Genomic DNA, 115,343 nt, shown 5'->3' on the forward strand with positions numbered 1-115,343 from the left:
TCCAACCCAGTATGTTGATGTATGTCAACCTTTATTCTAAGGAAAAGAGTATTGACGAAAAATTCTTATTCAACTACGCCACGGTTAAAATGATCCCTGAAATACAGCGGACCAAAGGGGTCGCCAGGGCGCAGATATTGGGTAGCCGGCGGTATGCCATGCGCGTTTGGCTAAACCCCGACCGGATGCGGGCCTATAGCATCTCCGTTGAGGAAGTCATGAAGGCCCTGGGGGAGCAAAGTATCATTGGCCGACCCGGCCGGCTCGGTCAAAGTTCCGGTATCGCGGCCCAGTCGCTTGAATATGTGCTTACCTACAAGGGACGGTATAACAAGCCAGAGGAATATGAAGGGATTATTATCCGGGCCAATTCGGAAGGCGAAAGCATCCACCTGAGAGACATAGCCCACGTTGAACTGGGCAGTGAGTTCTTTGATATCTACTCCAACCTCGACGGCCAGCCTTCGGCCGCCATTGTGTTGCGGCAAAACTACGGCAGCAATGCCAGTGAGGTTATTGCCGAGGTAAAAGCGAAGCTTGACGCCATGAAAGCCTCCTTTCCGCCGGGGATGGACTATAAAATCAGCTACGATGTCTCTCAATTTCTGGATGCGTCGATTGAACAGGTAACGCATACGCTGCGGGACGCGTTTCTGCTTGTTGCGCTGGTTGTTTTCATCTTCCTGGGCGACTGGCGTTCTACCCTGATACCGATTCTGGCGGTTCCGGTATCCCTAATCGGCGCGTTTTTCGTGATGCAGCTTTTTGGCCTTTCCATCAATCTGATCACGCTCTTTGCCTTAGTATTGGCCATCGGTATTGTGGTCGATAACGCGATTGTGGTGGTCGAGGCTGTCCATGCCAAGTTTGAAGAAGATCCGCATATAACGCCTTATAATGCGGTTAAAAAGGTACTGGGTGAGATTAGCGGAGCCATTATCGCCATTACGCTGGTGATGGTAGCGGTGTTCGTGCCCATTTCGTTTATGTCGGGGCCGGTCGGTACCTTTTACCGGCAGTTCTCTATCACGATGGCCAGCTCCATTGTGATTTCGGGCCTGATCGCCCTGACGCTTACCCCCGTTTTGTGTGCCATGTTGTTGAAAAACCATCATGGCCATGCCCGAAAGAAAAACCTGCTGACTCGCGCGCTCGATAGTTTCAACCGGGGTTTCGATAAACTGACCGGACGGTATGTGGGCCTGTTACGGTTAATCGTCAGCCGACGGGTCGTAACGTTCGGCATATTGATAGCCTTCTGTCTGGGAACAGTCTACGTGAATAAGGTGCTGCCGGCCGGGTTTATTCCGAACGAAGACCAGAGTACGATTTATGCCATTATCCAGACGCCACCGGGGTCTACCTTAGAAAAAACGAACCAGGTTTCTCAGCGGCTTCAGAAAATTTGTAAAGAAGTTGAGGGCGTGGAAACGGTATCCTCATTAGCCGGTTACGAGATTATGACCGAAGGCCGGGGGTCCAACGCCGGTACGTGTCTGATTAACCTGAAAAACTGGTCGGACCGCGACAAGAACGTGAAGGAAATCATGGAAGAGTTAGAGGAGAAATCGAAGGGGCTTGGGGCTACCATCGAATTCTTTGAACCACCAGCCATTCCAGGATTTGGTACGTCAGGCGGTTTTTCGATGCGCCTGCTGGATAAAACAACCGATACGGACTACCGGGAGTTTGACAAAATCAACAAGGAATTCATGGACAATCTGGGCAAGCGTAAAGAGCTTACGGGCTTGTTTACCTTCTTTGCCGCGAATTATCCGCAATACGAACTGGAGATCAACAATAACTTAGCCATGCAAAAAGGCGTATCCATCGGGAAAGCGATGGATAACCTGAATATCATGATTGGCAGTACCTACGAACAGGGGTTTATTAAGTTTAATCAGTTTTTCAAAGTGTACGTGCAGTCCGATCCCAGTTTCCGGAGGCTGCCATCCGATATTTTAAAGCTGTTTGTCAAAAACGATGCGGGTGAAATGGTGCCCTATTCGGCCTTCATGACGCTGAAGAAAGGCCAGGGTCCCAACGAAATCACCCGGTTCAATTTATACAATTCAGCCGCCATTCAGGGCCAGCCCGCGAAGGGCTATACCACGGCAGAGGCCATCGCTGCCATCCGGGAGGTGGCTGGCAAAACGCTGCCAAGAGGGTACGATATTGCGTTTGAAGGGCTGTCCTACGATGAATCGATCCGGGGGAATGAGGCTCTGTATGTGTTCCTGATTGTCCTGGCCTTTGTCTATTTTGTGCTGGCCGCTCAGTACGAAAGTTTTATCATCCCCTTCGCCGTAGTCTTATCGCTGCCTGTGGGGGTCTTTGGCACATTTCTACTGCTCAAGCTGATGGGGTTGGAGAACAACATCTACGCCCAGATCGGCCTCATCATGCTGGTCGGCTTGTTGGGTAAAAATGCTGTACTGATCGTCGAATTTGCCGTTCAGAAGCGGCAGCAGGGCGAAACCATTCTGAACGCAGCCATTGAAGGGGCCAGGGTTCGTTTCCGGCCTATCCTGATGACCTCCTTCGCCTTTGTAGCTGGCTTAATCCCGTTGATTGGTGCCACGGGTGCCGGGGCTATCGGTAACCGGACCATTGGTGCTTCGGCCCTGGGTGGTATGTTATTCGGCACCATTTTCGGGGTTATTATCATTCCCGGATTGTACTACATATTTGGCAGCCTGGCCGATGGCCGCAGCATGATTAAGGGTGAAGAAGATGATTCGTTAACCGACAATCTGGTTCATTCAATAGACCTTTTCCCCCAACCTGAAGAAAGTGAAGTCAATGACTAATAAACGAACTATGAATTGGGTAGGGATAGTGCTCATAACCCTATTTCCTATCGGTTGCACTGTACCGCGCTTAGTGCAAAAAACCGAGAACAGGAATGTCCCTGCGAGTTATAACAGCTCGCAGGATTCTACCAATTCGGCAAAAACTACCTGGAAGCAGTACTTCACGGATCCCTACCTGGCGGCCCTGATTGATACGGCTTTGTATCACAATCAGGAACTCAATATTACGTTACAGGAGATTCAGATTTCTAATAACGAAATACTGGCCAGGCAAGGTGACTATTTACCGTTCGTTACATTGGGCGGGGGCGCTGGCGTCGAAAAAGTATCCCGCTACACCAGCAAGGGGGCGAGTGATGAGGTGTCGGAGATTAAACCCGGCAAACCAACGCCATCTGTTTTACCCAACACGTATATAGGAGCCTTTGCCAGTTGGGAAGTAGATATTTGGCGCAAACTACGCAATGCCAGGAAAGCGGCAGTTGCTGGTTACCTGGCGTCTGTTGAAGGCAAAAACTTCCAGATTACTAACCTGGTAGCCGAAATTGCCACTTCGTATTATGAGCTGATGGCGCTTGATAATCAACTGGATATTATCCGGCAGAATATCGATATTCTGACCAATGCGCTCAGAATAATAAAGCAGGAGAAAGAAGCCGCCAAAGTGACCGAACTGGCGGTACGCCGTTTTGAGGCCGAAGTATTTAAAACACAAAGTCTTCAGTACGAAATTCAGCAGAAGATCGTCGAAATGGAAAACCGGATTAACTTCTTACTGGGTCGATTTCCGCAACCTGTGCAGCGAAATTCTCAGAATTTTAGTGCCTTGACCCCTACTACCATGCTGGCCGGTGTTCCATCACAGTTAGTAGAGAATCGCCCGGATGTCCGACAAGCGGAATTGAGGCTGGAAGCTGCCAAACTGGATGTGACCGTAGCGAGAGCCAATTTTTACCCTTCGTTACGTCTTACAGGCGCGTTGGGCGTGATGTCGTACAACCCTATTTATTTGGCAACGATTCCAGAATCGATATTTGCGTCGTTGTTAGGCGATTTAGTTGGACCATTAGTTAATAAAAACGCGATCACGGCCACCTATAAAAGTGCCAATGCCAGGCAGATACAGGCCGTTTATGATTATGAGCGAACGGTGCTGAAAGCGTATATCGAGGTTGCCAATCAGTTGGCAAACATCACGAACCTGGGCCAAAAATATACGATGAAGGCCAATCAGGTGCAGGCGCTTACCCAGTCGACTACTATATCGCTCAAGTTATTCACCTCTGCCAGAGCTGATTATATGGAAGTGCTGCTAACTCAGCGTGACGTATTGGAAGCGAGAATAGAGCTTATTGAAACCCGAATGCAACAACTGAATGCCCAAATCAATACGTACCGGGCATTGGGTGGCGGTTGGAAGTAGCTATCACAAATGTGCTGATTGACACCAGAATAGACACCGCATCATACCGAAATACGAACCGCCGAACATCCTCGCCAACAGGGGCCAGCCGAACCTGCGCGGTTAGTTCGCGGTACGCACCATTAATTGGGTGCTGGCTTTCCTGGATGGCCAGCGTACCGACCGATACAGTCCAGCTTCGCCCGTCAGGACTTTGGGGACGAATGTGTTCCGTCAGGTAGGCCCGCAATTGGGGACCAAGCCGGGCGAGCAGGGGGCCGCGTTGGACTCCGCTGGACGAATCGTTGATGGCATGACTGAAAGCCGCCTGTAATTCGCTGAGGGGAATCTGCACCTCGGCGTCAATTCGGTCACCGGTGCTGCTCACGCCAGACTGAGTATACCTAAGAAAGTTATATAATAGTTGCCATATCCGTAGGTCGAGCCACCGTTGGCAGCTAAATAATCATCGGCGGCCAGACTCCCTTCCATTTCATGGTAGCCCTCGTTGGCTACGCCCTGGACCAGCACAGCAGCTAATATGGCTTTGGCGGCTGCCAGTTGTGTGGTGTTGAGGGCTCCCAAATTGATACCGACGCGCTTAGTCTGGGTCCGTGCCTGCGGCAGATTCGATTAGCTGACGGCATCCGTTTTGGCGTATGCCAACTGCACCGTTGCCACCTGCGTGGCAGTTAACCTGGCTGAAAAAGTGGCCGAGCCACAGGAAAGGACGGAAACGGCTGCCGAAGCAGTCGTGTCGTTTTTCTGACAGGAAACAATCGTCAAAATGCTGGTCAGCAAGGCGACGAGACTAAACATGAACGATCTACGCATTCGCATACAGACTATTGGTTTTTACTTAATCAGTACGCAGGAAACTTGCTTGTTGTTGCGTTCAGACTGGATACGTATAGAACCTCTTTAAGTAACTGGCGGATGGCTGCAATTTCCACTGCTACCCAACTACAAAATCGTTATTTTCGTGCATGTCACGAACCGACCTCTGGACCCGCAAAGAACTAATCGTAGTCTTCAATCTATATTTGAAACTTCCGTTTGGGAAATTAGATAAACGCACAAAAGAAGTCCAGGATTTGGCTCATATAATCGGACGAACAGATAATGCGGTTTCTATGCGTCTCAACAACTTTGCTCATGTTGACCCATACCACCAGGGAAGAGGTATCGTAGGCTTGAAAAATGGGATTAGACAAGTACAGCCCATTTGGGACGAGTTCATCACTAATCAAGAGGATTTAGTTTTTGAAAGCGAACGCATTCTGGCTGACTACCAGCACAAAACAATTGAAGAGGTTTACTCCGAAATTGAATTTGACCTGAAAGATTTGAAAGGAGAAGTCAGAATAAGAGCGGTGAAAACACGGGTGAATCAAAGTATTTTCCGGCAGATGGTTTTAAAAACCTATCAAAATCACTGTGCTATCTCTGGTATTGATTTGCCAGAGTTATTAGTTGCCGGGCATATTGTGCCGTGGGCCGCAAACGAGCATGAACGACTGAATCCAGAGAATGGAATTTGTTTATCAAACTTATACGACCGGACTTACGAAAAAGGGTTGATTTGCATCGATACGGATTACAAAATCCTTATATCAAAGCGCCTGAAAACACAGGCATCTAAAGAGTTCTATCAGAATTTTTTTGGACGTTTTGAATATAAATCCATTCGAGTGCCAAAGACGTACCAGCCAAGGAAGGAATTTTTAGAGTACAGACTAAATCAATTTGAACCATGATTTACGGAACCCTAACCAATCTCGTTTATGCAGAGGATAAATCGCCCGAACCAAAAGTTGGTGATGGCGCTACGCTGATTTGTTGGTCTGATCGTCGCGCTTATACAATCGTTGACGTAAAGAAAACGTACATTATTACCACCCGTGATAAAGTCGAGCGGACAGATCGAAATTATCAAAAAGGACCACAAGAATACTCGTATCAAACTGATTCTGAAGCAGTACCTGAGCGGGCTAATCTCCGTAAAGATGGTCACTATTACATTGGAGGTCAGGCGTTAAAAATCGGCTATCGTAACGAGTATGAAGATCCAAATTTCTGACAACACAGTTCTAAAGCTACCAAGAAGGCCATAGGAAAAACTTTACAGATTTCGTATCAACGTATTTATTGAACATAGATTCAACCCGATTTAGATGATTGTCTATCAGAAACTCTGTTTGAGTTTATCCCACACCTCAACTATACTATTCCAAGAACTTCACAAACTAATCATAGCCTAATAGCCTGATTTCATATACTTTATATACTCTCGTCATTTGTCTATTACCGGGTATCCAGTGCGGTCATCTTGCAGAAGCGGGCAGAACGGTTAATTTTGTTAATCTGATTTTACGTAGTCGTTATCTGCCCGGCCAGTCGCTTCGACTCGGCTTCTTCACATAATAAAGTGCACCCCTGACAGTATGATACAGCATGATGTAATTGAACCGATTTTAGAAGAAGACAAAGGCCGCTTTGTTCTGTTTCCGATTAAGCACTGGGACATTTGGGAATACTATAAAACGCACGAAGCCAGTTTCTGGACCGCCGAGGAAATCGACCTCGGTCAGGATATGAAAGACTGGAACAGCCTCAATGATGGCGAACGGCACTTCATTTCGCATGTGCTGGCGTTCTTTGCCGCATCGGATGGGATCGTGAACGAGAACCTGGCCGTTAATTTCCTGTCGGAAGTGCAGTATGCTGAAGCCAAATGTTTCTATGGCTTTCAGGTCATGATGGAGAATATCCACTCCGAAACCTACTCGCTGCTGATTGACACCTACATTAAAGACCCTACCGAAAAAGACCGGCTGCTCAACGCCATCGACACCATTCCGTGCGTGCAGAAAAAAGCGGAGTGGGCCTTGCGCTGGATCGACAACGGTTCGTTTGCCGAACGGCTGATTGCGTTTGCCGTTGTGGAGGGCATCTTCTTTTCGGGTTCATTTTGTTCTATTTACTGGCTCAAAAAACGGGGCATGATGCCGGGCCTGACGTTCTCCAATGAACTGATCTCGCGCGATGAAGGGCTGCACCGCGATTTTGCCTGTATGCTCTATACCGACCATATCCAAAACAAACTTCCTGAGTCGCAGATTTACGACATTATCCGCAATGCCGTCGAAATTGAGCAGGAGTTTGTGGCCGATGCCCTGCCCGTGTCGCTTATTGGCATGAACGCCGAGTTGATGAAGCAATACATCGCGTTTGTGGCCGACCACCTGCTCATCACACTCGGCTTACAAAAGATTTACAACGTGACGAACCCGTTCGATTTCATGGATATGATTTCGTTGCAGGGCAAAACCAACTTCTTCGAGAAGCGTGTGGGCGAATACCAGCGGGGCGAAGTAATGGCCAAGTTCAAGGCCATGAAAGCAGCCGCCCTGCAACCACAGGATGCCGGAAATTCAACAACACTGGTTGCCGTGGTCGAAGAGCCTAAAGGCATCACGTTCGACGCTGATTTTTAATTATACTAGTTGGGTTTCTCCAGCCATTAGATGGCTGGAGATTTTTTTTATCGATAAATATTAAATTACCATTTATTGTACTATTTGATACTAAAAAGCTAACAATGAATTATATTTTATCGAATCATGTAAAACAACGGGCTGAAGAGCGTGGAATCTCTACTGAAATTATTAATCAAATCATGAATTCTCCTCGCAGATAGTTGACGAAGAAGAACCTGGGCAAAAGGTTTATCAATCCTTCATAGCTTTCGCCGAAAAAAAGACGTACTTAGTTCGAGTATTTGTTAATACAGCCGAAGAACCAAATGTTGTTAAATCAGTTTATAGAACATCGAAGGTAGATAAGTACTATGAAGGTGAAATATGATCGTGATGTAGATATCCTGTATATACGAATAAACGATTCGCAGATTGAGGAGAGCGACGAGGATCGGCCGGGTATGGTAATTGATTATGACGCTGATGGCCTGATCGTTGGCATTGAAATTATGAATGCATCGAAACGCATGGCACAGCCTGATAGGGTTGAATTAGAAATTGCCTGATAAGGACGAAAAAGAGTATATTATATAGAAAAGTCCCGCGCAGTGCCGGGACTTTTCTATTTTTGGGCTGTGTCAACCTTATTTTACCACCACTCGATCTCCTGAATGAACCGATTAGACGTTATCCAGGCACTGATGCGCCAAAAGAACCTTAAAAATTACCTCGAAATTGGGGTTGAGAATGGCCATATCTTCTTCCGTATCAAAAGCGCGTTTAAAATCGCGGTCGACCCGAAGTTTATCTTCGACGCCACCCGCCGGTTCGGGAAGGCTATCCTTAACCCGTATAACCTGAACAATCAGTATTTTGAGAAAACCAGCGATGATTTTTTCGCGCAGGATGCCCAACGGGTGTTTTCAGCCAAAAAACTTCAGTTGGCGCTAATCGATGGAATGCATCACTATCAGTTTGCCCTGCGCGATGTGGAGAATACGCTCAACTACATGAGCGACGAAGGTGTAATTATTATGCACGACTGCAATCCGCAAACCGTTGGCGCTGCCGGGCGGTTCGAGGACTGGGAAGTTGGCGAGTGGAACGGCGATGTCTGGCGAACCATCATTCACCTCCGCAGTCAACGCCCGGACCTGAATGTGTTTGTGCTCGACTGCGACCAGGGCCTGGGCATTGTTACCCGGAAAAAAACCGGGTCAGCGACAACCGACTCAGGGCTGAATTTCACACCTGATCAAATCGAAGCACTAACCTACGATGGCTTAGTCCAAAACCGGGAAAAATGGCTTGATTTGAAACCAGCGAGTTATTTCTACGACTATTTTGGCGTGAAAGCCAGCCTGTAATGCACCTTTAGGGCTACGAAATTGTCTTTTTTGCCTTTCTCAACGATAGTCTCTAACGCTCAATAACTTTAACCGCTGCACCCCGCGCAATTCGGTCGTCGGCCTTTTGGCCGTTTAGTACGCCGAGTTCCTCTACACGGCTGGCGGGCATGCCCAAAGCGGTCATTACGTCACGGAATGAACCATCACGGGGAGCGCTTTTCACCTGAATACGTTCCGGTTTGCGGTTGAGTTTGTCGGGATCGGTGAGTGAGCGGAAATTGCCTGCTACCTGCTTGAATGTACTGAAGGAACTGTTAAAATCGGCGGCACTGGACAGCCCGTGCAGAGCATAAACGGCGTTGTTGTATTGAATGAGCCAGGTACCAATCTGGAGCGTCGTTTTAGGGTCCTGTTGCTGCTGTTGCTGTTGGGGCTGACCCTGCCCCTGCTGTTGTTGCTGCTGTTGCTGCTGCGAAATGAGCACATAGGCCGGATTGCCATTGATGGTCGTTTTGCTATTCTCCAGCACGTTCAAACTTAATTCTTTCACTAAGTTCTGGGCGGCTTCATCCAGGGAACTTCCCCTGGCAAGCATCAGAATCATAGCCATCTTCCCATTTTTATCAGCCATCTGAAACTGGCTCGGTGAGTTCTGGGATTGCCAGCCGCTGGGTACCGGAAACTGAAAACGCAGTTCGGGATGGTAAAACTGCCCGTTTTCAACAAAGCCCTGCTTAGGGTCTTCGCCATACATAAGCCCATCAATCAGCCGCAGGTATGGGTCGCGAACCACCTGATACGTAGCGGGATGTTGTGCCTGGTACTCTTTGGCCAGTTCATGCACCCGGCTATAGCGGTTGCCAGGGTCGGGGTGAGTCGACATAAACTGCGGCACAGCCTGCCCCGAATTCTCCGAAATACGTTTGAGTGTATTAAAAAAGTCAGCCATCTGGTTAGCATCGTAGCCAATTTTACTGGAATACTCGACGCCAAGTTTATCGGATTCTGACTCGTGGTCGCGGCTGTATTTAAGAGACAAGAGGCCCAATCCCTGCTGGAGGGCCTCAATGTTTTGCCCAACGACCTGAGGGGCAAGAACTGCTCCGCCAATGAGGGCAATTGTACTGAGCAACTGGCTTTTCTGGGAGCGGGCTGCATGTTTAGCGGTAATGTGGCCAATCTCATGACCCAGCACTCCGGCAAACTCGGCTTCGTTGTTGAAGTGAGCCAGAATACCCCGTGTGAAATAAACATAGCCGCCCGGCACAGCAAACGCATTGACAATGGGCGAGTCGACGATGTAAAACTGATAAGGCAGATCGGGCCGGTGCGAAATTTTGGCCATGGCTTTCCCTTTTTCGTTCATGAACGCCAGAAGGTTTTTGTCTTCATATAGCCCCATAGTAGCTACCACAGAGGGGTGTGATTCCTTTCCTATGGCAATTTCCTGCTCAGTCGACATCAGGCTTATTTCGCGCTTGCCGGTGACGGGATTACGGGCGCAGGCCAACAAACCAACCAATGTACTAAATACAACAAGGCGGGTAAGTGAAGAATATATATTCATAGTGATGAGAATGGCTAATGGTTCTCTGTAGAAACTGGCAGGCTTACAAATAGTTTAATCGCTGATTGTTTGCCGATACCGCAAACTTTCGCGCATTGGACTACCGCGCCCAATAAACCACGCCAGGCGGCCATAAACCGGATCCCGACGGAACTTGCGCCCATTTTTGATAAAATAATAAGCCCCAAACAACACCCGCTCCAGCCACGAATGGTATTTGCGGAAGTAATGAAAGAGCGAGATATAGTACTCTTTCTCGATGTCATAGCTGCGAATGGTGCTCTGACCCGTAAAATGTACGTACTCGGCCTGTGGCACTAAATAGGTGTGATAGCCTGCCAACAGCAGCCGTTTGGCCAAATCTTCTTCTTCGACATAAAGAAAATGAGCGACATCGAAGCCACCAACCCGATTAAACCCCGATGCCCGCACAAATAAGGTGCTGCCCATCACGAACGGCACCCGAAGCGGCTCAGTATACGCCTGTCGGACGGGTGGATAAAGGGCCGGATTGAGCATCCGAACAAAGCCGTGACCGAGGAGTTTGCTGCCGAGTGTGGGCAAATAACCAAACGTTATCTGGCGCGACCCATCGCCCGCAAACATCTGTGCGCCACACAAACCCGCATCGGGGGTAGCCTCCATAAACGCGGCCAACTGGCTGCATACATCCGTTCGCAGGACGCTATCGTTATTCAGAAAGTAGTAATACTCAGCGGCCGGGTCAGCGAATTGCACGCCAAGCATGTTGCCGCCCGAAAATCCGAGGTTTATCCGACTACGAATCAGCCGGACATTCGGCATGTTGGCAATCGGTTTTAAGGCCTCATACTCCGCAGCAACCGAGTTATTATCGACAATTAGTATCTCGTAATCAACAGCGTTTGTTTTTTCAACAATCGACGCAACACAGTCGAAGGTGAACTGATGCGAGTTATAGTTGATAAGAATTACGGAAACTTTTCGTGGATTCATGCCCACAAAGAACCGGGAATTGGCGGGCGAAAGCAAGAGTAGGGCGGCCGGTTCGCCGTTGCTCACCACCCTATTCCTCACCCAGAACCGAAAAAATCAATTCTGACTCGTATCCCTTGCTGAGGGCGTAGCGGACAAGTTTTTGTTTGACAACCAATGGATTATCGTCGCGGAGGGTGCGTCGTTTTTTGGCCAGTAAATCGGAAAGTGTGTCTCGGTAGTCAGTTGGGGCGATTTCCTTCATGGCCTGATCGAGGTTATAGCCTGAAATGCCGCGCTGCTGTAAATGCTGCTTTATTTTGCGCTTTCCCCAGCCCTTCACCCGAAATTTTCCACCGGCAAAGCTCTTCGCAAAGCGTTCTTCGTTGAGGTAATTCTGCTGAATAAGCTCGGCAATAACCTCCTCGGCATCGTCGCCCAAAACACCCCATTCTTTCAGCCGGTCACGAACTCCCTGCTGCGTTCGTTCCTGATAGGCACAAAACATAGCGGCTTTCCGAAGGGCCTCTTTTACTACATCTGTCATAGTAGTATAACAAAAGCATAGCCCGAAACAATCAATTCGGGGCTATGCTTTTCAGTTTATTTTCCCACGTTTTACCTTTTAGGCTGATGTTGCATTAGGCTGTTAATCAACGCTTCTACCTGCGAAACGGGCATTTTTACCACTAAATACTGGTGTCCTTTTCCAGCATTATCCCAGCCATTGGCGCCATCCGCGCTTAGGGTGAGCCGCCCGGATTTAACCGTGTAGTATGGTGCGTATCCCCGAACGCCTGCCAGCACGGCGGTTTGGTCCCAGCTCATGCGCCCCTTAGCATCTTCCTTCGCTTTAGGAATCGAAATCGCAAATACGTCTTTCACAGGGCTGTTGCGGATGGCTTTATTTTGGGTCAGGGGCAAGCCGGAATGAATTTTCTCGCCTATTTCAAATCCACTCATCAAAATGGGCGTTGGCCAACCAGCAAAAACAAGTGTTGAGGCAGGCGTATCTCTGTGCACATTGTACTCACGGCCACCCGGAAATTTACCGGCCATGCTCACCAGATTTTTCACTTTCTGAGTAACCAACGCTTTGCCTGACAATTTGGAGTATTGATCGGGGGTGGAATTCAGCAGATTAGCAAGGTTTGTCAGAAAACCAACGGTAATGATGGTTACGCTATGGTCCGGCTGTTTAGCCAGAATCTGGCGGTAGAGCGCAACGGCGTCGGGCACATCGTTGTTTGACCGGATGCGGTGCGGATAGCGGGCCGTAATCGTGTCCGACCAGTGCTGCGTGTCTTTATCGCTCACCGCTTTTCCTTTCGGAACCCCAATGGGAATGCCCGGACGCCTGAAATACGTATTCAATACACTCAATACCTGCGCTACTTTGGGGTAGTTGGTGCTGGCTATTGTAGCCAGAATGTTGGCCTGACCTTCGTCGGCAAAAGCGTGGAGCAGCGTGATGGCCCCCACATCATCGTAGTCGGGTCCCATATCGGTATCGAAAATAATGGGAACGGCAACTTTTTTTCTGGCCGATTGTCCAGAAACCGAACCGATTGTCAGTGCCAGCAGCACACCAGCTAAAAGTAAGTACCTTTGAGTCATACGCTATACGAGATTTACAGGACGCTCCCGGTCCGGCGTGTAAATTGCGAAAATATGATTTCTCTTCAAAAACTTGCGACCCCGCCCGACACCCAGCTCCGTAACCTCGGCTGGGACTGGATGCTCGGTCAGGATACACTACCCTACCTGACGAACGAAGTGGTTGTGGTGCAGCCCGCCGAAGCCGATGCGTATTATGAAGCCGCCAATGAATTATTTGAGATGGTTGTGGCGGCTGGCCAACACGTTATCGATGAAAATCGGTTTGCCGAACTGGGGATCCCGGCCAATCTTGTTGACCTGATCAAATTCTCCTGGGACGACGACCGGAATATACACCTGTATGGCCGTTTCGATCTGGCAGGCGGCCTGGGCGGGCAAGGCATTAAACTCATTGAATTTAATGCCGACACAGCAACCTGCCTCCCCGAAACGGCGGTTGTCCAGCATGCTCATCTAAAGGCTAATGGGTTTGACGAAAGTCATCAGTTTAACACGGTGTTTGAGACGCTGACAGGTCAATTTGAGGAATTACTCGCGCTCAATCCCGATCTTCAGCCTACCTTATTGCTCTCGGCCATACGCGACTTCCCGGAAGATGATGCCAACGTAGCGCTGATTGGTGAAGCGGCCCGTGAAGCCGGTTTCGACGTTGAGTTCGATTTTGTCGATAATGTTGAGTTTTCGGCAGACGAAGGCATTTTCTGGCAAAATCCTAAAAATGGTGAGTTCGAGCGATTAGACTTCTGGTTTAAGCTGATTCCCTGGGAGTCCATTGCGGGGGAAGAAACTGAGTTGGTCCAAATTCTGACCGAAATTTCCCGGAAACGGCTGGCTGTTATCCTGAATCCAGCCTATACGTTGCTTTTTCAGTCGAAATACATACTGAAAATTTTGTGGGAACTCTACCCGAATCATCCGCTGCTGCTCGAAACGGATACGAAGCCCTTAACGGGCAAATCGTGCGTAGAAAAAGTGCTGTTTGGTCGGGAAGGAGCCAATACGCGTGTTCTGAACGACGATGGCAGCGAACGTCAGGCAACCGACGGAGACTATGAGACTTACCCCAAAATTTACCAGGAATACGTCGGGTTTCCAGAAGATTCAATCGGCCATCGGTATCAGGCAGGCGTTTTCTACGCGGGCGAAGCCTGCGGAGTGGGTTTCCGGCGGGGTGGACTCATTTTAGACAATACAGCCACCTTTGTTGGGCACGTTATTAAGTAAAGTAATTTACCGAAACACCATGTCTACTCTAAGCCTATACCTTCAGTCATTACTCTACATAGCAGCTGGCCTGAATCATTTCATCAACCCTAAAGTTTACGTAGCCATCATGCCGCCGTATGTTCCGGCGCACACGCTGGTGGTGGCACTGAGCGGAGTAGCTGAAGTGATGTTAGGCTTTGGCTTATTGTTTCCCGCTACCCGCTCACTTTCGGCCTGGGGGCTTGTTTTCCTGCTGATCGTTATATTCCCGGCCAACGTGTACATGGCTATGTCGAACAGGTTCCGAAAATTTCCGGCCTGGTTACGCTGGGCACGATTGCCGTTGCAGGGTGTTTTAATCTGGTGGGCTTTCCACTACACCTGAATGCATACAGTCACTTTTTGCCCCATATTCCGAATTTTCAGCCCCTGCCTCATAGCGACGAGAACCCGTAGAGTTTCGCTCGACAGTCGTCTTTACACGCAAACTATAAGTATATTCATAAAATAACCTTCAATAATTATATACTCTTTTCGCCAGTCGAATACACTTAAATGAATAGATAAAGTTCGTTTACTGATAAAGCCGGGGATTTGATTTATAATAAATTAAATAGTATTACATTTATTTTACTAAATTAGTCGCTTACAATCTTACTGTTAAAAAAAATGATTGTAAAGCATATCGATCGCTCAGGCTACAAGTAAATTATGGGTGGGTTATAAAGGGTTAAAAGTGGGTTTTTAGCCTATAGCGCTGGGTTTGGTCGGTCTTTTACTCAACTACGTATTCTTTCTGCTGCCATCATTTTGTTTGTTTTACTACATGAGGTTACTAACACGCTGATAGATAAACGTTTTCTAAAGTGACTTTCATAGTCAAGTATAGTCAAACGAGGTGACATCTATTTAAAAAATGATGAATGGAGTTATTATGGAGAAAGATGAAAAAATAAGGCGGAACCGCGCTAAGACCACCCAGCGCATTGTGGAAGCGCTGGAAGAGGTGATTGCAGAGCGTGGGCTGGAAGGCGTTGGCGTAAACCGTATTGCCGAAAAAGCAAACGTCAGTAAAGTTTTAATTTATCGGTATTTCGGTGGCATGGAAGGCTTGCTGGAGTACTACGTGAAAATGGGAAAATTATTTCCGATATTCACTCCCGCCGTTTTAGATCAAATTCGGCCCCTGCACGAATCGGATGTAGCCCGGATTTGGTATCGTCAGGTTATTCAAACGTATCGGTATTTCCGCACGTTTAAAGCAGCCCGCGAAGTGTTGAAGGCCAGTGTTATTGAGAATGATCCGATAGCCGCAACGGCCGCCCGGGCGCAGGATGAAGAAATGACCCGATTAGTTGGTCAGCTTTCATTCGTGAAAGGAGGAGATACAGAAGCCATTTCGGCTGTTATCCTGGGCGCAATGACTTATCTAACCATTATGGCGCAGAATGACCGCACCATGATTAGTATCGACTTGCGAAGTGAAGAAGGCTGGCAACGCATCGAAAATGCGGTTAAAGCGATCTATATAGCTTTAAACAAACTGGCAATCAGCTCAAAAGATGTTGAACTGGAACTTCAATCTGCTCATTTGCCAGTGGCTCAATGGTAAAATGCGATAAGCAGTTTACAATAGGTTGCAGTTAACAAACGGGTTGCTGCATCCTACTGTAAACTGCTGTTTTCAGTTCATTTGTATTGTCTTCATCTGCGGACCAACGCCTTTAATCGTTAGCGACTTCCATTTCTTAGGGAGTTTTGTTTTTACCTGCGTAATGCCATTATCGGTCAGTTCCAAACCACCGAAACCGCTTAAAACGGCCTGTAACATCCCGCCCGCGCCCGTTGCAAAATAAGGGTTGGTCCCTCCGGCCGTTTCAGACAGTACGCCAAATGGCGGCACCTCATTCGGTTTATAACTCTTCACAAACCAATCATAGGCTTTATCAGTTTCTCCCAGTCGCGCATGAAGCGTCGCTAACACCGACCAGCCCATAGCCGGGCCTTCGGGCGAGTAGCGGGGTTCATAATACGCCAAATCCTTTTTAATAGTTGCTTCGTCGGATACGATGGTGAGCGGATAGGCCAACAGGTTGACATCAGCCTGTTTAATAACCACTCCGTCGTAGGTGCGATTCTCTTTTGTTGTTCCGTCCGGGAACTTCAGAATTGGAATGTTATCGGCTACGAGTTTCCAGTCGGCGTTAGCCGCAACGCCTAATTCCTGAGCCGCTTGTACGGCATATAGCAGCGAGGTTTTGGCCATACCGTTCGTGAAGGCATTATCGTCAATATTTTCCTGCCATTCGTTAGCCCCAATTACGTTATTAATGTGGTATTTACCGGGGCCTTCGCGCTCAACGCGGCTCACCCAGAAATCGGCCACTTCCTTTAGCATTGGATAGCCACGGGTCCGGAGCCACTCTTTGTCTTTTGTTACCTGATAGTACTTCCAGAATGCCCAGCCTACACAACCGGTAATGTGCTGCTGAAACGGTCCCGTTAAGGCCCAGACGGGGGTTGCCTCCTGCCCGTCGGCATCCGACTCCCACGGAAACATAACCCCTTTGTAGCCATGACTGAACGCATTTTGCTTAGCCATTGCCATCCGATCAAACCGGTATTCGAGCATTGATTTCGCAATTTCAGGTTTCAGGGTCAGAATCGGCGGGTACATCCAGAGTTCGGTATCCCAGAAAACGTGACCATTGTAGCCTAACCCCGACAACCCCATCGGCGACAGGCTATAGCCAGTTCCTTCGCGGACAAACGAATACAAATGATATAAGGCTGAGCGCACCGCCTTTTGGGCATCCGGGTCGCCGTCGATCACGATGTCGCTCTGCCAGAGTTTGGCCCATTCGGCATTGTGGCGCATCAGCAGCCGGTCGGTGCGTTCGAGGGCGGCAAAGAGCGTTAATCGTTCCGCTTCATTATGCGGATCGGCCGTGTGGGCAGTTGAGGATACCGACCCAACCACGCTGAACCGGTATGTCTCACCTGCTTTCAGCCGTTTTTTGAATTTGGCGAGGTGCATGTTATAATCCCAGTCCTCATGAATCACATCGGGTTCCTGGCCGTGTGGCTCTTCAAAGATGAAACTGCTGGAAGCGGCCACGGTATGCTTCCCAGACGGACTTTTTGCCACCGATGTCAGCAACCGTATGGTTACGTGCGCCCGGTCGATTTCCGAATAAAAATTCTTGACTTCCTTTAGGTTATCCGGCGTTTCAATGACGCTCATAGGGCTGATTTCGCAATCTTTCTTTGCCGTAATTTCGACTATCGACAATTGCGAAAAGGGTAAATGCCGAAGGGCCATCATCGTTTGCCGAACACTAACTTTGTCTTTGAAGTCGAAGGTTGTTGTCAGAGCCGCCTTCTGCATGTCGAGTGTTTGGCGGTAGTTGCTGATCTCTTTTGAACCAAGCCGGACCCCATCGACATCGAGGTTCATGTTGGCGAAGTTGAACACCTTCAGAATGTTGGAGACGCGGCCCCTTCCGTAGGTATCAAACGCGCCGTTCAGCACTACATCTTTCACTTTCATTGGCTCCGGTGAGGAAACAAGGCCAATCATCCCGTTGGCAACGGTGATGCCATAATAGTTGGCAGGGTTAATATTCTGACCAACAATCTGCCAGGCGGCATTATCGGTTTGTGCCGAAACCGTGAACAGTTTACAACAGCAAATCAGAAAAAAGTAAAACAGGGGGTGTTTCCGGTTCATAGGTATAATACAGGTGAAATAAAGGCTAAAAATAATACCATTCTTGAGGATATACCAATCTGTTTGCCAGTACGGTGCTGCCCGGCAAGAATGAATTTATAGAAAAGAGGACGATACCTGAAGGCAATTGTCGATCGTGTTCAGGTCGTAGAGCGGCACCCGTTGACTTTATTCCGGGTTAAACGTTAACTGAACCACCACCGCCTGCGCTCCGGTTCGGTTGGTGCGCTGCCAGCCAATAGCTAATGGGAAGTGTTTGCCGAGGTAAACCTCAACGCCGAGTACCAACTGGCCAAAATCATGCGTACCTGATATCCAGTCGCCCAATAGATGTAGTTTCTGGTAGAAAATTCCGGCATCAAATCCAGTTTGAAAGCCTATTTTCGGCCCTTCGCCCAAATAACGTGCGTTGGCCATGTAGGCTCCCAGCGAAACATTGTAATGCTCCTCATTAAACGACCCAGCGAGGTTCCCATATACATAGCCAACCAGTTGTGGCCGACGATCTGTTAATACGTTCAGCCCTCCCTGCGCCCCAATGGCTACTTCCAGGTTTTTAGTAAGGTCGAATGCTTTCTGGGCATTCAGCATCAGAAGTGGGCTAAACGCTTTTTCGGTTGTCGAGTCATTCGCTACGATACGACGTTCGTCGGGCTGATAATCAAGATTATACAGATTCAGGCCGATTTCCCACTCGCGACCTAAGCCATAATTTAGCGTAGTGGATGAACGGATTGATTCAGAAAAGTTAATCTGTTGCTGAACGGCAACCTGATGCTTATTCACAACATCAGACGAAGGGACATTAAAAAACGTTTGCTGTGCATTGGCCCGGTAAGCCACAACACTGAACAACACTAAACTTCTTATAATACACCTGCATTTCATCCTGCTGACAGTGAGTATATTTAACTACCACTATAACCTTAAAGTGACAGTTAAGTTATGCCGGAAGCCTGTTCGTATGGAGTCAATCCCTCACAAATAAGTACTACCGGGTGCAGTTGATTAACTGTCCTGCTGAGTGGTAATTACTCAATCTACAATATCTTTGCGTCAGCATCATGCTCAACTCGTATGAAGCCCCATCGCCAACCTTCTTTTCTGCATCGGCTGTTCTGCCTGTTGATGGCCTTACAGGTTATTAACTTCAGCGTTGACCCGCCCGATGCTTATATCCCCACAGCTCATTACAGCAACGGGGATAAGGACCTGTCCGTCAACGAGATGGAGAGTATTGCCGAATGGATTCTGGAAATAGGCCTCGACCAAACCGATAGCCTTCCCGAACAGGACGAGCCTGGCGAGATGGACAAAATAACCAAATCTATTTTTTGCTGGGTCTCCCCCGACCTGTTTGTACTCTTGCTGCCGGAGCCGTTCATAAACCTTACCTACCGGCCCCGGATTCATTTTCAGCCTGCTTATTATCTGCCGTACTTCGGCGAGATTGATTCTCCCCCGCCCCAGCGGGTTTAAGAAAACCCAACGTTTCAGATTGGGTGACTCTTCGTTAAAACGGTCGGTCTGAGCCGTTATCTCCTTGTTTTTACGGGTTTCCTGGCTAAACGGGTAGTCTGAAAGCACAGCTTTCTGGCTGTTTTGTCATTGTCAGGGCTTTGTCTCCAATCACTTTCTATTTCCTCGTATGCATACATACCTGACTCTGGCAGGGCTGCTTTTGAGCAGTCTGGCCGGGGCGCAAGACTCCCTGCGGCTAACCATCCGACAGGCCGATAGTCTTTTCGTGAAAAGCAACCTGCTGCTGCTGGCCGAACGGTACCGCATCAATGCCAGTCAGGCGCAGGTGATTCAGGCTGGTTTATTCGATAATCCAACCGTTACACTTGAGGTAAGCGCCTACAATACCCAGGCACGGCGCGTGCTGGACGTGGGCAGGCAGGGGCAAAAATTCGTGGCAGTGCAACAATTGCTGTCTACGGCTGGCAAACGGGCAAAACGCGTTGCGCTGGCCCAGGAAGCGGCCCGGCTGACCGAATTTGAATTCCGGGATCTGCTCCGGGCTTTGCGGTTCGATCTGCACACCCGGCTCTACACTGTTTATTTCCAGTCAAATACGCTCCAACAGTATGATCAGCAGATTGCCACGCTGCAAACAACAGTTGACGCCTTCGAGGTGCAATACACCCGGAACAATGTATCGTTGCGGGAACTGCTCCGGTTACGGGCTCTTTTATTTGGGTTAACCAATGACCGCACCGAAATCCGGCTCGGCCTGGCCGATCAACAGCAGGCTCTGCGTATTCTGCTGCAAACCGATCAACCCGTCAGGTCAGTTATTGGTGAGGCCGATCTGGTACGCTATCGGTTACCGGCCCGCCCGCTCGATACGCTCCAGGCCATTGCCTTCCGTAGCCGGGCCGACCTGAAAGCCAGCGAGTCCCTAACCCGCCAGGCCGAGTTGAATTATACCCTGCAAAAAGCCCTTGCCAAACCCGATGTTCGGGTGGGTGGCTCCTATGACCAGGCTGCCAGCTACGTCCCTAACTACATTGGTCTCTCGGTTTCGATGGATGTGCCGCTTCTGAACCGGAATCAGGGAGGCATTCGGGCGGCTGGCAGCCAGATTGATTATCAACGGCTGTTACAACGCCAGAAAGGTGTTCAGGTAGCAACTGAAATTGCCATTGCCTGGCAGAAAATCCGGGAAATTGAGCAGTTGTACCAGACCGTAAGCAGCCAGTTTATCGAACAGTTTGAACTGCTGAATCGGGGAGTGGTCGATAATTTCCAGAAACGCAACATCTCCCTGCTCGAATTTATCGACATCGTTGAAACCTATAACAACAGTATCCGCGAGTTAAACCGGCTCCGTGCCGACCGTGTCAGTGCTTACGAAGAATTGAATTACACCGTCGGGGAGGACATCCTCAATTAATTTTCAACCATGACTATCAACGGGATATATAGTGTGCTGCTGGCCGGAATAGCCAGCGCAGTAAGTTGCCAGACAAAATCGTCGGCACCCGAAACAAAGGCGTTTGCCTTGACCGATACCATGATCCACCGTATTCGGCTGGATTCGGTTTCGGTGCAGCCGGTGCGTAGCGAACTAACGCTGGTTGGCAAGGTTATAGCCGACGAGAACCGGGTGGTCAAGGTGTTCCCCCTGGTGGGCGGTAACGTCGATAATGTGCTGGTTGAACTGGGAGACTATGTGCATAAAGGGCAAACACTGGCCGTCATTCATTCAGGCGAGATTGCCGATTTTGCCCGGCAGAACATCCAGGCGCAGGCCGACCTGTTGCTGGCGCAAAAGAACCTCCGCGTGGCCCAGGACCTCAACGAAAGCAAACTCAATTCGCAACGCGAGGTGATTCAGGCGCAAAAAGAAGTAGAGCAGGCTCAGGCCGAACAAAACCGGGTGCGGGAAATTTACCGCATCTATGACATCGGTAAAGCATCGACCTATCCGGTCAAAGCACCGCTGAGTGGGTTTGTGATCGAAAAACGGGTGAACCGCAACATGCAGCTCCGCTCCGACAACACCGACAACCTGTTCACTATCGGGCAAATCAGCGATGTGTGGGTGATGGGGAATGTCAACGAAAGCGACATTGGCCGGGTTCGGCTGGGCATGGACGCCACCATTCAGACGCTCAGCTACGAAGAGGTCTTTCACGGTAAGGTCGACAAAATGTATAACGTTCTCGACCCTGGCACCAAATCCATGACCGTGCGAATCAAACTCCCCAACACCGGGCTGAAACTCAAACCCGAAATGCACGCCACCGTAACCCTGCGTTTTGATGAAGGGCAGCGTATGACTACCATACCGGCGGAGGCCCTCATTTTCGACCATTCCAAAAACTACGTAATGGTGTTTCACAGCCGCACTAACATTCAGACCCGCGAGGTAGACGTGCTGAAATCGCTCGGTGATGTGGCCTACATTCGCTCCGGTTTGAAACCCGGCGAACGGATTATTTCCAGAAATCAACTATTGATCTACGACGCCCTGAACGACTAACCCGACATGAATCAATTCATTCGAAGCATTGTCGGTTTTTCGCTCAAAAACCGCTTTTTCATCTTTTTCCTGACCACCGGATTAATCATTGCTGGCATTGTCAGCTACCTCAACACACCCTTAGAGGCATTTCCCGACGTTACCAACACCCAGATTATCGTTGTTACGGAATGGAACGGGCGCAGTGCCGAAGAGATCGAACGATTCGTGACCGTGCCCATTGAGGTGGCCATGAACTCGGTTCAGCGCAAGACCAATGTGCGCTCGATTACCATGTTTGGCCTGTCGATCATCAAAATCATTTTTGAGGATGACGTCGAGGATTTTTTCGCCCGGCAGCAAGTCAACAATCAACTTCGGAATGTCTCGCTGCCCGATGGCGTCGAACCCGACGTGCAGCCACCCTACGGCCCTACCGGTGAAATCTTTCGCTTCACGCTCCAGTCCCCCACCCGCGACAGCCGGGAACTACTAACGCTGCACAACTGGGTGATTGACCGGCAGTTGAGAAGCGTACCGGGGGTGGCCGATGTGGTGGCCTTTGGCGGACGTGAGAAGATTTACGAAGTGCGGGTCAACCCAACGCAGTTAGTAAAATACGACATAACGCCGTTGGAAGTGTATCAGGCCGTCACGCGCAGCAACATAAACGTGGGCGGGGATGTTATTGAGCGCAATGGACAGGCTTACGTTGTGCGGGGAATTGGGCTGTTGACCTCAGCCGAAGACATTGAAAATCTGATTATTGAGGATTTAGGCGGCAATCCGGTTCTGGTCAAAAACGTAGCCGATGTGGTCGAGTCGAACCTGCCGCGCGTGGGGCAGGCGGGCCTCAACACCAACGATGACGTAGTGGAAGGCATCGTTGTGATGCGGAAAGCGGAGAATCCCAGCGAGGTACTGGAGCGGGTGAAAGCCAAAATCGACGACCTCAACACGCGGGTACTGCCCAACGATGTCAAAATGGTAACCTTCTATGACCGCGATAACCTGATCGCGTTCTGCACCCGCACGGTGTTGCACAACTTAGCCGAAGGGATTCTGCTGGTGACGGTCATTGTGTTTCTGTTCATGGCCGACTGGCGCACTACCCTGATTGTGTCCATCATTATTCCGCTGGCGCTGCTGTTTGCCTTCATGTGCCTGAAACTACGCGGTATGTCGGCCAATCTGCTGTCGATGGGTGCTGTCGATTTCGGTATCATTATCGACGGGGCGGTTGTGATGGTTGAAGGTATTTTCGTGGTGCTCGACCACCAGGCGCATCAGGTCGGCATGGCGCGCTTCAACCGGCTCTCGAAGTTGGGGCTAATCAAGAAAACGGGCGGAGAGTTGGGCAAGGCCGTTTTCTTTTCCAAACTCATTATCATCACCGGGTTGATTCCCATCTTCTCGTTTCAGAAAGTGGAGGGCAAAATGTTTTCTCCGCTGGCCTGGACCCTGGGCTTTGCCCTGCTGGGGGCTTTGCTGTTTACCCTGACGCTGGTGCCGGTGCTGTGTTCCATTCTGCTCAGTCGGAATGTGCGGGAAAAGAAGAATCCAATCGTCAATTTCTTCGACCGTGTGGTGATGGCGGGTTTTTCGTGGTGTTATGCCCGCAAGCGGCTAAGTCTGCTGTCGGCGACACTATTTTTGGGCCTGACCCTATTTTCGGCAACCCTCCTCGGCACGGAGTTTCTACCTCAGCTCAACGAAGGCGCGTTGTGGGTTGAGGCTAAGCTACCCATGAGCACTTCGTTGAACGAAACCGTTCGGATGGTGCGGGTGCTGCGCCAGCAGTTGATGACATTCCCTGAAGTGAATGGCGTGCTTTCGCAAACGGGACGCTCCAACGATGGCACGGACCCGTCGGGCTTTTATTACGTGCAGATGCAGGTTAACCTGAAGCCTAAAGACGACTGGCCCGAACGTCGGCCCGGCGGAAAACTCTCGACCGATGGCCTGATTGAAGAGATGGATGCCCGGCTAAAGCAGTTTCAGGGCATCAACTACAATTATTCACAGCCCATTATCGACAACGTAGCGGAGGCCGTGGCGGGTATGAACGCCAGCAATGCGGTTAAGATTTTTGGGGATGATCTGAACACACTCAATGACTTAGCCAATAAAGTTATCGAGGCCATTCGGAATGTGCCGGGCGTGAAAGACGTGGGCATTCTTCGGAATGTGGGTCAGCCCGAAATCAGTGTCTTATTTAATGATCGGAAAATGGCGCTCTATGGCGTATCGACGGCTGATGCCCAGGCCGTTATCGAGATGGCGATTGGCGGAAAAACCGCGTCTATTCTGTATGAAGGCGAGCGTAAATTTGACATCCGCATCCGCTACCAGGAAGCCTACCGGCGGGCCGAAGAAGACATTATGCGGCTCATGGTACCTACGCTGAAAGGCGGCAAGATTCCTCTGCGTGAAATTGCCGACATTCGTAAAATAACGGGTCCGGCTTTTGTGTACCGCGACAACAACAAGCGGTTCATCGGGGTCAAATTCTCGGTGCGTGAGCGTGATTTGGGCAGCACCATCGGCGAGGCCCAGGCGAAAGTAAAGCAGCAGTTGGCCAAACTCCCAAAAGGTTATTCTGTCAACTGGACAGGCGAATTTGAAAATCAAGTCCGGGCCACAAGTCGGCTGAGTCAGGTAGTACCCATCAGTATTGCGGCAATTTTTGTTATTCTGTTCGTCCTGTTTGGAAACGTCAAAGACGCGGGCATGGTCTTGCTCAACGTACCTTTCGCCCTGATTGGCGGCATTCTGGCCCTTCACCTGACGGGGATGAACTTCGGCATTTCGGCGGGCGTGGGGTTCATTGCCCTTTTCGGTATTTGCGTACAGAACGGCGTAATCCTGATTTCAGTCTTTAACAAGAATCTGGCGAATCATCAACCGCTCGACGACGCCATCCGCGACGGCGTTCGGTCGCGGGTGCGGCCCGTGGTGATGACTGCCCTGATGGCCGCCATTGGTTTGTTTCCAGCCGCCGTTTCAACGGGCATTGGGTCCGAAACGCAGAAACCTCTGGCCATTGTGGTCATCGGTGGCCTGTTTACCGCTACCGTGCTGACGCTGCTGATTTTTCCAATTATTTATCAGTCATTCAACCAGAGAACGACGAAGCCTAAAGTTCCCAAGAGACGCTCTGCCAGCTAATCTCATTCATATAAAAAGGCCCTGCCAAACAACTGGCAGGGCCTTTTTATATGAATTCAGCCAGTCAAACTTATCGTTGTGCCACCGTTGTTTTTCGGGCGTGAATCTTCTCAATGACCCATTTGCCGACTTTTTCGCCCTGAAGTTGGCCATTGGTCAAAGCCGACCGGTAATGAATGCCGCCGTATAATCGACTGATTGAGGCTTCATTGGCTGCATTTCGGAAGGAGGTAAACGACCGCACACCATGCCCATATTTGAATTCGGTAGAGTCGGTGAACGCGATGTTATCACCCATTAAATTCGTCAAAACGGTAGCCGCTGCGGTCGAGATAACGCTATGCCCACTGGGGTATTCGGGAAACGGGGGCGTTTGCAGAAAAGGCGTCCATTTAGGATCGATGGATTTGTTAATAACCGTTTCTGGCCGAACCGTTTTGCTGCGGTACTTTTCGTCCCAGCAGGAAATAAATCCGTCACTCAGGGCAAATGACGTGAGCGCATAGGCTTCGACGGTTCGCATCATGCTGAGTTTTTTTTGCCGGGCAACGCTTTGGGCAATTGCGAGCCAGTGGCCGCCGGGGGTCATTTTTTTGCTGGCATACATGACATGGCCGGCTACGTTCATGACAAAGGCATTATCGTCCCAGAAATAGGCAATATCCTGTTTCTGTTTATCCATGTTTTTACCCGTCTGATAAACTTCATCAAGTTCTTTTTCGTAGGGGCTTCCTTTAGCAAGGCTGTAGGGTAGCGGGCGGGGGGGCATGAACTGACTACAGGTGTCCATTGCCCAGCAGCGCAACTTATTCCACTGTGGTTCAGCGGCATCCATGTAGGCCGGGGGTGTTGGCACCCAGGAGCCATCTTCATTGGTAACGGTATGTTTGAAACCCCGCGTTTGCTTGTAGCTGTCCTTGGCGGCATAATCCAGAATATGCTTGGCAACGGCTTCGCCATACGCCATTGACCGTTCATACACCTCATCAGGCACGCCGTCTTTCTTATACTGCTCATAAAACGGCTTCTCAAACTCATCGTAGAAATCAACCGAGAACGTCAATGCACGAGCCACCGTCAGAAAAGCCCGCGTGCTGGCCAGCGGAAAGCAATAGTCTTTGCCTGCTTCGGGTTTTGGGCTGGCCTGAAATCGCTTCAGCTTACCACCCAGCGATTCGTACTGAGCATCGAAGGGAGCAAGGGCTTCGTAGCCCGCCAGGTTGGCGTAGGAATAAATCCGGCTGGCAACGGGGGGCGAAAAAATATCATGAATGATAACCTGCGTCAGTTTGTTCAGGGCCGAGTTATAGTATTCAGGATTAGCCGCTTTGGCGTTGTATTCGGCGGGTGTGGCCGACTTGCGGCAACCGGCAAATCCAACCAATAGTATGGCCAGAAGAAAGCCAAATCGAAGCAAAGATTTCATAGGATCAATCACAAGTTAAACCGGGAACAGCCCTCAAAAAGACTGGTTACTAATCTACAAAATTAACAGAAAAAATGGGACGAAAGGAAGGGGGTATCTATTTATCAAAAGCAGAACAACAGTCTTGCATCTACGAATAAGCCGTTACGTTTTTTAAAATTGATGCTTTTACATCATTCCAGCTAACAGCCCGTTCCAGTAAAACTGGCGTTTCAGACTGGTCAGCGTCGTCAAAACACGTTACACTCTTCAGCATCATAAATAGACTCGTGTTTGGAAATTTCTGTTGATACCAATCGCAGAGTTGTGCGAAACCATAGCGATTAATCAACTCATAAATATCGTAGAAATCTTTTTCACCCCCCGGTTCGTGATGGCCCACAGTTTCATGGATGCTATATCCTCCATTGTACACATCCTCGTATCCTCTACCGTAACGTGGGGGTATAACAGAGGATAGCGGTAGGTAACCAGGTCTGTTTTGATACCCTGAATGGTGAGCCGCAGCCCAATTTTATTTCGATTATTAATTTCAACCCCACCGATGTAATCCCGCAGGTCGGCCAGCACCACTTCCTGATCAAACGAGTCAAGTGCAAACAGGTCTAAATCAACCGACAGCCGGTGCCCAAATTGTAAGGCCAGAGCCGTACCACCAACTAATGCGAACGATGCCAGTGACTCCAGCGCCATTATGTCTTTCAGAATACCCAGGGTACGGGGTTCAAGGACTTCTGTATGTAGCATCTGAATTGCTCTTGTGGAACAGAAAAATAGGCACTGCAAAATGATAAGGCTGTAGTGTCGAGATGACGGGCATTCAGGGCAGCCTGCTTAATGGTTTCTACCCCATAATACCGCTTAATTTCCTGCCATTCAGGAAACGAACCCCGCTCCAGCACGCGCTCAATGACGAACTGCGCCCGATTGGGCCAGTCTATTTTATCGAAATCAACATCCCAAAACAGCGATCGGCTGAGGTTGGGGCGGTCGGCGGTCTCGCGGTTTGGCTCGTTCATCAATTCATTGGTTTAAATACCTGCAAACCGGCTCCGTTTCGAGTTACAACAATCCGTAGCCCCTGCACGGTTCGCACCGAACGAATGTCGCGAATCTCGCCATTGAGCAGAAAGCCGCAATCCCGTGGCAACAGGGCTGTGAAGGTCCCTTTATCGTTTTGCAGAACCAGCCCGCAACTGGCATCGTAACGTCCCTGATAGGTACTGGCACCGTATAAATTACCACCACCCAACACGTCGAGGTCGCCGTCGTGGTCGATGTCGATGGCGTGCAGGGCGAATACTTTGGAAACCTGTGCCTGCATGGGCAACTCATGCACAACAAATTTGGAACCTCCCTCCCGGCTACTCTGATTTTCCAGATAGATCGACGCGAACTGGTTTACGGTAAACTCGTCGGCCCCCTTCAGGTCATCTTCTTTCAGGATAGCGTCCAGCGATTTGCCGGCATACGTTCCATAGTTGGTAAACCGCTTGTTGATGATGCCCGGCATTTGCTTCCCCAATTCATCTTTAATGGCCACCGGATACCACTTTTCGCCAGCGGCATCAGTACGGTTGTACGCAATAATCTGCTCGGTTTTCTGGTTGTTATCGATGTCTTTCACCCACATCCGCAATTGCGAATTGGGTGCTTTTCGAAGTTTGGTGTTGGTGCCCAGATTCCCAGCCATCAGGTCGATGTCGCCATCGCGGTCAAAATCTTCGGCAATGATGCGCTGGTAAAAACCAGTTAAGGGTGTTTCGTTGGCGGTAATGGATTCAACTTCGGCAAATTTGCCGTTTTCATTGGCAAAAATTCGGATGGGCATCCAGTCGCCTGCCAAAATCAGGTCGGGGTCTTTATCGCCGTCATAATCAGCCCAAACGGCATCGGTAATCATCCCGGCAAGGCGCAGCCCATCAGCCCGTTTATCAGTCTGGTCGGAAAAATGCGGTTGGCCGCCCCGCCCTTTCCCGTCATTAATCAATAAATACGAATTTGGCGATTTCCCATAGGCCATACCCACCACGCGCCCACCCACAAACAGGTCGAGGTCGCCATCGTGGTCAACATCGCAGGGGCGAACGCAGCTTTTATTGTCGAACATAAGCGGTAGGGCATTGACCGGCCGACTGAAGTTTCCTTTCCCATCGTTGAGGTAAAGCCGGTCAAACTGTTCGGTCATTTTTCCGTAGAATTCATTCCCACCCGACACGACATACAGGTCTACATCTTTGTCACCATCGGCATCGAAGAAAACGGCATCTACGTCTTCGCAGACAGAATCGCGGGCAAAAGCCGGTTGAACGCTGTTCTTAAAGCGGCCGTTGGGCTGTTGCAGCAATAAACTCCCGGTTTGCCACTTGGCGCCCCCGGCATAGATATCGTCGAGACCGTCGCCATTCACATCGCCAACGGCCAGGTGTGGGCCTTCTGTCGACACTTTAAACGGCATCAGCGGCTCCCGCAGCAGGTCAAAATAGTCACTATTTTCGCGATGTAAAAATGGGATCGAATCCCGTTTAGTAACGTCAGCAAAAAGAGGCTTTCCGGCTGGCTTCGTATAGTGGTAATAGGTAGCATCCAATCGGGCGTCGGCCTGAGGAAGCGTTACCATCTGGTTTGTTTTCACGTTCGTGCGAACCTCCATGCGCTGATTGGGCCAGATGACAATCAGCGAGTCGATGACGGTACGCTTTCCCAGACCAAACAGGAGTTCAGGCGCGACTGAGGACTCGAAGCCCCGCGTTGGCATCAATTGCTGCATTTGGAGCGAATCACCACCATATTTCAGAATAACTTTCGCGCCTACCCCAAACGTGTTTTTGGTATTGCCTTTTAGTCTGATAGTCAGATGAGTATTCCCCGGAAACAGCGTTGTGGCCTCATTTCGGTATACCCCTGCGGACTCGTTCACATTGTTGGTAATCAGGTCTAAATCACCGTCGTTATCAAGGTCGGCATAGACGGCTCCGCACGATAGCGTTGGGGCGTCAAATCCCCAAACGTCTGACTTATCTTCGAACTGAAGGCTGGGCGTTCCCCGAAACAGGTAATTATGCACCCTTCCTTCGGGCATGAGTTGGATAGCTTTTGCGTCGAGTTTCGACGAAGCCCCTAATTCGCTCTGCAACGACCCATCGGAAATGTATTTGACGTAATCCAGATTATTCGGGCGACGGGCAATGCCATTGGCCACAAACAGGTCTTTCAGGCCATCGTTGTCATAATCGGCCAGCAATGGTGCCCAGCTCCAGTCGGTAGCAGCTACACCTGCCAACACGCCCACATCCATAAATTTCTGCCCTGACTGACTGATTTGCAGGCAGTTTCGACTATACTGATTCATGTAGCCGTAGGTAAGTTTGTACCGATAAATGTCTAACGGGTCTTCGCCCTGCGAGGCTTTTTCAACGGTTTCATCGGCGGGATACATGTCGAGCGTCATCACATCGGGAAAGCCGTCGTTGTTGACATCAGCCACATCGTTGCCCATCGAAAAGCGGCTGGTATGCTCAAACGCCTGCCGAACGCTCTCCGCGAAACCACCTTTGTGATTATTGACGTAATAGTAATCGTCCTCGTGAAAATCATTTGATACGTACAGGTCTTCCCAGCCATCGTTATTCAAGTCGGCCACGGCAATCCCCAACCCATAGCCCATTGCAGCGCCAAAAATGCCCGCTCGCTGGCTTACATCAGTGTATTTACCGTTGTCGTTTCGGAATAGATAATCGCCGGATTCAACGTTTCGGGTAGTGCGGGTCGAAACGCGGTCGAAACTGCGGGACGTATGCACGGCATGATTCAGCAGAAAGCAGTCTAAATCGCCATCGTGGTCATAATCGAAAAAGGCGGCCTGGGTCGAGAAACCGGCAAACGCCAGCCCGTATTCAGCCGCCCGTTCAGTAAACATTGGGACACCATCGGAGCCGGGACCATTGTTGATGTAGAGTTCGTTAACGCCCCGCAGTCCCTTAAACTTACTAACAGCGCAAACGTAAATATCCAGCAGCCCATCGCCGTTCACGTCGGCCATTGTCACGCCCGTTTGCCAATCGGCTTTTCCTGCTACACCTGCCCTGTTGGTAACCTCCGAAAAGGTGAACTTGCCTTTGTTGAGATAGAGTTTATTCGGCCCCTGATTTGAAACAAAATATAGGTCGGTCAGTCCATCGTTGTTCAAGTCACCAGCCGCCACGCCCCCGCCATTGTAGAAGTACAGGTAATCCAGAATCGACAAACTATCGGTTTCGCGCAGCCGATTAACAAAGCCAACGCCCGTTTTCGTAGCATCAACCAACTGAAACAGTGGTTTTTCGGAGGCAGGCTGCTGCTTAGTGCAACCGGCCAGCAAGAGCGAAAGAGCGACAGAGTGAACGAGTGAAAGCCGCAGAAGGGCAGTTTTGGGGCGTTGAGCCGTCAGATTCTGCCAGACTTTACTAAAGCATTTCTCTTTCATAGCTTACGGGCTTTAGAGACCGCAAAAATCTGCGCCCGGTCGTTGTTTTTGGCCAGCACAACAAATTGGTTGCCATTTGCTCCCCGAACGGGCAGCATCCTTCGCACCTGTCCCCGCACGAAAAAGCCGGTCTGCGCGGGTTTGGTAGCCGTAAACTGGGCTTTGCCTTTGCCGAGCAGCAATAGGCCATAATTGGCATCATAGCGCCCCATTTCGGTCAGCACGTCGAAGAAATTCCCCGCCAGCAAAATATCTGTTTTGCCATCCTTGTTGTAATCATCCGTCAGAATGGCGTGAATCGGCGCTGTCTGCGCCTGAATGGGCAATGCCTGAATTGAGAAACTGCCCTTGCCATCATTGAGCAGTATGGATGTCTGTGCCGTTTGGGCGGTTTTAACCATCATGCCCTCCCGTTGCTGGGCCGAAAAAATATCCTCAAAACTGGCTTTGGCGTAATCGGTATGCTTGATGTATTTGGTTTTGATGGAGGGAATTCGCTTTTGCAAGTCGGGTTTCTGCACCATCACGCACTCGCGATGTTCGCCATCGGAGCCGGGTCGGAAACAGGTGATAATCTGGTCGTAGCCGCCGTTGCGGTCAAAGTCGTTGCTGTACAGATGCGCCGGTTCCTTCACCGATGCAACCATCCGGCTGTTCAGGCCGAGGTTGCCGACGATGAAGTCAATATCGCCATCGTTGTCCAGATCGGCGGGGCGGACGGCATTCCACCAGCCACCAGAGTTCGCTAAAGTTTCATTATCTAACCGCTCGAATCCTTTTCCCTGTTTATTTTTCAGTATGGTAATGGGCATCCAGTCGCCAACCAGCACCAAATCTGGATAGCGGTCGTTATCGACATCGGCCCAGACAGCGTCTTTCACCATGCCAATCTCTTTTGAAAAAGGCATGAGTTCTTTTGTCGCTTTCCGGAAATTTCCCTTGCCATCGTTCACTAACAGCAATTGATCGGGATTTTGGCCATACTGGCCGGAAACCATCCGCCCGCCAACAAATAAGTCCTGGTCGCCATCCCGGTCAAAATCAGCCGCGACTACGCACGAATTGTTTTCAGCCGAGCGGGGCAGGGTTTTATCCCACGTAAAGTTCCCTTTACCATCGTTTCGATAGAGCCGGTCGGCCAGAAACGAGGCATCCTCAAACTCATTGCCACCCGTGGCAATGTATAAATCTAAATCTGTATCGCCGTCGGCATCGAAAAACGTTGCGGCCACGTCCTCAGTGTATAACGCATCCAGCAAAAACAGTTGTTTCTGAAGGCCGAACACGCCATTCGCCTGCTGAACATATAGCGAACGCGGCATGTTGGCGGCCCCGCCCAAAAACACATCGTCCAGCCCGTCGCCGTTTACGTCGCCAACGGTTAAGGCCGGACCTTCGCGGGAGAGCATTTCTTTCAGTAACCCATCGCGGTTATAATCGACGAAGTCGTTCTCTTTATGCACGTAATCCAGTTTGGCGAGACCTGTCACGTCGTCAAACAGGCGGGGTTGATTAACGAGCCGCACAGGAAACGTTGCGGTCTGGGTAGCGTTCCGGTAGTTGAGCGTTAAGGTTGTATTGGCTTTGGGTTGCCGGATAAGTTGTTTTTTATCGTCGGGCCAGATTACGGTTATCGAGTCGATAGTAGGGTTCTTATCTAAGCCAAAAACCATTGTCAGGTCTACCGATGACTGAAATCCCCGGTTTGGCATTTGTTGCAAATACTGAATTTGCGGCTGTCCATTAGCTACCTTCTGGTAAACATATACTTTTGCTCCGATGGCGTTTAGGTTGCGGGCATAGCCATTCAACCGCACACGCAGGAAGTTTTTATGCAGTTTGTCGACCGCCGTATTTTTAAAAATCGACACGGGCGAGTTATTGTTACTGACCACTAAATCCAGGTCGCCATCGTTGTCTAAATCGCCATAAGCCGAGCCATTCGAGAAACCGGGTTCACCAAGTCCCCATTCAACCGCTTTGTTTTCGTACTGCATTCCATTTCCCGTGTTACGAAACGCATAGTTCGGTAGCGGGCTGGACCCCATCTTGTTGACATATTCTTTATAATCAAATTTTTTGGTGCCTTCGATCATGGATTGCAGGTCGGGATTGTCGGCCAGAAACGCGACATAGTCCTGATCGGTAAGGTCTTTGAGAATGCCGTTGGCCACGAAAATATCCTTTTGGCCATCCATGTCCATATCGAAGAGTAAGGCTCCCCAACTCCAGTCGGTTGCGGCTGTTCCGGCCATCCGCCCAATTTCGGAAAATGTGCCATCGCCATTGTTCAGGTGCAGCATGTTGCGGGAGTCCTGATGATGAAAATCCCGCGACGCTTTCAATTCATTGAGTTCATAACTATCGTAGGAGGTGGTCGTTTTCAGCCGATAGTCGTCGTCGGGCAGCATATCGGTCACGAAAATATCGAGGTTCCCGTCGTTGTTGACATCGGCAATATCCGCGCCCATGGAGGCTAAACTAATGTGCGGCATCTGATTCTTGATGTCCTCCTTAAACGTGCCGTTTTTCTGATTGATATACAGATAATCACGTTCGTAAAAGTCATTCGAGATATAGACATCCGGCCAGTTGTCGTTATTGACATCACCAATAGTAATGCCCAGACCAAACCCAATTAAACTGCCATAAATACCGGCTTTTTCGCTCACGTCGGTAAACGGTTTAGGCTTACCATCCGGCCCAACACCCTCGTTCCTAAATAGTTTGTGTCCCCCTAACTTGTCGCGAACATCGCGAATGTTAGCAAACTGGAGCCGGTCCATGGGTGTAAAACTATTGTTGAGCAGGTACATGTCCAAGTCGCCATCGCGGTCATAATCGAAGAAAGCCGCGTGGGTCGAAAATCCCCCATCGGCCAAGCCATACTCAGCCGCTTTTTCGACGAATGCTGGCATGGCTGGCGCGTTGAGCCTTTTCTTAACACCCTGATTGATATAAAGTTGATTTCCTCGTTTGTCGCGGCTACCCGAATTGCAGACGTAAATATCGAGCAGCCCATCGCCGTTTACGTCGGCCATCGTTACGCCTGTCGACCAGAACTTTTTACCGACGATACCCGCTTTCTGACTTACATCTTCAAATGTCATTCCGCCTTTATTGAGGTAAAGTTTGTTAACCTCAAAGTTGGATGACAGCAGCAGGTCGGGCAAGCCATCGTTGTTGACATCGCCAATGGCAACGCCCCCGCCGTTGTAGAAATTACGGTAACTGAAAATGTTAAAGTTCTTCTTGTCGAGACTCCGGTTTACGAAATCGACACCCGTTTCCGACGCGGGTAAATTTTCAAACAGCGTATCGGAAGCCGTATGGCATGATAGCAATCCGCCTAAACTAAAGGCCAGTAGAGCCAGTTTCTTCGTCATTGATTCGTCTTGAATGTTACTAATTTTTGGCCCATGACGCCAACCATCACCGATTGACCCACTTTTTTCACATCACGTACATCCCCTCTGACAAACAGTTCCGTTTTAGTAACAGGCACCTCCTCAAAACGCCATTGGCCCCGGTTACTCAGCACAAGTCCATGATTAGCATCGACTTTACCAATCCGCAGCCGTAGCCGGGAATTGTTCCCCATCAGGAGCAGATCTGTGGTTCCGTTTTTGTCGAAATCATTGGCCAGAATTCCGTAAACCGGTGCGTATTGAGCCGATAAGGGCAGATTATGCGGAATGAGTTCACCGGCTTTGTTTTCCAGAACAAGCGTGTTTAACTCGTTGATTTTTTTAGTTTTAGCCTGACTAAGTTGCTGCTCGTCAAAACAGTTCTCCAGCGTCGCATTGGCGTAAGCCTTATAGGTAGTGAACCGTTTTCGCAGCGATGGCACCTGTTCACAGATTTCATCCCGCGAGTAGGCTGGATAGGATTTACCCTGAACCGTGTAGTTCATAAAAAAGTCGAGGGTTCCATTCTGGTCGAAATCGTCATAGGTTAGTGTAGCAGGTTGCTCCTGGCTGGCCCGAACCGGTGTATTCAACCCTAAATTTCCGACGATAAAGTCCTCGTCGCCGTCACCATCTAAATCTGCTTTTTCGATTCGATTCCACCAGCCTGCTAACTTCTCGTATGTCTTTTGATGGTCGGCAGAAAAGCGTCCTTTCTGATTGAGCAATACCGTAATCGGCATCCACTCGCCCACAACGACGATATCCAGCCAGCCGTCGTTGTCTGTATCCAGCACGGCGGCATCCGTCACCATGCCCAGCGACCCCACCGATTGCCGGGTAAAATTTGCCTTTCCATCATTAATCAACAAAAAACTTTCGTCGGCAGCCGGAAACCGAAGCGGTCGTATTGAACCGCCGACAAATAGATCCAAATCGCCATCGCGGTCAATGTCTATCGTTTTTACGCAACTTCCGTTTTCGGTTTCAGGCGGCAAGGTTTTAGCCGTAAATGCCGAACCGTCGGACCGCCCTTTGTTATTTAGCCAGAGTTGGTCCTGCCGCTTCTCCGCTTCTCTGACACCATACCCCCCATTCACGACGTATAGATCAGCTTGTTTGTCACCATCAAGATCAGCCAGTACGGCATCCATGTTTGCCCGGTCAGCCACACCCGCCAACGCCTGTGCCACAAATGACCCATCGGCATTTTGCAACATGAACTGTCCGTTCTGCTGACTGTTTCCACAAACAAACGCGTCTGCCCGGCCGTCGCTATTCACATCACCAACGGCAATGCGCGGCCCGATGGCCGAATACTGCATTGGGAGTAAAATTTGCGCGTCGAAATTGTTCGTTGAATCAACTTTATGAACAAAATCATTCCCATCAACCAGCGAAAACAGGGCTTTTTTAGCAGCCGGTTCAGCTATGTTGTGCAGCCGTGCCCGGCGGTAGTCGAGCGTAATTAACTGATTAGGCGTTACCGCGTTGATTGTTTGCAATCGTGCATCCGGCCAGCGAATCGTAAGCCGAATATTCTTTGGTTTCTCTCCCAGCCCGAATACTAAATCGCCGTGGCTGCATGATTCAAAACCGCGCGTTGGATAGCGTTCCTGCACCTGTTGTTGCCCATCAGCTTCAACAGTTACGGTTGCCCCGATACCAAACGGATTTACCTTATCACCGTTTAAGCGAATAAGGAGGTAGCTGTTATCAGTCGTTTCGCGGCTCTTGTTGCGGTAAATCCGGGCCGTTTCGTTCAGGTTATTCGTCACTAAATCCAAATCACCGTCGTTGTCCAAATCGGCATAGGCGCAACCATTTGAGGTGGTTGGCTCATCAAATCCCCAAGCTGTTTGCCGGTTGGTAAACGTCAGGTCTTTGTTGTTTTGAAAAATGTAATTCTTCGTTGGCGTGGAAGGCATCTGCCGGATTTGGTCCATCACCGGTTGGCTCGCTGCTTCATCCGAAAATTTTATGAAATCAGCATCCGTAAAATCACGCAGAATACCATTGCTGACGAATACATCCTTGAACCCATCCAGGTTAAAATCGGCCAGCAAAACACCCCAGCTCCAGTCGGTTCCGGCCAGACCCGCTAATTGCCCAATTTCGGCAAACTGGCCGTTGGGTTGCTGAATCTGGAGCATATTCCGCATGTTCTGGTGCCAGAAGCCATTTTTCAACTGTGCCTGATATACGTTCCAATTGTCGGGCCAGGGCAGGGTTTTCTGACGGGCGTTACTCTCCGGCAGCATATCGAGCGTCATAATGTCGGGGCGGGTATCGTTATTGAGGTCGGCGATGTCGGCCCCCATTGCCGAGTAGGCTGTATGTTCGACCCGGTCGCGTAACTCATCCCGGAATTGCCGAACCGTAGGTGATGCGGCCGGTTCGCCGGAGCGATCCCGACCGCCATTCCCCTGATTGATATAACAGTAATCATCTTCGACGTAATCATTCGTTACGTAAAGGTCTGGCCAGCCATCGCCGTTAATATCCGACACAGAGCAACCCAGCCCAAAACCCAGCGGATTTCCTTTAATGCCCGCCTGTTCAGAAACATCCTCAAAGAGTGGAAGAGTGGAAGAGCGCAAGAGCGGACTCCCCTGTGATGAAACACCTGCGTCATCCCGACCGCTCTTTCGCTCTTTCGCTCTTTCGCCCATTAAATTCCGAAACAACTTATCCCCCGCGTTTGGGTCGCGTTCGGCACGCATAACGGCCGATTCTTTTCGCTGGTAATTTTTGAGATTGTGATTAATCAGAAAACAGTCCAGGTCGCCATCGCGATCATAATCAAAAAACGTAGCCTGAACCGAGTAGCCCGAATCGGCCAGGCCGTACTCGGTTGCCCGGTCGGTGAAGGTCAAGTCGTGGTTATTAATAAAAAGCTGGTTTCGGCGAAGGGAGTCAGCACGCAGGCCGGAGTAGCAAAGGTAAATATCGAGCCAGCCATCGGCATTTACATCAGCCAGTGTAACACCCGTTTTCCAGCCTCCTTTTCGGCCGCCAATACCTGCCTTCGCTGAGACATCGGCAAATTTCAGGTCGCCCTGGTTGAGGTATAGTTTATTATCGACCTGATTACCAGTAAAAAACAGATCAGCCAGACCATCGTTGTTCAGATCGCCCGTTGCTACACCTCCACCATTGTAGAAATATTCAAATGACAGTACGTTTTCCTGCTCTGTTTCATTTAACTGGTTAATAAACCGAACACCGGTTGTAGCAGGATCGGTTTTTTCAAAGAGTGGCGTTTCTTTGGTACAGGCGACAAAGAGAATCAGGATAAGTAGAAAAAGCCCTATTTTCATTACATTATATCAACGAACAACACTATTGATAAGTGCTGATTAGCAGAGGTATTGAGTATGTTTTATGATTAATTAAAAGCAAACAGCAGCCCAATAAGGCTGCTGTTTGCAAACGGTAAGCATAATTAAACTTGCTTAATAACCCGGATTCTGCTTCAGGTTCGGGTTGGAATCGACAGCCCGTTGGGGAATTGGGAATACGGCCCTTGTTTCGGGCGATGCCTGTGCCCGCTGATCAACCGGAGCGTTGAACGTACCGAAACGAATCTGGTCGGTCCGGCGAACACCTTCCCAATACAGTTCGTAGCCACGCTCCGCCAATATCGCTTTATCGTCGATTGGCGTTTTGTTGGCTACGCCCCGAACAGTCCGAAGCCCATTCACAATCGAAGCGGCTGTTTCGCCTTTCGGATCAGTTCCACCGCGTACCAGTGCTTCTGCCTTCATCAGCAATGCATCGGCATAACGGAAGAAGATATAGTCCGTACCGATATTATCGAAATTACCCGGTTGTGGCAGGTACTTAATTACACGGATACCCTTTGCTTCGGTTGCGTAGTTGATATTGATGTCCTTCGTGAAAATAAGTGGCGTACCGCCCCGTTCTTTCAACGGTTGGCCTTTTGCATCTACCTGTTGTCCAACTAAGAAACCGGCATTCAAACCAGTTTTGTCCGTTAAACCAGGATATGGACCACCCAAACGCTCATCTTTCGGATCGAAGCTATTGTAAAAGTCCGCAAGTGTTGTAAAACCATTCCAGCCACCGGGCTGCGTATTGTAGTGTAAGGTCATGTAGTATCGGTTACGAACACTACCAACATCATTACCCTGTGGCTTGTTAATCGTGAAGATTAACTCTTTCGAGCGCGTCCGGTTTTCCCAGTGGAAATTGTCAAAATACGTGCCTTTTGCCTGTAGACTATAACGGCCCGCAGTCTGAATAGCATTAATGTATTGAATGACTTTATCCATGTCGGCTTTAGCAAACGTGAACGGTCCGGCTGGCTTGGTTGGGTCGTTTGTATAAACGGCCTTGTTCAGATACATCTTTGCCAGCAGGAACTGAGCAGCACCTTTTGAAGCCGCTGTAGCAGCGCCGTAAGGTAGAACAGCTTCTGCTGCCTCCAAGTCCTTAATGATAAAATCAGTCGCCTGCACCCGCGTGAACACTTTCGGATTAGCTTCCAGCCCATCCGTTACTTCACGAAACGGCACCTGACCATATAAATCAACCACGTAATGCATAAAGAACGCCCGCAGGAACTGTGCTTCGGCCTTGATCTGCGGGGTTGCGTTGGCCGCCGATACAACTTGTGTTGCCCGGAAAACGGCTGAATTCATCGCATCCCAGGCATTGGACACCTGATCATGGGAGGGATCCCAGGTATGCTGGTGCAGTTTGCGCCATGTACCAAAATCATCCCAGTCTGTGCCGCGTGTCGGCCCCATCATTTCATCTGATGGATGTTCTTCCATGGCGTATACACCTGCCTGATCCGTTAGGCCATTCAGGGATGTGTAAACACCACGCAGAGCAGCGGCTGGATCGGCTATGGGAACAGGCTTGCCATCGCTGGACTCCGCCGATATTCCGTCAAGTACTTTGTCGTCAAGATCTGTACAGCTTGCGGTTGCCAATAGCAACGCAACAAGGGGCAAACCCAGCGACCTAAACTTTATAGTAGTCATTTTTTAAACGTGTTAGAAGAGTTGTTAAACTGTTACTTCCTTAGTAAGCTCCCTCAAACTGAATAATATACGATTTGTGCTGTCATTCAGTTTGAGGAAAGACTCACTATTTTTTAGAACCCAACATTTAGACCCAGCGTAAATGTGCGGGGCGTTGGGAACGCCGTGTAGTCGATACCACGCGAAGGAACACCATCAATGCTTTTGTTGGTGTTCACTTCAGGATCCAAACCGGTGTAACCCGTAAAAAGCAGCAGGTTCTGACCCGTCAACGATATCCGCAGGTTCTTGGCAAAACCGCCCTGTGGTAAATTGAAGGTGTATCCGATGTTGGCATTCGACAGACGAACGAAATCGACTTTTTCTAAGAAGCGCGTCGATGGCGAACCAGCGTTCAGCGGATTCTCAGCACTGGCACCTACTTCTTTCGTCACATTACGCCCATTTTTCAGGATACCCTTCAGGAAAAGTGCGTTGGCTGTGTTGTTATAGATATAGCCACCAAACTGACCGTTGAAGAAAATGCTGGCCGAAAACTTACCGAACGTGAAGTTGTTGGTCAGACCGAGGTTGTACTTCGGAATCGGGTTGCCGATAATCGAGTTAGCACCTCCGTTCTCGTACAAGCCTACATTCTGAAGACCATCCGCCGTGTTGCCGAAACCGGTAAACGTTGGCAGGTTGAACGAGAAAATTGAATAGCCGTCGCGGAATGTCTGGGCAAATGCACCCGACAAACCCTGACCACTGATAGCCCCGGTGTTGATGTTGGTGCTGCCGAAGTTCTGAATCGTATTCTTCAGATAGGTAGCATTGGCCAAAATTTCCCAGCCAAAGTTTTCCTTCTGAAGTGCCTGGAAGGCCAGCGATAGTTCGACACCATTGTTGATTACCTGACCCGGCAGGTTGATAAACCGGTAGGTAACGGCGGCAGGCTGTGCATAACGAATCTGGAACAATAGATCGGAGGTCGATTTGTAGAAGTAATCGATGTTACCCGACAAACGACCTTTCAGGATCGTGAAGTCAATCCCAGCGCCATACTGTGTGGTTTGCTCCCAGCGTAGGTCGGGATTGGGGTTGTTGTTCTGCGTCAGCGAACCATCTGAGTTTGCCGAGAAGATAATCTTCGACGCGCCACCCGAGAAATCCTGGTTACCTGTGATACCATAGTTCAACCGCAGTTTCAGATCATCGAACACGCTCTTAGGGATGAAACTCTCGTTCGATAAACGCCAGGCAGCCCCCAGCGAAGGGAAATAGCCATATTTATTATTTACCCCAAAACGGGATGAACCGTCTACCCGCAGAGTACCGGTTAGCAGGTACTTATCACTGATATTGTAGTTCACCCGACCAAAAAACGATTGTAGTTCATTCTGACTACGGTCTGAACCGCCTAAAAACGCCTTGTTATCGTTGTTGTTGACACCGTCGATGTTATCAACAAGAGGGATAGCATAAGTCGTAAAGAACTCAGACCGAACGAAGTCACCCCGGTTTTCAAATTTCTGATACGAGAAACCAGCCACCGCGTCTAAAGCACCTGTACCAATCGTTTTGTTGTAATTCAGCGTGTATTCGATCAGTCGTGAGTTGCGGTAGCGGTTCTGAATATAGGCCCGGCCCCGACCGAATGTGTCATTGAAGCCTCCCAAACGACCGTCGATACCCGTCCGGCGAATACCCGTCGATGCGTCGAGACCAAAGTTGATCTTAGCCGACAGGCCATCCAGAATACGCCATGTGCCCGATACGCTGGCCAATGTCCGGTTTGTGTTACCTGAGTCATCGATATAATCCAGTACAGCCGCTGGGTTCCGATAGTCACCACTGCTTTGAGGGTATGTAATGGTGCCATTTGCGTTCGTAATCGGCGGAGCATAGTAGAATGATCCGTCCGGGTTACGAACTGGGTAGGTTGGATTAGCCTGGATGGCCGCGCCAATCAGGTTGCCCTGAAAACCAGCGTTATCTCCGTTCAATACGTAGGTATCTTTTACACCCGAAGTAGTCAGCGACAGGTCAAGAACAACCTTATCGTTGAACAACTCATGGCTGGCGTTAATCCGGCCCGTCAGGCGTTGCAACGCAGCTTTCTTGATGATACCCTGCTGATCCGAATAGCCCACCGAAAACAGGTAACGCGTATCCTGATTACCACCACCGAAACTCAGGTTGTAGTTTTGCGAAATACTGGTGCGGAAAATTTCCTTCTGCCAGTCGGTATTGGCACCCCGGTCGACAGAAGCGCGGTCGCCACCGGCGGCTACTACTCCGGCAACGAAGCCGGGGCCGTCGAGCAGGTCATATGTACGCAGGGGCGAAGAGATGCTTGTCGATGCCGACACGTTCACCTGCTGTGAGCCTGACTTGCCCCGCTTGGTCGTAATCAGAACAACACCATTGGCACCCCGTGCGCCATAGATGGCCGCCGAGGAAGCATCTTTTAATACCGAGATGTTCTCAATGTCGTTTGGATTCAGGAAGTTTAATGGGTTACGCGACGAGGTCGTGCCACCACCAAAGTCCTGACCACCTGCGCTAACTTCGCCACCATCAAGAGGCACACCGTCAATAACGTACAGCGGGTTGTTGCCGCTTCGGATGGAGGTTGAGCCACGAATCTGGATATTGATACCAGCGCCTGGCTCACCACTGGCGGGTGTAATCTGCACCCCGGCAGCACGGCCCTGGAGGAGTTGTTCAGGCGACGCAATAACCCCCTTGTTGAAATCTTTTGGCCCTAAGGCTACGATACCACCCGTTACGTCCTTTTGCTTTTGCGTGCCGTAGCCAACAACCACAACTTCCTGAAGCGCTTTGGTGTCGTCAACCAGCTGAACGTCTACAGTAGCGCGGTTACCCACGGCCACTTCCTGGGTTGCGTAGCCAATAAAGCTCAGCACCAGTGTTGCGTTGTCCTCAACGTTTGCCAGCGTATAAACACCGTCACCGTTCGTGTTTGAACCCCGCGTAGTCCCTTTAATCTGTACGCTTACTCCCGGTAAGCCAAAACCCGTTGGGTCTGTTACCTTCCCCGTCACGGTGCGTCCTTGCGCCCATGCTGCCTGATTACCCAGCAACAGCATCATTGCCAGTATGGTCAGAAAGCCCGAAAGCGCTCTCCGTCCAAACGGCTGGAGTTGGAGATTTCCAACCCGACCTACGTCGCCACCGAAGCGGTTCATTGAGTAGGATTTGTTTATCATAGGTTTACAGTAAAAAATGGAAATTAGTGATGTTCTGGTTAAAGATTATATACTACATTTTCTTGACGAAATACTAAACTTTGGGTAACACACAAAAGTTGTATAGCCTTCAATTTTAGTAACTTGACGAGAAATTATAGAATGTAAAACTGAACCAGTTAGCAAATTACATCATGTTATAAGGAAAATACAAGTGCTGACATGTTAAAATCAGGGTATTTATTGTCAAAATCGTATCATAATATTTCTTAAATGATAATAATATATTTAAACTATTTAAATAAAATTGTAAATTATTTCTATTGTTTATCTACTGATTATCAGTATATTATACTATAAATATCAGGAAGAATTATATAATTTTTCCATTATATAGGTTTCGACATTTTTGGTGGGTTTACAGAAAAATTTATAGTAATTACACGTAATTTTGTCTGCTTATTCTCATAGCTGTCACTCCAGCAGCAGCGAATTAACTCTCATGCGTGCCGAATCCCTTAAAAATTTAGCGAGTCAGCTCACCGGCGACCTTTTCGACGACTCTACTCAACGAATATTATATGCGACTGACGCATCAGCCTATCGGGAAATGCCCGTTGCCGTTGCCGTGCCGAAAACACTTGATGACCTTAAAACGCTGATTGCCTTCGCAAGGCAGCAGAAACGCTCCGGCATTCCGGCATCATTGATCCCACGCACGGCGGGAACGTCACTGGCGGGTCAGGTTGTGGGTAGTGGAATCGTGGTCGATGTGTCAAAACACTTTACTCAAATTCTGGAAATCAACCCAAAAGAACGCTGGGTACGAGTCCAGCCGGGTGTTATTCGTGATGAGTTAAACCAGTTTTTGAAGCCCTACGGTCTGTATTTTGGCCCGGAAACCTCAACGGCTAACCGGGCCATGATTGGCGGAATGGTTGGCAACAACTCCTGCGGGTCCAACTCGGTGGTGTACCGGGCCACGCGTGAGCATACAATCTCCGTAAAAGCGTTGCTGGCCGATGGCTCTGAAGTTGAATTTGGACCTGTAAATGGTGGGGATTTTACGAAACAAGTGGGCGAAGCAAGCCAAAAAAACGGCTCATCCACCCTGGCTGACAAAATTCTGCTTAAAACAAATGACATTTTGTCGGATTCGACAAACCAGGAAGAAATCCGGCGAAATTTCCCAAAAAAAACCATCGAACGGCGCAATACAGGCTATGCATTAGACGCGCTGCTCGACATGGAACCCTACACACCGGGCGGAGAATCGTTCAATCTGGCTAAGTTCATTGCCGGTTCGGAAGGTACGCTCTGCTTTCTGACCGAAATCAAACTAAATCTGGTGCCGTTGCCGCCTAAAGAAAGCGGATTAGTATGTGTTCATTGCCACTCCATCGACGAGGCTCTGCGGGCTACGCTGGTGGCCCTGAACTATAAGCCTTATGCCGTCGAATTAATTGACGACATTATTCTGGAGCGGGCCGATACGAATGCTGAACAGCGAAAAAATAGCTTCTTTGTTCAGAAAACGCCCGGCGATCACTTCCCCATTATTTTAGTCGTTGATCTGTCGCGCGATACGCGAAGCGAAATTGAGCAACTGGCCTCCGCAATGATTGCCGACATGCAGGCGGCAGGCATGGGGTATCATTACCCGCTTCTGTTTGGCGATGACTCCAAAAAAATCTGGACGCTCCGCAAAGCGGGCCTGGGCCTGTTGGGCAACCTCCCCGGCGACGAAAAAGCGGTTGCCGTTATTGAAGATACCGCCGTTGATGTACACGACCTGCCTGATTATATCCGGGATTTCAATGAGATTTTGAAAAAGCACCACATGCACTCGGTCCACTACGCCCACGCGGGTTCAGGCGAGCTGCATCTGCGGCCAATTATCAATCTCAAAACCGAAGAAGGCCACCGGCAATACCGAATGATTGCGGAAGAAATTGCCACGTTAGTCAAGAAATATGGCGGATCGCTATCGGGCGAACACGGCGACGGGCGGCTGCGGGGCGAGTTTATTCCGCAAATGGTTGGCCCACACAACTACGATCTGATGCGGCAGATAAAGCACACCTGGGACCCGGAGGGCATTTTCAACCCCGGCAAAATTGTTGAAACGCCCCCAATGGATACCTTTCTTCGGTACGAAGCGGGGCAGCAAACGCCAGCCTTTCAAACCTATTTTCGCTACAAAGACCAGGACGTGCTCCAACATGCCGAGCAGTGTAATGGCTCAGGCGACTGCCGCAAAACACAGGCTTCGGGCGGAACCATGTGCCCAAGCTACATGGCTACCCGCAACGAGAAAGACACGACACGGGCGCGGGCCAACATCTTACGCGAAATGCTGACGCGCTCGCCGAAAGAAAACCGGTTCGACCACGAAGAAATCAAAGACGTTTATGACCTGTGCCTGTCGTGTAAAGGCTGCAAAAACGAGTGTCCATCCAACGTAGATGTCGCCAAATTAAAAGCTGAGTTTTTACAGCATTACTACGATTCAAACGGTGTGCCGATTCGGTCAAGGCTAATTGCGAATTTTGCCCGGCTATCTGGTTTGGCCTCGTTGATTCCCTGGGCCTGGAATGGCGTAATGGGAACGCCTTCGCTCCGGCGCATTGCCAATCGAATTGTTGGCTTCCATCCTGACCGCACTATGCCCATGATGGGCAGGACGACGCTCCGGCGCTGGGCGCGGAGCAGGGAGCAGGGAGCAGGGAAGGCTTCAAGTTCCGGGCACCTTGCCGTGACGACGGACCGACCACGCACTGTACTCCTTTTCTGCGATGAGTTCACGAATTATAATGATGTAGAGGTTGGACAGAAAGCGATTCAGTTGTTCGAGCGATTGGGGTATGAGGTTGTTATTCCCGAACATGGCGAGAGTGGCCGGGCAGCTTTATCGAAAGGAATGCTTAAATACGCTAAAACGCTGGCCGAGAAGAACATACGACTTCTAAAGGTTGTTGTTTCCGAAGAAACACCTTTAGTTGGTCTGGAGCCGTCGGCCATCCTGACCTTCCGTGACGAGTATCCTGATTTGGTCGATGAATCATTGATAGCCGACGCAAAACGTATCGCTGAACACACGCTGACGTTTGAGGAATTTATGGCGCGGGAAATAGACGCCGGGCGAATTCGGGCTGAGCAATTTACAGACGAAAAGCGATTGATAAAATTACACGGTCACTGCCAGCAGAAAGCTGTTTCGTCGCTGGTGCCGGGCAAAAAAGCCCTGTCGCTTCCCAAAAATTATACCGTTCAGCTTATTCCATCAGGCTGCTGTGGCATGGCCGGTTCATTTGGCTACGAAGCCGAACATTATGATGTGTCGATGAAGATTGGTGAACTGGTGCTGTTTCCTGCCGTTCGTCTGCAACCCGACGATGTACTTATTTCAGCTCCAGGCACCTCCTGTCGTCACCAGATTAAAGATGGAACTGGTCGAAAATCACAACACCCCGCCGAGATATTGTTTGACGCACTGAAGAAGTAGGGTGGACGGTCGGCCACAGCCGTGGAAACCCACGCTACAGTTTTTCAAATGGCCATTGTTTTCTGACACCCGCCGACAGCAAAAATGCCCCAATACCTAAGCCAATAACCGTTAAACCAGAAAGCATAAAGTTCAGGCCCGTTGAAAAGAAAACAAACAGCCACACGCTGATAGCCAGCAACACCGGGAGCGGATAGAGGGGCATTCGGAAGGGAAACTCAGCGGCTGCCCGTCGGCGGTGAAGCAGGAGTAAACCAATAGCCTGCCCAACAAACTGCACCACAATTCGCATGGCTAAAATGGCTGTTATGACATCGCCAAGCCTGAACAGCAGGCTAAAGACAAAACCCAGCGCACCCAGAAATAGCAGCGATACATAGGGAAACTGTCGGGTTGGATGAAGCTTCGCAAAAATTTTGAAAAACTGCCCGTCGGCAGCCGCCGCATAGGGAACGCGCGAATAACCCAGCAATACGGCAAATAACGACGAGAAAGCCACTAAAAGCACTAAAACGGTTGCCAGTCGAGCGGCTTCGGGTCCATATAATGTTTCGACAAACGTGCTGACAATGAACTCACTATGTTGAGCAGTTTGCCAGGGAACTACACTCACAATACTCAAATTCATGAGCAAATACAGACCCGCAATACCAACAATAGAAATGAACATGCTGACCGGAATATTACGGGCAGGTCGCTGAATCTCGCTGCCTAAATGGCACACATTGTAATAGCCGAGGTAGCAGTAAATTGTTTTAACGGATGCCTGCCCGAGTCCGGCGGCAAGCAAACCGCCACTCACCGACCCAACCGACTGGAAGGTGTCTGCCAGGGGAATTCGGGCGTTGCTCAATCCACCGATGATGATCCACCCCAGCGTAAGCAAAACCGCCCCCCACATAACCAGTCCAATATTGCCAATCGAGTCTATTTTGCGATACAACAACACAATGATAATCAGCACAATAACACCGGAAACGGCCTTGCGCTGCCATTCATCCAGTGGCATCAGGTAAGACGCATACTGCGAGAATCCAATAGCGCCGGAGGCAATAACCAGGGGAGCCTGAATGAGCGTTTGCCAGACGTACAGAAAGGAGAGCAGCCGTCCCCACCGTTTCTCTCCGTAAGAAATCTTCAGGAAATTGTAGCTTCCACCCGCCAGCGGAAAAGCCGCTCCCAACTCCGCCCACACAAACGCGTCGATTAAGGATATAACCGCCCCCAGAACCCAGGCCCACAAAAACAGTGGCCCACCGAGCGTTTTAATAACCAATGGCAACACCACAAAAGGACCAATGCCAACCATGTCGATCATGTTCAGGGCGGTGCCTTGCAGGAGTGTCAGGCGACGGGGCAAATCAGGCGAAGCTGAATCAGGAAGCTGATCGGAAGAGGTAGTGTTGCTCAATAGTGTAGAGAAAAAGCCATACCTGACAAAGGTCATAAATCGGCTAAAAGTTCGGCTAAAAATAGGCTCTAACAAACAAAAATGCCCCACCCTCAACGTTGAGAGCAGGGCATTTCCTACTACAATTTTCTGCTTTTCTGGTTAGTTCATCAACTCATCAAACGTCAAACTAATGTAATACGTCGATCCAACGTAGGCGCTGCCATACGCCTGGAAATAAGGCTTGCCAAACAGGTTAGTTGCGCCTACTTTCACAATCGACTTAAACCGCTGAACTTTATAGTTCACCTGCGCGTCGAAGTTACTGATGGCCGGAACAATTGTGTTAGTGTACAGAGGAACTCCCGCTTCCGTAGGCTGTCCGAAACCCTCCCAGGTAAACGAATCCTGGTGTTTAAAGGCTAAGGCGTAGCCAAAATTAGAACCGCTCACCGGTCGCTTGCTCAGGGTCAGATTGAAGCGATATTCGGGCGTGTTGAATTGCGCCGTTTGCAGTTCGGGTGAGGGTGTAAAGTTGTTCAGTTTGTTATTGGCAATGTTACCTGACAGACCATATCCTTTGGGCAGTTGATAATTCAGGCCCAACGCCCAGCCCGAAGCAGTAATTTCCTCACTGCTGTTGGCGGGCATTGAGAATACCCGGCGCGTATCGCCACTCAACACTCCCGATGTTTCGGGCAGTACGCCCGGTGCAATGGAGCGGGTTGGTTGAATCAGCACGACAGCACCAATAAAGTTTGTGTATACGCTATAATAGTAATAGGCATCAACAAACAGGCGTTTCCCAAAAATACCCCGATAACCAACTTCATAGTTTGCCACACGCTCGGGCTTAAACTCCTTCCGCTGGTAAGGTTTCAAATTGCCGATGTTAGCGCTGACAGCCGCAGCCTGAATAGCATTTGGGGCGTTGGCCGTAACCTGCCTGGTAACCTCCTGCTGAATAATACCCGGAGCGGCCGCAGCCGGAATCTTACCCGCTGCCACACTAGCCGATATTGCCGCTGTCACTAAGGCACCAATTTGCGCGGTAAGGGCATCAACAACCTGTTTCTGGAAAGCCGGGCTGGCGGCCTGCGTTTGAATGGCCGCTCCTACTGCTGCAACATCGGGCCGGGCGTATGAATTGGCCAGGTTATACCGGGTATAAAACTCGGGCAAGGCCCCAATTAACCGGGCCTGGGGCGTCTGAAGGTCGATGTATTGGTTCTGCGTAGTTGGGATGCGGAAGCCCGTTTGGTAGGACACCCGAAAATTATGGTCGCCAAACGTCGTTACCGCCGACACGCGGGGCGTAAACTGACCATCGAAATTCTGGTTCTTATCGTATCGAACCGAGCCGGTCAGCTTCAGGTGTTCACTAAATAAGGATTTGCTGACCTGGGCAAACCCACCATATTCGGATATGCCAATCCGACCATTGCGGCCCTCGGCCTGATCCGCAAAGAGCGTACCTTCGGAGCCTAACTGATACTGGCGGTAGTTAGCGCCTATCAGCAGGTCAGCGAATTTAATCTGGTTTTTGAAGTTGTAAACCGCGTCGATATGGTACAGGTTCGACTTGTCGGTGAACGCCCCTCCCCCCTGGCTGATAGGTGTAGTCCGCACTTTTTCATACAGCGTATTGTAGGCATCTGAACCCGGCGCTGGCCGGCCCTGATCGGCCACGCCCCGGGCCGTGAGGTGAGCGGCATCGTCGGCCTGTCCGGCTCCGCGAGCCTGAGCGTAAGCGCCCACGTATTGCCCAAACCAGGTCGAGCTGGGTTTCCAGGATTCGTTCAGGAAGATGCTGGCTAATCCTGCAGTGTATGATTTCCCTGAGCGCTCCTGGGTCGTGTAGGCACGCAGGGTGAAGTTGTCGCCCCGCAGTTCGAGTTTGGCCTGCGTCAGGCTGAAGTCACGCAGCGAATAGCGCCCATTGGCCGTATACACCGTAGTGCCAAAGCCATAGTTTACCTGGGCGATGGCTTCCACTTTTTCGGTGAGCCGATAATGCAGGGCACCGTTCACCTTTAGACTTTTCGTGTTGTAATCAACTAAGTCCCGCTCCAGATAACCTGTGCGGCTCACGTTTACGTTGGGAAGCAGCGCCAGGGCTGCAGGCTGCAAAGCCCCTGCCGTGATTAAGGCCTGCCCCACTGAACGCATATTTGCCTGTGCTTCGTCGCCATACACGTTCATGCCATCGTAGTTGACCGCCGTACCGGCTCCCCGGTTCGGATCAGCGTTGCCGCCAACGTTCAGGTTTTCATAGTTTGTTGCCTGCCAGTCCTGAGCTTTAAGATAGGACAGATTGATTTTGAAGGCAACGCGGTTATTAAACGCTTTCGCATACCGAATCGACGCATCGTAGAAGCCGGTGTTGGCAGTCGTCCGGTTGTCAGCACTCATAATACCCGTTTTAACGTTGGCACTCAACCCCTGATATAAAAACGGGCTTTTGCTGTTGAGCAAAATCAATCCCTGAATGGCATTGGGGCCATAAAGTGCTGAAGCAGCACCCGGCAGAATCTCGACACTTTCAACATCCTGCTCTGGAATGCCCGCAATGTTGTCAATTGGGAAATTCAGGCCGGGGGCCGAGTTGTCCATCCCATCGATTAGCTGTACAGTACGCGGGTTTCCCGTCGAACCAAACCCACGCATATTGACGGATTTAAACAGCAGCCCCTGTGTAGCAATGTCAATTCCCTTCACGTTCGCCAGGCCATCATAAAAATTAACCGACGGGGTCGACTGAATGGCCCGTATGTCCATTTTTTCGACCGAAACGGGGGATCTGAGAACGCTTTCTTCTACCCGCGAGGCCGACACAACCACCTCCTGGCCAATGGTTACCTGTTCTTTCAGGCTAACGTTGAGGTCGGTTCGGTTGCCATTGATAACAAACTCCTGCGTTTGGAAACCAACTGCCGAAATGGCGACGGTAAAGGGGGTGGGTGTATTGGTCGTGAGTGAGAAATTACCCTTCTGATCAGTAATCGTTCCGATAACTTTTCCTTTCACGGCGATACTGATTCCCGCTAATTCTTCTTTTCTGACCTCTTCGGTCACTTTACCGGCAATTCGCGTTTGGGCAAAGGCGTTCGCGCTCAGCAAACACAGTATTCCCAGGAAAAACTTCGCATAAGTAGTTAAAATCCGCATAAACGTATACTTAAAAGTGAGTGGCATATTAATTCAATGCTTTAACGCTAAACTTACGGATAAGTCTGATTTTTGTACAAATTTTTCTTGTCATTGATAAACTTTTTTATTTTTATAGGCACTCTGAGTCCTATGTATCAAATAGATAGTAAATCTGCCAATAAATTGTCTTTTGCGCCAGATTATGTTTTCAACCGAAAATAGCTCTTTACATGACTAACGAATCGAATCAGGATCGCCGGGCATTCCTGAAAACCTCCAGCCTGCTTACGGGTGGCGCTATCCTGAGCAGTCTGCCCTTTGGCGCCCAGGCGGGCTACCATTTCTCCGTAAATGATACGATAAAAGTAGCCCTTATTGGCTGTGGTGGCCGTGGCAAAGGTGCTGCCCTACAAGCGCTGAGCACAAAACAGAATGTTAAAATTGTAGCTCTGGCCGATGCTTTCCGCGACCGTTTAGACGATGCTTATAAAGTCCTGACCGAACGCGGTGCCAAAGCCGCCGATGATTCGTCGAAGGTCAATGTACCAGAGGACCATAAGTTTGTGGGTTTCGATGCTTACAAGCAGGCTATAGCCTTAGCCGACGTAGTTATTCTGGCGACGCCACCGGGTTTCCGACCCAGCCATTTTGAAGAAGCGGTTCGGCAGGGGAAGCACGTTTTCATGGAAAAACCTGTGGCCACCGATGCACCGGGTATTCGGCGCGTGCTGGCGGCAGCGGAAGAAGCCAAAAAGAAAAAACTGAACGTAGTGGTTGGGTTGCAACGACGCTATCAGCCCAGCTACCGCGAGATGATCAAACGCATTCACGATGGGGCCTTAGGCGACATTGTAGGCGGGCAGGTCTATTGGATTAGCGGGGGCGTCTGGCAGAAACCGCGCCAACCAAATCAGACTGAAATGGACTACCAGATGCGGAACTGGTATTACTTCAACTGGCTCTGTGGTGATCACATCAATGAGCAGCACGTTCACAACATCGACGTAGCGAACTGGGTAAAAGACAGTTATCCCGTTTCCTGTCAGGGCACGGGCGGGCGGCAGGTACGGAATGGCAAAGACTATGGCGAAATTTTTGATCACCACATCGTCGATTATGTCTATGCCGACGGCACGACCATCAATAGCCAGTGCCGTCACTACGAAGGCACCTACAGCCGGGTGGACGAAATGTTCTTAGGCACAAAAGGTAAAGTTGAAGGTATGGAAAAGAAAAGCAGCGCATTGTTAGACTACAAAGGTCAGCCTATTTATACCTACAACGCCAAAGCGGACGGCAATCCGTACCAGATTGAACATGACGAACTGTTCGAGGCTCTTGCCAAAGGGGAGTATAAATTTGCCGACGCCGAACGAGTGGCGAAGAGCACAATGACAGCCATTATGGGGCGTATGGCAACCTATTCGGGCAAAGTCGTGAAGTGGGACGAAGCCCTAAACTCACAAATTGACCTTTTCCCAACTACGCTGTCCTGGGACGCCATGCCCAAAAGCCAGCCCGACAAAGACGGTTTTTATCCCATTGCCGTACCGGGAAAAACGGTAGCGGTATAGAGACGCAATCCCACGCGTCTTATGACCGGATGGTTTTTGCTGACGCATAGGAGACGCAATATTTTGCGTCTCTACATACTCAAAACGGGGTCGACTGCCACGTATGCAGTCGACCTTTTTTGTTTTCCAGAATAAGAAGTTTGACCCCAGGAAACCGCTTAACTAACCGACGGCTTTTCGGCAACCCGGCCACGCTGAAAACTTTTGTAAGCGCGTCGGCCCGGTAACCATCGGGCGCCAGCACGGTTACCCGAACAAAGTGGCGTAGACCTAAGCCAGAGCCGGGATTCATGATGTGCGAATATCGGTGGCCCTTGTGTTCCAGAAAACGGTATGTGTCGCCGGAGGTGGTTATGGCTGCGTTTCTGAGTAAAATGGTTGCAGTGTCAGCATCGGCAAGTGCGCCCGAACCAATGCCTACGCGCCAGCCGTTGCTGCCCGGAGGAGCATCGCCTGCGAGTATATCGCCCCCTAAATCGAGTAAAGCTGATTTGATGCCGAATTGGTGAAGCACCCGCAGGGCTTCGTCAACCGCAAAGCCCTGTCCGATACCGCCAACATCCAATCGCATTTCAGGGCGAAGTAATCGAATGGAATGAATTTTAGAATCCAGTTCCATCAACCGATACCCCACGGCGCGTCTGGCCCGGCGACGTTCGTTTACGGTTGGGAATTCCTGCCGCCGAACAGCTCTCCGCCACAATAGCGACAGTGGTCCGACCGTCGGGTCGAAGCGGCCCTTAGAAAGCCTGGCAATGAGTTGGGATTTTTGCAGAACATCGAACAACTCCGGCGATACTGGTATCCATTGGCCGCTTCCTGCCGTTGCCGACAGCCGGTTGATTTCGGACCCGTCCAGATAATCGCTCATAATCTGGTTCAGTGAATCCATCCGGGCCGACACGGCGGCATTGGCACGTTGAGCGGTCAGGCTATCGGGCGCGTAGAAAATAACATTGAACTGCGTTCCCATCAGCCCACGGTGGAAGCTAAAGCGGCTTTGTGCCTGGCTAACAGTTGCCAGCAGCAAGCTCATAAAGCCGTAAAAAAGCCGTTTGTGAATCCACAAACGGCGGTATACGCCAGGTTGTCGTATCAAGCTATACCCCAGATAAATCACCGATACTTGCTTAAAGAATTCCGGCCTCCTTTTTTTCCACCTGCGCTACTTTGTTTCGCAAATACATATCGGCCAGAACTAATGCGGCCATCGCTTCCACAATGGGCACCGCACGGGGAACCACGCAGGGGTCGTGCCGTCCCTTGCCCGACACCGTAACGGGCTGGCCGTGAACATCTACACTATCCTGATCCTGCATGATGGTGGCAACGGGCTTAAAGGCCGTGCGGAAATAGATGTCTTCGCCATTGCTGATACCCCCCTGAATACCACCCGACTGGTTCGTTTTTGTTCGGACATTCCCATCGGCATCCGTATAAAATTCGTCGTTATGCTGCGAGCCATATAGTTCTGCTCCGGCAAAGCCGCTGCCATATTCAAATCCTTTTACGGCGTTGATACTCAGCATTGCTTTGCCTAACTCGGCATGAAGTTTATCGAAAACGGGTTCGCCCCAGCCAGGCGGAACACCCGTCACTACGCAGTCGACTATGCCCCCGATGGAATCGCCCCGCTTACGGGTTTCGTCGATGTACTGAAACATCTGTTCGGCGGTTTCAGGGTCGGGGCAGCGAACGGCGTTCTCTTCGGCAAGCGCCAGATTTAGTTCCTGATAAGGTTGCTGGAGTTTGAGCTTGCCCACCTGCGAAACATAGGCCTGAATTTGAACGCCTTGCTGCGCCAGCAATAATTTAGCAATGGCCCCGGCAGCAACACGAGCCGCCGTTTCGCGGGCCGATGACCTGCCACCTCCCCGATAATCGCGGGAGCCGTATTTGGTTTGGTAGGTGTAGTCGGCATGGGAGGGGCGGAATTGCCCGGCAATGTGGCCATAATCTTTGCTGCGCTGGTCGGTATTGCGGATAAGCAACGCAATGGGCGTCCCCTGTGTTTGTCCCTCAAACACACCCGAGAGCACCTCAAATTCGTCGGCCTCGCGCCGTTGGGTTGTAATGCGCGACTGACCGGGTTTTCGCCGGTCTAATTCGTGCTGAATAAACACAGCGTCGAACGGTAAACCGGCTGGACAACCGTCGATCACCACGCCGATACCCGGCCCGTGCGATTCACCAAAAGTAGAAAGTTTAAACAGGGTTCCGTATGTACTGCTCATCTTGGGTAATACTCGCTAAACCATCAGTTGTCTGGCACCAACGAGTCTGCTTTACTTCTTAAAAAAAATAACAACCATACCGATCAACATGACAACAATCAGCACATTGGCAATAGCCCGAATCAGGGTTGATGTGCTGATAGACTGGCGCGTACTATCCATTTTCTCAATACCGGCATAAATAGAATTTCTGCCCACCGTTACGGGCATCCCGTCAACGTTCGTGCTGGATTCTGTGCCCGAAAAAACGCCTTCGTTCACGCCTGTCGAGGAACCGGATCCAACCTGCAACATCACCTGGGGCCGGAGGGTATCATATCGTGCTGTTTGCGGGTCGAAATAAATCCATTGAAACCGATTTGACAAGGTAACCGGGCCATTTTGATGGGGTACAATGAAATACGTAAATGTTTTCCTTCCTGTCACGTCATTACCCGTGTGACTTAGGCTATGGCGTTCTTCGGGCGGAAACACGTCCATGTCCGTAGTCTCGCCGGGCAGTATGGGTGCTGGCAAGGTCGCAATGTTGCCAGTTCCAGTTACGGTGAAGGCATAGCGAACACTTTTCCCAGCTACGATATGCTGTCGTTCTAACCCCTCCTCCAGTCGAAACGTTCCGACCGGCACACGTCCCCGCATTGGGTGATTGGGCAGCGGCTTAACGACGATAGTAAGTGGTCTGCTACTGAAAACAACCGTTTCGGCCTGGGGTAATGGCGGGCCAATGACGGGCCGTGGCCGGGATAACTGAAGCGACACAGCGGGCAACCGCAGTGACTGATTCGACAGAGGGAAAAAGATGGATTGATAAAGTCGAAATTCACGAAATTTTTTCCCCCTGATAACCAGTTGAATGGGCTTTAATTCAGTGATAATGAGGTTTTCCTCCCATGAATTAGCCGGTCGAATTTTTTTGATGATGGCCTGTAACTGCTTGTCGAGTGCGGTAAAGTCCAGTGCGTAAGGATAATTATCAGCGATGAAAAAGGAGAGTGAAATACCCACACTCTCGCCAGTATAAATGGTTGGTTTTGAGGCACGAAGTGATAAAAACGCAGCGCCAGTAGGCACGATACCGACTGTGGCTGGGGTTATACCGGCTGTTGGAGTTGCTGAAGGCTGAACAAGCAGGACAGCGCCTTCTGAGCGCACCGTTTCTCCATTCGCATTGATCGTAAAGGGCGGTAGCCGAAAACGGCCCGGCATACGAGCCTGATAATTTTGTGTAATAACCTGATTAATAACTGTTTGTCCACCTATCTCGCTCTGGGTTACGCTGGCGGCTGCGCCTTTTTTAGTAAAGCCGGGTATATCGGGAAAGGCAATGGTGGGGCGGGTCTCACTGTTTGGAATGACAACCGAAATAGTGAAGGGCCGTTCAATAGGAAAAATAAGTTGCCCTAATTCAATAGATACAAGATTATCAGCTACTTGGCCAAAGCCGATGGATAAGTAGCAAAAAAATAATACAAAAGATTTGCGGAATATTCCAAACAACATTGTTATTTTGGGGCAACAAACTAGTAGGTTAACCGTTACGCTTAAAGTACCCGAACCAAGAACGAATCAGTCCACCTCTTTTGATATCCATAGGTTTCTTCAACCAAAAAATCACTCCCTATGCTCTCAATGCTTGAGTACATCAAAACCATCCTTCAGAAGGTAAGTTTTGATAGAGGTCTTTTTGAAAAAGAATTGGCCAAAGCTATTAAAATGCTCATTCCCAAAGAAGTAAAGCAACTTAAACGCTGGTGTTACGCTCAATTTGGTAAAATGTATCGTGTTGTGCTAAACCGTTGCTTTGCCCGGGTGCGGTTCACCTGACGAGGTTTTCTTACTTTTCTATACTCAGCAGGCCCCGACATCAAAAATCGGGGCTTTTATTTTGTCATTCCAACGCAACCGGGCGACCGGCTGCGTTGGAATGACAAAATTCTATCAAATTTACTAGCATTTCAGCCTCACGACGTCATCTTCGCCCGCATCTCTGGTATCTCGATATGCTGAAAGCCTGCAGCCTGCAAATGCTCTTTCCAAACAAGTTGTTTATCATATTCACCGTGAACGAGAAATACCGTTTTCACCTGGGCCGGGTCCTGGCAACTTAAAAAATTCAACATTTCGCGGTAATCGCCGTGGGCCGAAAATGAATCCATCGTAGCAACACGGGCAATAACGGGGTATTGTTCACCAAAAATCGTGACCTCTTTATCACCCCGCTTCAGCGCACCGCCCAAACTGCTTGGCGAAGCATAGCCTACCAGCAAAATAGTCGTATTGGGCTTCTGTATGTTGTTTTTTATATGGTGCTTAATGCGCCCGGCCTCGGCCATTCCCGACGCTGAAATGATGATGCAGGGTTCCTTACTGTCATTGATGGCCTTCGACTCATTTACATCGGTAATGTAATGCAGATTGGGAAAGTCGAACGCGTCGCCATCTTTTTTGATATAGGCCAGAATTTCGGGGTTAAAATCCTCCTCGTGGTCACGCATCACCTTCGTGGCCAGCACGGCCATCGGGCTGTCGATATAAACGGGCAGCCTCGGCAGGCGACCCTCACTCTCCAATTGGTCGAGGGCATAAATCAACTCCTGGGTGCGGTCGACGGCGAAGGCCGGGATGATAAGTTTACCCCGCCCCACAACGCAGGTTTGCTCAACAATGTCGAGCAGATGGGATTTCATGTCGGGCTCGCTTTCATGAAGCCGGTCGCCGTAGGTCGATTCGCAGATAATATAGTCGGCCTGCGGAAACGTATCGGGCGAGCGCAGAATTTTGTCGTTGGGCCGGCCAATGTCGCCACTGAAAAACAGCCGCTTTTCGGCGCCGTTTTCATGAATGGTCAAACTAACCGACGCGCTGCCCAGCAAATGGCCGGCATCGGTCAGTAAAGCCGTCACCTCATCGCAAATGACAAAGGGCTTACCATAGTCAACGAGCCGCATCTGGTCGAGCGCCTGTGCTACATCCTGTTCGTCGTAAAGGGCTTCGAGTTCAGCCTCTCCGCGTCGCTGCCGCCGTTCGTTCACGCGTTCAAGGTCGCGCTCCTGAATTCGGGCACTGTCCATGAGCATCACTTCGCAGAGGTCGATGGTGGATGCTGTCGTGTAAATTGGCCCGGTAAACCCTTGTTTCACCAACCGGGGAATCAGCCCGGCATGGTCAATATGGGCGTGTGAAAGAACCATGTAATCGACCTGGGCCGGGTCGAAGCCAAATTGCTGATTCAGCTCGTCGGTATTGATACCCTGAAAAAGGCCGCAATCAAGCAGAATCTGTTTGCCACCGGCGGTGGTGAGCAGGTGTTTGCTGCCCGTGACGGTGCGGGCCGCACCAAAAAATTGAATGGTCATGAGTTAAGAAGCTGTTCTCGATGAATCTGTGCGTTTCTTTGTTACGTATTAATCGCTCAACGGAATAAAACTGAGACGTGCAAATAAACAGAGGGTTTCGCAGAGTAATCGGGTTTAGGTGAAAATTTGGAAAACGATAGCGCAACGGCTGTTAAAATCGCGTTTACTGAAAACGATTATCGGAGCCATATTGATTTTTTTGGCGCTCGATTTGTTCTTTCCAATCCGCCCGAATGTTGCTTACTCAACCGTTATTACCGCCCGCGACGGCTCCATTCTGCACGCTTTTCTGAGCCGCGACGACAAGTGGCGGATGTATAGCGAATTGACCGAAATTACGCCTACACTCCGTGACGCTATTTTATTCAAGGAAGATAAATACTTTCGCTATCACCCCGGTTTCAACCCGGTGGCAATGCTGCGGGCGGCTGGCCGAAACCTGCTAAGCGGTCGGCGAACGTCGGGGGCCTCAACCATAACAATGCAAACGGTTCGCCTGCTCGAACCCCGCCAACGCACCTACAGGAATAAACTGCTCGAATTGTTCCGGGCCGTTCAATTGGAACTGCATTTTTCAAAAGATGAGATTCTGCAATTGTACCTAAACCTGATTCCTTATGGCGGCAACATTGAAGGGCTGAAATCTGCGTCGTTACTTTATTTCGGGAAACCGCCCACGTTGTTAAGCCTGGCCGAAATAACCACGCTGGCGATTATTCCAAACCGCCCATCGAGTCTGCGGCTCGGAACACATAACGCCTTAGTCGTGCAGGAGCGTAACCGCTGGCTGGCTCGCTTCCGGGTAGCTCACCGTTTCAACGAAGCGACGCTTACCGATGCCCTGAGTGAACCCCTGAACGCCTATCGACGGGCCGCTCCCCAACTGGCTCCGCATCTGGCACGCCGACTACTTGCCGAAAATCCGAATACACCAATTATTCGGTCGACCCTAAACCCGACCATACAAGCTACCGTTGAACGCTTAGTGCAACAATACGCCAATCGCATCCGGGCATACACTATTCACAATTCGGCGGTGCTGGTTGTGGATAATTATAAGCGGGAAGTGATGGCCTACGTTGGTTCGGCGGATTTTGGCAATGCCGTCGACGGCGGGCAGGTGGATGGCGTTCGGGCTGTGCGGTCGCCGGGCAGTGCGCTGAAGCCGTTGCTGTATGGGCTGGCCTTCGATGCGGGCATTATCACCCCAAAAACCAAACTGGCCGACGTGCCAACGAACTTCAGTGGCTACCAACCCGACAATTACGACCGTCGCTTCAATGGCCCCGTTACGGCGGAGTTCGCACTGGCTAATTCGCTCAATATTCCGGCGGTCGCCCTGTTAAAAGAAATCGGTACGCCCACCTTGATTTCGACACTGCAAAAAGCCGGATTTTCATCAATTAAGAAACAGGCAAAAGACTTAGGACTTTCGATGATTCTGGGCGGCTGTGGCGTTACCCTCGAAGAAATGACCCGGCTGTATGCCGGCCTGGCGAATGGTGGAAAATTGGAGCCATTGCGGTTTGTCAGTTCGCCTGGCGGAACGGTCAACCTGAAAGACAAACGGCTTCTCTCCCCCGAAGCCGCTTACCTCGTTACCAACACGCTCACCCAAATTACCCGCCCCGACTTGCCCAATAACTTCGATAACAGCTACCACCTGCCGCGTATTGCCTGGAAAACCGGCACCTCATACGGTCGGCGCGATGCCTGGAGCATTGGCTACAACCAACGTTACACGATTGGCGTATGGGTTGGAAATTTTTCGGGCGCGGGCGTGGCCGAACTCAGCGGAGCCAATACTGCCACCCCGTTGCTCTTTCAGCTTTTCAACACGCTGGATTATAATTCGCCAACAGGCTGGTTCCGAATACCAAAAACGGCTACTCAGCTATCATCCCGGCTTATTTGCCCCGAAACGGGCGACATTCCCGGCGAGTTTTGCACGAACCCGGTAACCGATTATTGCATCATGGGCGTATCCCGTTATCGTCGTTGCCAGCACCGAAAGGCCGTTTTTACGAACTCAGCCGGAACGCTGTCGTACTGTGCTCACTGCCGCCCCGACACGGGAACCATACGCCGGTCTTATCCGAATCTATCGCCCGAAGTGACGGCGTTTTATCAAAGTCGGCATCTGCCGGTCGAAACCATTCCTCCGCACAATCCGGCCTGCGAGCGCGTGTTCGGTACTTCAGCAGGCTCGGCTGGCCCCCAGATAACCAGCCCGAACAACGGCAGCGAGTATTTTATAAATCCGAAACAACCGGCTGAGCTGGAGTTAGCCTGTCAGGCTGCCAACGACGCTCAGACTGTTTTCTGGTATCTGAACGATAAACTCTATCGCCGGGTCAGGCCAACCGAAGGTATCTTTTTCAAACCCCGCCCCGGCGTGCTGAAAATCTCCTGCGCCGACGACAAGGGCCGCAGCAGCGATATTCGTATTGTTGTCAGGAATGAGTGATAGACTTTAGCTTACTACATACAAGTAAATTGTTTCATGAATGTAGTTGCATGTTAGCGAATCACTTTTATACATTTGTACCAGATTAGACGACATGTTAATCTGGCCTCTCCTCTCGATATTGCAACCTGCCTTTGGGCGCTGGTGAAGCAGGAAGGCGTAGGAACGGGCTTGCCGCAAATTTACTCTATTGATTTGCAGGGACGATATGCGGGGTCAGCCATCGTTTATCTAAAAAGTGAGGGCAAACGTGTTAGTAAAATCGTTAGCATTCAAACATAACCAGGGCTCGGGATAACTCCGATAGCCAAACAACCGATAAGTAAGTCATCGGTTAAAATATCAGCCCACTCAATAGTATTGAGTGGGCTTTTTCGTCTATATTCGATTCTTCTCCTATAACTCCATGAAAACGAGCTACTCTCGACTCCTTCTCCTTTTCTCGCTTCTGTCTTTTCTCCAGTTCCAATGCGCCCGGTTGCCATTCAACGATGTGTCGGTTGTGGGCCGCAATTTTGATGATGAAGTACAACAAACTCAGAACCTGACCTTTACGCTTAACAAAAACGTTGGCCCAGCAACCCAGTTTGATGAGTGGGATTCAACGCAGTATGTACGGTTCATCCCGGCGGTTCGGGGGCGCTTCAAATGGACGGCCCCCAATGAATTGGTCTTCTCGCCAACACGCGCCTTTGACCCGGCCACGGATTACCGCGCCGAACTGACCGACGATTTGCTCAAGCATTCGACCCAGAGAGACCTGAAAGTATCTGACAATGAAATCACGTTTCATACGCCTTACCTCCAGCTAATTAGCGCCGAAAACTGGTGGGCACGCTCACCGGAAACCGGGCAGCCCGTCGCCAAAACGCGCCTAAATTTTAACTATCCGGTTTCGTCGGCAGAGGTGGCCGCGAAGTTGTCCGTTGCCAGCGAAGATAAACCGTTAACGGTGCAAACCTCATCGTCTGATGCCCAAAACTCGGTGGCGCTCACCCTGACGAATGCCCCGGCAGTGAAAAATGAGCAACCGCTCACCGTAAAGGTAGACAAGGGCCTGAAAGTGCCAAAAACAGCTTTTGTTAGTAAAGAGGTCATCGAAGAAACCAGCACATTGCCCTCGCGCTACAAAATCGAAGTAGCCGACGTGCAAACGAGTTTCGAGAATAACCGGGGCATTGTACGCGTCATTACTACCCAGGAACTACAGCCAGGCAACCTTAGCCAGTTCTACACCATTCAGCCGCAGGCCGAAACAACGGCAGAACTAACCGAAAACGGCTTTGTGATTCGGGGCGATTTTAACGAGACCGACACGTATGTGCTTTCGCTTACCGATCAGATTCGGGGCGTGTTGAGTACGAAGCTGGACGAGCCGGTCTCGCGCGATTTGTTCTTCGGGAAAATGCCTGCCAGCATTCAGTTTGCAACCAAAAAAGCGCTCTATCTATCGGCAAAAGGAGCGCGAAATATTGGCCTGAACATTGTTAATGTGCCCAAAGTGCAGGTTAAAATCGCGAAGGTCTACGAAAACAATATCCTGAATTACCTCCGCTCAAACCGCTACGAAGAATACCGGGAAGACGCCAGTGGTGAATGGGGGCCATCGGGTGCGTTCAATTACAGCGACGATCAGGAAGGCAATCTGAGCGACATACTCGTTAACAAAACCGTTGAAACCAACGACCTGCCCAAAGTGCGGGGTGTTTCGGCACTGAATCTGGCCCTCCCCGACCAGAATAATACGTTCAGGGGCGTTTACCTCGTTTCGGTCGACTCAAAAGATGAAGCGTATTTGCAGGCCAGCCAGTTAGTATCAGTATCGGATATTGGCCTGGTCGCCCGACACACGAAAGATGAGGTGCTGGTTTGGGCTAACTCCATCCGCACCGCCGAACCCGTGCAGGGTGTTGAGATGACACTCGTCAGCAGCAACAACCAATCGGTCTACACCCTCAAAACCGACGCCACCGGCTTCGTAAAATTTGACAAAGTTGGCGAAAAGGCACCTGGCTTTACGATTGCCTTGCTTACCGCCCGAACGGAGAACGATTTTAATTTCCTTTCTCTGCCGGATACTGAAGTTGAAACGTCGCGCTTTGAGGTCGAAGGCAAACACGACAACGAATCTGGGTTCGATGCGTTTGTCTATGGCGACCGCGACATTTACCGACCTGGCGAAACGATTCATTTCAACACCGTTATCCGGTCGCAAACCTGGCAAAGCGTCGGGGAAATACCCGTGCTGATTCGGGTGTTAGCACCCAATGGGCGCGAGTTGCGAACGTTCCGAAAAACCACCAACGCCCAGGGAGCCGTAGCCACTGATGTGCCGCTCAATCCAGCCGCCGTAACAGGCAGCTATTCTATCGAAGTCCTCAATGCGAACAACGTACTGTTGACATCGCAGGCGGTAAGCGTGGAGGAGTTCGTTCCCGACCGGATAAAGGCAGATGTGGTGACCGACAGATCGAGTTATAAATCGGGCCAGACGATTACACTTTCGGCAACGGCCATGAATCTGTTCGGGCCACCCGCATCTGACCGGGCCTATGAAATGGAACTTCAACTTAAGCGGAAAGTCTTTGCGCCCAAAGGATTTGGTGACTATGACTTTACCATTCCAAACGGGCCGGCAGTTACTCCCGGCGACGATGCGGCACAAAAGGATGTTTTCCCGAAAGAACTCCGGCAGGGCCGCACAAACGCCAACGGCCAGGCTACCGAAAAATTCCCCATTTCGCCCCTTTACCAGGACATTGGCCTGCTCGAAGCTAAACTATTCGTGACCGTTTTTGATGAAAATGGCCGCCCCGTCAACCGACTCAGGCGCCTGGATGTGCTGACCCAGGAAACCTTTTTCGGGGTTCGACTACCCGACCGCTATGTAGCGACCAACGCGCCCATTGCCGCCGACCTGGTCGCTCTCGACCCAGCCGGAAATCCACGAACATCGGCGTCGGCTACAGTCGAAGTGGTGCGCTATGAGTATCAGACCGTTATCGAAAAGAACGAAGACCGGGTTAAGTACACGACGAAGCGACGCGAGAAGCAGGTGTATGCAAACAACCTCATTTTCAAGGGCGGAAAAGCCAATCCAGGCCGGGCTGCCTTCCGGTATGTGCCCACCGTTTCAGGAGAATACGAAATCCGGGTTCGGCGGCCCGGTGCAGGTAGCACGAGTTATACAGCAACCAGCTTTTACGCCTACGGCTATGGCAGCACATCGGCCTCGTCGTTTGAGGTAAGTCAGGAAGGCCAGGTGCTGATGACGCTCGATAAGCCAGCCTATCAAACGGGCGATAAAGCCAACATACTCTTTAAGGCCCCATTCGATGGGAAACTGCTCGTGACTGTCGAGCGGAATCGCGTACTGGAACAGCATTGGCTAACTACCAAAGACAAGTCGGCAGAATGGAGTTTTTCGGTCGGCAGTGAACACCTGCCCAACGTGTACGTTACGGCTACGCTCATTCGAGCCATCGACAAGACGAACCTGCCGCTAACGGTGGCGCATGGGTTTGCGCCCGTAGCGGTGCAGGACGATGACACGAACCTGCCTGTAACGATTACGGCGACGACCCAATCGCGCTCAAAAACCAAACAAACGATTCGAGTCAAAACGGCCAGCAATGCTCAGGTTACGGTGGCGGTTGTAGATGAGGGCATTCTGCAACTCAAGAACTTTAAAACGCCTGATCCCTACGGCTTTTTTTACCAGAAACGCGCGCTTGAGGTGGGCAGTCACGATTTGTATGCCTTACTCTATCCCGAACTTTCTCTCCAGTCGCGGTCGAGCGTTGGGGGCGATGGGTATGATTTGGAACGACGGGTAAATCCGCTCAGCAATGGCCGGGTCCGCTTAGTAGCCTTGTGGAGCGGCATTTTAGAAACAGGTTCTGATGGTGAAGCAGAGTTTTCAGTGGATGTCCCACAGTTTTCGGGCGATTTGCGGGTAATGGCCGTTGCCTACAAAGACAATGCGTTTGGGTCGGCCAATAGCAACATGAAAGTAGCTGACCCAATTGTAATCAGCACCGGCGTTCCCCGATTTCTGACCCCCGGCGATCAGGTCGAACTGCCTGTCAACCTGAGCAATACGACCAAAAAACCCGCTACTGTTACGGCCCGGTTAAGCTTAACCGGGCCGCTGGCAGTAGACAGTCTGAGCACGCAGAAACTCACCATTCAGCCTGGTCGCGAAAGCCGCACTATTTTCCGGATACTGGCCAGACAGGCCATTGGAGCCGGAGTTATCACGGTGACCGTCAACGGGCTTAATGAGACATTTACCGAAAAAACAGACGTAACGGTTCGTCCGGCGGCCTCGTTGCAGAAAACAACCCTGGCGGGAGCGGTGGCTGGTGGAAAAACGCAGATACTGCAATTGGCTTCTAACTTTCTACCCGGAACGGCGCGGGCAAGTGTAACACTGAGCCGATCGCCGGTGGCGCAGTATGGGCGTGAACTATCATATTTGCTGGGATACCCGCACGGCTGCATTGAGCAAACAATCTCAAAAGCGTTTCCGCAATTGTATTTTGCTGATTTAACGAAGCAATTATCAGCCAATACGTACTTCGTTCGGGCAGGCGACAGCGATCTGAACCCGGCTACCAACATTCGGCAGGCAGTGCAAACGATTGAAAGTCAGCAGACAGCAAATGGTGGCTTCACGATGTGGCCGGGTATGGCTGCCGTGTCCGGCAAATCAACTGTCGATGAGTGGGCGTCGGCCTATGCTGTTCATTTCCTGGCCGAAGCCCAGGAAGCAGGATATGAGGTTCGCGCGTCGGTACTGAGTTCGGCGATTGATTTTCTAACCACGTTCACAAATACGCCCGCTACCGAAAATGCGGTTGCATTCGATGAAGCAGGCGGCCGAACGGTCCGGAAAGTAGTTAGCCGAACGAGTATCTACGCGCTGTATACGTTGGCTGTTGCGGGCAAGCCGAATCGGTCGGCGATGAATTATTACAAGCAAAACGCCGGTCTGCTTACCTCCGACAGCCGTTATCTGCTGGCTTCGACGTTCTTCCGGGTTGGCGACACGCGCAGTTACGCGGCCCTGCTGCCTAAACGTTTCACGGATAATACCACCGGTCGGCAAACGGGCGGCAGTTATGCCTCGCCCCTGCGTAACCTGGCGCTGGTACTCGACGCATTAGTTGACACCGACCGCGACAATATTCAGATTCCGGCACTGGCCCGGCAGTTAGCAGCCGCGCTGAAGCAGTCGAACTATGTCAACACGCAGGAAGCCGCGTTCGCCTTTCTGGCGCTCGGCAAATTGGCTCGCCAAACGGCCAACAGTACCGCCACGGCTACGCTCACCGCAGGCGGCAAATCAATTGGTACGATGAGTGACGCACCTCTGAATTTGAAACGGGTACCAACGAACGCACCACTCAGCCTGAGCGCGAAAGGTTCGGGAAATGTTTATTATTTCGCCCAGAGTGAAGGGATTCCTGCGAGTGGAAAAATCGCCGAAGAGGATAATGGCCTGCGGGTGCGCCGGGAATACCTGAATCGGGAAGGGCAGCCAATGGGCGACATCCGGCAGAATGACCTGGTCGTTGTACGTGTTACGCTCCTTAGTACCAACGGCCTGAACGTAGAGAACGTGGTGGTAACGGACCTGCTTCCGGCTGGCCTGGAAGTTGAGAACCCACGCCTGACTGAACCGCGCGACATGCCCTGGATTAAAAACCCAGCGAGTCCCGACCATTTCGACCTGCGCGACGACCGGATTAATTTCTACACCACAGCGACGGAGGCCGAACGGACGTTCTATTACTTAGCGCGGGCCGTCTCGAAAGGTCGCTTTGTGGTTGGCCCAGTTTCGGCAGACGCCATGTATAATGGCGAGTACCGGAGTTACAACGGAGCGGGAACGGTTACGATTCGATAAAGCAAACCGGCTTTATGTGACCATTATCTTGTTCTGTAGCAATTGTTTAGACAAATGCCAACATTTGCTTTACATCATTAGTTATTCAGAGTAAACCTGATCAGCTACGGTTTATAGCCTGTTTCTGTCGATATTCTTAGTATAAATACAACGTTATGAAAAGGAAAATATGGGTGGTAAGTGCCTTTCTGGCCGCCACGGTTAGTTTATCGTCCTGCGCTTCGGTTGAGGGTTGGCTTTATGGCGGCTCAAAAAACAGCCGTGAGGACATCGTACAGCGCGACCGCACCAGTAACTCCCGCGACAGCCGGAACTCACGAAATCGCACCACCGGCAGCGACGACGAAGGTGGTTTATTCAGCCGCCGAAATCGCGATGACGACCAAATGGGCCGTAATGATTCGCGGGGCGGGTCAACTGGTTCGTATCGGAATCCCTACAGTAATTCGTATCGCTCATTGGATGACCGGGATGACCAACCAAACCGCTTATCGGGCAGCGACTCGTATAACAATCGGTACAATAGCCGGCGGAATGATGACCGGGATTCTTACAGCAGCCGCTCCGGTGATTCCCGATATGATGACTCAAATGACCGGTCTTCTAGAAGTCGGAATTCGAATAATGACCGGTATAACGACAGATCGTATGACAGCCGCAATTCATCTAATGACCGCAACGATAGCCGCGATTCCTACAATAGCCGGTCTGACAATGATCGGTATAGTGATCGGAACGATAATCGGACTAATGATCGCCGGTATGATGACCGTAGTTCATCCAATGACCGATACGACAGCCGCCGGAACGATGATCAGATGAGTTCGAACCGGGATAGCCGCCAGAGTGATGATCGGAATGACCGCTACGACGACCGGCGTACTTCGGACCGGCAGTATGATGATCGCGATAATCGTAACATGAATGGCAATCGCCGTTCGGATGACCGGATGAGTTCGGACCGGGATGTGCGTCAAAGTGATCGCCAAAGCATGAATCGGGACGACCGGGATGCGAACGCCACTTATCGGAGCAACCGGAATGATGATCGTCGGAATGGCGATTCCATGACGAATCAGGATAGCCGCCAGAATGATGACCGTAATCAGGACAATCGCGACAGCCGAAGCAATCAGGATAACCGGGATGCTATGAGCAATCGGGATAATCGCCAAAGCGACCGGACGGATAGCCAATCGGACAACCGCTCATCAGACCGCGACCGGCGCGACCTGACCGACCGTATATCGGAGCAGATGGATAAGGTTGACAAACAGCTTGATGAAGCCAAAGCGGAGGTCAAAGACGAAAGCCGCAAAGATCGCAAAAAACGGGAAGATCGGGTTAAAGACCTCGAAGACAAACGCCGTCAATTAGCGGACTCGTATTATAAAGTTCAGCGGTCGAAGTCGGATGAGTTCGATAAAGTCAAAAAAGAAACCAACAAACTCGTTGACGACATCGGCGATTCTATCGACAATGCGATGAATAAAGTAAAGGATGACAAAAAGTAGACAGGTATTCAGCAAAAAATGGGAGCGGATTCATGAATCCGCTCCCATTTTTTATTAGCGGGCATCCAGAAGTTGTCTTATTCCAAATTGAGTTCATAGTAACTTTGCGCGATGGCATTGATAAAATCAGTTCGGGGAATTATGCCCCAATTTGGCGAGAACTGCTGGTTTGCGGAGAACGCAACCCTTGTTGGTGAGGTCAGTATGGGCCGCGATTGTACGGTTTGGTTCAACGCCGTTGTGCGGGGCGATGTTAACGCCATTACCATCGGCGACCGCACCAATATTCAGGACGGAGCCATAATCCACTGCACCTATCAGCGGTTTAAAACGACCATTGGCAGTTATGTTTCCATTGCCCATAATGCCGTTGTTCACGGTTGCACACTGGAGGATGATGTGTTGATTGGCATGGGTGCTATTGTTATGGATGGAGCCGTTGTTGGGGCGGGCAGCATCATTGCCGCCGGAGCCATTGTTACCCAGCACACCCTTGTACCGCCTGGCTCCATTTATGCAGGCAATCCGGCGCGGCTACTGAAAGCTGTTTCGCCTGAACAGACCGAGATTTTCAGGCGAACGGCCAATAACTACGTGATGTATGCCGAGTGGTTTAAGGAATAAGCCATGGATGACGTTCTCATTTACCTTCGCTTAGGCTTCGACCACATCACCGACCCCGGCGGTTATGACCACATTCTGTTTATCATAGCCCTCTGTGCCGTGTACACGGTTCAGCAATGGCGGCAAGTGCTTATGCTGATTACGGCTTTCACCATCGGGCACTCCATTACACTGGCTCTGGCAACACTACAGCTTATCCACGTTGATACCAAGCTGATCGAATTACTGATTCCCATTACCATTCTGGTTACGGCTGGTACCAACTTCTTCTATGAGGAACCTAACCCGCGCAACGGGCACGCCATTCAGCGACCGAATCGCTCCTGGCGCTATGGGCTTGCCCTTTTGTTCGGGCTGATCCACGGTATGGGATTTTCTACTTATCTGCGGAGTCTGTTAGGGCGAAAGGCCAGCATTGCAGGACCGCTACTGGCCTTTAATAGTGGTCTGGAGCTTGGACAGTTGGTTATTGTTGGGCTTGTATTGGCCGTATCTTTCGTGTCGCTCGGCCTGCTGCGAAGTAGTCGACTACGCTGGACGCTGATTATATCGGGTATTGTAGCGGGCATGGCTCTGTCGCTTATTATCAGCAATGAGTACTTTACAAAGTGAGGCAATTGTTTCGCGGCTAAGACGGGGTTAGCGTTTTGGGGCAGATAAAACATACCCTTAAATTAGCGCTAAGGCTTTATATTCACCTAAAAACGTGTTCTATTCGTTTGCCTGAATTTATACCAGGATCTGTATCCGTCAGACAGTTAGGGATCATCATGGGATAGTAGCCTAACTCCTGTCCCCTATGCGATAACTATTCCATAACCAGAACGTTTACACTTAAAAGGCTTTTTCTACCAGTCCAGAACAGAAATCGGTTCAGGGTCTTTGCGTATTTTTACACTTCTTTATCAACAACTATTCTTATCCAATGCGAAAGATAATTTTGCAAATATTGAGTTTTGCCATATCGGCAGGCTCTATTGAGGCACAGACGCCGACCCCGCCCACCCAAAATGCCAACACGCGCTTTGAGCAGCTTGGGCCAATGTTACCTACGCCCAACACATTCCGCACGGCGGCTGGCGCACCCGGAAAAGATTATTTCCAGAACCGAGCCGATTACGACATCAAGGTTGAGTTGGACGACGCCAATCAGAAGATAACCGGAACGGAAACCGTCACCTATTATAACAACTCAACCGACGCACTACCCTATATCTGGCTGCAACTTGATCAGAATCATTTAAAGGAAAATTCAATAGGCTCATTAACAGAAAACAGTCAGATAAATACGCAGGGGGCAAGTTTCAATCAACTTCAAACCTTTAATTCACCTGACAAGGTAAAATTAGACCCTAAGAAACAATACGGGTATAAGATTACCGCCGTTAAGGATGCCAAATCAGGTACAGCCCTGAAGTACACTGTCAACCAGACCATGATGCGGATTGACCTGCCAGCGGCCCTAAAGCCCGGCGGCAATTATTCGTTCAACGTAGACTGGAATTACTTTATTACTGAATATTATGGCCGCAGTGGGATGGAGTTCTTCGCAAAAGACGGCAACTATAATTACTTCATTGCCCACTGGTTCCCGCGTTTATGTGCTTATAACGACGTTAACGGCTGGCAGAACAAGCAATTTCTGGGACAGGGCGAATTCACGCTTATTTTCGGCAACTACAAAGTAGCCATCACCGTTCCCAACGATCATATTGTGGGGGCTACCGGCGAATGTCAGAACTACAGGCAAGTCTTGACGCCTACGCAGCAGAAGCGCATGGCGCAGGCTTCTACCTCGAAAACACCGGTCGTTATTGTTACGCAGGCCGAAGCTGTGGCCGCCGAGAAAGCGAAACCCGCTGATGCGAAGGGGAAGAAAACCTGGGTGTACACGGCTCAGAATGTGCGGGATTTCGCCTTTGCCAGCAGCCGCAAGTTTATCTGGGATGCCATGCAGACCGATGTGTATGGCGATGGCCACAAAATCTGGAGCATGTCGTTTTATTCCAAAGAGGGCAACCCACTTTGGGGTCAGTATTCCACCCGCGCCGTTGAGCACACGCTGAAATCGTATGGTAACCGCACCATCAAATACCCCTATCCAGTGGCTATTTCGTGCCATTCAATCCCTGGCGGGGGCATGGAATACCCAATGATTTCGTTTAACGGTGGTCGACCCGAAGCCGATGGCACCTATTCAGAACAAACGAAAGCCGGTATGATTGGCGTCATTATCCACGAAGTTGGTCACAATTTCTTTCCCATGATTGTTAACTCCGACGAGCGGCAGTGGACCTGGATGGATGAGGGCCTGAATACCTTTTGTCAATATCTGGCAGAGAAGGAATGGGACTATAATTTCCCAACCCGGCGTGGCGAGCCAAATCAGATTGTGGACTACATGAAGTCCGATAAATCAGTACTGTCACCCATCATGACATCTTCCGACAACGTGATCAGCCTCGGACCGAATGCCTACGCCAAACCTGCTACGGCGCTCAACATTCTGCGCGAGACGGTGATGGGTCGGGAACTATTCGACTATGCCTTCAAAGAATATGCCCGTCGGTGGGCGTTCAAAAGCCCTGAACCGGCCGACTTTTTCCGCACGCTGGAAGATGCATCCGGCGTTGACCTCGACTGGTTCTGGAAAGGCTGGTTTTTTGGAGTAGAACCCGTCGACCAGGATTTAGCCGAAGTAAACTGGTATCAGGTCAATTCGGGCGACCCCGAAATAACCAAAGCGAGCGCCCGTGCAGAAGCCAAACGCCGGGCTGGTACGATTAGCAAACAACGCGATGGAGCTACCCAGGCTGAAACCGTTGTTGCCAAAGATTCGACCATGAAGGATTTCTACAATAGCTACGACCCGTATACGGTGACTGATGCCGATCGCAAAAAGTACCAGGACACGCTGGCAACACTGACCGAAGACGAACGCAACATCATTAAAACCTACAGCGGCACTAATTTTTATACCTTATCGCTCAAGAACAAAGGGGGTCTGCCGATGCCGGTCATCATTCGGATGCAATTTGAGGACGGTACAGATTCGGTCGCCCGGTTTCCCGCCGAAATCTGGCGATTTAACGATGTGTCAATCAGGAAAGTGATTGTTACCACTAAGAAAGTAACGCAGTGGACGCTTGACCCCTATCAGGAAATTGCTGACATTGATACCGGGAATAATTCGTTCCCACGGGTGGCCCAGCCGACCCGTTTTCAGTTGTTCAAGCAGCGGAGAGCTACCACCGCAAATCCTATGCAACAGCAGAGCAAACAACCTCCGGCTATGCAGGGAAGCGGCAAGAATTGATGCCTTGCACCGGCCCAGGTGTAAACCCAGTTGCTGATACATTAGATCCGACTTCAGGCGAATCCGGCTAAACCCAAAAACCGTCTTTAACCTACTATATAGGTTGAAGACGGTTTTTTTGTGATATTACTGGCTGGAACTAACTACTCGTCTTCGATCAATGAAAACCACTGCCACATTTCTTTTGCTTTTACTTCTGCTCGGACTTACTGGCAGGCTGGGTGTATTGGCCCAGGCCCCAACGCCACGGCCTACTCAGCCCACATCGCCCACCATGACACTTCCGGCGTCGGCCACGGCTACTCCACCCGCTGTGACTACGGTAGTGGCCGCACCTAAAGTGCCCATAAAGCCTTACCGAGACGTGATTACGTCCGCTGCCCAAACCAGCCGGGGCTTGTTTACAGCCCATCGGGTCGACGACAAATATTATCTCGAAATTCCTGATACCTTGCTGGGACGCGAGTTCATGGCCATTACGCGCATTGCCAAAGCGGCTACCGGGGCGGGATATGGTGGCGAACTGGCCAACCGGCAGGTGTTGCGTTGGGAGCGCGGGCCTGACAAGCGGCTTTTGTTACGCGTCGTGAGTTATATTAACGTTGGCAACGATACGCTGCCCATTTCGCAGGCCGTTCGCAATTCCAACGTCGAGCCAATTGCTGCGGCATTTGACCTGCGGGCGGTTCGTAAAGACAGCGTATCGGCATCGGTCATTGAGGTAACCGACTTCTTTAAGGGCGATAACCAGGTCGTGTCCATCAATCCGATCACCAAATACCGGTATCGGCTGACAGCGTTGGCCCCGGAGCGGTCGTTTGTGCAGCGCATTCGCTCCTATCCCATCAATACAGAAGTGATGGTGACGAAAACATTCACAGTGAACACAACGCCGGTTGTTCCTTCGCCGGTGCCATCGCCCTTGCCCACCGTAGCGCTGCCCGTAGGCACTGAGGCTGGAGCGGTAACCATGGAAATCAATACGTCGATGATCCTGCTGCCCCGCACCCCCATGCGAAAACGATTTTTCGACAGTCGGGTGGGTTATTTCGCGAACAGCTACACGGTCTATGATGACGCTTCGCAACGAACCGAGGATCAGACCTTTGCCGTGCGCTGGCGGCTGGAACCGAAAAATGCCGCCGATGCCCAGCGACAAAAAGCAGGCGAAGCCATTGAACCCCGCAAGCCAATTGCCTTCTACATCGACCCGGCAACGCCCCTCAAGTGGCGGAAATTCCTGAAGTTGGGCGTTGCCGACTGGCAGGCAGCCTTTGAAAAAGCAGGCTGGAAAAACGCAATTATGGCCAAAGACTGGGACAGTAAAGACACAACCCTGAGTCTCGAAGATGCCCGGTACTCGGTTATTCGCTATTTCGCATCCGATATTGAGAATGCCTACGGACCAAACGTACACGATCCGCGCTCAGGCGAAATTATTGAGAGCCACATTGGCTGGTATCATAACGTCATGAATCTTTTGCGGAAATGGTACATGGTGCAGGGGGGAGCCGTCGATGCCCGCTCGCGTAAGCCCAGGTTCGATGATGAACTGATGGGGCAGTTGGTGCGGTTTGTCTCGTCGCACGAAGTGGGTCATACCCTGGGCCTGCGGCATAACTTTGGGTCGAGCCACGCAACACCCGTTGAAAAGTTACGCAATAAAGAGTATATCAGCCAGTATGGTCATACGGCTTCCATCATGGATTATGCCCGTTTTAACTACGTAGCTCAGCCTGAAGACAGCATCCGGGATCTCTTTCCACGCATTGGGACCTATGATATGTGGGCGATAGAATGGGGCTATAAGCCGATTTATGACACCCCAACGCCCGAAGCGGATAAAAAGATCCTGAATAACTGGGTGAAAAAACACGCTGATGACTCCCGCTACTGGTTCGGCACTGAAACGAACCCGCTCGATCCACGTTCGCAAAGCGAAGACCTCGGCGACAATGCCATGATTGCCAGTACCTACGGCATTAAAAACCTAAAACGTATTTTACCCAACCTGCCCCAGTGGACGCGGGAAGAAGCGGAAGATTATGATAAGCTACGGGAAATGTATGGCGAAGTGACAGCACAATTCCGGCGATATATGGGCCACGTGACCAAATACGTCGGCGGTGTTTACGAAACGCCCCGCACCTACGACCAAACGGGGGTTGTGTATGAACCCGCGCCCCACGCCCTGCAAAAAAGTGCCATGACCTTTCTGAATCAGCAGTTGTTTCAAACGCCGAAATGGCTCCTGGATGCCAAAATCATGCAACTCGTGCGCCCGGATCAGGGCGTTGATAACCTGCGTACCTTGCAGGAAACGACCCTGAATAGCCTCATGGACGTAGGAAGGCTTACACGGTTGATCGAAAACAGCAGCCGTTCCACGAAGGCCTACAGCCTGGACGAGTTTATGACGGACCTGCAGTCTGGCATCTGGCGCGAACTGAAAGCCGGGCATTCCATTGATATCTATCGCCGGAATCTGCAAAAGGTACACGCGGAGAAATTAATGTCAATGCTTACCCCATCACCAACACCGCCCCCGGCTGCCGGTTTCAGTGGTAACGGTTTTCGGTATAATGCCGGTCCCATCACCGATATTCGTAAATCCGATATTATGTCGGAGGTACGGGCGCAGTTAGTTAACCTTCAACGAAGCATCAGGACCGCCCTGCCCCGGCAAACCGATAAGATGAGCCGCTACCACCTGAGCGACGTATTAGCCCGGATTACAACTGCATTAGACCCTAAACGGGGGTAAAAAATCATTTTTCCGTTCGACCCTTTGACAATTAGGCACACTTTGCTACTTTTACATTCTGAATCATTCGGGATGTAGCGCAGTCCGGTAGCGTGCTTGCATGGGGTGCAAGAGGTCGTGGGTTCGAATCCCGCCTTCCCGACTAAAGCCGACTCAATCGAGTCGGCTTTATTTGTTTCGAACAAACCAATGTAGTGCCCCTTGCCCCATAAAGTCTGGAGACGTAGCATTCGGCGACTTTACTGATCGTCTCCCAATAGTCTCAAAATCTTTTGCTTTTCAGCCAGTAAAGCGACTGCCTTGACCTCCTGCTTCCTTCATGGGCATGCTATTCACTTCTCTTTCTTAGCCAATTTCTGAGGACCTTATGGAAAAAAGCCTTCTGATGCATCTAAAGGAAAAGCCGCTACAGGAGTTTCGGTAGGTATGGATTAATAATCTTAACAATTATTTTATGAACTACGAGCCACCTTAGTTACACATAGCGATTGAGTTGCCTGGATAGGGTTTTCTCTACGGTCCCTGAGAGACAAGGATTTAGACTGACTTTATGCTTTTGAATTGATCAGCAGATGAAGCCAGATATATCCAACTATTTATTGCTGGATTACAATAAAAGTGAAACATTTGACATGTAACATTGTATGGTTTTAATCAGAAAATCATATTTTTGTGGAGGTTTGAACGCATTTTTATTAAATTTTTAAACGGACAAACCGAAAGAGTCTAAATTTTTCACTTTTTTTACCGGGTAAACCAAATTTTAATTTTAACCCTACAGTCCAGTTCCAATGAAAACACAAACTCCCTCTCCAGCACCTGCCAAAGCATCGGCACCGAAGAAGAAGTCAGGCGGTCTTAATCCGGTATTCATTATTCCGATTCTGTTCATCATTGCCGAGTTGACATTCCATTTAGTGTTTGGCGATGGTAGTCACTTCCAGGACGGTGACCACGACAAATTGCCTTTGCCCGGTGATTATTTCGGCACTGTTTACGCAGGCGGCTTTATTGTGCCTATTCTCTTTACCTGCTTCTTGTGCGTACTGGTATTTTCTATTGAGCGATTCATTACCATTGGCCGGGCCAATGGCTCAGGCTCAATTGATGACTTTGTTCGGAAGATCAAAGGCCAGCTTGACCGCAATGAAGTAGCGGCTGCGATTCAGGAATGCGACCGTCAGAAAGGTTCGATTGGCAACGTTGTAAAAACGGCTCTGGTAAAATACCAGCAATTGGCTTCTGACACACAGTTGGATAAAGAACAGAAACTGGTAGCCCTGCAGAAAGAAGTGGAAGAAGCAACGACACTCGAACTGCCGATGCTGGAAAAGAACCTGACCATCATTGCAACGCTGGCTTCGGTTTCTACCCTGATTGCCCTGCTTGGTACAGTACTTGGTATGATCCGGGCTTTCGCAGCTATGGGTGCCACGGGTCAGCCAGATACAGGCGCTCTTTCAACTGGTATTTCTGAGGCCCTTGTCAACACGGCTATCGGTATTGGTACAGCCGCTATTGCGACCATCATGTATAGCTACTTCACCAGTCGGATTGACACGCTGACGTATAATATCGACGAAATCGGCCTGAGCATTCAGCAGAACTTTGCGGCTCACTATTAGTCGAGATGGTTTAGTTGATGTAATTAACCCACCTGTTCGGGGGTATTCTCCCGGACAGGTTGAAACAAAATAACTCATGCCAGCAGTTAAAGTAAAACGCTCCAGTTCTACGGTGGATATGACCGCTATGTGCGACGTTGCGTTTCTGTTGTTGACGTTCTTTATCCTGACGGCTCAGTTCCGGTCGCAGGATGCCGCCAGCATCGAAACGCCCTCGTCCATTTCCGGAATCAAAGTCCCAGATAGCGACATTATGACCATTGGGCTTGGCCGGGATGGCAAAGTGTATTTCGGTATCGACAATGCACAAAACCGCATTGCCATGCTAGATAACGTTGCTGCCGCAAAGGGGCTTACATTCTCGAACACCGAAAAGAAAGAATTTTCGCTGATGTCGAATTTTGGGTTACCTATAAATCAGTTGAAAGCTTATCTGAATTTACCCAAAGAGCAGCAGGCCAAGGTAAAACAGCCAGGTATTCCAACCGATTCTACCGGTGCTGCCCCTACAAATGAACTGAAAGAATGGGTTTACAACGCCCGAAAGGCTAACAACGGTTTACGAATTGCGTTGAAAGGCGATAACCTCGCTAAATTTCCCGAATTCAAGAACGTGTTAGCTACGCTACAGGCCCAGAATATCAACAAATTCAACCTGATTACGGGTACAGAAGCCCCTCCAGCCGGTTGGAAAGCGGATTAAGGGTCCGAGTGAGTGCAACTGAATTTGATTTTTCACCATGCAAATCTGTTAGGAAACTATGTCAGAAATTAATACCGGTGGTGGTGGTGGTAAGCACGATGGTGGTAAGGTACGGTCCAAGAAAGCGTCAACTCGGGTGGATATGACTCCCATGGTTGACTTGGGATTTCTGCTGATTACCTTCTTCATCCTGGCCACTACCCTGAGCAAACCCTCTGCGATGACGCTCAACGTGCCGGATAAAACAATAAAGGAAGAGACGGAGCCGATCAAGGCGTCCAACGTAATGACGGTTTTTCTGGGGAAAGACAACAAGGCGCATTACATATTTGGTAAAGCTGCCAACGAAGACCCCGAAGTAAAAACTATTGGCTACGGCTACGAGTTTCGGCAGGCACTTCAGGAGAATGCCAAAAAAGTAGGTGGCGAGAAGTTTGTGGTAGTTATCAAGCCTACTAAACAATCGACCTATAAAAATATGGTTGATGTACTGGATGAGATGGCGATTACAAAGCTCAAACGCTACGCTCTTGTAGACCAGTTAACCCCGGACGAGAAAAAGCTTCTTAAGGACAAAGCAAAATTAGATACATAACACCATGGCAGAATTAGACTCCAAGGCGACGCTCGATGATATCGTGTTTGCCAACCGGAACCAGTCGTATGGTGCGTATGATTTGCGGAAGACGTACCCGAGGACAGCAACGCGAGCCCTGATTATTGGGGGCATCCTATTTACACTGGCTGTACTTACGCCCAACATTATAACCGCTCTAACGCCGGAAGAGAAAGAGGTTTCTATGACGGAGGTGGACTTAATGAAACTCCCACCACCGCCAATTGACCCGAACGAACCGCCACCACCGCCACCACCACCAGTCGAAATGCCGAAGGTGAACACGGTGAAATTCCTACCTCCCGAAGTAAAACCGGATGAGGAAGTACCCGAGGAAACCCCACCGCCAGCTGTTGAAGAACTGAAGGAAGCCGTTGCTGCTGAAAAAACGCAGGAAGGTGACCCGAATGCTGAAGAGGTGATTGCTGCCCCCGAAGCGACAGCCGCTCCAACTAAGGCAGAGGTTGCCGTTGAAGCTGCCCCAAAAGAAGATGAAATCTTTACGGTGGTAGAACAGCAACCCGAGTTTACGGGTGGTATGGCTGCGCTGGGTCAGTACTTACAGAAAAACCTTCGGTATCCGGCTGCAGCTCAGCGAGCTAACATATCGGGCCGGGTGTTTGTTAGCTTCGTAGTCAACACCGATGGCAGTATTCAGGACGTTCAGGTACTGAAAGGGCTTGGCTTTGGAACAGACGAAGAAGCACAACGCGTGGTAAAAAGCATGCCGAAGTGGCGGCCCGGTAAACAGTCGGGGCGTCCGGTTCGGGTAAAATTCAACCTGCCGATCAATTTCACGCTGGAATAACTCGTTTATGCGCGAACGAAATCGAGGTTCAGCGCGGCTAACGCTGTATATTTCAGCAATGGCTGCGCTGGCATACCTGGGAGGAGGCATCGCACTGATTGCCTCCTCTCAGTCTTTTGGGATGTTGCCGGAACCAGGGCTGCTTCGCTATAGTATGGGCACACTTCTGGTTATCTATGGCGCGTTTAGAGCTTATCGTGCTTATCAACGTTTTCAGGAAAATGACTAATCAACTCTTAGCAATACTAGCTTTGGCAACTGGCCTGATGGGATGCGGTTCAAATAAACCGCCGTTAGACAATCCATCGCAGGGCGAGATTGTTATTGCTGCCGACGAGTCATTTCAGCCTTTAGTGACCCAATTAACATCGGCCTATTCGGGTATTTACCCTAATACTCACTTTAAGGTCGTTTTTAAACCTGAGCAGGAAGCTATCAACATGATGCTCCATGATAGCGCCCGCCTGGTGTTTAGCACCCGCCTGTTGAAGCCAAACGAACGGGCTGTATTAGACAAGCGGAAAATAAAAGGAGCTACCGAAAGAATTGCAACAGATGGCGTAGCTCTCATTATCAACAAGGCCAATACGGATAGTCTGATTACTAAAAATGAGTTAAGCCGCATTTTCGGCGGACAACTGAAAGACTGGTCGGAGTTGCAGGGGGGAAATCAAAAAGGCCCTATAACGTTGGTATTTGATAATAACAATTCGAGCAATCTGGAGTTTGTCTTAAACACGTTCAATGTGAAAGATGTCCGAAAGCTACGCATCTTCACAACACGTTCAAACCGGGAGGTAATCGACTTTGTTCGCAAAAACCCGTCGACTATGGGGTTCATTGGCGTTAACTGGATAAGCGATAGCGATGAACCTCTTTCGGTTGAGCTGGCTCGCGATTTACGGGTGATGGGCGTTTCGGATAAGCTGAAGCCAATAAAACGGGATGATTACTTCCAGCCGTTTCAGGAAGATTTAGGTATGCAACGCTATCCCTTACGGCGACCGGTGTATATAGTAAGCCGGGAGACCCATCCAGGGCTGGGCGGAGGCCTGATTAATTATATAGTCCGGGATGCCGGTTCCCTAATTATACGAAAATTGGGCCTTTGGCCCCGTATACCATATGATCGGGTAATCAATATCACGAAATAAGGAAGTTTTTTTGGTTTGACCGCAATTTTTTAGTTTTGTCAAATGTTTAATTAGCACTAACCTTTTATTCATTTCCAACTTGAAATACATGATGAACAACCAAAAACAGTCGCTATTGACCATTCTGTTCGTTGGGGCGACTATGTCTGCTCCGTTGATAGCACAGGATGTAGCAATGGCCATGAAGGACATAGAGGCTGAGCGATACAATAAAGCTGGACAGACTCTTACACAGTTGTCTACCAGCGCGCCAACGGCCGACAATCAGTTTTACCTCGGTTACTATTATCTCCGAAGCGGTCAGGTAGACAAGGCGAAAGCGGCCTTTGAAAAAGGGGCAGCCGCTGACCCTAAAAATCAACTGAACAACATAGGACTTGCTGGAGTTGCTCTGGCAAAGAACGACGGGGCCAGGGCAAAATCATTGATTGACAACGCCGTGGCAGAGACAAAAGGCAAAAACCAGGATGTCCTGATTCGGGCCGCTGAGATGTATACACTCTCCGACCAGCCAAAGCAAAGCGATCCGGCTTCAGCCCTCGCGTTGTTGACTACGGCTACCGAAAAGGATAAGAAGAAGGAGAAGACTGCCGACATCGAAATGCTGATGGGTGACGCCTATTTTCTGAAAAATGATGGTGGTAATGCCATTACAAAGTACGAAAATGCATTGGCGGTAAGCCCAAACCTGGCAGAAGCTAATTATAAGATTGGTCGGTTGTATCTGCGGGGAAAAAACTACACCAAAGCGCAGGAATTCTTCAAACTTGCTATCCAGAACGATCCGGAATTTGCCCCAACGTATAGGGCTTATGCGGATGCCCTGGCGAATTCAAGAGCGTATAAGTCTGCCGCTCAGAATTATGAACTATACATTCAGAAGAGTGGCACCACAGACCCTGAGTTATTACTCGATGTTGCTCGCTATAAGTTTTTGGCGCAGGACTACCAGGGAGCTATTTCGTATCTCGATCAATTAAAGGGCAAGATCAACAACCCAATTATTGACCGGATGTATGGCTGGGCTTATACGGCTTTAAACAAAAACACCGAAGCCGTTGAATCGCTGAACAAGTTTATTTCAACAGCGCCCCAGAAGGTCATCTACGACGACTACAAATATCTGGGTCGTGCCTATAGTCAGTTGGGAACTCCCGAAGGTGACTCGCTTAGCGTCTTTAATTTGGAGAAGGCAGCTCCTTTGGATACAACCGAAAACTTGTATCGTGAAATTGGCGAGAATTATTACAAAGCTAAACGGTATGATAAAGCGGCTGATTATTATTCAAAATCAATTGCTAATGTGACTGATAAGAAGCCTCAGAATAATGATTACCTCTGGTTGGGGTTAGCCAGTTATCAATATGCACCACGTGTTGGCCGCGATAGCTCAGCTACACCCATGGATACAGCGCAAGTTCGGCAGATGAAGCAACGGTATTACCTGCGCGCTGATTCAGCTTTTGCCCAAATGGCGCAGAAGATAGAATCAATTCCAGGAAAGACTTATCCGTTGGCCTACTACTATCGGGCGCAGGCAACCTACTTTGCTTACCCCCGTGAGCAGGCATTGGCCAGTGGTGCGGCAGTGCCACTGTATGAGAAATTTATTGAGCAAGCCTTAGCTCCACAGTCAGACTCAACTCAGAAAGTAGATTACACAAAATACCTGATAACCTCCTATAAGGCTTTAGCTGGCTTCAACTTAGCCAAAAAAGACGATGCCAAGGCGAAGGAATATTTTAATAAGGTATTGGAAATTGATCCGAATGATGCGGATGTCAAACGGGCACTGGAAGGGCCAAAAGCACCCCCCACGTCAACAAAACCAGCTGCTAAACCAGCCCCCAAAGCTCCTGTTAAAAAGAAAGTAGCTAAGTGAACACAGAGCGAATAAACTGAATTCTGAAAAGCGCAGGTGCGGTACCTGCGCTTTTTTATTGTTAAATGTGAATAAAATAAGTGACTATCAGGGAATACCGCTATTATTTTCCGCGTCTCTCTTAACTTTGCGGGCGCATTTTTTTTGATTAAACGACTCTACCCCAGGAAGCCGTATGCTTAACCTTGTACTGTTTGGCCCGCCAGGGGCCGGGAAAGGTACCCAAAGTGAGAAATTAATTCATAAGTACAACTTAGTTCACTTATCGACGGGTGATTTATTACGATCACAAATTGCCGCTGGTACAGAACTGGGGTTACGGGCCAAGCAACTGATGGATCATGGTCTGTTAGTGCCGGATGAGGTAGTCATTGGAATGATTGAAAATAAATTACATGAAAATCGGTCAGCCGCCGGATTTATTTTTGATGGGTTTCCACGCACAGTACCACAGGCCGACGCGCTCGATCACCTGTTGAGTGTGCATCACACAAAAATAAATGCAATGATTGCCCTTGTTGTTGACAGTGAAGAATTGACAAGACGTTTATTGCTTCGTGGGCAAACCTCCGGCCGCCCCGACGATCAGAACGAAGAACTGATTCGTCGGCGCGTGAAAGAATACAACGACAAAACTACCTTTGTGGCTGACTATTACAATCAACAGGGTAAATTCGCAGCCATTGACGGCATTGGCAATATAGATGCTATTTTTGAGGCAATTTGCCAAAAAATTGACGAGTCAGTAGTTAGAGTTGACGATAAAACAAGCGGATTGGAAGTGGGGTAACTAGTAGCTATGGCTTCATCAAATTTTATTGATTACGTAAAAATAAACTGCCGGTCGGGGGCGGGCGGAGCTGGTTCTGTCCATTTCCGGCGAGAAAAGCACACCCCTAAAGGTGGTCCTGACGGGGGCGACGGAGGCCGGGGCGGCCATATAATTCTCCGGGGGAATGCCCAACTCTGGACGCTGTTGCATTTGAAATACCGTAAACACGTTAAAGCGGGGAATGGTGTGGCTGGCGAGGGTGGTCGGCGGAGTGGCGCTCAGGGCGAAGACGTTATCCTGGAAGTGCCTCTTGGCACAATCGCCCGGGACCCTGAATCGAGCCAACAGGTAGCCGAAATCACCGAAGATGGTCAGGAACTTATTTTATTTCCGGGTGGGCGGGGCGGCTTAGGTAACGATAATTTTAAGTCGGCCACCCAACAGGCTCCTTATTACGCCCAGCCTGGAGAACCAGGGCGGGAAGAGTGGGTTGTTCTGGAATTAAAACTACTGGCTGATGTCGGCCTGGTTGGCTTTCCGAATGCTGGCAAATCGACATTACTATCCGTCTTATCGGCTGCACGACCCGAAATTGCTGATTACCCGTTTACAACCCTGGTTCCTAATTTAGGGGTCGTTGCCTATAGAGATTATAAATCGTTCGTGATGGCTGACATTCCGGGCATTATCGAGGGAGCCTCTCAAGGCAAAGGATTAGGCTTGCGATTCCTGCGGCATATTGAACGCAACTCCATCCTGCTGTTTCTTATTCCGGCGATCACGGAGGACATTCGGCAGGAATACAATACATTATTGAACGAGTTACGGGAGTTCAATCCGGAACTGATGGATAAAACCCGGTTACTGGCGATTACAAAAATCGATCTGGTTGATGATGCCGCGCTAACACGAATTAAAAACGATGTACCCAAAAAAGTACCTGTAGCCTTTATTTCGTCAGTAAGCCAGCAAGGCCTGGATGAATTAAAAGATGTTATCTGGCAAAATCTGACGGCTATTGAGCCAGTCTAATTGTATCAGTCTGGCCGACAGGTCACGCTTTCAACTATTATGAAGTATTTTTCCGTAACCTCCAGTACGGCGGTTCTTTTGTTGCTCCCTCTTCTGGCGATGGCCCAGATTCAGGTTTCATTCCCGACCACTCGTGCAGTTCTTCAACGCGACAAGGCAAATCAGGCAACGATTCGCATCACGGGTTATTACACGGCCCCGCTCACGCGGGTTGAGGCTCGTTTGCAGGCCCGCGACGGACAGGGTGTCTCAACAGACTGGCGCACGATTCAGGACGCGCCCACGGGTGGGGTTTATGCGGGCGACTTAACGGGAACCGGTGGCTGGTATAACCTCGAAGTACGGGGCATGAGTGGCGACCAACAGGTGGGCGTTGTTACGTCTATTGAGCGGATTGGCATTGGCGAAGTGTTTATTATTGCCGGACAGTCCAACGCACAGGGCGTCCACCAAAACGCCCCGAATCCGCTTAATGATCGGGTTAACTGCGTTAACTATGAATATCCCGGCAATGGCTTCCCGAACGACCCGCCAACGCCTGTTTTTACTCAATTAGATAACACCCCCGGTTTCAGGATGGCTCCCCGGGGCATAGGTAGCTGGTGTTGGGGTCAACTGGGCGATCTGTTAGTTAAACGATTGAATGTTCCCGTTATGTTTTTCAATGCGGCTTTCAGTGGTACATCGGTCCAAAACTGGAAAGATAGCGCCCCCGAAGGCGGTGTAGCTATAGGTCCCGGCGGAGCTTATACGCCCCGCCAACCGTACATTAACCTCAAACTAGCCTTACAGTTTTACGCCAATATGCTTGGGCTTCGGGCGGTACTCTGGCAGCAGGGCGAAACCGACAATCTGATTGATAGCCCCAGAGATAAATACCTTTCCGATCTTCAGTCGGTTATATCTCAAAGTCGTAATGACTACAATCGGAATATGAGTTGGGTTGTAGCCAGGTCATCATATGGTGATTTCATAGGGCCTGACCCAGCCGTTATTGCCGCCCAGAATCTGGTTATAACCTCTACTGCAAACCTTTTTCCAGGGCCGACTACGGACAATATTCAAGTACCCCGTAAACGTCCTCCCCTGAATGATCCTGAAGGCTTTCACTTCGATCAGGCCGGGCTTGTTGAACTTGCCAGCGCCTGGAATAGTAGTTTGACTGAATCCTTTTTTCAGGCCTCTACACCCATTGCGTCGTCACCATCGCCTATAGTTTCAGTAGCTTGTGCCGCCAATAATAACCTGACATTCACCATTAACGGGAATTACCCAACCGTTCAGTGGGAATCAGGTGAGTCGGGAAGGATCCTTACGAAAGGAGCAGGTGTTTACCGGGCTAAGATTAAAGACGCTTTAGGAAACACGTTCTTTTCCGGGCAAATTCGGGTGTCGGATGCGCCCGTAGCGGCCGTAGCCGACACCCGCCCTCCTTCCATATGTATTGGCAGCAGTTTGGCATTAACCTCTAATTATGACAACGTAACCTGGCTGAATCAGCAGACAAACACACCCGTTGCCACGACCCGAACATTCTCTACCAGTTTGGGGGGTGCCTATTATGTTCGCTATCGGGACGTAAGCGGCTGTGATTTCACGTCAAATGTCATTAATCTTACGGTTAATCCACTACCAGCCACACCAACCATTACGAATGCAAAGCCCACAACTTTTTGTCTGGGAGATAATACGACGCTAAGTGCCAGTAGTGACAATGTTCAGTATAACTGGAGCGATGGGCAGAAGAATAAAACGGTTAGCATTGGTGCGTCTGGTTCTTATTTTTTGACTGTTACGGATCAGAATGGTTGTACATCAGCTCAGTCGAATACTGTTGTTGTTACGGCTAATCCAGTGCCTGCTAAACCCGTTATTTCAGCCAGCGGGCCAACTACATTTTGTGCTGATCGTAATGTTATACTAACGGCGCCACAAGATGCGGCTTATCAATGGACCAATGGACAAACAACCCAAAGTATAACATTGAATCAATCCGGCAATTTCGCAGTTCGTGTTCGCAATCAGTTTGAGTGTACCTCAGAGCAGTCCGATGTCATCACCTTAAAAGTTAATCCGTTACCAGCAACGCCTACTGTTTCGGCAGGCGGAGCTACAACATTTTGTGATGGGGGCCGGGTTACGTTGGGCGCAACGAGTTCGTTCGACGTGGTTTGGTCGAGTGGTCAAACGGATAAGGCCATTACTGTAACAACATCAGGAAACTATGCCGTACAGGCCCGCGATCAAAACGGGTGTTTATCGCCCTATTCATCCATTTTAGCGGTAAAAGTCAATCCGTTACCGGCTACCCCAACTATTCTGGCCAATCCCGCTCCGGTTATTTGTGAGGGCGATAAAGCTACGCTTCGGGTTGATGGGCCTTACACTGTTTTTTGGAGTACTGGTGATTCGACCCAACGCATCACTACGGGAACACCAGGTCAGTACTCCGCGAGGGTTCGCGACATAAATGGCTGTACATCGGCTCAGGCGGGTGTCTTAACAGTCGAGTTACGGCCACTACCCCCTCCCCCCACCGTAAATCTTATTGGAACATACACACTCGAAGCGGTCAGCTCGACCAATGGAACACAATTCCGCTGGCGCCGTGATGCCGACTCGCTCGCAGCGCAAACATCTATAATTAAAGCCAATCAGGCAGGAGCCTATACAGCCCGCTCATCAATTATTTACTCACCTACGCTGACTTGCTTTTCATTGCCTTCATCCCCTCTAACGTTCACTATCGACCTGAGTAATAAAGGATTAAGCATTTATCCCAACCCAAACCCTGACAAAATTGTAACCATTGAAACATTGGCAAATCTCACAAATGCCGTTGTTACAGTGTATACACTAACGGGGCAACCGGTTCTAACAATCCCCACGATCACCTTCGATGAGCGAAAACAGCTTGTTTTAACGGGCCTGCCCTCAGGAGCGTACATTCTGCGGGTGCAGTCCGCTGATTTTGATGTAGCAAAACGAATTCTTCTTGGATTGTAATATTAAGTATAGAACGACCGTTTAATCATAGTAAATCCCCTGAAATTTGTATTTTACCGGGAAAAAACTTATTATTGACTTAGTCTATCATCTACTGGCAACTGAGTGCGGTCTGATTTTTGTACTTGTTATGAATACGCTCGTCACCCGCATTGGAATGAAGCCATTGATATATAAAAAATGAGTAACTATTATCCTTTGCTTCGTCTGTTTATAGTTGGTTTAATCGCCATTAGCCCACGGGTTTCGGCGCAGACCAATGGGCAGGCAATAAAAATTACATATCCAGAAAGCCGGGCTATTTTTCAGCGGGAGAACGACAATTTTAGCACAATTTATTTGTCGGGTAATATCTACCAGGCAGTCGACAGTGTTCAGGCGCGCGTACAGGCTGAAGAAGTAGGGCAGGGATTGAATACGGAGTGGATAACGATTCAAAAAAATCCGCAGGGTGGCGTTTTTCAGGGGCCTTTGCGTGCCCAGGGAGGATGGTACCGGCTGGAGGTTCAGGCTTTTTTGGGCGGTAAACCAATCGGTACAGATGTAGTTCGCAAAGTTGGCATTGGCGAAGTATTTATCATTACCGGACAATCCAACGCACAGGGCTTCCAAAACTATGGTGCCGTAGGCGCAACCGATGATCGGGTCAATTGCGTGACCTATGATAACATTACGGCCAACTCGCTGGGAGACCCGCCAGCGCCTACATTTCAGCAATTGACGGCAACCTCATTGATTGGTCCCCGCGGCCAAAGTGCATGGTGTTGGGGAACCCTGGGCGACCTTATTGTTAAGCAATATGGCGTGCCTGTTTTGTTTATCAACACCGCGTGGGAAGCAACAATTATTAAAAACTGGGTTGAAAGTTCAACGGGTAAAACAACGCTAAAATGGTTCAATAGTCAACCCTTTCCGGCAGGAATGCCTTATGCCAATTTAGTTATTGCCCTGCGCTACTATTGTTCGCTACAGGGCTTACGGGCGGTATTATGGCAGCAGGGAGAAAATGATAACGTACCCCTGCGGTCTACCCGAAAAGATTATGCGAATGACATGCAGTTCTTAGTCAATAAAACCCGCGCCGATACGGACCGCTACCCAGCCTGGGTTTTGGCCAGGTCATCCTATAATGACGGACAAGTAAGCCAGGATATTATTCAGGCACAGAATGATGTCGTTAACACGTATAATAATAATGTTTTTGCCGGTCCATTTACGGATAACATCCAAATTCCCCGGTTCGATGCTGTCCACTTCGGTAACGATGGGTTAAAGCAGCTGGGCCAGGCGTGGTTTGCCAGTTTAAATGCCGTATTCTTTTCCAGTTCACGTCCATTACTTCCTCTGCCACTCCCTACGGCAACAGTAATATGCGGACCATCGGGTAACAGTCTTACGGCTACTTTACCTAATCTTTTTACGTCCTATTCGTGGGCTTCGGGCCAAAAAACAAGAAGCATTACCATTACACAGCCGGGTATCTACCGGGCCACTCTAAAAGATAGTAAAGGAAATACCTATCTATCGCCTACGATTGACGTACAAACTCCTATTCAACCACCCGCGCCAGGTATCTCGCGGACGAATCAACCAGGTAAAGTTGTTACTAACCAGCAACAAATCTGCGCCGACTCAACCTTATCGTTAGTGATCAATACATCACCTAACAGCACAGGTATATGGAGTTTCAGCAACACAAGTACCATCGCTAAAGCAATAACCCTAAGCAAAGCGGGTGATTATTCACTACAGGCAATGAATGTTTATGGATGCAAGTCGGCTCAGTCGGTGGCTATAAATTTGACAGTGCGCCCTAAAGTGCCTGTACCAAGCATTGAGCAAATCGGTTCCTATAGTTTACAGGCAGTTTTGCCAACACCAACGGGCGGCCAACCCGATTTATTCGATTGGCGACGAGGAGGAGAAATCATTCCACAAACCAGCGCCGTTGTAAAAGTCGTTGTGTCGGCGAATTACTCTGCCCGAACAAAAACGACATTTTCACTCAACAACGGCGATACCCTAACCTGCTCCTCGGAATACAGTACGCCCAAAGCTTTTTCGTTCGACCGGTCTAATGGCGGTTTGAGTATTTACCCAAATCCGTCTACGGATGGCACCATCGCCATCGAAACACTCGAAAACCTCAATAATGCGGATATAGATGTATTCTCACTGAGCGGGGAGCGGCTCTATTCCAGCCAAGTACCTATACTCGATGCGCGCAAACTCCTGAATCTGACTGGCTTATCACAAGGCGTATACTTAGTTAGGGTACGCTCGGCAGGATTCGATGTGTCCCGACGGGTTATTATTAACCGTTGATAGCAGTCACCATATACTCGTTGGCAAAAGCCTTTTCAAGCGGAAAGGCTTTTGCTTTTGCAGTCAACCACATCGTTCCATAGCCGGTTGATTAAACAAATCGTGTGTTGTATTTTTGGAGTATATTTGGCGCAGGGCACGAACTGATGGCTTACCTTATGCTTATTGGTTTTATCGCTACCTTTGTGCTACTGTTTTCAACCTAATTCTATGAACGCAACCTACGTTCCGGCCGATTATCTGCCGGTACTGATTCAACTCGGTTTAGCACTCGGGTTCATCGTGACAACCATGCTGGTTACCCACTCCATCGGACCGAAGCGGCATAGCCAGAAAAAAGATGATCCCTTCGAATGCGGAATCCCTGTGCAGGGGGATGCCCGCACCCCAATTTCTATCAAGTACTTTTTAATTGCTATCCTCTTCGTCCTGTTCGATGTGGAAGTAATCTTTCTTTACCCCTGGGCTGTTAACTTTAAGAGTCTGGGAATGACTGGGTTTATTGAGATGGTTCTGTTCATGGGCCTGCTACTGGCTGGCTTTTATTACATCATCAGGAAGGGCGTTTTAAAGTGGGAATAGGCCCGAATAAATGAATTTTAGAACATACTTATTCGTTGTTTAAGTAAGCAACTACAACGTACTTATGGCAACTGACATTAAGCTGGCCGAGGCTCCCGCGAGTTATGACGGACCCGGTTTCTCGGCCACTTCATTCGATAAAATAATTGGGCTGGCCCGGGCAAACTCGCTTTGGCCGCTGCCATTTGCCACTTCCTGTTGCGGCATCGAATTCATGTCCACCATGGCCTCGCATTATGACCTGGCCCGGTTTGGATCGGAACGGCCGAGTTTCTCCCCGCGTCAGGCCGATATGCTGCTTGTAGCCGGTACCATCGCCAAAAAGATGGGGCCTATTGTAAAACAGGTTTACCTGCAAATGGCCGAACCACGGTGGGTGATTGCCATTGGCGCCTGTGCGTCGAGTGGCGGCATTTTCGATACCTATAGCGTGTTGCAGGGTATTGACCGAATCATTCCGGTTGATGTGTACGTACCCGGTTGCCCACCCCGCCCCGAACAAATACTGGAGGGCGTAATGCAGGTTCAGGAACTGGCAAAGAATGAATCGCTGCGCCGTCGGAACACAGACGAGTATCAAAAGCTGCTGAACTCATATAGCATTCAATAACTAACCATCACTGGGCCAGCGGTCTGGTTGTCGGTTATTCACCAATTCACTCATTAAGCAATGCTGACCAACGAAGAAGTTGCGCAGATACTTATTAATCAGTTTGGCGAGTCTGTTTGTGACTTTGATGATCCCTATAATCTGCTGACGTGTTCGACAAGCCGGGAGCAGATTATTCCGCTTATCCAGTTTTTAAAAGAGCATAAAACCCTACAGGTTAGCTTTCTGACGGATATTACAGCCGTGCATTACCCGGATTCAGCCGGAAAAGAATTTTGCGTCGTCTATCATTTGCATAGCCTGATCAACAATTTCCGCTTACGAATTAAAGTCTTTTTATCGGCAGACGACGTTCATATTCCAACGACAACCCCGCTCTATGCCAGCGCAAACTGGATGGAACGCGAAACCTTCGACTTGTTTGGTATTATCTTCGACGGACACCCCGACCTGCGCCGGATTCTGAATATGGAAGAAATGGATTACTATCCGATGCGAAAAGAATATCCGCTTGAGGATGGTACACGGGAAGATAAAATTGATGCATTGTTTGGACGATAAATAATTAGTGGATTAGCGAATGAGTGAATGAGCGATATATACGCAACCCACTATTCTTTCGCTCTTTCGCTCTTTCGCTCTTTAAATATGGTTTCTGAAGAACTCGATATAGCTCAGAACAACCTGCCTGCTGAACAAGGCCCGGTTCAGTATGTCAACGAACTAACAACGCTTAATCTCGGCCCCACTCACCCCGCTACGCACGGTATTTTCCAGAATATCCTGCAAATGGATGGCGAGAAGATTGTTTCGAGTGAGCAAACCATCGGATACATTCACCGGGCGTTCGAGAAAATCGCCGAGCGTCGGCCATTCTACCAGATTACGACCCTCACCGACCGCATGAATTATTGCTCCTCACCCATCAATAACATGGGCTGGCACATGACGGTGGAGAAATTGCTGGGTATCGACATTCCGAAGCGGGCACAATACATTCGCGTCATTATGATGGAATTGGCCCGGCTGTCCGACCACCTCATTTGCAACGGCATTCTCGGTGTGGATACGGGTGCGTTTACGGGTTTTTTGTATATCTATCAGGAACGTGAACATATTTACGAAATCTACGAAGAAGTTTGCGGAGCACGCTTAACGACTAATATGGGCCGAATCGGGGGCATGGAGCGTGACCTTTCTCCAACGGCCATTCGTAAGATTAACGAATTGCTGATACGGTTCCCCAAAGTGCTGAATGAGTTTGAAAACCTGTTCAACCGAAACCGGATTTTTATGGACCGGGTTATCGGCGTGGGTGGCATTTCGGCGGAGCGGGCGTTGAGTTATGGCTTCACCGGCCCAAACCTGCGGGCTGCCGGTGTTGACTACGACGTTCGTGTAATGAATCCTTATTCGTCCTACGAAGATTTTGAGTTTGACATTCCTATCGGGCAAAGTGGTGATACGTATGACCGCTTCATGGTTCGGAACGAAGAGATGAAGCAAAGTCTGCGTATCATTCAGCAAGCAATGGATAACCTGCCCGAAGGCCCCTATTTTGCGGATGCACCCCAATATTACCTGCCAGCAAAACAGGAAGTCTATAAAAACATGGAAGCCCTCATCTATCACTTTAAAATTGTGATGGGCGAAATCGACGCGCCGGTTGGCGAAGTTTATCATGCCGTTGAAGGCGGCAATGGCGAGTTAGGTTTTTATCTCATTAGCGACGGTGGCCGTGCTCCATATAGGCTGCACTTCCGTCGACCCTGCTTCATTTATTATCAGGCGTACCCTGAAATGTGCAAAGGTCTGACGCTTTCGGACGCCATTGTCATTATGAGCAGCATGAACGTTATTGCCGGTGAGTTGGATGCCTGATTATCTCAACCGAAAAATATGAAGACGATAGACTGGCAGGAAATGGTGGCTACGTCTCATTTAGACACGGTCATTGCCATTCGACGATTGCTTGAGGAGCAAGAATATAATGAAGCTCAGGAAGCATTAGACGAATTATACAATGCTATGGCGAATGCTGAGCGCAGGTCTTTAAATAGCCAGTTAACAAGGTTAATGATACACCTACTGAAATGGCGTTATCAGCCCGACAAGCGCTCTACCAGTTGGGTACGTACTATAATTAATGCCCGGCAGGAGATAAAATCACTACAGGAGTATATGCCCTCATTTACTAAAGAGTATATAGAAACGATTTGGCAACGAAATTTTGATGCTGCTCTTATTGCAGCCAAAGCTGAGATGAATTTATCCCGGAAAGACAAATTTGAACCCGTAGAGTTAACTTGGGATGAAGTTTTTGATGACGAATATCTGCTGTAACGAATGACAACCGAGACAAATACCCCTGCTCTACAATTCACCCCCGAACGGTTAACCAAAGCCCAGGAAATCATTGCCCGCTATCCGGCAGGTAAGCAAAAATCGGCCCTGTTACCGTTGCTGCACTTATTACAGGAACAGGAAGGCTGGACTAGCCCCGAAGGCATGGATTATGTCGGACAACTTCTTGATATTCAACCAATTGAGGTTTATGAAGTCGCCAGCTTCTACACCATGTATCATCTTAACCCGGTTGGTAAACACGTTATCGAATACTGCCGGACAGGGCCTTGCTGCCTAATGGGTGGCGAAGACGTATATACGCATCTGAAACAGCGGTTAGGCATCGACACTGGCCAAACAACCGTTGATGGCCGATTTACGCTTAAGGAAGTGGAATGCCTGGCCGCTTGTGGCATGGGTCCGGTGTTTCAGATTCGGGAGAAATACTACATGAACCTAACCAACGAGCGTGTCGACGAAATCATCGACGAACTCTCGAAATAATCCAGTACATGGCTACCAAGATTTTAACTGAACATATCAACGTTCCTGGCATTGAAACCTTCGATGTCTATCGGAAACAGGGCGGCTATACAGCCGTTGAGAAAGCAATAAAAACGATGGCTCCCGAAGCCATTGTTGAAGAAGTCAAGAAAGCAGGGGTTCGGGGCCGGGGCGGGGCCGGGTTCCCAATGGGCATGAAATGGAGTTTTTTGGCGAAACCCGAAGGCGTTCCCCGCTACCTTGTTTGCAATGCCGACGAATCGGAGCCGGGTACGTTTAAAGACCATTATCTGATGAAAAATCTCCCTCACCTGCTCATCGAGGGAATGATTATTTCATCATTTGCGCTGGGAGCCAACAAGTCGTTCATCTACGTGCGTGGCGAGTTGATGTACGTTATCCACATCCTCGAAAAAGCCATCGCCGAAGCCACAGCCAAAGGATTTCTGGGTAAAAATATCCTCGGCAGCGGCTACGATCTCGAATTGGTTGTACAACCGGGTGGAGGTGCTTATATCTGTGGCGAAGAAACGGCTCTGCTCGAATCGCTGGAAGGCAAACGGGGTAATCCGCGTAACAAACCGCCTTTCCCGGCAGTAAAGGGACTTTATCAATGCCCAACCGTTGTGAATAATGTCGAATCCATTGCCACAACAGCCTGGATTGTCAATAATGGTGGCGATGCATATGCCGCGATTGGTATCGGACGCAGCACAGGTACGAAACTAATTTCAGCGTCGGGGCATATCAACAAGCCAGGCGTTTATGAGATTGATTTGGGCGTTCCGGTTGAAGATTTCATTTATGCTGACGAATGGTGTGGGGGAATCCGGCCCGGCCATAAATTCAAAGCTCTCGTGGCTGGTGGTTCCTCAGTGCCTATTCTGCCAGCTAACCTGGCCTTAACGCTGGCTAACGGCGAAAAGCGCCTGATGAGCTACGAATCATTGTCGGACGGCGGTTTTCAGACCGGGACCATGCTCGGTTCGGGTGGATTTATTGTCTTCGACGAAACGGCCTGCATCGTGCGAAATACGTGGAATTTTTCCCGCTTCTATCACCACGAATCCTGCGGGCAGTGCAGTCCATGCCGTGAAGGAACCGGCTGGATGGAGAAAGTGCTTCACCGCATTGAGTACGGCCATGGCCACCAGCAGGACATTGACTTGTTGGTCGATGTGGCTAAAAAAATTGAAGGCAATACCATTTGTCCACTCGGCGATGCCGCTGCGTGGCCCGTGGCCAGTGCCATCCGGCACTTCCGTGATGAATTCCAGTGGCACATTGACAATCCTGCCGAAGCAACACAGCCGGGCGCAGTTTATCGGGGCGAAATGGCGTTGGTGTAAATAAATGACACGTTAAGCGTACTGAGCTATGGACGAATTACTTGAACTAAAGCAGTACATAGAAGCAGAGCGATACGACGATGCGCTGTTGCTGATTAGTGAAATGGAAGAAATGGCAAAAGAGGACAAGCTTAATAAGATTAGCCGTTATATTGTCATTTTGCTCATTCATTTACTTAAACAACGAGCGGAAAAGCACTCAACCAAGTCGTGGGATACATCTATATATGCCTCCCTTTTTGAGATAGGCAAAACGAATAAACGGAAGAAATCAGGTGGGTTTTATGCGGATGCGGATGATTTTGTCGAGATGATTAATGAAGTATATCCGCTTGCTCTACGCAAAGCGTCCAATGAAGCCTTCGAGGGTAGTTTTGAGGAGCAGGAATTAGAGAAATTGGTTGATGTTGCCGCCTTAAAACAGGAAGCTCTCGCTAAACTAATAGCGACCAGAAATTAAATGGAAGACATAAAGCCGCAGTTACTGAAAGTCACTATTGACGGAATTGAAGTCGAGGTTGAGCCGGGAACAACCATTTTGCAGGCCGCCCGCAAGATTGGACCCGCCGTGGCTCCACCAGCTATGTGCTATTATCAGCCTCTGAAAGGTAGTGGTGGCAAATGCCGGGCCTGTTTGGTGCGTGTGGCTGCCGGATCAGCTAAAGACCCGCGTCCAATGCCTAAATTGGTCGCGTCGTGTCTGACAGCCGTCCAGGACGGCATGGTCGTTGAAAATGAAACCAGCCCACAGGTAATTGATGCCCGCAATGGCGTCGTTGAATTTCTGTTGCTGAACCACCCCCTCGACTGCCCGGTTTGTGATCAGGCTGGTGAGTGTGACCTTCAGAATTTCGCTTTCGACCACGGCAAAGCAACAACACGTTATGAAGAAGACCGCCGGACCTTTGAGAAGCATGACATAGGTCCGTACATCCAGCTACACATGACGCGTTGCATTCTTTGCTACCGCTGTGTGTATACTGCCGACCAGATTACCAACAAACGAGTTCATGGCGTACTGGGCCGGGGCGATGCGTCCGAAATTGGTACGTATATCGAAAAAGCGATTGATAACGATTTCTCCGGAAACGTCATTGACGTTTGTCCGGTAGGCGCTTTAACCGATAAGACGTACCGCTTCAAAAATAGGGTGTGGTTTACCAAGCCCGTTGATGCACATCGGAATTGCCCAACCTGCTCGGGTAACGTAACACTCTGGTACCGGGGTGAGGAGGTAATCCGGGTGACAGCGCGGAAGAATGAGTGGAACGAAGTGACTGAGTTTATTTGCAATACCTGCCGGTTTGACACGAAGAAAACCAGCGACTGGACCATCGAAGGGCCGACGAAGGTGTCGAGGAGTTCGGTTATTTCGGCCAATAAGTACCGTGCCGATACCCTAAAGCCGAGTTTCGGCCAGCGGTTGGCGGCAGCCGAGTATAAGCCAATAAATGATGAGCGCGACACATCGCAATTGGCCATTCAGCAACTCCCACCCGAACGTTTCGCGAAAGTGTTGCCTTCGGCATTAGAGCCAGAACCATAAGAAGTTGTAGGGTTGTATAGGTATAAAGTTTTCGTAAGCGTAGAACTGCACTCTATACCTGTAAACCCTGTAACTGTACAACTTTACAACTCAGATAATGGACTTAACCGTATTACTCGTTAAAGGATTAATTATTCTTGTTATTTTCGCCATAACGCTCGGTATTGCGGCCTACTCCACCTACGCCGAGCGGAAAGTAGCTGCTTTTTTGCAGGACCGTATCGGCCCAAACCGGGCAGGACCGTGGGGCTTGTTACAACCCATTGCCGATGCCGGAAAAATGTTTTTTAAAGAGGACTTCATTCCAGCGCAGGCCAGCAAATGGCTGTTTATTCTTGGTCCTTGCCTGGCTATGCTTACGGCTCTGATGTCGAGCGCAGTGATTCCTTTTGGTAACACAATTAAATTTGATACCTATTCCATTCCACTACAGGCTATCGAAATTAACATTGGCGTATTATACATTTTCGGCGTTGTATCGCTGGGCGTTTACGGCGTCATGGTGGGTGGCTGGGCGTCAAATAACAAGTTCTCTTTGCTGGGCGCGATTCGGGCCGCTTCGCAGAATATTAGTTACGAAATTGCACTTGGTTTGTCGCTCATCGCTATCCTGATGATGACCGGCTCGCTATCATTACGGGCCATTATTGATGAGCAGGCAACATTCTTTGAGTGGAATATCTTCACGCAGCCGTTAGGTTTTGTTATCTTTTTAACCTGCGCCTTTGCCGAGTGTAACAGAACTCCGTTTGACCTGCCAGAGTGCGAAACCGAACTTGTTGGCGGTTATCATACCGAATACAGTTCCATGAAGCTGGGTTTCTACTTATTCGCCGAATACATTAACATGTTCGTTTCGTCGGCGTTTATTTCGGCGTTGTATTTTGGCGGTTTTCATTATCCATTTATGGATGCGGTTAGCGGTGCATTGGAAAACTCGCTGGGTGCCATTACCGGGCATAACGTAGCCACAGCCATTGGCGTTGTGGTGTTTTTCGGGAAGATTTTCTTTTTCATCTTCTTTTTTATGTGGGTTCGCTGGACGCTACCGCGCTTCCGCTACGACCAACTGATGAACTTAGGCTGGAAAACATTTATTCCGCTTGCTATTCTGAATGTTGTGGTAACTGGTGCCGGTTTGCTCTATGATATTAAATACACAAGTTGGTTGATCGCTATTGTCATGATTGTACTGGCTGTAACGTCAATGGCTCGTACACCAAATCGGCAAACTGTTCAACAGGTTTAACAGACTAAACACCCTCTTTGGGGGATTTATGCAACTAACTAATCGTGCTAAACAAGTCAGCAATAAGGAAATGACGCTGGCGGAAAAGATGTATCTGCCTGCTGTTATTAGTGGGCTGGGCATTACCATTCGCCACTTTTTTCGCAAAAAGCCGACGATTCAGTACCCCGAAGTGAAGAAATACCTCGGGCCAATTTATCGGGGACATCATATTCTGAAACGCGACGAGCAGGGCCGCGAACGTTGCACCGCCTGTGGCCTGTGTGCAGTGGCCTGTCCGGCAGAAGCTATTTCAATGGTGGCGGCTGAACGTAAAAAAGGTGAAGAAAATCTCTACCGGGAAGAGAAATACGCGGCTGTCTACGAGGTCAATATGCTGCGTTGCATTTTCTGCGGTCTGTGTGAGGAAGCCTGCCCGAAACAGGCCGTTTATCTCCGCCATGACCGCATGGTTCCCGTTTTCCAGGAACGCGACGAGGTAATTTATGGCAAAGATCGGCTGGTTGAGAAGATGGACGACCGCTATGTTCGCATCGCTAATTCTGAAGTACAAACCACGCCCACCGAACCCAGCCTGACACGGGCGGCTACTTAGTAAACCTTCGGCCACGTCAAAAATTGTCGGTCAGCCTACTGACGACAGTTAACCGTTTCTGGCTATCCCTGACTACCAACCATGACTGAGACACTTAATTTTTTCAAGACCCTCACACCCACCGGCTACCTGTTTTTATTGCTGACGGTAGCAACATTGTTCAGTGCGATTGGTGTCGTAACGGCTCGTAACCCTATTTATAGCGTGTTGGCGCTAATTGCAACATTCTTCTGTTTGTCGGGCCACTACATTCTGCTGAACGCTCAGTTCCTGGCGGCTGTCAATATTATCGTCTATGCTGGTGCCATCATGGTATTGTTCCTCTTCACAATCATGTTCCTGAATCTGCGGAAAGACGATGAAGAGTCCAAAACGAACCTGACCAAAATGGCTTCGGTCGTTGTGGGTGGTGTATTGATGGTGATGCTTATTACGATCTTCCGGGCAAAAAGTGCACAGGTTCCAGTGGTTAACCCTACATCGTTTAGCGCTAAAACAGGGTTGGTTGAGAACTTAGGCCAATTGCTGTACAGCGATTACATCCTTCCGTTCGAATTGGCTTCTATACTTTTCTTAGTTGCCATGGTAGGCGCTGTTATGCTTGGCAAGCGCGAAGCCGGTGACCGGCACTTTTGATCGGGATGTATGGATTCTGCTTATACTAATTTTTGAGCCGCTCTCCGGAGAGCGGCTTTTTGTTAGTAGTATACGTAAACATATGTACTTTAAGCCTCAAGGAGATAGATTTACCGACTCATTTAGTTCATCCGGTATGATACGATACGCCCTATTTTTCTTTCTTTTCAGAATTGGATCCGTTTCGGCACAACGGGCATTGCAAGCTGATTCCCTATTAATAGACGGGCATTACCGAACATTTCATTTTTACCAGCCAGCAAACCCCAATTCAAGGTTAATTTTCATCCTGCATGGTTCGGGAGGGAGCGGGCTGGAGATTCGGAAGGGGGCTGGAAAGCTGGACGAAAAATCGGACAGTGAAAATCTGCTGTTGGTCTATCCAGATGGCTATAAGCGCTATTGGAACGAATGCCGAAAAACGGCAAACACAGCGGCCAATATGGAAAACATCAATGAAAATGCCTTTTTTAGCGAACTGATCAATTATTTTGTGAAGAAGTATCAGGTTAATCCAAAGCAGATTTTTGCAATTGGTACGTCGGGCGGAGGTCATATGGCTTATAAACTTGCGCTGACTATGCCCGACAAATTCCGGGCGATAACGGCCCTGATCGCGAATCTGCCAGATACCAATAATCTGGATTGCCCCGAAAAAAGAATGCCCATCCCGGTAATGATTGTTAATGGAACCAGCGATACCGTTAATCCTTACCAGGGAGGAGAGGTAATAACAGGGAATATTAGTTTGGGACTTGTTCGATCAACCGAGCGGACATTCCACTACTGGGCATCCTTAGCCGGGTATACCAAGCAGCCTATAAAAGAGTTAATGGCCGATACAGACCCCAATGATCATAAAACAATCGAGCGATATACGTATAAAGAAAAAGGTAAACCAGAGGTTACCTTATTGAAGGTAATTGGCGGTAAACACGACTATCCGAACGACATTAACGTTTATCTCGAAGCCTGGACATTTTTTAAACGGCAACTGACGTCGTGATACGTATTGCAGCTTTCACAAAAAAATAGTATGCTTGCATAATAATTTATCTGTTTGGGTAATTAATCTCCCAGAAAATAAGTTATCGGGTAAATTTCCTGCTTAACCAGTAAAAAATTTTGCTTTTATGGACGCATACATTGTAGCCGGATACCGTACTGCCGTGGGAAAAGCCCCGCGTGGGGGTCTCCGTTTCACCCGCCCCGACGATATGGCGGCTGAAGTTATTAAGCATTTATTGAGTCAGGTGCCCAACCTCGACCCAGCCCGTGTCGAAGACCTTATTGTGGGCAATGCCGTACCCGAAGCCGAACAGGGCATGCAGATTGCCCGCTATATTGCGTTGCTCTCGCTACCTAACAGCGTACCCGGTATGACCATCAACCGCTATTGTGGGTCGGGCCTGGAAGCGATTGCGATTGCCTCCGCTAAAATTCATGCCGGGTTAGCCGACTGCATCATTGCTGGCGGAACCGAATCTATGTCAATGGTACCGGTGATGGGCTGGAAAACAGCACTGAACTACGAAATCGCAAAGACAAACCCCGATTATTATATTGGCATGGGCCTGACCGCCGAACAGGTGGCCCAGCAATTCAAGATTAGCCGCGACACGCAGGACGAATTTGCCCTTGAATCGCACCGGAGGGCATTAGCCGCTCAGAAGGACGGAAAGTTCATCGACGAAATCGTACCCATCAAGGTAAGCGAAACCTATTTTGATGCGGAGAGCAATAAGAAGAAAACCCGCGAATGGACGGTTGCTCAGGATGAAGGTCCACGCAAGGACACGAGCGCCGAAGGGCTGGGTAAACTCAAGCCCGTGTTTGCAGTCGGTGGCTCTGTTACAGCCGGTAACTCATCGCAAACGTCGGACGGGGCTGCTTTTGTCGTGGTGATGTCAGAGCGATTAGTGAATGAGTTGAATTTACAGCCGGTCGCCCGCATGGTTTCTTATGCTACAGCCGGTGTCGAACCGAAAATTATGGGTATTGGGCCGGTGGCCGCTATTCCCATCGCCCTCCAGAAAGCTGGCCTGAAGCAGGATGATATTGATTTAATAGAGCTGAACGAAGCCTTCGCAGCTCAGGCACTGGCCGTTATTCAGGAATTAGGTCTCGATAAAAGCAAGATTAACCCCAATGGTGGAGCCATCGCCCTCGGCCATGCCCTCGGCTCAACGGGTGCGCGACTGTCTGTACAACTACTGAATGAGATGCGTCGTCGCGATCAGAAATACGGAATGGTATCGGCCTGCGTTGGTGGCGGGCAGGGCGTTGCCGGTATTTTTGAACGACTGAATTAACTATTACTTTATGTAGTGTGGCGTGGTACTCGTGTACCTATAGGCTAATTTTGTAGTTAGGTTTTGCCGCTGCAACTTAGTCTGTAGCTACACGGGTAGCGGCCACACTACATTTTAAAAAAGATTAATAGTATGCTTGCATACTATTTTTGAAATGATTTTCTTTGTTATCGAATTAGTATGCACGCATAACAAACTCCCTGACAGATGATTGCGACAGAACCAAAAGCTTCAATCAAAGGCGGTGAATTTTTAATCAAAGACACCCAGGCCGCGCAGGTCTTTATTCCTGAAGAATTTACGGAGGAGCAACTGATGATTGCCGCTACCTGCCGCGAGTTTCTGGAGCGCGAAATCTGGCCCCATCTGAACGAAATTGATAATGCCAAGTCGCCGGACTTGATTTCGTCGCTGATGGACAAGGCGGGCGAGTTAGGCATACTCGGTACATCGGTACCCGAGCAGTACGGCGGCTTTGGTACCAACTTCAACACCTCCATGCTGGTGGCCGAAGTGACGGGCGCAGGCCACTCTTTTTCGGTGGCTTTATCGGCGCACACGGGTATTGGCACATTACCAATTGTCTATTACGGTAACGAAGATCAGAAATCGAACTATTTGCCCCAATTAGCCAGTGGTGAGTGGAAAGCCGCCTATTGCCTGACAGAACCGGATTCCGGTTCGGATGCCAATTCGGGCAAGGCGAAGGCCGTATTGACCGAAGATGGTAAACACTACGTGCTGAACGGTCAGAAAATGTGGATTACCAATGGTGGATTCGCTGACCTTTATATTGTTTTTGCCAAAATTGATGCAGACAAGAACTTGTCTGCATTTATCGTGGAGCGGACCTATGAAGGCATCACCATGAACGAGCCGGAACACAAAATGGGTATCAAAGGCTCCGATACGCGCCAGATTTTTTTCAACGACTGCAAAGTACCAGTTGAAAATCTACTGTCAGAGCGCGGCAACGGCTTCAAGATCGCCGTGAATATTCTGAATATTGGCCGGATTAAACTCGGCATCGCGGCTATTGGTGGCTCGAAGGAAGTCATCAATAATGCCGTGAGTTATGCCAACGAACGGAAGCAGTTTAAAACGGCCATCTCTCAATTTGGAGCTATTAAGCATAAACTGGCCGAAATGGCGCTAAAGGTGTATGCGTCGGAAACGGCTTCCTATCGCGCTGGTCAGAATATTGACGACATGATTGAAGACTTCAAAGGTCAGGGAATGGACGATGCCACGGCTAAGTTGAAGGCCCTGGAACAGTTTGCCATCGAATGCGCCATCATGAAAGTTCATGGCTCGGAAGTACTTGATTATGTGGTCGATGAGGGCGTTCAGGTTTATGGTGGCATGGGTTATTCTGCCGATGCGCCCATGGATCGGGCCTATCGCGATGCCCGCATCAACCGGATTTTTGAAGGGACGAACGAAATCAACCGGATGCTTATCGTGGATATGCTGCTGAAGCGTGCCATGAAAGGCGAACTTGACCTGATGGGGCCGGCAATGGCCGTTGCCAAAGAAATCATGTCCATTCCTGATTTCGGTTCGGACGAGGAAGAAGGCTTGTTCATCGCCGAGAAAAAAGTCCTGAAAAACCTCAAAAAAGCAGCGTTGATGGTGTCGGGTGCTGCCGTTCAGAAATTCATGATGAACCTCTCGAACGAGCAGGAGATTCTGATGAACGTTGCCGACATGGCCATTGAGATTTACGTGGCCGAATCCGTGTTGCTGCGGGTTGAGAAGTTAATTGGCATTAAAGGCGAAGAAGCCGTTGCCTTACAAAAGCAAATGGCTTTGGTTTATCTACACGAAGCCGTTGAGAAAGTGAACAACGCAGGCCGGGCGGCTATCACGTCCTTTGCCGAAGGCGACGAACTGCGGGGTATGCTGATGGGCCTGAAACGCTTCACCAAAATTGAGCCAATGAACCTGAAGGATGCCCGGCGTCAGATTGCTGATGCGATGATTGCTGAAAACAAGTACATTTTTTAGTCACCGTCAACAGCTAAAGTTAAGTGAGCCAACTCTGTTTAAGGGTTGGCTCACTTATTTAGGAATGTCCAAAACTCAGCCGTAGTCATTCAACATGAAAAATCGAACGTTCCTTAGCGCACAATGGCGCAACCTACTGATGCTCAATTACGAAGTTAGCCCAGAGGTACTGATTCCACATTTACCACCCGCCACCGAATTAGATTTATGGCAGGGCAAGGCATTGGTCAGTATGGTAGGATTCAGGTTTTTGGAAACAAAAGTACTGGGCGTAAATTGGCCCTGGCACGTCAATTTTGAGGAAGTAAACCTACGATTTTATGTTCGTCATTTTGACGGTCAGCAGTGGAAACGCGGAGTTGTTTTCGTGAGCGAGATTGTTCCCCAAACCACCATTGCGGTTATAGCCAATACGTTATATCACGAACGATACCAATCGATGCCAATGCGTCATTCTGTTACGCCGTTAGATAGCGAAAACACGACTATTCGGTACGAGTGGAAGTATAAAGGACGCTGGAACGCACTGGGTGCTGTTGTTGCAAACACACTGCGGAGTATGACGCCGGATAGTGCTGAAGCCTTTATTCTTGAGCATTACTGGGGTTATAACAAACTGAACGACCACACAACGCACGAGTATCAGGTTGAACATGTCCCCTGGCAAATCGCCGACGTTCGTGATGCTTTTCTTGATGCCGATGTAGCGGGGTTATACGGCCATGCTTTTCTCCCATTTCTGTCGCAACCGCCTTATTCTGTATGTTACGCTGATGGCTCACCAGTCGCTGTTCGGATTGCGGGCAAACTTCGTTGTTAAGAGAACAAACTTTCTCTAAAGAAATTAACCTACATACTACTGACATACCGCTGTCACAACCGTGGTTGATCTTTGTCTTGGTTATTTATAAATCCTAAAAAAACCATGACAACGCAACTGTCGATTCCCTCAACTGCTTTATCCGTAGAAGAAACGCAGCTCTTTACCGCGCTTTGTTTTACAACCCGCGCTACACTACGCACACTCTCACAGCACGCGCCCGGTGTTGCCGAAAATCTTTATAGCGAAGCCTCCCGGCTTGGCCTCGACATTACCGGGCCGATTCAGTGGATTTATACGGGCGTTAACGGCGATGCAACGGCCGAATTTCAGTTAGAGATTGTCTTACCGATTAGTCAACCGGGCAAGCAATCTGACCATTTTCTATACAAAACGTTTCCCTCATTTCGATGCACGTCCTATACCTACGCAGGCCCCTGGAGTGATTTTAGTGAGTTGTATGATGCGCTGTTTGGCCAGTTCTACCGGGCTGGCTATCAGAACGATGGCCGCCTTCGGGAGATTTATAGTATTGTCGATTTTGAAAACCCGGCCAAGTGCGTAACGGAGATACAGATTGGTTTGGTGTAACATGCAGCGCGAATTTCCGTCTCTGCTCTGAGAATGAAACGTACCGAAGCTGGTAGAAAACCCAGCTTCGGTACTTTTTCATGGACTCAGTTCTCCAACCGGCTATTCATGAAAAATCAGCAAGACAATTCCCGACGGACCTTTCTTCGTAATTTGGGCGCAGGCGCATCGGCCCTATCAGTACCCCTACTCAGTTACGGCAATCACCTTGATTATCAGACTGAATATACCCGGATTCATTCCTTACTGACCGGCCCGGATTCATCGGGTTTGTTTCAACCAGGGCGCAAATTGGGTATCGCGCTGGTTGGGCTGGGTAGTTACAGCAAAAATCAGTTGGCAACGGCCCTGCAGCAAACCCAAAACTGCCGCTTAGCCGGGATAGTAACCGGCACGCCTGAAAAGGCCACCGAATGGATGCAGAAGTACAACATCCCGAAGGAGAACGTCTACGATTATAAAACCTTCGACCGCATTGCCGACAACAAGGACATCGATGTTGTGTATGTAGTACTGCCCAATTCGATGCACGAGGAATACGTCGTTCGGGCGGCTCAGGCGGGCAAACACGTCATTTGCGAGAAACCAATGGCGATTATGCCAAAAGCCTGCCAGAATATGATTGATGCCTGTAAGAAGGCCAACAAGCAATTGGCCGTTGGCTACCGTCTTCATTATGAGCCATTCACGAAAGAAATCATGCGACTTGGCCAGGAGAAAGTGTTTGGTGCGGTCAAATTTGTCGAGAGTAGTGATGGCTTTCGGAGTGGCGACCCTAACCAATGGCGCTTAAAGAAAAGTATGGCGGGTGGTGGGCCGCTGATGGATGTCGGTATTTATGCCATACAGGGTGCCCGCTACGTAACGGGCGAGGAACCGATTTGGGTTACGGCACAGTTTGCTCCGAAAACGGACCCGCAGAAGTTTAAGGATGTCGAGGAAACGATGTTCTGGCAGTTTCAGTTTCCGAGTGGTGCGGTTTCCAATTCGACGACCAGTTATGCAGCGGGCGTTGAACGGCTCTATGCCTCCTGCGAAAAAGGATGGTTCGAACTGGCCCCGGCGTTTGGGTATGGTCCGCTCAAAGGCCGCACCAGCAAAGGCCCGATTGAGCAGCCGGTGGTGAACCATCAGGCTACCCACATGGATGCGATCTGCAACGATTTACGCGCTGGCAAAAAGCTTCCTGACCACATCACGGGTGAGGAAGGTCTACGCGATGTTCGGCTGTTGCAGGCCATTTACCAGGCCGCCGAAACAGGACGAAAAATTGATTTGAAGGGGTAAAAAGAGGTTTATATCAGCCACCAATTAAAATTGGTGGAATACAGAAGGGATAGTGCTATTGGCAACCGTTTTAACGATTTATGCACAACTAAACCGTTGAAACGGTTACCGATTGGAATCTTGTTCGGCAACCCCAGGGTTAAAACCCTGGGCTAATAAAATTTGCCCGGCAGCCGATTTGGCCCAATACACGGGTCGTTATTTACCTTCCCCTAATGCCCTTCTTTGCGATGCTCCTCTTTCTCTCCGGCGGGCACCGGAATTTGTTTCTGCAATTGGCTCGCCCAGTTCGCAATTAGTTTGGCTTCTTCAGGCTTGAGTTTGGCCTCGTGATGAATCCAGAGGTAAGACCCCAGCGGCATCCAGCCATCTGTTACAGCCTCGGCAACTTCTTCCAGTTTGTGAGCTGCTTTTTTGGGCGTATAAGTAGTAAACTCTGAAAAATTGAGTTCATCCTTCCCTTCGTCAATGTGATGATTGAGCCACCACGCCACGGGCTGAACGGCAGCGTACCAGGGATACGTCGTGTTGTTGGAATGACAATCGAAGCACGACCGCTTCAATACCTGATGCACATCAGCAGGAATCGCGTATTTCGTCGTAATATCGTTGGACGACAAACTGGCAGATTGGTTTTTCTCTGGCCGGATAAATTGAATCACTACCAGAACGGCAAGCAGAGCAAGAAGGATTTTACGAAACATGATTAGCGATACGTTACGGATCGAAATAGAAATAATTACTCCAACGATTGCAGCAGGACTTGTGCTTTGCGAATGTTCCTGTTAGGGCGGTCGCTTTCAACCAGGCCGTCGCGAAGCCGGACAATCCGGTGGGCATACTCAGCGATGTCTTCTTCGTGCGTCACCATGATAACCGTATTGCCCTTGCTGTGAATCTGGTCGAAGAGGTCCATGATTTCGTAGGATGTTTTAGAATCGAGGTTCCCGGTTGGCTCATCGGCGAGCAAAATGCTGGGGTCGTTGACTAAGGCTCGGGCAATGGCTACCCGCTGCCGTTGTCCACCCGATAGCTCGTTGGGGCGGTGGCCCGCCCGGTTTTCCAGGCCCACATTTTTGAGCGCCAGCATTGCTTTTTCGGTGCGGTCTGCTTTGTTATAACCCGCATAAATGAGCGGCAGGGCCACATTTTCGAGGGAAGATTGGCGAGGCAACAGGTTGAAAGTCTGGAACACAAACCCGATTTCTTTATTCCGAACTTCGGCCAGTTCATTTTCGCCCATGCCGCTGACATCCTGGCTATTGAGAACATACCGACCCGACGTGGGTGAGTCTAAGCACCCTACAATATTCATCAGCGTGGACTTACCCGATCCCGACGGCCCCATGAAGGCGACATATTCGCCCTTTTGGATGGTAATGGTAATGGATTTGAGCGCTTCTACCACCTCAGTACCCATTATGTAGCGTTTGGCGATATCGGTTGTTTCAATAATGTTCATAATGTGTTGACTTAGCTGGCAGCCGCTGCAGCCATCCGGCGACGGCGTTGGAAATAATTTCGAATGAATAAGCCGGACAAAATAACGACCTCAAGGTTCGGTAGCGGACCGTCTTCATTCAGGGTGATGTCGCCCGCATCTTCAAAAAATTTGCGGGTCAGGTCATAGCTAACAATTTCTTTTTCAGGCAATCCATTTGGGTCCTCCCGAATCATATCCCACTCTCGCATCAGCATATTATGGCGTTTCCAGAGATAGCTCTCACCCGATGTCAGCTTAAGTTCGGCCCGTTTGCCAAAATGCAGCTCAATCTGGCCAATAACTTGATCGCCAGCATCCAGATTATGAATATTGACGGAGTGGAACAGAAAACCCATTACATCGAATCGCAGCCGGATACCGTTCAGCGACGCTTCAACATCGTGGCTCAACATAGCCCGACGCATTGCGCCAACAACTTGTCCGTCCCGCATAATCTGAAGGTCACGGCTAAAGGCTTCTTTTATCCAGTTTAACTTGCGGTCCATCGTTTCGTTTAGGTGAAAGACAAAGCTACTTCATTGCAGAAATTTCTCTCTACTCTTTTCGATTGACGCTAATTTTTCCTGATAAGTTACCAGAAACGCCTGATAATCGGCAGGGATCGTGGTTGCCTGCAATTTGGCTAATCCGCTTTCGGCATAGTCGAACAGGCTTAACTCAAGACATAACGTAATGTAGGTTTTTAGCAATTCGGCGTTGTCCTCATTAAAAGGCAAAGCTGTCAGCACGAGGTCATAAGCGGCTTTGATTCGTTTTTGTGTCCGCATCAATTCAGCCGCCGGCACCACAATCCAGGCCGTGAGTGGCGACCGTTGAAGTGCTTGCCTGTAGTGTTGCTGCGCTTGAGCCATCTGCTTATTTTGCGAATACGCCAACCCCAGCAAGAACAGGCGGGCAGCTTCATGCTGAGGTAGCACAGGTTGCCGGGAGAATGCGACGGCCGCATTTATAGTATGTCGGGCTATGGCTAATTGAGTTGCGGCCAGATTTCGCACGGATACTGCAAACGGGCTGATGTTGTTGGTTGACGGTAATATCGACAGAATAGTCTGCGGTATTCGCCATTGTCCCTGGTTGAGATACTGCTCGGCTAAGAAAACGCCCGCTATTGTTTTTCGATTCGCATCCTGAATGGTCTCCCAATAGGCGCCCCGGTTTGGGTCGTCAATGCGGTAGGTTACGTAAAATGCTTTTTCCAAATCAGAGTCGGGTTTACGTTCCTGATAAAGTACCTGTTTTAACGCAGCCACTGCCGGGTCGTTTTTGGCGGCTGTTTCCCAAAATCCCTGTGCTACGGCTAAGTCATTGGCTTTTGTGAAGGCCACGGCCCGATAATAAATCGACGTTGTATCGGAGTTTTCACCAAACGTTTCGGCAGCTTTCCGGTACAGACCCTGTTCTAACAGCCACAAGCCCTTTATGGAACGATAAGCGGCCCCATTTTTCTGATCGCCCTCGGCTAATTGACTTAGCAGCCCAAAGGCGCCTGAGTGATTATAGCGTTTGTATTCAGCGACAGCACGGGCCAGCAGTAAATCGTCCGTAAAATCCTGATTGACTGGATTTTCGGATAACGTTCGCAGCACGTTTATCTGGGTGCTATCCGGGCGCGGGTTAGCCAGCGCGAAATTATACAAACTCGCAAATCGGCCTACGCTCAACCCCTGATTGGTGGATTTGGCGACCAACCCGTCCGGTTTGGCGGGTTGGGTAGTGTCATTTTCGGCTACCAACCGCAAGGCCAGCGCATTGGCCTGATAAGACTCGTATGATGATTTCGTTGCGCTCCTGGCTAATGTCGAGTCGGTCGATAAAACAGTGGGATTACGCGCGTAAAATGCCAGCAGGTTCGACTCCGGCACTTCCTCGCGAATGGCATAGCCGGTGGCCGATTTAAAATAATAATAAGTGGAGTCGGCCACGCTGGTGCGGGCGTATAGGTAGCCGAGGTTGTTCTGCAACTCGCCATTTTTGGGAAAGGCCCGAATACCACGTTGCAGGGCTTTTACAGCCTCGAAAAATAACTCTGTTTTCAAATACGTCTGGCTCAGCCCCGCGTAATCCTGCGGATTGGGTTGTTTCAGGAGCGACTGCTGGAAATAATAAGCCGCAGCCGTTTGGTTGTTTTGAGACAGGGCCAGCGAGGCCAGCGAATAGTTCGATTTATGATTCTGGAACTCCTGTTCCAGCGCGAGTTGGTAGAACGCATTGGCCGAAGCGGGTTCGTTACTGGCCGTGTACAGGTCGCCCAGCCCATTAAAATACCCAGCCTGACTTTGCCGGAATGTTATCAGTCCACCTGATGCTAAAAGCACGAGCACACCCACCACGCCCCCTATTCGAAACAGGCTTAGTTCGAGCCGTTTGGGTTTGTAGAGAACCCGATAAACGGGCAGGTTTTGCTGGTAAACAGCCCAGAAATTAATCAGCACATAGGCCACAAAGACGATGCCCATAGCCAGATGCGTGTACACAATCACATCCTCGAACATCTCCACCAACGGGTCGTTGGCCGTTGCGAAGCCATAAGCCATTGTGAGGGTCGTGAGCAAAGCCAAACCCGCATAAAAATAAGACCCCGCATCCCGAAAGGAAAACGCTTCCTGCTGCTCAAGTAACCGCCGGAACCCCCAAATACCCAGCGTTACAGAAATTAAATAAAGAACGAAGGGGCTAATGGCCAGCACGTCCCACTCAATATACTTCGCGTTTTTTAGCCAGATTAGGGCCAGATTAATCAGATACAAAAGGCTGACAAACAAGAAGTTATTGACACCTAACGTCCGCCGTTGGTTCACCTGCGCGGCACTACTTTCTGCCCGGCCCGCCGATGTAATCCAGACTAAGCCCGCAATGATTTCGGCAGCAATAAAGAAGATAAACCCGATGCTAAAAATCAGCAAAACAGGCATTCCATAACTCACCACCGTCAAGGCTGGAAACTGAACCGGCGATAACGTCCCTAAAGCAAGAGTGACAAGACCCAACAAAAAGCTAAAAACGCCAAGCCGGACTACAATTGGATAATCGGGCCGGAAAGCGTGGAAATAATAACTCGCCGACCCAAAAACAAACGTTAAAATCAAAAAGAGGTAGTTGCCGTTCAGACCCGGCAATTCGAGCATTTCCCATCGAAAAAAGGCCAGCCCAATAATCAGTGCGGCCATAGTGATTAGATACCGGATGCGGTCGAAACGGGTAATGGCGCTCAGCAACAAGACGAATACCGCGCAAATTCCAAACAGAAAAGCCGTTGCCATACCCGGACGAACGAGCATGGCGGAGGGCACAAATTGTTCAGAAACGGCATAGGCTTTGCCATTCACAGCATAGTCGAGCAGCCCATCGGAGAAGGAATGAAAGGTAACAGGCACTTCGTTTAGCTCGCTCAACACATCCCAGCGAACCACATTGCCCAAGCCCCGCGACCAGGCAACAACGAGCAGCACTAAACTGATAATGAAGACACTAAGGCTAAACAGATACGTAAGCCGGTACCCTCGGCTCCAGGCTGACCAGAAAAATAAGGATGACATGAAAGAAAAACGAGATTGCACGCCGGATAGTGCCTATTGGTAAAGCTATAAGGCTTTCAAAAGCCTTATAGCTTTGGCTACCCCCGCCCGCTCATCTTCGTCAATTTTAACAACTTCCAGGCGACTTCGTCCGACAATTGGCCCGGCTGCAACCGCCATTGCCAGCTCCGGCCACCCAAACCAGGGGTATTCATCCGGTGCGTTTCATCAAGGTTCAGAGTGTCCTGAACGGGGAGAATGGCCAAACGGGCAACGGATTGCATCGTCAGGCGGCATATCTGGTCCACTACATTCTCCTCGGTAATCTCAACCCCAAGATACTCGCTCATGCGCTGACGATGTATCGCATCCGACTCGCGAAACCAGCCCAGCGTTGTGTTATTGTCGTGCGTGCCGGAGTAGACTACAACATTTTCGGTATGGTTGTGAATGGCATAGGTTGAGGTCGGCATATCGTAGCCAAACCCAAACTGCACCACACGCATACCGGGAATGCCATAATGCCGCAGATAGGGCTGAATACCAGCCGCTTTATCCCCCAAATCTTCGGCAATAATGGGCAGCTGGACAAACTGCCGGTGCATGGCGTGTATGAATGCTTCGATAGGCGCTTTGACCCACTCACCTACCCTGGCGGTCGGTTCGTGGGCCGGAATTTCCCAATACTCGGCAAAGCCCAGGAAATGGTCTAAACGGGTCAGGCTGTAGAGCGACATCTGATGCCGAAGCCGGTGCATCCACCAGGCAAAACCCGTGCGCTCGTGCTCAGCCCAGTTATAAATTGGGTTGCCCCACCGTTGCCCGTCCTCACTAAAATAATCGGGGGGAGCACCGGCCACAAACAACGGCTGAAAGGCAGCATCGAGTTTAAACAAGATGGGGTTGGCCCAGACATCGGCGCTGTTGAACTGCACATAAATCGGAATATCGCCGATGATGTGAATCTTCTTGCCGTAGCAATAGGCGATCAATTCATTCCACTGCCGCAGAAAAAAATACTGAATCACCTTAATAACGGCAATCCGGTCATGAAGCAACTCGGTTTGGCGGGTCAGTGCCGCCGGGTCACGCTGGGCGAGTTCATGGGGCCAGCACGACCAGACAGGCTCACCAGTAGATTCCTGCAAGGCCGTAAAGAGCGCATAATCGTTCAGCCAATCGGCTTGCCAGGCACAAAAGCGGTCATAATCTGAGCGTTGAGCTTCGGTTGCGTCGCGCAGAAAGGTCTCGGCAGCTTGCTGCAAGAGAGGCCGTTTTTTAATCCAGGCAGTATGAAGTATGGATGAAGGCTGACTTAGCGGCCCCGATAAAACACCTGAATCTGCATCACCTGATTCGGTAGGCGTTACGCTTACATTCTGAATAGGTTGCTCGTTGAATACGGCTAACTCTCGATGACTCAACCAATTTTCATCGGCCAGCTTCTCTAAGCTAATCATCAGACTATTGCCCGCGAACGCTGATGGGCTACTATAAGGCGAAAAACCTGAGCCGGGGTCAACGGGCGTAAGCGGCAGAATTTGCCAGTACGTTTGCCCGGATGCTTCGAGAAAATCAGCGAACTGGTAGGATTCGGGTCCTAAGTCGCCCACCCCATGCGCCGAAGGCAGGGAGGTGATATGAAGCAGTATTCCGCTTGAACGTTGTTGAAGCATGAAAAAAGAAGTCGTGAGTCGATATTATTCGTCAATAGTCATCAATTCAGGATTACCCTACGAGCTATAGACCGGCCACTGCTGACTATCGACTAATAACTATCGACTTGTTTTTGTACAAATCCGCGCCAGCCTGCTTTTGTTCAGCTTTTTTCGTAAAATCCTAACGGCCAAACCCCTTCCGGCATGAATCAGGCGGAAAATGCCTGAACCGTTCCTTGACCTTACGCGGTTTTTCTCCTACTTTTGCAGTCCCAAACAATGGGCAATCGGTAATCAAACGCATATTTTATACAAATGACAACGGCAACGGCAGTCAATAAGGGAAAGATTACGCAAATAATCGGGCCGGTCGTGGACGTGAGTTTCGAGGGCGAAGGCACCCGAATTCCCGCCATTCTGGACGCGCTACAAGTGACAAAATCGAATGGCCAGCAGGTCATTCTGGAAGTTCAGCAGCACCTCGGCGAAGACCGCGTTCGCGCTATTGCGATGGACTCGACCGACGGCCTGTATCGCGGCTTAGACGTTATTGATCTCGGCACGCAAATCTCCATGCCCGCAGGCGAGAACATCCGGGGCCGTCTGTTCAACGTGGTGGGCGAAGCCATTGACGGTATTCCTCAGCCAAAATCAATTGGCGCCCGTTTGCCAATTCACCGGGCTTCCCCAAAATTTGAAGACCTCGCCACCTCGACGGAGGTTCTTTTCACGGGTATCAAAGTTATCGACCTGCTTGAGCCTTATGCAAAGGGGGGTAAAATTGGTCTTTTCGGTGGCGCCGGGGTGGGTAAAACCGTGTTGATTCAGGAGTTGATTAATAACATCGCGAAAGCGTATTCGGGCCTTTCAGTGTTTGCCGGTGTGGGCGAACGTACCCGCGAGGGAAATGACCTTCTGCGCGAAATGATTGAAGCCGGTATCATTAAATACGGCGACGACTTCAAGCATTCGATGGAAGAAGGCGGCTGGGACCTGACCAAAGTCGATTTGGCCGAGATGACCAAAAGCCAGGCCACGTTCGTGTTCGGGCAGATGAACGAGCCGCCGGGAGCACGCGCCCGCGTAGCCCTGTCGGGTCTGACCATTGCCGAACACTTCCGTGATGGCGATGGCGAAGGTGCCGGTCGGGATATTCTGTTCTTCGTTGATAACATTTTCCGGTTCACGCAGGCCGGGTCGGAAGTGTCAGCTCTGCTGGGCCGGATGCCATCGGCCGTCGGATACCAGCCCACGCTGGCTACGGAAATGGGTATCATGCAGGAGCGCATTACGTCGACCAAGCGCGGTTCAATTACGTCAGTACAGGCTGTTTACGTACCTGCCGATGACTTGACCGACCCCGCGCCAGCTACAACCTTCGCTCACTTGGATGCCACAACGGTATTGAGCCGGAAAATCTCGGAATTGGGCATCTACCCCGCTGTTGACCCGCTCGATTCGACCTCGCGGATTCTGAGTGCCGAAGTTCTTGGCGATGAGCACTATAATACGGCTCAGCGGGTGAAGGAAATTCTGCAACGCTACAAAGAATTGCAGGACATCATTGCTATTCTGGGTTTGGAAGAATTGTCGGAAGAAGATAAACTGGTTGTAAGCCGGGCGCGTCGGGTACAACGCTTCCTGTCGCAGCCGTTCTTTGTGGCCGAACAGTTTACGGGTCTGAAAGGTGTTCTGGTGCCAATTGAAGATACCATCAAAGGCTTCAACGAAATCATTGATGGGAAGTATGACCACCTGCCCGAAGCAGCGTTTAACCTTGTCGGCACGATTGAAGATGCTGTTGTAAAGGGCGAAAAAATGCTGAAAGAGGCCGGTCAGTAAGGTTTTTGGTGTATGATTTCAACATGATAACGAATGTTGTAAATCAACTATTCACACTCAAATCCTGACAGTTCATTAACAAACTCACTATGTTATGAAAGCGATTCGATTTGGGTTAGGATTAGCCTGTTTATCCTTGAGTTTGATGACAACAGGTGCTTTGGCACAGGTAACAATACCCTCGGTTCCGACGGTTCCGGCAACACCCATCGTCGGTGGTGCGATAAAGGATACGTCGATTACACCCGGTGTCCCGGCTATGTCAGCGTCGGCGATTTCGGCGGATAGTTTGCCAGATAGCCATTTAGATAAAGCAGTGGCAGCTCTCGATAAAGGCGATAAAGCGACTTCAGCGCAGGAACTTAAAACGGGGATTGCGGGCCTGGAAGCCGAAGTGCAAAAGAAACCGACTTCATTTAAAGACAAGTTACTGGCTCAGGTAGGCAAGCTTAAAGCGTTTCTGCCACTTATTGCCGGTGGCGGACTAAGCAGCGGTGTTCTTGGTAAAGCCGTTGGCCTGGCTAAACTCGCGTCGGGTGGCAATCGGCTCGAAGGTTTACTAACAGCAGGCTCGTTGCTTGGCAAAACCAGTCAACTGACGAGCGGGCTGTCTGGTCTCGGCAGTGCGATGTCGGTGCTGGGCGGGGGTGCCTCAACGGGTCAGTCACTGATTTCAACCGCGTTGAGTAGCGTCAGCAAATTAGATCAGGGTGGCGTGGTAGCGAAAGCGGCCGAACCCGCCGTGAAAAGTCAGATTGGCAGCATACTAAATTTTGTAAAAGGAGCTTTATAAATTAATGAATAATGTACAATGAACACCACCGGCTACTGATTCATTATCCATTATCCATTATCCATTATCCATTGTTATGACAGTAGACATTATTACTCCCGATCGCAAGGTCTTTTCTGGTGAAGCCAGCGCCGTTACATTTCCGGGCAGCGAAGGGCAGTTTCAGGTGTTGAATAACCATGCACCATTGGTTAGTACGTTAGCTAAAGGACAGCTTATCGTTCAGACGGCGTCGGGCCAGCAGACGTTTACCGTTGACGGTGGCGTGGTCGAAGTGCTTCAGAATAAAGTCCTGGTGCTTGCCGAGGCTGTTGTCGTTTAGAATAGGTTTCATGTTTAGAGAAAAGCGATTCACTACCTATCGGTGAACCGCTTTTTTTATGGCGGCTTCGCCCCTTTTCTACGTTACTTTGTCACTTTCGCTTCATCATGGCTACTAAACCCTTTATTGTCGGCATCACCGGCGGCAGCGCTTCTGGTAAAACCTCGTTTCTGAAAGACATTCTGAATGCCTTCACCGACGAGCAGATTTGTCTGATTTCGCAGGATAATTATTACAGAACACTGGATTATGTTCCCCGCGATCAGAACGGGGTTTGTAATTTCGACCTCCCCCAAACCATTAACCATGAGCGGTTTGCCGAACATTTGAGCCAGCTTCATGCCGGTCAAACTATAGAAACGCCCGAATACACCTTTAATAAACCGAATGCCATAGCCAAAACACTAATCTATCGGCCTACGCCAATCATAATTGTTGAAGGATTATTTGTTTTCCATTTTCCGGACGTAGCCAGTCAGTTAGATCTGAAAGTTTTTATCACCGCCAAAAATAGAATAAAATTAGACCGGCGCATTAGTCGGGATCAGGCTGAGCGCGGTCTTACCGAAGAAATCATCAATTATCAGTGGGAGAACCACGTCCGCCCAGCCTATCGTGAGTTTGTCAAACCTCATAAAGAACAGGCAGATATTGTCATTCCAAACAATCTTCATTATCAAAAGGGACTGGACGTGGTGGTTGCGTTTTTGAGAACGAAGGTATAGGTGTAAGGCGGCTGGAAACCCGCCTTACACCTTATAGCTCAATCACGACCCCGTCACTTTCCG

At 49.8% G+C, this 115,343-nt stretch carries 86 protein-coding genes and 1 tRNA gene (2 of these 87 cut by a window edge); 58 read left to right on the plus strand and 29 right to left on the minus strand.

From position 1 onward, the window contains the following. Window positions 1-2,810 carry the 3' portion of an efflux RND transporter permease subunit gene (locus ACYVI1_RS32045; RefSeq protein WP_460915852.1) on the plus strand. Its footprint begins 394 nt before the window's first position, so the window shows 2,810 of its 3,204 coding nt (coding positions 395-3,204); the start codon falls outside the window, past its left edge; it ends in the stop codon at window positions 2,808-2,810. After that, window positions 2,803-4,236 carry a TolC family protein gene (locus tag ACYVI1_RS32050; protein WP_460915854.1) on the plus strand — a complete coding sequence of 478 codons (1,434 nt, stop codon included), beginning with the start codon at window positions 2,803-2,805 and terminating at the stop codon, window positions 4,234-4,236. Before ACYVI1_RS32045 ends, ACYVI1_RS32050 begins: the two co-directional genes overlap by 8 nt. Here the strand turns inward: ACYVI1_RS32050 and ACYVI1_RS32055 are convergent. Genes ACYVI1_RS32055 through ACYVI1_RS32065 form a run of 3 tightly spaced genes read right to left on the minus strand, consistent with a single transcriptional unit; the run spans window position 4,199 to window position 5,055 of the window. After that, complete coding sequence (locus ACYVI1_RS32055) at window positions 4,199-4,603, minus strand: hypothetical protein (protein WP_460915856.1); 405 nt, start codon at window positions 4,601-4,603, stop codon at window positions 4,199-4,201. The genes ACYVI1_RS32050 and ACYVI1_RS32055 overlap by 38 nt on opposite strands. Beyond that, window positions 4,600-4,800, minus strand: coding sequence for a hypothetical protein (locus ACYVI1_RS32060; protein ID WP_460915857.1), 201 nt, complete (start codon window positions 4,798-4,800; stop codon window positions 4,600-4,602). Before ACYVI1_RS32060 ends, ACYVI1_RS32055 begins: the two co-directional genes overlap by 4 nt. 48 nt (window positions 4,801-4,848) lie before the next feature. Beyond that, entirely contained in the window at window positions 4,849-5,055 is a 207-nt protein-coding gene (locus tag ACYVI1_RS32065; RefSeq protein WP_460915859.1) for a hypothetical protein, read from the minus strand. A 146-nt stretch (window positions 5,056-5,201) separates the two neighbouring features. On the opposite strand from ACYVI1_RS32065, the gene ACYVI1_RS32070 reads away from it, so the two are divergent. The 5 genes from ACYVI1_RS32070 (at window position 5,202) to ACYVI1_RS32090 (ending at window position 9,061) form a co-directional block, all read left to right on the plus strand. Then, window positions 5,202-5,972 carry an HNH endonuclease gene (locus ACYVI1_RS32070; RefSeq protein WP_460915861.1) on the plus strand — a complete coding sequence of 257 codons (771 nt, stop codon included), beginning with the start codon at window positions 5,202-5,204 and terminating at the stop codon, window positions 5,970-5,972. Then, on the plus strand, window positions 5,969-6,295 hold the full coding sequence (locus tag ACYVI1_RS32075; protein ID WP_460915862.1) for a hypothetical protein: 327 nt from the start codon (window positions 5,969-5,971) through the stop codon (window positions 6,293-6,295). Before ACYVI1_RS32070 ends, ACYVI1_RS32075 begins: the two co-directional genes overlap by 4 nt. Window positions 6,296-6,659: 364 nt before the next feature. After that, on the plus strand, window positions 6,660-7,712 hold the full coding sequence (locus ACYVI1_RS32080) for a ribonucleotide-diphosphate reductase subunit beta (RefSeq protein ID WP_460915863.1): 1,053 nt from the start codon (window positions 6,660-6,662) through the stop codon (window positions 7,710-7,712). Between the two features lie 353 nt (window positions 7,713-8,065). After that, on the plus strand, window positions 8,066-8,260 hold the full coding sequence (locus ACYVI1_RS32085; protein ID WP_460915865.1) for a DUF2283 domain-containing protein: 195 nt from the start codon (window positions 8,066-8,068) through the stop codon (window positions 8,258-8,260). 105 nt (window positions 8,261-8,365) lie between these two features. Next, window positions 8,366-9,061, plus strand: a complete 696-nt coding sequence (locus tag ACYVI1_RS32090; RefSeq protein WP_460915867.1) for a class I SAM-dependent methyltransferase — start codon at window positions 8,366-8,368, stop codon at window positions 9,059-9,061. Between the two features lie 52 nt (window positions 9,062-9,113). Here the strand turns inward: ACYVI1_RS32090 and ACYVI1_RS32095 are convergent, their stop codons facing one another. The 4 genes from ACYVI1_RS32095 to ACYVI1_RS32110 form a co-directional block, all read right to left on the minus strand. Further along, window positions 9,114-10,610, minus strand: a complete 1,497-nt coding sequence (locus ACYVI1_RS32095) for a M48 family metalloprotease (RefSeq protein WP_460915868.1) — start codon at window positions 10,608-10,610, stop codon at window positions 9,114-9,116. Window positions 10,611-10,664: 54 nt separating this feature from the next. Continuing rightward, window positions 10,665-11,585 (minus strand): glycosyltransferase family 2 protein, encoded by a 921-nt coding sequence (locus tag ACYVI1_RS32100; RefSeq protein ID WP_460915870.1) that lies wholly within the window; start codon window positions 11,583-11,585, stop codon window positions 10,665-10,667. 70 nt (window positions 11,586-11,655) lie between these two features. Beyond that, entirely contained in the window at window positions 11,656-12,111 is a 456-nt protein-coding gene (locus ACYVI1_RS32105) for a regulatory protein RecX (RefSeq protein ID WP_460915871.1), read from the minus strand. Between the two features lie 71 nt (window positions 12,112-12,182). Beyond that, window positions 12,183-13,181, minus strand: coding sequence for a nucleoside hydrolase (locus tag ACYVI1_RS32110; protein ID WP_460915872.1), 999 nt, complete (start codon window positions 13,179-13,181; stop codon window positions 12,183-12,185). Between the two features lie 54 nt (window positions 13,182-13,235). Between ACYVI1_RS32110 and ACYVI1_RS32115 the strand changes: the two genes are divergently transcribed. The 3 genes from ACYVI1_RS32115 (at window position 13,236) to ACYVI1_RS32125 (ending at window position 16,002) form a co-directional block, all read left to right on the plus strand. Next, entirely contained in the window at window positions 13,236-14,408 is a 1,173-nt protein-coding gene (locus tag ACYVI1_RS32115; protein WP_460915874.1) for a glutathionylspermidine synthase family protein, read from the plus strand. Window positions 14,409-14,427: 19 nt separating this feature from the next. Then, window positions 14,428-14,775: a DoxX family protein gene (locus ACYVI1_RS32120; RefSeq protein ID WP_460915875.1), complete on the plus strand. Its 348-nt coding sequence runs from the start codon at window positions 14,428-14,430 to the stop codon at window positions 14,773-14,775. A 534-nt stretch (window positions 14,776-15,309) separates the two neighbouring features. After that, on the plus strand, window positions 15,310-16,002 hold the full coding sequence (locus tag ACYVI1_RS32125) for a TetR/AcrR family transcriptional regulator (RefSeq protein ID WP_460915993.1): 693 nt from the start codon (window positions 15,310-15,312) through the stop codon (window positions 16,000-16,002). A 72-nt stretch (window positions 16,003-16,074) separates the two neighbouring features. Here ACYVI1_RS32125 and ACYVI1_RS32130 read toward each other — a convergent pair whose 3' ends face one another. Continuing rightward, a complete protein-coding gene (locus ACYVI1_RS32130) occupies window positions 16,075-18,120 on the minus strand; it encodes a glycosyl hydrolase family 95 catalytic domain-containing protein (protein ID WP_460915876.1) in 2,046 nt (681 codons plus the stop codon). 168 nt (window positions 18,121-18,288) lie between these two features. Continuing rightward, window positions 18,289-18,978, minus strand: coding sequence for a hypothetical protein (locus ACYVI1_RS32135; RefSeq protein WP_460915878.1), 690 nt, complete (start codon window positions 18,976-18,978; stop codon window positions 18,289-18,291). A 219-nt stretch (window positions 18,979-19,197) separates the two neighbouring features. On the opposite strand from ACYVI1_RS32135, the gene ACYVI1_RS32140 reads away from it, so the two are divergent. From ACYVI1_RS32140 to ACYVI1_RS32155, 4 genes are all read left to right on the plus strand, one after another. Continuing rightward, window positions 19,198-19,599 (plus strand): hypothetical protein, encoded by a 402-nt coding sequence (locus tag ACYVI1_RS32140; protein WP_460915880.1) that lies wholly within the window; start codon window positions 19,198-19,200, stop codon window positions 19,597-19,599. 169 nt (window positions 19,600-19,768) lie between these two features. After that, complete coding sequence (locus ACYVI1_RS32145) at window positions 19,769-21,019, plus strand: TolC family protein (protein WP_460915881.1); 1,251 nt, start codon at window positions 19,769-19,771, stop codon at window positions 21,017-21,019. Between the two features lie 9 nt (window positions 21,020-21,028). Continuing rightward, complete coding sequence (locus ACYVI1_RS32150) at window positions 21,029-22,111, plus strand: efflux RND transporter periplasmic adaptor subunit (RefSeq protein WP_460915882.1); 1,083 nt, start codon at window positions 21,029-21,031, stop codon at window positions 22,109-22,111. Window positions 22,112-22,117: 6 nt separating this feature from the next. Continuing rightward, complete coding sequence (locus ACYVI1_RS32155; RefSeq protein WP_460915885.1) at window positions 22,118-25,258, plus strand: efflux RND transporter permease subunit; 3,141 nt, start codon at window positions 22,118-22,120, stop codon at window positions 25,256-25,258. A 70-nt stretch (window positions 25,259-25,328) separates the two neighbouring features. Here the strand turns inward: ACYVI1_RS32155 and ACYVI1_RS32160 are convergent, their stop codons facing one another. The 8 genes from ACYVI1_RS32160 to ACYVI1_RS32195 all read right to left on the minus strand — a co-directional run bounded on the left by ACYVI1_RS32160 (window position 25,329) and on the right by ACYVI1_RS32195 (window position 42,780). Further along, window positions 25,329-26,684, minus strand: a complete 1,356-nt coding sequence (locus ACYVI1_RS32160; RefSeq protein WP_460915886.1) for a vanadium-dependent haloperoxidase — start codon at window positions 26,682-26,684, stop codon at window positions 25,329-25,331. Window positions 26,685-27,011: 327 nt separating this feature from the next. Then, window positions 27,012-27,431: a nucleotidyl transferase AbiEii/AbiGii toxin family protein gene (locus ACYVI1_RS32165; RefSeq protein WP_460915887.1), complete on the minus strand. Its 420-nt coding sequence runs from the start codon at window positions 27,429-27,431 to the stop codon at window positions 27,012-27,014. Beyond that, complete coding sequence (locus tag ACYVI1_RS32170) at window positions 27,386-27,703, minus strand: DUF6922 domain-containing protein (protein ID WP_460915888.1); 318 nt, start codon at window positions 27,701-27,703, stop codon at window positions 27,386-27,388. Before ACYVI1_RS32170 ends, ACYVI1_RS32165 begins: the two co-directional genes overlap by 46 nt. Beyond that, window positions 27,703-31,149, minus strand: a complete 3,447-nt coding sequence (locus ACYVI1_RS32175) for a VCBS repeat-containing protein (RefSeq protein WP_460915890.1) — start codon at window positions 31,147-31,149, stop codon at window positions 27,703-27,705. Before ACYVI1_RS32175 ends, ACYVI1_RS32170 begins: the two co-directional genes overlap by 1 nt. Continuing rightward, window positions 31,146-34,535, minus strand: a complete 3,390-nt coding sequence (locus tag ACYVI1_RS32180; RefSeq protein ID WP_460915892.1) for a VCBS repeat-containing protein — start codon at window positions 34,533-34,535, stop codon at window positions 31,146-31,148. Before ACYVI1_RS32180 ends, ACYVI1_RS32175 begins: the two co-directional genes overlap by 4 nt. Then, window positions 34,532-37,876, minus strand: a complete 3,345-nt coding sequence (locus tag ACYVI1_RS32185; protein ID WP_460915893.1) for a VCBS repeat-containing protein — start codon at window positions 37,874-37,876, stop codon at window positions 34,532-34,534. The genes ACYVI1_RS32180 and ACYVI1_RS32185 overlap by 4 nt, the downstream gene beginning before the upstream one ends. Window positions 37,877-38,011: 135 nt before the next feature. After that, window positions 38,012-39,568 carry a RagB/SusD family nutrient uptake outer membrane protein gene (locus ACYVI1_RS32190; protein ID WP_460915895.1) on the minus strand — a complete coding sequence of 519 codons (1,557 nt, stop codon included), beginning with the start codon at window positions 39,566-39,568 and terminating at the stop codon, window positions 38,012-38,014. Window positions 39,569-39,681: 113 nt separating this feature from the next. Then, a complete protein-coding gene (locus tag ACYVI1_RS32195) occupies window positions 39,682-42,780 on the minus strand; it encodes a SusC/RagA family TonB-linked outer membrane protein (RefSeq protein WP_460915897.1) in 3,099 nt (1,032 codons plus the stop codon). Between the two features lie 481 nt (window positions 42,781-43,261). Here ACYVI1_RS32195 and ACYVI1_RS32200 point away from each other — a divergent pair, with 481 nt between their 5' ends. Further along, on the plus strand, window positions 43,262-46,264 hold the full coding sequence (locus tag ACYVI1_RS32200; protein WP_460915899.1) for an FAD-binding and (Fe-S)-binding domain-containing protein: 3,003 nt from the start codon (window positions 43,262-43,264) through the stop codon (window positions 46,262-46,264). Window positions 46,265-46,298: 34 nt separating this feature from the next. Here the strand turns inward: ACYVI1_RS32200 and ACYVI1_RS32205 are convergent, their stop codons facing one another. Both ACYVI1_RS32205 and ACYVI1_RS32210 read right to left on the minus strand, forming a co-directional pair. Then, window positions 46,299-47,711: an APC family permease gene (locus ACYVI1_RS32205; RefSeq protein ID WP_460915901.1), complete on the minus strand. Its 1,413-nt coding sequence runs from the start codon at window positions 47,709-47,711 to the stop codon at window positions 46,299-46,301. A gap of 105 nt (window positions 47,712-47,816) precedes the next feature. Further along, on the minus strand, window positions 47,817-50,822 hold the full coding sequence (locus ACYVI1_RS32210; protein ID WP_460915994.1) for a TonB-dependent receptor domain-containing protein: 3,006 nt from the start codon (window positions 50,820-50,822) through the stop codon (window positions 47,817-47,819). Between the two features lie 212 nt (window positions 50,823-51,034). Between ACYVI1_RS32210 and ACYVI1_RS32215 the strand changes: the two genes are divergently transcribed. Further along, window positions 51,035-52,378, plus strand: coding sequence for a Gfo/Idh/MocA family protein (locus ACYVI1_RS32215; protein WP_460915904.1), 1,344 nt, complete (start codon window positions 51,035-51,037; stop codon window positions 52,376-52,378). A gap of 79 nt (window positions 52,379-52,457) precedes the next feature. On the opposite strand, the gene ACYVI1_RS32220 is transcribed toward ACYVI1_RS32215, so the two are convergent. The 3 genes from ACYVI1_RS32220 to ACYVI1_RS32230 form a co-directional block, all read right to left on the minus strand. Further along, window positions 52,458-53,414 (minus strand): FAD:protein FMN transferase, encoded by a 957-nt coding sequence (locus ACYVI1_RS32220; RefSeq protein ID WP_460915906.1) that lies wholly within the window; start codon window positions 53,412-53,414, stop codon window positions 52,458-52,460. 94 nt (window positions 53,415-53,508) lie between these two features. Further along, entirely contained in the window at window positions 53,509-54,612 is a 1,104-nt protein-coding gene (aroC, locus tag ACYVI1_RS32225; RefSeq protein WP_460915908.1) for a chorismate synthase, read from the minus strand. A 51-nt stretch (window positions 54,613-54,663) separates the two neighbouring features. Further along, entirely contained in the window at window positions 54,664-56,112 is a 1,449-nt protein-coding gene (locus ACYVI1_RS32230; protein WP_460915909.1) for a BatD family protein, read from the minus strand. A 120-nt stretch (window positions 56,113-56,232) separates the two neighbouring features. Here ACYVI1_RS32230 and ACYVI1_RS32235 point away from each other — a divergent pair, with 120 nt between their 5' ends. Then, window positions 56,233-56,436, plus strand: coding sequence for a hypothetical protein (locus ACYVI1_RS32235; RefSeq protein ID WP_460915911.1), 204 nt, complete (start codon window positions 56,233-56,235; stop codon window positions 56,434-56,436). Window positions 56,437-56,573: 137 nt separating this feature from the next. On the opposite strand, the gene ACYVI1_RS32240 is transcribed toward ACYVI1_RS32235, so the two are convergent. After that, window positions 56,574-57,968, minus strand: a complete 1,395-nt coding sequence (locus ACYVI1_RS32240; RefSeq protein WP_460915913.1) for an MBL fold metallo-hydrolase RNA specificity domain-containing protein — start codon at window positions 57,966-57,968, stop codon at window positions 56,574-56,576. A 118-nt stretch (window positions 57,969-58,086) separates the two neighbouring features. Between ACYVI1_RS32240 and pbpC the strand changes: the two genes are divergently transcribed. From pbpC to ACYVI1_RS32425, 37 genes are all read left to right on the plus strand, one after another. Continuing rightward, window positions 58,087-60,435 (plus strand): penicillin-binding protein 1C, encoded by a 2,349-nt coding sequence (gene pbpC, locus ACYVI1_RS32245; protein WP_460915914.1) that lies wholly within the window; start codon window positions 58,087-58,089, stop codon window positions 60,433-60,435. A 406-nt stretch (window positions 60,436-60,841) separates the two neighbouring features. Continuing rightward, window positions 60,842-66,346 (plus strand): alpha-2-macroglobulin family protein, encoded by a 5,505-nt coding sequence (locus tag ACYVI1_RS32250; RefSeq protein WP_460915916.1) that lies wholly within the window; start codon window positions 60,842-60,844, stop codon window positions 66,344-66,346. A 155-nt stretch (window positions 66,347-66,501) separates the two neighbouring features. Then, window positions 66,502-67,860: a hypothetical protein gene (locus tag ACYVI1_RS32255; protein ID WP_460915918.1), complete on the plus strand. Its 1,359-nt coding sequence runs from the start codon at window positions 66,502-66,504 to the stop codon at window positions 67,858-67,860. 111 nt (window positions 67,861-67,971) lie between these two features. Then, window positions 67,972-68,484, plus strand: a complete 513-nt coding sequence (locus tag ACYVI1_RS32260; RefSeq protein WP_460915919.1) for a gamma carbonic anhydrase family protein — start codon at window positions 67,972-67,974, stop codon at window positions 68,482-68,484. 3 nt (window positions 68,485-68,487) lie between these two features. Beyond that, a complete protein-coding gene (locus ACYVI1_RS32265; protein ID WP_460915921.1) occupies window positions 68,488-69,096 on the plus strand; it encodes a HupE/UreJ family protein in 609 nt (202 codons plus the stop codon). Window positions 69,097-69,409: 313 nt separating this feature from the next. Beyond that, a complete protein-coding gene (locus tag ACYVI1_RS32270; RefSeq protein WP_460915923.1) occupies window positions 69,410-71,800 on the plus strand; it encodes a M1 family metallopeptidase in 2,391 nt (796 codons plus the stop codon). A 160-nt stretch (window positions 71,801-71,960) separates the two neighbouring features. Next, window positions 71,961-74,564: a zinc-dependent metalloprotease gene (locus ACYVI1_RS32275; RefSeq protein ID WP_460915925.1), complete on the plus strand. Its 2,604-nt coding sequence runs from the start codon at window positions 71,961-71,963 to the stop codon at window positions 74,562-74,564. 68 nt (window positions 74,565-74,632) lie between these two features. Then, a tRNA-Pro gene (locus ACYVI1_RS32280) sits at window positions 74,633-74,706 on the plus strand. Between the two features lie 649 nt (window positions 74,707-75,355). Continuing rightward, window positions 75,356-76,189 carry a MotA/TolQ/ExbB proton channel family protein gene (locus ACYVI1_RS32285; RefSeq protein WP_460915927.1) on the plus strand — a complete coding sequence of 278 codons (834 nt, stop codon included), beginning with the start codon at window positions 75,356-75,358 and terminating at the stop codon, window positions 76,187-76,189. Between the two features lie 76 nt (window positions 76,190-76,265). After that, on the plus strand, window positions 76,266-76,892 hold the full coding sequence (locus ACYVI1_RS32290; RefSeq protein WP_460915929.1) for an ExbD/TolR family protein: 627 nt from the start codon (window positions 76,266-76,268) through the stop codon (window positions 76,890-76,892). Between the two features lie 58 nt (window positions 76,893-76,950). Then, the gene (locus tag ACYVI1_RS32295) at window positions 76,951-77,487 is read left to right on the plus strand and encodes an ExbD/TolR family protein (RefSeq protein WP_460915931.1); all 537 of its coding nucleotides are present in this window, start codon (window positions 76,951-76,953) and stop codon (window positions 77,485-77,487) included. Between the two features lie 4 nt (window positions 77,488-77,491). Then, entirely contained in the window at window positions 77,492-78,316 is an 825-nt protein-coding gene (locus ACYVI1_RS32300) for an energy transducer TonB (protein ID WP_460915933.1), read from the plus strand. 7 nt (window positions 78,317-78,323) lie between these two features. Next, window positions 78,324-78,545 (plus strand): hypothetical protein, encoded by a 222-nt coding sequence (locus ACYVI1_RS32305; RefSeq protein WP_460915934.1) that lies wholly within the window; start codon window positions 78,324-78,326, stop codon window positions 78,543-78,545. Further along, the gene (locus tag ACYVI1_RS32310) at window positions 78,538-79,470 is read left to right on the plus strand and encodes a PstS family phosphate ABC transporter substrate-binding protein (protein WP_460915936.1); all 933 of its coding nucleotides are present in this window, start codon (window positions 78,538-78,540) and stop codon (window positions 79,468-79,470) included. Before ACYVI1_RS32305 ends, ACYVI1_RS32310 begins: the two co-directional genes overlap by 8 nt. 88 nt (window positions 79,471-79,558) lie before the next feature. Then, window positions 79,559-81,352, plus strand: a complete 1,794-nt coding sequence (locus ACYVI1_RS32315) for a tetratricopeptide repeat protein (RefSeq protein ID WP_460915938.1) — start codon at window positions 79,559-79,561, stop codon at window positions 81,350-81,352. Window positions 81,353-81,527: 175 nt separating this feature from the next. After that, window positions 81,528-82,142: an adenylate kinase gene (locus ACYVI1_RS32320; protein ID WP_460915939.1), complete on the plus strand. Its 615-nt coding sequence runs from the start codon at window positions 81,528-81,530 to the stop codon at window positions 82,140-82,142. A 9-nt stretch (window positions 82,143-82,151) separates the two neighbouring features. After that, window positions 82,152-83,156: a GTPase ObgE gene (gene obgE, locus ACYVI1_RS32325; protein WP_460915941.1), complete on the plus strand. Its 1,005-nt coding sequence runs from the start codon at window positions 82,152-82,154 to the stop codon at window positions 83,154-83,156. Window positions 83,157-83,195: 39 nt separating this feature from the next. Beyond that, the gene (locus ACYVI1_RS32330) at window positions 83,196-86,162 is read left to right on the plus strand and encodes a T9SS type A sorting domain-containing protein (RefSeq protein ID WP_460915943.1); all 2,967 of its coding nucleotides are present in this window, start codon (window positions 83,196-83,198) and stop codon (window positions 86,160-86,162) included. Window positions 86,163-86,342: 180 nt separating this feature from the next. After that, entirely contained in the window at window positions 86,343-88,487 is a 2,145-nt protein-coding gene (locus ACYVI1_RS32335) for a T9SS type A sorting domain-containing protein (protein WP_460915945.1), read from the plus strand. 210 nt (window positions 88,488-88,697) lie between these two features. After that, window positions 88,698-89,069 (plus strand): NADH-quinone oxidoreductase subunit A, encoded by a 372-nt coding sequence (locus tag ACYVI1_RS32340; protein ID WP_460915946.1) that lies wholly within the window; start codon window positions 88,698-88,700, stop codon window positions 89,067-89,069. A 64-nt stretch (window positions 89,070-89,133) separates the two neighbouring features. Beyond that, window positions 89,134-89,679, plus strand: a complete 546-nt coding sequence (locus ACYVI1_RS32345; protein ID WP_460915947.1) for an NADH-quinone oxidoreductase subunit B — start codon at window positions 89,134-89,136, stop codon at window positions 89,677-89,679. Between the two features lie 60 nt (window positions 89,680-89,739). After that, on the plus strand, window positions 89,740-90,240 hold the full coding sequence (locus ACYVI1_RS32350) for an NADH-quinone oxidoreductase subunit C (RefSeq protein ID WP_460915948.1): 501 nt from the start codon (window positions 89,740-89,742) through the stop codon (window positions 90,238-90,240). A gap of 87 nt (window positions 90,241-90,327) precedes the next feature. Beyond that, window positions 90,328-91,560 (plus strand): NADH dehydrogenase (quinone) subunit D, encoded by a 1,233-nt coding sequence (nuoD, locus tag ACYVI1_RS32355; RefSeq protein ID WP_460915950.1) that lies wholly within the window; start codon window positions 90,328-90,330, stop codon window positions 91,558-91,560. An 18-nt stretch (window positions 91,561-91,578) separates the two neighbouring features. After that, entirely contained in the window at window positions 91,579-92,022 is a 444-nt protein-coding gene (locus ACYVI1_RS32360) for a DUF29 domain-containing protein (protein WP_460915951.1), read from the plus strand. Window positions 92,023-92,025: 3 nt separating this feature from the next. Further along, complete coding sequence (locus ACYVI1_RS32365; protein ID WP_460915952.1) at window positions 92,026-92,529, plus strand: NADH-quinone oxidoreductase subunit NuoE family protein; 504 nt, start codon at window positions 92,026-92,028, stop codon at window positions 92,527-92,529. Between the two features lie 8 nt (window positions 92,530-92,537). Further along, the gene (gene nuoF / locus ACYVI1_RS32370) at window positions 92,538-93,878 is read left to right on the plus strand and encodes an NADH-quinone oxidoreductase subunit NuoF (protein WP_460915954.1); all 1,341 of its coding nucleotides are present in this window, start codon (window positions 92,538-92,540) and stop codon (window positions 93,876-93,878) included. A 28-nt stretch (window positions 93,879-93,906) separates the two neighbouring features. Continuing rightward, window positions 93,907-94,338, plus strand: a complete 432-nt coding sequence (locus ACYVI1_RS32375) for a DUF29 family protein (RefSeq protein ID WP_460915956.1) — start codon at window positions 93,907-93,909, stop codon at window positions 94,336-94,338. Continuing rightward, window positions 94,339-95,424, plus strand: a complete 1,086-nt coding sequence (locus tag ACYVI1_RS32380) for an NADH-quinone oxidoreductase subunit G (RefSeq protein ID WP_460915957.1) — start codon at window positions 94,339-94,341, stop codon at window positions 95,422-95,424. Between the two features lie 97 nt (window positions 95,425-95,521). Next, the gene (gene nuoH / locus ACYVI1_RS32385; RefSeq protein ID WP_460915959.1) at window positions 95,522-96,673 is read left to right on the plus strand and encodes an NADH-quinone oxidoreductase subunit NuoH; all 1,152 of its coding nucleotides are present in this window, start codon (window positions 95,522-95,524) and stop codon (window positions 96,671-96,673) included. A 28-nt stretch (window positions 96,674-96,701) separates the two neighbouring features. Next, the gene (locus tag ACYVI1_RS32390) at window positions 96,702-97,268 is read left to right on the plus strand and encodes a NuoI/complex I 23 kDa subunit family protein (RefSeq protein WP_460915960.1); all 567 of its coding nucleotides are present in this window, start codon (window positions 96,702-96,704) and stop codon (window positions 97,266-97,268) included. An 81-nt stretch (window positions 97,269-97,349) separates the two neighbouring features. Further along, window positions 97,350-97,904 carry an NADH-quinone oxidoreductase subunit J family protein gene (locus ACYVI1_RS32395; RefSeq protein ID WP_460915961.1) on the plus strand — a complete coding sequence of 185 codons (555 nt, stop codon included), beginning with the start codon at window positions 97,350-97,352 and terminating at the stop codon, window positions 97,902-97,904. Between the two features lie 136 nt (window positions 97,905-98,040). Then, entirely contained in the window at window positions 98,041-98,910 is an 870-nt protein-coding gene (locus ACYVI1_RS32400) for a CE1 family esterase (RefSeq protein ID WP_460915963.1), read from the plus strand. 127 nt (window positions 98,911-99,037) lie between these two features. Beyond that, window positions 99,038-100,216, plus strand: a complete 1,179-nt coding sequence (locus ACYVI1_RS32405) for an acetyl-CoA C-acyltransferase (protein ID WP_460915965.1) — start codon at window positions 99,038-99,040, stop codon at window positions 100,214-100,216. Between the two features lie 207 nt (window positions 100,217-100,423). After that, window positions 100,424-102,223 (plus strand): acyl-CoA dehydrogenase family protein, encoded by a 1,800-nt coding sequence (locus ACYVI1_RS32410; RefSeq protein ID WP_460915966.1) that lies wholly within the window; start codon window positions 100,424-100,426, stop codon window positions 102,221-102,223. Window positions 102,224-102,317: 94 nt separating this feature from the next. Next, a complete protein-coding gene (locus tag ACYVI1_RS32415) occupies window positions 102,318-103,043 on the plus strand; it encodes a YqjF family protein (RefSeq protein ID WP_460915968.1) in 726 nt (241 codons plus the stop codon). 105 nt (window positions 103,044-103,148) lie between these two features. Further along, on the plus strand, window positions 103,149-103,634 hold the full coding sequence (locus ACYVI1_RS32420) for a GyrI-like domain-containing protein (RefSeq protein ID WP_460915969.1): 486 nt from the start codon (window positions 103,149-103,151) through the stop codon (window positions 103,632-103,634). A gap of 108 nt (window positions 103,635-103,742) precedes the next feature. Next, window positions 103,743-104,921, plus strand: a complete 1,179-nt coding sequence (locus tag ACYVI1_RS32425; RefSeq protein ID WP_460915971.1) for a Gfo/Idh/MocA family protein — start codon at window positions 103,743-103,745, stop codon at window positions 104,919-104,921. Between the two features lie 212 nt (window positions 104,922-105,133). Here ACYVI1_RS32425 and ACYVI1_RS32430 read toward each other — a convergent pair whose 3' ends face one another. The 5 genes from ACYVI1_RS32430 to malQ form a co-directional block, all read right to left on the minus strand. Continuing rightward, window positions 105,134-105,625: a heme-binding domain-containing protein gene (locus ACYVI1_RS32430; RefSeq protein ID WP_460915972.1), complete on the minus strand. Its 492-nt coding sequence runs from the start codon at window positions 105,623-105,625 to the stop codon at window positions 105,134-105,136. 35 nt (window positions 105,626-105,660) lie between these two features. Continuing rightward, window positions 105,661-106,383, minus strand: a complete 723-nt coding sequence (locus tag ACYVI1_RS32435) for an ABC transporter ATP-binding protein (RefSeq protein WP_460915973.1) — start codon at window positions 106,381-106,383, stop codon at window positions 105,661-105,663. 11 nt (window positions 106,384-106,394) lie between these two features. After that, window positions 106,395-106,910 carry a hypothetical protein gene (locus ACYVI1_RS32440; protein ID WP_460915975.1) on the minus strand — a complete coding sequence of 172 codons (516 nt, stop codon included), beginning with the start codon at window positions 106,908-106,910 and terminating at the stop codon, window positions 106,395-106,397. Between the two features lie 30 nt (window positions 106,911-106,940). Beyond that, window positions 106,941-109,961 (minus strand): tetratricopeptide repeat protein, encoded by a 3,021-nt coding sequence (locus ACYVI1_RS32445; RefSeq protein ID WP_460915977.1) that lies wholly within the window; start codon window positions 109,959-109,961, stop codon window positions 106,941-106,943. A 77-nt stretch (window positions 109,962-110,038) separates the two neighbouring features. After that, window positions 110,039-111,616: a 4-alpha-glucanotransferase gene (malQ, locus tag ACYVI1_RS32450; protein ID WP_460915978.1), complete on the minus strand. Its 1,578-nt coding sequence runs from the start codon at window positions 111,614-111,616 to the stop codon at window positions 110,039-110,041. Window positions 111,617-111,913: 297 nt separating this feature from the next. On the opposite strand from malQ, the gene atpD reads away from it, so the two are divergent. The 4 genes from atpD to udk all read left to right on the plus strand — a co-directional run bounded on the left by atpD (window position 111,914) and on the right by udk (window position 115,280). Beyond that, complete coding sequence (gene atpD / locus ACYVI1_RS32455; RefSeq protein WP_460915979.1) at window positions 111,914-113,440, plus strand: F0F1 ATP synthase subunit beta; 1,527 nt, start codon at window positions 111,914-111,916, stop codon at window positions 113,438-113,440. Between the two features lie 94 nt (window positions 113,441-113,534). After that, complete coding sequence (locus ACYVI1_RS32460; RefSeq protein ID WP_460915980.1) at window positions 113,535-114,233, plus strand: hypothetical protein; 699 nt, start codon at window positions 113,535-113,537, stop codon at window positions 114,231-114,233. Between the two features lie 76 nt (window positions 114,234-114,309). Beyond that, complete coding sequence (atpC, locus tag ACYVI1_RS32465; RefSeq protein ID WP_460915982.1) at window positions 114,310-114,555, plus strand: ATP synthase F1 subunit epsilon; 246 nt, start codon at window positions 114,310-114,312, stop codon at window positions 114,553-114,555. Window positions 114,556-114,662: 107 nt separating this feature from the next. Next, window positions 114,663-115,280: a uridine kinase gene (gene udk / locus ACYVI1_RS32470; protein ID WP_460915983.1), complete on the plus strand. Its 618-nt coding sequence runs from the start codon at window positions 114,663-114,665 to the stop codon at window positions 115,278-115,280. 31 nt (window positions 115,281-115,311) lie between these two features. On the opposite strand, the gene ACYVI1_RS32475 is transcribed toward udk, so the two are convergent. Then, window positions 115,312-115,343, minus strand: the final stretch of a protein-coding gene (locus ACYVI1_RS32475; RefSeq protein WP_460915985.1) for a 2Fe-2S iron-sulfur cluster-binding protein. 1,012 nt of this gene lie beyond the right edge of the window; 32 of the gene's 1,044 nt are visible here — the last part of the coding sequence; the start codon falls outside the window, past its right edge — the gene reads right to left on this strand; its stop codon occupies window positions 115,312-115,314.

The sequence above is a fragment of the Spirosoma areae genome (assembly GCF_054781775.1).

Excerpts from the sequence above, each read along its gene's own strand:
- ACYVI1_RS32190 (WP_460915895.1), bottom strand. The coding sequence starts at position 39,568 with ATGACTACTATAAAGTTTAGGTCGCTGGGTTTGCCCCTTGTTGCGTTG.
- ACYVI1_RS32095 (WP_460915868.1), bottom strand. The coding sequence starts at position 10,610 with ATGAATATATATTCTTCACTTACCCGCCTTGTTGTATTTAGTACATTG.
- ACYVI1_RS32285 (WP_460915927.1), top strand. The coding sequence starts at position 75,356 with ATGAAAACACAAACTCCCTCTCCAGCACCTGCCAAAGCATCGGCACCG.
- nuoH (WP_460915959.1), top strand. The coding sequence starts at position 95,522 with ATGGACTTAACCGTATTACTCGTTAAAGGATTAATTATTCTTGTTATT.
- ACYVI1_RS32140 (WP_460915880.1), top strand. The coding sequence starts at position 19,198 with ATGAAGCCCCATCGCCAACCTTCTTTTCTGCATCGGCTGTTCTGCCTG.
- ACYVI1_RS32320 (WP_460915939.1), top strand. The coding sequence starts at position 81,528 with ATGCTTAACCTTGTACTGTTTGGCCCGCCAGGGGCCGGGAAAGGTACC.
- ACYVI1_RS32120 (WP_460915875.1), top strand. The coding sequence starts at position 14,428 with ATGTCTACTCTAAGCCTATACCTTCAGTCATTACTCTACATAGCAGCT.
- ACYVI1_RS32185 (WP_460915893.1), bottom strand. The coding sequence starts at position 37,876 with ATGAAAATAGGGCTTTTTCTACTTATCCTGATTCTCTTTGTCGCCTGT.
- ACYVI1_RS32100 (WP_460915870.1), bottom strand. The coding sequence starts at position 11,585 with ATGAATCCACGAAAAGTTTCCGTAATTCTTATCAACTATAACTCGCAT.
- ACYVI1_RS32350 (WP_460915948.1), top strand. The coding sequence starts at position 89,740 with ATGCTGACCAACGAAGAAGTTGCGCAGATACTTATTAATCAGTTTGGC.
- ACYVI1_RS32275 (WP_460915925.1), top strand. The coding sequence starts at position 71,961 with ATGAAAACCACTGCCACATTTCTTTTGCTTTTACTTCTGCTCGGACTT.
- ACYVI1_RS32170 (WP_460915888.1), bottom strand. The coding sequence starts at position 27,703 with ATGAACGAGCCAAACCGCGAGACCGCCGACCGCCCCAACCTCAGCCGA.
- udk (WP_460915983.1), top strand. The coding sequence starts at position 114,663 with ATGGCTACTAAACCCTTTATTGTCGGCATCACCGGCGGCAGCGCTTCT.
- ACYVI1_RS32200 (WP_460915899.1), top strand. The coding sequence starts at position 43,262 with ATGCGTGCCGAATCCCTTAAAAATTTAGCGAGTCAGCTCACCGGCGAC.
- ACYVI1_RS32290 (WP_460915929.1), top strand. The coding sequence starts at position 76,266 with ATGCCAGCAGTTAAAGTAAAACGCTCCAGTTCTACGGTGGATATGACC.
- ACYVI1_RS32230 (WP_460915909.1), bottom strand. The coding sequence starts at position 56,112 with ATGTTGTTTGGAATATTCCGCAAATCTTTTGTATTATTTTTTTGCTAC.
- ACYVI1_RS32415 (WP_460915968.1), top strand. The coding sequence starts at position 102,318 with ATGAAAAATCGAACGTTCCTTAGCGCACAATGGCGCAACCTACTGATG.
- atpD (WP_460915979.1), top strand. The coding sequence starts at position 111,914 with ATGACAACGGCAACGGCAGTCAATAAGGGAAAGATTACGCAAATAATC.
- ACYVI1_RS32080 (WP_460915863.1), top strand. The coding sequence starts at position 6,660 with ATGATACAGCATGATGTAATTGAACCGATTTTAGAAGAAGACAAAGGC.
- nuoD (WP_460915950.1), top strand. The coding sequence starts at position 90,328 with ATGGTTTCTGAAGAACTCGATATAGCTCAGAACAACCTGCCTGCTGAA.
- ACYVI1_RS32235 (WP_460915911.1), top strand. The coding sequence starts at position 56,233 with ATGCTCTCAATGCTTGAGTACATCAAAACCATCCTTCAGAAGGTAAGT.
- ACYVI1_RS32295 (WP_460915931.1), top strand. The coding sequence starts at position 76,951 with ATGTCAGAAATTAATACCGGTGGTGGTGGTGGTAAGCACGATGGTGGT.
- ACYVI1_RS32400 (WP_460915963.1), top strand. The coding sequence starts at position 98,041 with ATGATACGATACGCCCTATTTTTCTTTCTTTTCAGAATTGGATCCGTT.
- ACYVI1_RS32165 (WP_460915887.1), bottom strand. The coding sequence starts at position 27,431 with ATGCTACATACAGAAGTCCTTGAACCCCGTACCCTGGGTATTCTGAAA.
- ACYVI1_RS32380 (WP_460915957.1), top strand. The coding sequence starts at position 94,339 with ATGGAAGACATAAAGCCGCAGTTACTGAAAGTCACTATTGACGGAATT.
- ACYVI1_RS32375 (WP_460915956.1), top strand. The coding sequence starts at position 93,907 with ATGGACGAATTACTTGAACTAAAGCAGTACATAGAAGCAGAGCGATAC.
- ACYVI1_RS32405 (WP_460915965.1), top strand. The coding sequence starts at position 99,038 with ATGGACGCATACATTGTAGCCGGATACCGTACTGCCGTGGGAAAAGCC.
- ACYVI1_RS32065 (WP_460915859.1), bottom strand. The coding sequence starts at position 5,055 with ATGCGAATGCGTAGATCGTTCATGTTTAGTCTCGTCGCCTTGCTGACC.
- ACYVI1_RS32175 (WP_460915890.1), bottom strand. The coding sequence starts at position 31,149 with ATGAAAGAGAAATGCTTTAGTAAAGTCTGGCAGAATCTGACGGCTCAA.
- ACYVI1_RS32085 (WP_460915865.1), top strand. The coding sequence starts at position 8,066 with ATGAAGGTGAAATATGATCGTGATGTAGATATCCTGTATATACGAATA.
- ACYVI1_RS32430 (WP_460915972.1), bottom strand. The coding sequence starts at position 105,625 with ATGTTTCGTAAAATCCTTCTTGCTCTGCTTGCCGTTCTGGTAGTGATT.
- ACYVI1_RS32155 (WP_460915885.1), top strand. The coding sequence starts at position 22,118 with ATGAATCAATTCATTCGAAGCATTGTCGGTTTTTCGCTCAAAAACCGC.
- ACYVI1_RS32335 (WP_460915945.1), top strand. The coding sequence starts at position 86,343 with ATGAGTAACTATTATCCTTTGCTTCGTCTGTTTATAGTTGGTTTAATC.
- ACYVI1_RS32460 (WP_460915980.1), top strand. The coding sequence starts at position 113,535 with ATGAAAGCGATTCGATTTGGGTTAGGATTAGCCTGTTTATCCTTGAGT.
- ACYVI1_RS32250 (WP_460915916.1), top strand. The coding sequence starts at position 60,842 with ATGAAAACGAGCTACTCTCGACTCCTTCTCCTTTTCTCGCTTCTGTCT.
- aroC (WP_460915908.1), bottom strand. The coding sequence starts at position 54,612 with ATGAGCAGTACATACGGAACCCTGTTTAAACTTTCTACTTTTGGTGAA.
- malQ (WP_460915978.1), bottom strand. The coding sequence starts at position 111,616 with ATGCTTCAACAACGTTCAAGCGGAATACTGCTTCATATCACCTCCCTG.
- ACYVI1_RS32205 (WP_460915901.1), bottom strand. The coding sequence starts at position 47,711 with ATGACCTTTGTCAGGTATGGCTTTTTCTCTACACTATTGAGCAACACT.
- ACYVI1_RS32425 (WP_460915971.1), top strand. The coding sequence starts at position 103,743 with ATGAAAAATCAGCAAGACAATTCCCGACGGACCTTTCTTCGTAATTTG.
- ACYVI1_RS32265 (WP_460915921.1), top strand. The coding sequence starts at position 68,488 with ATGGATGACGTTCTCATTTACCTTCGCTTAGGCTTCGACCACATCACC.
- ACYVI1_RS32215 (WP_460915904.1), top strand. The coding sequence starts at position 51,035 with ATGACTAACGAATCGAATCAGGATCGCCGGGCATTCCTGAAAACCTCC.
- ACYVI1_RS32410 (WP_460915966.1), top strand. The coding sequence starts at position 100,424 with ATGATTGCGACAGAACCAAAAGCTTCAATCAAAGGCGGTGAATTTTTA.
- ACYVI1_RS32210 (WP_460915994.1), bottom strand. The coding sequence starts at position 50,822 with ATGCGGATTTTAACTACTTATGCGAAGTTTTTCCTGGGAATACTGTGT.
- ACYVI1_RS32050 (WP_460915854.1), top strand. The coding sequence starts at position 2,803 with ATGACTAATAAACGAACTATGAATTGGGTAGGGATAGTGCTCATAACC.
- ACYVI1_RS32110 (WP_460915872.1), bottom strand. The coding sequence starts at position 13,181 with ATGACTCAAAGGTACTTACTTTTAGCTGGTGTGCTGCTGGCACTGACA.
- ACYVI1_RS32330 (WP_460915943.1), top strand. The coding sequence starts at position 83,196 with ATGAAGTATTTTTCCGTAACCTCCAGTACGGCGGTTCTTTTGTTGCTC.
- atpC (WP_460915982.1), top strand. The coding sequence starts at position 114,310 with ATGACAGTAGACATTATTACTCCCGATCGCAAGGTCTTTTCTGGTGAA.
- ACYVI1_RS32125 (WP_460915993.1), top strand. The coding sequence starts at position 15,310 with ATGAATGGAGTTATTATGGAGAAAGATGAAAAAATAAGGCGGAACCGC.
- ACYVI1_RS32310 (WP_460915936.1), top strand. The coding sequence starts at position 78,538 with ATGACTAATCAACTCTTAGCAATACTAGCTTTGGCAACTGGCCTGATG.
- ACYVI1_RS32345 (WP_460915947.1), top strand. The coding sequence starts at position 89,134 with ATGGCAACTGACATTAAGCTGGCCGAGGCTCCCGCGAGTTATGACGGA.
- ACYVI1_RS32160 (WP_460915886.1), bottom strand. The coding sequence starts at position 26,684 with ATGAAATCTTTGCTTCGATTTGGCTTTCTTCTGGCCATACTATTGGTT.
- ACYVI1_RS32195 (WP_460915897.1), bottom strand. The coding sequence starts at position 42,780 with ATGATAAACAAATCCTACTCAATGAACCGCTTCGGTGGCGACGTAGGT.
- ACYVI1_RS32395 (WP_460915961.1), top strand. The coding sequence starts at position 97,350 with ATGACTGAGACACTTAATTTTTTCAAGACCCTCACACCCACCGGCTAC.
- ACYVI1_RS32130 (WP_460915876.1), bottom strand. The coding sequence starts at position 18,120 with ATGAACCGGAAACACCCCCTGTTTTACTTTTTTCTGATTTGCTGTTGT.
- ACYVI1_RS32365 (WP_460915952.1), top strand. The coding sequence starts at position 92,026 with ATGACAACCGAGACAAATACCCCTGCTCTACAATTCACCCCCGAACGG.
- ACYVI1_RS32240 (WP_460915913.1), bottom strand. The coding sequence starts at position 57,968 with ATGACCATTCAATTTTTTGGTGCGGCCCGCACCGTCACGGGCAGCAAA.
- ACYVI1_RS32150 (WP_460915882.1), top strand. The coding sequence starts at position 21,029 with ATGACTATCAACGGGATATATAGTGTGCTGCTGGCCGGAATAGCCAGC.
- ACYVI1_RS32445 (WP_460915977.1), bottom strand. The coding sequence starts at position 109,961 with ATGTCATCCTTATTTTTCTGGTCAGCCTGGAGCCGAGGGTACCGGCTT.
- ACYVI1_RS32435 (WP_460915973.1), bottom strand. The coding sequence starts at position 106,383 with ATGAACATTATTGAAACAACCGATATCGCCAAACGCTACATAATGGGT.
- nuoF (WP_460915954.1), top strand. The coding sequence starts at position 92,538 with ATGGCTACCAAGATTTTAACTGAACATATCAACGTTCCTGGCATTGAA.
- ACYVI1_RS32260 (WP_460915919.1), top strand. The coding sequence starts at position 67,972 with ATGGCATTGATAAAATCAGTTCGGGGAATTATGCCCCAATTTGGCGAG.
- ACYVI1_RS32305 (WP_460915934.1), top strand. The coding sequence starts at position 78,324 with ATGCGCGAACGAAATCGAGGTTCAGCGCGGCTAACGCTGTATATTTCA.
- ACYVI1_RS32180 (WP_460915892.1), bottom strand. The coding sequence starts at position 34,535 with ATGACGAAGAAACTGGCTCTACTGGCCTTTAGTTTAGGCGGATTGCTA.
- ACYVI1_RS32220 (WP_460915906.1), bottom strand. The coding sequence starts at position 53,414 with ATGAGCTTGCTGCTGGCAACTGTTAGCCAGGCACAAAGCCGCTTTAGC.
- ACYVI1_RS32390 (WP_460915960.1), top strand. The coding sequence starts at position 96,702 with ATGCAACTAACTAATCGTGCTAAACAAGTCAGCAATAAGGAAATGACG.
- ACYVI1_RS32300 (WP_460915933.1), top strand. The coding sequence starts at position 77,492 with ATGGCAGAATTAGACTCCAAGGCGACGCTCGATGATATCGTGTTTGCC.
- ACYVI1_RS32340 (WP_460915946.1), top strand. The coding sequence starts at position 88,698 with ATGAACGCAACCTACGTTCCGGCCGATTATCTGCCGGTACTGATTCAA.
- ACYVI1_RS32255 (WP_460915918.1), top strand. The coding sequence starts at position 66,502 with ATGAAAAGGAAAATATGGGTGGTAAGTGCCTTTCTGGCCGCCACGGTT.
- ACYVI1_RS32090 (WP_460915867.1), top strand. The coding sequence starts at position 8,366 with ATGAACCGATTAGACGTTATCCAGGCACTGATGCGCCAAAAGAACCTT.
- ACYVI1_RS32315 (WP_460915938.1), top strand. The coding sequence starts at position 79,559 with ATGATGAACAACCAAAAACAGTCGCTATTGACCATTCTGTTCGTTGGG.
- ACYVI1_RS32145 (WP_460915881.1), top strand. The coding sequence starts at position 19,769 with ATGCATACATACCTGACTCTGGCAGGGCTGCTTTTGAGCAGTCTGGCC.
- ACYVI1_RS32420 (WP_460915969.1), top strand. The coding sequence starts at position 103,149 with ATGACAACGCAACTGTCGATTCCCTCAACTGCTTTATCCGTAGAAGAA.
- ACYVI1_RS32105 (WP_460915871.1), bottom strand. The coding sequence starts at position 12,111 with ATGACAGATGTAGTAAAAGAGGCCCTTCGGAAAGCCGCTATGTTTTGT.
- ACYVI1_RS32270 (WP_460915923.1), top strand. The coding sequence starts at position 69,410 with ATGCGAAAGATAATTTTGCAAATATTGAGTTTTGCCATATCGGCAGGC.
- ACYVI1_RS32115 (WP_460915874.1), top strand. The coding sequence starts at position 13,236 with ATGATTTCTCTTCAAAAACTTGCGACCCCGCCCGACACCCAGCTCCGT.
- ACYVI1_RS32360 (WP_460915951.1), top strand. The coding sequence starts at position 91,579 with ATGAAGACGATAGACTGGCAGGAAATGGTGGCTACGTCTCATTTAGAC.
- ACYVI1_RS32440 (WP_460915975.1), bottom strand. The coding sequence starts at position 106,910 with ATGGACCGCAAGTTAAACTGGATAAAAGAAGCCTTTAGCCGTGACCTT.
- ACYVI1_RS32075 (WP_460915862.1), top strand. The coding sequence starts at position 5,969 with ATGATTTACGGAACCCTAACCAATCTCGTTTATGCAGAGGATAAATCG.
- ACYVI1_RS32070 (WP_460915861.1), top strand. The coding sequence starts at position 5,202 with ATGTCACGAACCGACCTCTGGACCCGCAAAGAACTAATCGTAGTCTTC.
- obgE (WP_460915941.1), top strand. The coding sequence starts at position 82,152 with ATGGCTTCATCAAATTTTATTGATTACGTAAAAATAAACTGCCGGTCG.